Genomic DNA, 115,343 nt, shown 5'->3' with positions numbered 1-115,343 from the left:
TGATTCCATATCTCAAAACTCCACCTGCCTTAGCCTGCTTTTCAAAAATTGTTGTATCCACTCCTGCAAGTGCGAGCTCTCTTGCACAAGCAAGTGATGCAGGTCCGGCACCTATCAGCGCTACCTTCTTTCCGATCTTTTCTCCGGCACTGACAAACTTTGCCGATATAGCCTGTTCTTCTTCAACAAGATATCTTTGTATTTTACCAATCTGTATAGGCTTGTCTATTCCACATCTACTACATTCTTCTTCACACATTCTGTCATAAGGACATACCCAGGCACATGAACCACCTAAAGGATTGTTTTCTCTTATTGTCTCTGCAGCACCTTTTATGTTCTTAAATCTCAGTGAGCGAATGAACTTAGCCGGGTCTGTACCTGCCGGACAGCCCTTAGAACAAGGTGCATCTTCACATAGAAGACACCTGGATGCTTCCTCCATGGCAAGTCTGTAATTAAAGCCTTCCGACTTCTCCACGCCATATGCCAATTTTAAAATTTTGCTCATATTAAAACCCCTTACTTTTTGATTCTTAATCCTCTAAAAATTTAGCAATAACCCAGTCTTTTTTATCAGTCTTCTTGAAAAACTTTGCTAATATAAATCTACCCAGATAATCCGATGCGAGCCCAACGATATTTCCCAGGATAAAGCAAATAATCAACATCTTCCAATTACCACCTGATGCAAAAGCACTAAAGCCGCCCATAAATGTGCAAGTTGCAAATCTGGTTAAATCACAATGTGTGATATAGATGATAACTCCACTGAATATTCCTGTTATCAATCCGTTAAACCATAGACTTCCGTTTACATTTACACATAGCCAAATGATTGTACATCCGATAAAGATACCTGCCATATTACTGCATAATGATCTGATAAAACCGTTTTTACCACAACCTGCTGCATAATAAGATGTACATCCTGCAAAGCCTACCCAAGTTGCTATCAGCGGACCGGCAAACATAGCTGAAATATATGTCCATAGGCCACATACAATTATGTTTGATATGGTATTTGATATAATAAATCCCGCCATACTGTCCTCCTTTCCTACATATTTTATTTTTAAATGTTAAATAATTAACTATTATTTGTTTAAGAACTTATTTTATTCAATTATTATCTTAGAATATACAGCTATTGTATATTCAAGTTAAATTTTTCTGAATTTAACATATATTTTATCTGTATTTCATTTTTATCTCCTATAAATTTATTGCTCAAAGCATAAATTTACATATAATTAATTCAACAAAAAGCAACTATAAGTCTTTTTTGTGCATATTGCTATTTTTTGAAAGTAATCTTACACAATATCGACTTTATATTTTTGTAAGTTATGCCTATCTCAAAATTTTGTAATCTTATTTATGTAAAACAAAAAAGCCTCCCCTAAGGGGAGACTTTTTGATAGTATATAAATATACTCTTTATTCAATTATTAGTTTCTCGGTTTTACCGGTACTATTATCTTTACAATATGTCGATCTGTATTAGGCAGATCCACCGGTGAAAGCATAAATCTTTCTGTTACAGGTCCATCTACAATCAGATTGTTTTCTTCTATCCATCTTTTCAAAGAAATATATGTATGCACTATATCGCTGTAATCGCCGACATATATAGCATTGGCGGCAAGAAAGTTTCCGAATTTCTTTACTTCAACATCCTTGATATCATTTTCAACTACAATGGAAAACTCCACCTCACAATCTCTGTGAATAAATTGTCCAAACATCTCAGTGTGATAGGATACAAGTATATCACCCTGAATATTCAGATTTCTTTCTTTTGCAGACTCTATAATATCTATCCATTTTTCCAGACTGACTTTTTCGTTCCTATAAGACTGCATCATGGTAGTTTTACCAAATACATATACTTCTCTTTGCTTTTCAAGCTTAAAAGAACTTTCTACATTGTAATTATTACTGTCTTCAAGTATTCTTTGCGCAGATTTAATTTTATTATTTAAAGTAGCAGCTTCTTCATACTTTTTATTGAGCTCAATAATTTCATCTTTTATGGAGTTTTGTTTTTTTGTCACTATAAGTTCTATCTTTTGAATATCATCTTCTTTTAATATATTTCTAACCTCTTCCAGCGAAAAGCCCAAATATCTGAGCCTCTTTATGATAAAAAGCCTTACCATTTGATCATGACTGTAATATCTGTAATTATTGTTTTCCTGTCTGATACTTGGAACCATCACATTTATCTTATCATAATATCTTAAAGTCTTTATCGGTATATTACATATTTCAGATACTCTTCCAATAGAATAATATTTATCTTTCAAGTCTGTCCTCCAAATGAAACTAAGATGTTTTATTTATTTCTCTTCCAACTCTTTATACGTAGCTCTAAGCTCCTCACAGGATTTTGCAAACTTTGCCTTTTCTTCATCTGTAAGAGAAAATTCAAGTATTCTTTGAATTCCTGCGCTGTTTATAACACATGGAACTCCGACGAATACATCATTTTGTCCATATTCACCACGCAGATTTGCCGATACTGTAAGTACTGAATTCTCATCACCAAGTATTGCCTTTGTAATTCTTGTAAGGCTCATTCCTATACCGTAGTATGTTGCTCTCTTAGCCTCTATTATCTTATAAGCTGCTGTTCTTACATCCTCCTCAATACGGTCAAGCTCTTCTATATTTAATTTACCCTTTGATTCGGCTATAAGATCTGTAATAGGCTTTGTTGAAAGCATTGCATTTGACCATGGCACAAACTCCGAATCACCATGTTCACCTATAACATAGGCATGCACACTTCTTGGATCTGCCTGTATATATGATCCAAGCAGATATCTGAGTCTTGCAGAGTCAAGTGCCGTACCTGAACCGATTACTCTTCTCGGATTAAACCCTGAAAGCTTATATGTAATCTCAGTCATTATATCTACAGGGTTTGTAGCCACAAGGAATATTCCGTTAAAGCCGCTCTCTGTGATAGGATCGATAATGGATTTGAACACTTCCATATTTCTCTTTAAAAGATCTCTTCTGCTCTCTCCCGGTGCCTGAGCTACACCTGCACATATTACGACAATGTCCGCACTTGTACAGTCACTGTAATCTCCTGCCCAGATTCTCATATGTGAGCCTGAAAAAGCCAAGCCATGATTCAAATCCATAGCTTCTCCCTCAGCTCTTAATTTATTTACATCTATAAGAACCAGCTCGTCCACAACATTTTGGTTTAACATGGCATACGCATAGCTCATGCCGACCATACCGCATCCCACAAGAACAACTTTTCTCTTATCACTTTTCATATATTGCTCCTTTCGCAATCCTCTGTCTGACTATCTCATAAGCCAATACACCACAGGCGACAGATGCATTGAGTGAATCAATATCACCGTTCATAGGTATAGAAGCTATGAAATCGCAATTTTTCTTAACACTTTCACTTACTCCGTCTCCCTCATTACCTATTACAAGTCCGATACTTCCCGTCAAATCAATATTATACATCTTTTCGCCGCCCATGTCTGCACAAACAAACCACATTCCTGCATCTTTCAGCTCCTGCATAGTTTTGTTTATATTGGTGACTTTGGCAACAGGCGTATAATTAATTGCTCCTGCAGAAGCTCTTGCTACTACAGCAGTAAGTCCTACGGCTCTGTGTTTAGGTATAATCACCCCATGAGCACCGCTAAGATTGGCTGTTCTTATGATTGCACCCAAATTATGAGGATCCTCTATGCCGTCTAAAATAAATACAAAAGGCGACTCATTTTTTTGTCTTGCCTTTTCCAATATATCCTCAACACTTGCGTACTCATATGCCGCAACTATTGCAATAACTCCCTGATGCTTTCCGGTCTCGCTCATTGTATCAAGCCTGTCTTTGCTCACAAAATTTACATATGTACCATGCTTTTTGGCTTCTCTTAATATTGTAGAAACAGTATAGTCCTTCAAACCGTCCTGCAAGTATAATTTATCAACAGTTTTACCGCTTCTGAAAGCCTCTATTACCACATTTCTGCCTTCAATGGCATTTTCATTCATATATTCTTTACTCCAATATCATTATTTTCCAAAAATCTGTCAAGACCGGTTTTGACAAGTTCAAGCGCTCTGTCAAACTGATTGTCCAGATATAAAAAACCTATAAGGCTTTCAAACCCGGTAGCATATTTATAATCAGTCATACTGGCATTCTTTGCCATGGTATGCGGAGAAGAGTTCCTGCCCCTTTTAAATATGGTGAACTCTTCCTCACTTAACTCGTCATTTATAAGTTTTATAATCTGTGCCTGTGCTCCCGCTTTTACAAGTGAAGTGGCATCCTTATTAAGTTTATTTACCGGGCGGTTTCCACCGGATACCAAAATGCTTCTTATTATAAGCTCATATACCGCATCACCTATATAAGCCAGTACCAACGGAGAAAACTCTTTTGCATCCCTTTTTTCTATATTAAAAGGTTTTAGAAGATAATCTAAGATCTCTTCCATTTAACTCCCTCTCTTGTATCTTCAAGTACAATACCTCTGTCAAGAAGATCGTTTCTGATCTTATCTGCAAGTGCAAAATCCTTATTCTTTCTGGCCTGAGTCCTCTGCTCTATCAGATCCTCTATTTCACTGTCAAGGATTTCCGTCTTTCTTTCTGTAATAATTCCAAGTACGTCACAAAGCGGCTCTATTATATTTAAAAGTCCGTTTGCATACTCTAGTGTAGAGTTTTCATTCAATGAAGTATTTGAAAGCTTTATAAGCTCAAATATAGCACTTATCGCATCAGCCGTATTGAAATCATCGTCCATTGCGGCTACAAACTTATCCTTTAACACCTTTGCCATCTCAAGATTTGAGAGCTCGGCATCTGTAATTGGTGAAGAATTATTCTTTTTTTGAACATCCTTTAAATTCTCAACTCCTGTAAGAATTCTCTCCAAACTGTTCTTAGATGCTTCCATAAGCTCTGCAGAGAAATTGAGTGGACTTCTATAGTGTGCTGAGAGCATAAAAAATCTTAATACCTGAAGATCGTACTTCTCACTGATATCTCTTACTGTAAAGAAATTACCTAAAGACTTACTCATCTTTTTATTGTCAATATTTAAGAACGCATTGTGCATCCAATAATTTGCAAAGCTCTTTCCGCTTGCAGACTCCGACTGAGCTATCTCATTTTCATGATGAGGGAAGATAAGATCCTCACCTCCGCCATGGATATCTATCTGATCGCCAAGATATTTTTTACTCATTACGGAACATTCTATATGCCATCCCGGTCTTCCCTTTGACCATGGTGAATCCCAGTAAGGCTCTCCGTCTTTTTTAGGTTTCCAAAGAACGAAGTCATTGCTGTCTTCCTTTCCGTCCTCACCCGTTACCTTAATCTCTCTGAATCCTGACTGAAGTTCATCTATATTCTTATGTGAAAGCTTACCGTATCCGTCAAAGCTCTTTACCCTGAAATATACCGTACCGTCCTTTGCCACATATGCATGACCGTTATCGATAAGAGTTGATATCATCTCCTCCATACCGCCTATCTCTTCTGTCGCCAGAGGATTTTTTGTGGCAGGAAGCACATTCATTGCTTCCATATCTTTCTTGCATTCATTTATATATCTTGTGGAAATTACAGATGCATCAACTCCCTCTTCTATCGCCTTATTGATTATCTTATCATCAACATCCGTAAAGTTTGAAACATAGTTTACATCATAGCCTCTGTATTCAAAATATCTTCTTACCGTATCAAAGAAAATCATAGGTCTGGCATTTCCGATATGTATCAAATTATAGACTGTAGGTCCACAGACATACATTCTTACCTTTCCCTCTTCAATAGGTACAAACTCTTCTTTTCTTTTAGAAAGTGTATTAAAAATCTTCATAAATTTCCTTTTATCCTTTACTATGGCATCCGTTGCAGGTAGCGCAATCCTTTGAATCTGGAGATACATAAAAAGCATCTCTTACTGAATTCAACAGACAGACGCTGTGTGCAGATATACCGCTTTCATTTCCTGTAAAGCCAAGCCCCTCTTCCGTGGTTGCCTTTATATTCAATTGGTTTGGTGATATACTCAGTGTATCACATATCACTTCCTTCATCCTATCAATATGAGGAGCAATTTTAGGCTTTTGTGCAATAACAGTTGCATCTATATTTTCTATTATATATGCATTCTCGTCAAGTATATTAGCAACTTTTTTCAAAAGCACAACACTGCTTACATCCTTATATTCCGCTTTTGTATCCGGAAAATGTTTTCCTATATCTCCAAGTCCTGCAGCTCCAAGTAAAGAGTCCATTATCGCATGTAAAAGTACATCCGCATCCGAATGCCCGAGAAGTCCCAGAGTATGCTCTATCTCCACTCCTCCTATTATAAGCTTTCTGCCTTCTACAAGTCTGTGAACATCATATCCATGTCCTATTCTCATAATTACCTTTCCGTCTCTTCTATATGAAAAAACAGGCAAGTCAAAGACCTGCCTGTATGTTAAACAACTACCGGTCAAGCCGGCTTATTTTAAACCATTTATGATATTTCATAAATATGCTTAAGCTATTTTTTCGATTCCCTTCATATGGTCATCTAAAAAAGCTTCCAATTCTTCGTTCTCGCCTGAATATCTGACTGCCAAAACATGTCTAAGATCCATGCTCAGCACTCCTATAATAGATTTTGCGTCAATCATAATACTGTTGTCATATAAATCCACATCAAAATCACACCCGGTAGCAACTTTAACAAAGTTCTTAGCGTCTTCAACCGACAGAAGGCGGATTTTTCTTTCTTTCATATCTATACCTCATTTTATAACATCGTATTTTGCACAATACAAAATACATTGCATTATTTAACCACCAAATATAGGCATTTGTCAAGTATGATATGTTACAAATAGAAAAATTATTTATTATTTTTCACCAAGGCCTGACTCGATAGCCTCTACCAAAGTCTTCATTGCTTCCTCTTCGTCATCACCTTCAACTATCAGATTTACCTCTGTACCTGACTTGATACCTGCAGCCATAACATTAAGCACGCTCTTTGCAACTATCTTCTTCTCACCGTACTCAATTATTATATCTGATTTAAACTTCATTGCTGTCTGTGACAGAACTCCTGCCGGACGTAGGTGCAAACCTGAAGGATTCTTGATAGTAATTTTTCTACTTAACATAATAATCTTCCTTTCATATTTCAAGATCTTTTGATCATTGATATAAACATTACTTTTTAATTATAAATCAAACTATACCAATCGTCAAACGATATTCTCTCTTGCCTTGGCTCTTTCAATCGACTCTCTTTTTGAAAATGAGCATCCGCAATAATCCTGCCTGTAAAGCTCATGTTCCTTAGACAAGTCCACAGATCTCTTATATCCGTTTTTCTTCTTAAAATCGCTTGGTAAATACTTTACATTATATTCTTTAGCCACCTCTTCGCCTATTTCACAAAGTTTTTCGGCATTCTTCATAGGTGAAATGGTAAGAGAAGTAGTAAAATAGTCAAAGCCGTAATCTGATGCGGCTTTTGCAGCCTCATGCAGTCTTAGCTCAAAGCAGATATCACATCTTTTTCCGCCCTCTTTTTCATTTTCATAGCCCTTTATTCTGCTGTGAAAAATACTCGGATCATAATCTCCTTCAATGAATTTTACATCTGAAGTAAAATCCATCTCTTCTATCAGTCTCTTTGCCTCTTCCACCCTAAGCTTATATTCCTTGGTGTCATCAATATTCGGGTTATAAAAAAATACAGTCAAATCAAAATGCTTTTCCAAATATTCCATACAATATGATGAACACGGTCCGCAACAGGCATGCAGAAGAAGCCTTGGGCGATTGCCCAAAGCTTCCTCTTTCTTTATAATATCTTCCAATTCTTTTTGTAAATTTCTCTTCATCACGCCAAAAAGTCCCTGATTCTCTTTGATCTGACAGGATTTCTAAGTTTTCTCAAAGCCTTAGCTTCAATCTGTCTTATTCTCTCTCTTGTTACCTTGAACTCTTTTCCTACTTCCTCCAAGGTTCTCGGATGTCCATCCTCAAGACCGAATCTAAGCACAATAACCTGTCTTTCTCTTTCTTTCAAGTCTCCAAGCAATGTATCGATATGCTCTCTGAGCATTACCGACTCAACATTTCCCTCAGGTGTCAAAACATTTGCATCTGCAACAAAATCTCCAAGGTTTGAATCATCTTCCTCACCTATAGGAGTCTCCAAAGATGCCGGCTCTCTTGCAATCTGCATTATTTCCATGACCTTTTCTTCAGTCATATCAAGTGCATTTGCAAGTTCTGTAACACTTGGCTCATAACCCAGTTCCAAAGTAAGTTTTCTTTGCATTTTGCTCATCTTGTTTATGGTCTCTACCATATGTACCGGAACTCTTATGGTTCTTGCCTGATCTGCAAGCGCTCTTGTTACAGACTGTCTGATCCACCATGTAGCATATGTTGAAAGCTTAAAGCCCTTTGTGTAGTCGAACTTCTCTACACCTTTTATAAGGCCTAAATTACCCTCCTGTACCAAGTCAAGGAAACTCATTCCTCTTCCTGTATATCTCTTTGCAATACTTACAACCAAACGAAGGTTAGCTTCTATAAGACGCTGCTTTGCGTATTCATCGCCATCCTGTTTTCTTTTCGCCAATTCAAGCTCTTCATTTGCTGTCAAGAGAGGTACAGTACCTATTTCTTTAAGATACATTCTTACAGGATCCTCAGTACCTACACCTTCAAGCAGGTCAATCGCACTGAGATCTATGTCCTCTTCAGAGTCCTTGTCAAACTCATCATCGTCGTCCAAGAGTAGTGAATCATCATCTGCAATACTGTCTATATTATCAATATTGTCTATATCAATATTAATATCATCCGATATGTTTTCATTGATCTCAATACCCTTGTTCTCAAGATAAGAATAAATCTGCTCTACGCTGTCGGCATTCAGCTCCGTACCCGCAAAAAAATCATTTATCTCACCTATATCAAGTTTCATGTCAGAAGCCATGCCCTTATTTACAAGTTCCTCCATCTTCTGTAAGAACTCCTGCGGTGACATCTTTTTCTTATTTTCACTTTCACTGCCTTTTGATGCCTTACTTCCTGTAGTATTTCGGTTTTCTTTAGCCACTAAGATCATCCCTTCACAAATAGATGCCGATAATTGACATATCTATTTTTATTTTATCTGCAAATAATATAAAATAAATACACATTCTTAAAATGAATATAATTATCCATTGTATTTACTTCTATCATTTGCATTGACATTATAATGCTTTTAATATATTTTTTCAAGCGAATATTTATACAGTAAAATAGAAAATACTGTCAAAAAATATTACCTTTTTTATACCGAAAGAGCCTGTAAACTCCTTTGTCAGGTACAATACAAGCTCTTTACCGAATTTTCATATAATAATTATCTGGTCGGTCTTGACAGATAGAATCTTCTGTCATCTTCTTTCTTATTTAAAGTAGTAACGGTATCCTCCAGTATTGCACTCTTAAACACAGGATCGATATTTATGTATTCACTGTATATAAGGTCAAGTACAAGCAGCATCGGGAACTGTGGAGAAATAAGATTTCCGTTCTCCAAATATTCAAGTGAAGCAACCAATACAACTTCATCACAGAATTCATGCAAATGAGGGTTATCCGCCGCCGTGAAAAATACAGTCTTCTTGCCCCTGTCATGTGCATGCTTTAAAAGGAAAATAATATCCTCAGTCTTACCGCTTATACTGAATGCTACCACTGTATCTCCGTCTTTTAAAAATACGGACTGCATTCTTATTCTGTCGGAATCCGTAAGAGAGTCTATATCAAGTCCCACTCTCACAAAACGGCTCTCCATTTCACTTGCCGCATATCCTGAACTTCCCTTACCTACAGCTATGACCTTCTTTGAATTTACAAGCATCTTCACTATTCTTTGCACCTGATCGTTGTCAAGCAGTGAATATGCCTTATTCAAAAGATCCTGATATGTATTAAATACATTTTGTGTGGTGCTGTTACCGTTCGGCTTTTTTACTCTTGCACTGTCCAGGTATGCAAATATAAATTCTCTGAAACCTACAAAGCCGCACTTTTTTGCAAATCTTGAAATAGATGCCTGTGATACATAGAGCTGTTCAGCCACATTCTGGATATTTATATCCATATTCGCATCACATTGTAAAAAATAATCCGCTATCTTTTTTTCAGTATTTGTAAAAAGCGTATATTTTGATTCTATTATCGGAATCACTGATTTTTCGTATATCATTTTCCCCTCTTTCCGCTACTTACTAACCCTTTACAGCACCAAGAGTAATACCTTTTGTAAAGTATTTTTGAAGTGCAATAAACACTATCAGTATAGGTGCTGCGGCCAGTGTAGCTCCCGCCATTATAAGTCCGAAATCTGTCGAGTTTTCTGCTTGTAGTTTAGCAATTCCCAGAGAAATTGTCAAATTAGAAGTAGAACTTAGCATAATAAGTTGCATGAAATAATCGTTCCAGCTGTTGATAAATGTGAATATTGCCAAAGCACCCACTCCCGGCTTTACCATCTGGAAAACTATATCTGTAAATGTTTTAAATTCACTTGCACCGTCAATCCTTGCAGCTTCCAGCATTTCCGTAGGTATACCCTCAGAAAACTGCTTCATAAGAAATACACCGAAAGGCCATCCTACGGTTGGAAGTATAACCGCCCATATAGTGTTATAAAGTTTAAGTGCAGACATTTCTCTGATAAGAGGTATAAGAATAACCTGCTTAGGCAATGCCATAGCACATACTATGAGTGTAAAAAGTATTATCCTTCCATGAAATCTCTTTTTTGCAAGTGCATATCCCGCCATAGATGCTGTAAGACACGTAAGTACCATGGCCATAACCGCCATAAATACCGTATTTATCATCCATCTTACTGCTGCCGGCGCCATAGGTCCCTTTATAAATCCCAATTCAAATATAGGTGCCGCCTGTCTTGAGAACAGCTTTTTAAAGTTATCAAGTACGAGCTCTTTAGGTATCCAATCAGGTACCGGTGAATTTATTGAAACAGGTGTTTTAAATGCACCTGTAACTATCCAATACAGTGGAAAAACAAAGCAAAACGCCAGTGCTATCAGTATAATTATCGATACAACAGTATACAGTTTTTTTAGTGTATTTGAAGTTTTCATATTATCTCTCCTTTGCCACTCTAAACTGAATTGCAGACAATACCGCTATAAATATTGCGAGTACAACACCCATTGCATTTCCGTATCCGTATCTGAACATCTTAAATGCCATATAATAGATATAATACATTACAGTATCTGTTGAATGATTCGGTCCGCCTGATGTTAAAAGCTGTATAAGAGCGAAACACTGGAAACTGTTAATAGTTGTTATAACAAGAATATATAATGTTGTAGGCATAATCTGAGGCCATTTAATCTTCCAGAATAATTGCAACTCATTTGCTCCGTCCACCTGTGCGGCCTCAACCAATGAATTGTCCACATTTCCAAGTGCGGATACATATAATACTATAGGCTGACCTACAGATGTGGTAAGCAGGATAAGTATGATACATGCCAGAGCAAATCTCTCGTCTCCAAGCCAGTTGATATTTGTTTTTAAAATACCTGTACCTTTTCCGATATAGTTGAAGATACCGTAATAATTATTGTACATCCACTTCCAAACCACTGTAACGGCAACCGAACCGGTAACTACAGGGAGATAAAAGATACATCTGAAAACTGAAAGCACTTTATCATTTAGATTGTATATTACAGATGAAATCCACAATGAAAATATACAAACCACAGGAACTGAAACGATAACAATAACAAAGGTATTTTTAAGTGCCTTTAGAAAAATTCCGTCTTGAAACAGTTCTATATAATTTCCAAATCCGATAAATACATCCTTAGCATCCTTGCCCATTGTAGAATCAAAGAAGCTGGTATATATACATATAATCATCGGTATTATTACAAAACCGATAAAGAATACAAGGCTTGGTAATAAAAACATATAAGCTGAAGCGGTTTCTCTTCTTACCAATTCCTTTGACCTGGTTGTATAAACACCCTTTGCCATGTTTCCCCTTTCTAAAAAATGTTGCTAAAGAAAATCCTTAGCAACATTTTATAACATGTTAGATCACCTAACTATTTTTTTAAAGCAATGTTTTACTACTGTTATTATTGAGCTGCTGCCGCATTTGCGTTAGTTGTAAATGTTGCGACCTCTGTTGCCACATCGCCGCCTGCACCTATTCTCTGAAGCATGTTCCACCACTCTGTACGAGCTGTAGTCCATCCCTTTGTTACCTGATAGTAGTCACCCATTGAAGGCATGAACTTCTCTTCGAAAAGCTTCATTGCATCAGCTGTCTCTGTTCCCTCATATACACCTGTTACAGAAGGTCTTACAGGGAAGAATCCTGAAGCCTTAACGCTTTCCTTAACCTGTGCCTCATCATTACATACGAAGTCGATAAATGTCTTTGCAGCTTCAATCTTACCTGCATCTCCGTTGTCAAAGATTCCATATCCCCAGATACCGCCGCAAAGCTCTGTAACGCCGTCATCACTTGGGAATAACATAGGTATAATCTCATCACCTGCATTTGTCTTTCCTGCAGGGCCGTTGTCTGAATTTGTCTGCTGTGATGCATTCCAGCAAAGTGACATTGCCAAAGTACCGTTTCTGAACAATGTAATCTCGTCACCACCTGCTATAGAAGGATCAAAGTTTAAACCTGCCTGATCAACAATTGCCTGTAAAGCTTTCTTGTTCTCTTCAGAATCTACTGTATACTTTGTATGATCCTTATCTGTAAATGTACCTGAGTAAAGATTGTTTACCAAAGCTCTTGTTCCCTGGTCTCCACCCTGTGAAACACAGTAGATAGCACCGACATTTTGCTGTCCTGAATCATATACCGCCTGAACTGCCTTAAGGAAGTTATCTGTTGTCCATGTATGTGTGTCTAAATCAAGATACTTTAATGCATCAGCCTTCTCAAACATTGTCTTGTTTACAGCCATGCAATGTGCAACCATAAATGCAGGATATTCATAAAACTCACCTGTAGGGCTCTTACATGCAGTCTTTACAGGATCGTAGATATCTGATGCCGCATCCTTCTCAAACATATCCTTTAAATCAACCATGAGTCCCTTTGCACCCCAGTTTGCTACCAGTCTTTCCGGTCCTTCAAGTACGATATCAGGTGCCTGCTTTCCTTCAATAGCAGTGTTGATCTGATCGTCACCGTTTTGATAGTCAAGATACTCTACAGTTACCTTAATATTTGGATACTTCTCATTGAACTTTTTAATAATTCCGTCAACTGTTGCAGAGTCTCCCCATTTACCTACAGGATATGTCCAAAGTGATACCTCAGCCGCATCTCCTGCAGCTTCACTTGCTCCCTCCTGCTTTGTATCCGCCTTTGAGTCAGCCGCTGCACTTGTTTGATCTGCCGCTTTTCCTCCTCCACATGCCGCAAGCATACCTGCCGCTGTAAGTGTCAAACCTGTTAACAATAATTTCTTCATATTTCCTCCTTAATGAGTCTTACACTCAAGATTATTCTTCTACACAACCTGTTCAAGCGCTTTTGAAAATTCTTTTGTTATAAGTTGTGGTCTGGTAATAATTGAACCTACGACCACACTGAACGCTCCAAGTTCTATTACTCTCCTACATTTCTCAGGTGTATTGATATTACCCTCAGCTATTACCTTATGCTTTACTTTAGCGAGGATATTTCTCAATATCTCAAAATCGTTCTCCTCAATCCTTAGACCTTCACTCTCCTTAGTATATCCGACCATAGTAGTACCGATGAAGTCAAAACCTAATTCGTCCGCAAAGATTGCCTCTTCTTCCGTTGAACAATCCGCCATAAACAGCTTATCAGGATACTTTGCTCTAACTTCTCCAAAGAACTCCTTTAAGCTTTTCTTATTCGGTCTGAGTCTGTTTGTCGCATCCAGTGCTATTATATCAACTCCCGCTTCTACCAAAGCATCTACCTCGTCCATTGTAGGTGTGATATAAATCTCACTGTCATCATAATCTTTTTTAATGATTCCGATTATCGGCAAATCCACCTGTTTTTGTATCTCTTTGATATCCACAACAGAATTTGCTCTGATGCCGAAAGCTCCGCCCATTTTTGCCGCAAGAGCCATTCTCCCCATAATGAAGTCTGAATGTAACGGTTCATTTTCCAGTGCCTGGCATGAAACGATCAGTTTCCCTTTTAGGTTTTTGATTCTGTCATTCATTTTTACTACCTCCATCTGAAAGTATCTTACCATTCCTGAAAATAAATTTCAATACTTCTCTTGTATTCTGTTTTTACTTTCTCGCACTTGCCAAACTGTTATTAAAAGTAAACATTTTAAATTGTATTTATTTGTGCACAAAGTACTAATATGCTTATTTATTCCACATTTTCAGATATTGAAAAATTAAAGTCTCCTTTTTCATTAAAAAAGAGATACGAGTCTCCCCATATCTCTTCATTTATTAAAAACTATTCAAGGCAGTGAAAATATAAGTAAAACCTAGAGTAATATATACTTCAATATAAACAATATTGAAAGTATATACATAAGCGGTGTAACCTTCTTAGCTCTTCCTGTAACAGCATTGATAAATACGTAAGATATAATTCCCATTGAAATACCCTCTGAAATACTGTAGAAGAGCGGCATTGCAACTATACAGATATAGCAAGGAATGGCTTCTGTCATATCTGAGAAATCAATATGTACAACATTTGAGAACATATAGAATCCTACCACTATAAGTGCCGGTGCTGTTGCAAAAGAAGGTATTGCAAGGAATATAGGTGATAATAACAATGAAGCCGCAAAAAGAATTGCTGTTGTCATTGCTGTAAGACCTGTTCTTCCACCTTCTGAAACACCTGAAGCTGACTCAACGAATGTTGTAACTGTTGTTGTACCAAGCATTGCACCTGCTGTAGTAGCTACAGCATCCGCAAGTAATGCTCCCTTGATATTTGGAAGCTTACCGTCTTTATCAAGCATTCCGGCCTTTGTAGATACACCTATCAATGTACCGATAGTATCAAACATATCTACAAATAAGAATGCGAACATAACTACAACAAACTCCAATGTTGCAATCTTGTGGAACTCAAGCTTGAATAAAACCGGTCCAATACTTGGTATACTGAGTCCGTTTGAAAAATCAGGTAATACACTGAAGAAACCCAGTGCAGGGTTTGGAACATACAAACCTGTAATCTGAGCGATTATACCCAGAACCCATGTTGCCAATATACCGAGTAAGATATTTCCCTTTACTTCTTTTACAACCAGGAATGCTGTAATAAGAACACCGATTATAGCAATAATAACTGTAATACCTGCATCATTTCCTGTAGCAATTACACCTTCAACGCCATGTACCTTGTTGTATCCTCCAAGTGAGAATAATTCTACAAGTGTAGCACCACCTATAACGATCTTGGCATTTTGAAGTCCGATAAATGCAATAAAAAGTCCGATACCCACACTTACAGCTGATTTTAAGTTTCTTGGAACCGCATTAAAGATAGCCTCACGCACATTTGTAACTGAGAGTGCTATAAATATAATACCTTCTACAAATACTGCTGTAAGAGCTGTCTGCCAGCTGTATCCCATACCTAAAACTACAGTATAAGCAAAATATGCATTAAGTCCCATACCCGGTGCAAGTGCAAAAGGATAGTTTGCAAACAATGCCATAAGTGCAGTACCTAAAAATGAAGCTATTGCAGTTGCGGTAAATACGGCACCTCTGTCCATACCTGCAGCACTTAAGATATTCGGATTAACTGCCAAAATATATGCCATTGTCATGAATGTTGTAATACCGGCAATAATCTCGGTTTTTACATCGGTTCCGTTTTCTTTCAGTTTAAAAAACTTTTCCATATATAGTCTCCTTTTTTTTATTATACTCCGGTGATACTCGGCCCGGAGTTTTTAGTTTCCTTGTAAGTCGATTTTAATTCATAAGATTTAAGTATATCACTGCCATTCAATATATTTTAAAAATCTAATTCGCCTCAATGTCTATGAACTTATTCTCAAAAATATCGAATAACCCCCTAGCAGTGAGTTTCAACTCGGGAATAACAATAAGTGACATAAATGTGAGTGACATAACAGGTTCAAGGCTTTCGTTAACCCCTAATTCAACTACAGCCTTTTTGTGAAGACTTAAAAGTTTCTTTGAAACCTCTTCACCGCTTAAATCACTCATAAGTCCCGCTACAGGTAAAGACAGGCTTTCAATCACCTTTCCGTCCTTTACCAGTGCAAAACCTCCACCGTTTTGTTTTACATTCTCAATAGCAAGATTCATCTCATCATCATTTACTCCTACGCAGATAATATTATGTGAATCATGTGCTACGGATGCCGCTATGGCACCGCTTTGTATACCATAGCCTTTTATTATTCCCAGTCCGATCTTACCTGTGTTGTGATGCCTCTCTATAACCGCACATTTGCAGGCATCTATATTTTTATCAAAGACAAAAAGACCGTTTTCATCTCTTTTTATCTTTATCTTCGTTTTCTTTGAAAGCACTCCTCCCGCAATCATTTCAATTGCATAAACCTCATCGGATTTCAGCCACATTTGTAGCATTTCCTTTTTGAAGTTATCCAGATGTACAGTATTCGATACATCTGTAATATCATGCTTTTTTAACTCTTTGAGATACTCTCCCTCTCTTGCAACTTCCTCACCGAGAATGTATACCGATGATACTTTAAAATCTTTCAGCTCATCAAATATAACAAGATCAGCTCTCTTTCCCGGAACTATCATTCCCCTGTCCTTTAATCCATAGCAATCGCTTACATTTACAGTAGCCATTGCAATTGCCATAACAGGTGAGATTCCGGCATTTACCAGAGTTTTCAAATGATATTCAAGATGTCCGTCCTCAAAAATTGTCTTCGGTTGTCTGTCATCCGAACATAATAAACATCTTCTGAAATTAAACTCATTTATTCCCGGTATCAGTGCACCAAGATTGTGACAGGCTGATCCCTGTCTCAGCTGTACATAGATGCCTCTGCTCAGTCGGTCTTCCATCTCTTCAAGTGTGGAGCACTCATGATCCGTGTCAATTCCGGCGCAGGCATATGCATTTAATGCCTTACCGAACAGATTCGGGCTGTGTCCGTCTACAATTTTCCCGTGATCCTTTGCTAAAATAAGTTTATCAATGGCAATGTCGTCATTTTCAATAACGGCATTGTAGTCCATAAACTCACCGAGTCCCGGGACATCTTTTGATACTATATCATCTGCCATATCTTCAGCCAATATCACACATCCCGAATCCTCCATCTTTGTTGCAGGTACACAGGACGGCATCATATATTCTACGGACAGGCAGGTGTTTTTTGCGGCCTCCTGCATATAGTGAAAGCCCTTTATTCCACATACATTCACTATCTCATGAGGATCCGCTATGACAGTGGTAGTACCGTGAGGTACCACCATTCTGCCGAATTCTTCAGGAGTACAGTATGATGACTCTATATGAATATGTGCATCCATAAGGCCCGGTGCGATATATTTCCCCTCTATATCCACCTCTGTTTCACCATCATACTCTCCAAATCCTGCAATATAACCTTCTGCTATAGCGAGGTCCGCTTTGAATATTTTTCCGCTGCAGACATCCACTATAGAGCCGTTTTTCAGTACAAGATCAGCTTTTTTATTCCCATTTGCTACATCAATCAGTCGCTTTAAACTATCTTTGTTCATACTCCCTCCAAAAGCCAAGCTCCTATCGATCAGTCAACACCAAGTCTCTTCTTCATTGTCTTTTCAACTGCTACAAGTATGTTCTCATAACCTGTACATCTGCAAAGATGCCCTGAGAGTAACTTTCTCAGCTCTTCTTTTGAATAGAGTTTTCCACTGTTAAGAATCTCTGTAGCCGACATTACAAATCCCGGTGTACAGAAACCGCACTGTATAGCAGCCTCATCTATAAATGCCTGCTGCAAATCCGATATCTCACCGTTTGGTCCCATAAGACCTTCCAATGTAAGGATATCCTTGCCCTCGGCCCATACTGCCAGATAAATACATGAGTTAAATGCCTCTCCGTTTATAAGAACATTACATGCTCCGCACTCTCCTACCTCACAGCCTTTTTTTACGGAAGTAAGTCTATAGTCATTCCTAAGCATATCTGTAAGTGAACTTCTTACATCTACCATTTTCTCACATTTCTTGCCGTTGATGGTACAACTGACCAATTTATAACTCTGTCCTGTCATCGACCTTACCTCCTGCCTGCTTTACAGCCTTTTCACAAGCTTTTCTTGCCATAACAACACCTATATGACATCTGAAAGCTTTACTTGCTCTCCATGAATCACGAGGATTGATATCTTCAAGAACTTTCTGTGCAAAAGCTTCTATATTCTCCTCATTAACTTCTTTTCCTCTGATAAAGTTTTCCGCTGAAGGAACTCTCATAGGAATAGGACCGGCTACACCGTAAGCTATTCTTACATCCTCAAAGCTCTTTTTATCTTCTGAGAGCTTTACATTTACCGAACAACCGGTAGTAGCAATATCCATTGCCTCTCTCATTGCATACTTTATATAATGACCTTTATAACCTTCATATGCCTTCTTTGGGATAATAATAGCTGTCTGTATCTCTCCCTCTTTTAAATCCACTGTTCCGGCCTTTATATAAAATTCATTTATAGGTACTAATCTTCTGTAGCCCTCTCCGGCTATCTCAACTTGTGCATCCCATGCAAAAAGTGTGGAAGCGGAGTCTGCTGATGTAACACCGTTACATGTATTTCCACCGATAGTTCCTATATTTCTGATCTGTGGTCCACCTATCTGATCCACAGCTTCACCAAGTACATTTATGTATTTTTGTATAATAGGATTCTTTGTAATATGTGAGAAGCTTGTTAAAGATCCTATTCTTATATTTTCATCGGCATCAAGGCAGATACCTCTAAGCTCATCAAGCATATAGATACTTACAAGCTCCTTACCCGCTCTCTTTCCTTCTCTTATCTGTACCAAAACATCACTTCCGCCGGCAATAACCTGTGAGCCCGGATGTTCTTTTAAAAGTCTGCAAGCATCATCTACGCTTGTCGCCTCATATAAAGCTTTTATATCGTACATTTCTTCCTCCTACTTAAGTAAACCTGCTTTATCAAAATATTCATACAGTTTTTCCGGACGTAAAGGTAATTCATTAACACCTACACCTGTAGCATTCATAATAGCATTTCTTATAGCCGGTGCCACAGGACAAACCGGTGGCTCACCTAATGATTTTGTACCGAATGGTGATGTAGGCTCAGGATTTTCAATAAATGCCGTCTCAAGATGTGGATGATCCATGCATGTAGAAAGCTTATAATCAAGCAGGTTATCATTTAAGACTTTTCCTGTCTTCTTATCTACAAGCTGTACCTCCGAAAGTGCATATCCTATACCCATACTCATACCGCCCTCAACCTGTGCCTTAGCAAGTGCAGGGTTGATAAGCTTACCGCAGTCATGTACATTTATTATCTTTGTGAGCTTTGCTTTACACATATCTATATCAACTTCAACCTCTGCAAAACAGCATCCGAATGAATATGCATTTGACTTAATCTGTGCTGTGGACTCCGCTGTAATATGTCTGCTGTCGCTTAGAGAATAAAGTGCTTCTGTAGCCAGATCTCTTAATGAAATAAGCTCTCTGTTATCTGTAGTTCTTATTATCATAGAATTCTTGATATCTGTAATTGCCGGTGGCATATTTGTCAAAATATAAGCATAGTCAAGAATCTTCTGCTTCAAAAGTCCTGCTGTCTTTGCAATAGAGAAACCACCTACATAGGTCTGTCTTGAAGCATATGAACCTGTACCGAAAGGTGTAATATCGGTATCCTGGTTTGAAACAACATGCACTTCATCCGTGCTGATTCCAAGAACTTCTGCAGCCATCTGTGAGAATGCCGTATCAGCTCCCTGTCCTATCTCAGTCTCACCAAGCTGTAATGTTACAGAACCGTCCTGGTTGAGTACCATTCTTGATGATGACGACTCAAGTGATATAGGCCAAACCGCAGTATTATACCAGAATGCAGCCATTCCTATACCTGTTCTTACTCTGCCTGTCTGTTTTGAAAGCTCTTTAACTCTGTTATCATAGTCCATATAAGCTTTACCTTTTTCGATACATTGTCTGAATGTATCATAGTAGTTTTCATTCTTTGAAAAAGCGTCCTTATATCCCTGCGGCATAAGATTCTTAAGTCTGAAGTCGATAGGTGGAATACCCATTATCTTCGCTACATCTTCCGTATGAGACTCTACCGCAAACATGGCCTGTGGAATTCCGTATCCTCTCATAGCTCCCGCTACAGGTCTGTTTGTAAATACCGTATATGCATCACCTTCAACATTATCACATGGATAAAGCTGTGGGAAAGCTCCGAGTCCCTTTGCCGCGATAGAATGTCCGTGTGAAGCATATGCACCCTGGTTTGAGAATGCTTCTATCTTTCTTGCGGCATATGTACCGTCTTTTCTTACATGTGAAATTATATGGAACTTTATACCATGTCTTGTTCTGTTTGCAAAGAAGGTTTCCTCTCTGCTGCAATCAAGCTTTACAAGATGTCCTCCCACCTGTAATGAAAGGAATGCACAAAGCGGCTCATACAGTATATCCTGCTTATTTCCGAAGCCACCACCGATATAAGGCTTAATAACTCTTACATCTCCCCAAGGAATACCGAGAGCCTGACCTACAACTCTTCTTGCAATATGAGGAATCTGTGTAGAAGCTACTATCGTAATTCTTTTGCCTTCTGCATATGCGTAGCAGATAAAGTTCTCTATATGGCAATGCTGTACAGGTTCGGTATTATACCATCTGTCAACTACCGTAAGGCCCTCTTCTTTGATTGCCTCAGCATAATTACCTCTGCTAAGACTTGTGTGCTTTAAAATATTGTTAGGGTAATCCTTATGAATCTGTGGTGCACCGTCCTTCATAGCTTCCAAAACATCTGTAACCACAGGATACTCTTCATATTCCACCTTTATAGCTCTGAGCGCCTGATTTGCAGCCACCTCATTTTCAGCTATAACAGCCGCAACATCATCACCGTAAAACTTAACTTCATCAGTGAGAAGTAATCTGTCTGCAACGTCCTGATGGCTTACGTCTGTAGACCATGGATGTCCTGCTGTAGGGAAGTAATTTCTATACTGTCCAAGATCAAAGCAAGTGACAATCTTAACAACTCCCTCAATCTTCTCCGCCTCACTTGTGTCAACAGAAAGAACTTTTCCGTGAGCTATTGTGGAATGCACTATTTTTGCCACATATGCTCCCGCATCACATAAATCGTCAGTATATTTTGTTCTACCTGTGACCTTGTCAAACGCATCCACTCTGGTGATACTTTTTCCAACCTCCATATTATTTCCTCTCTAATTTAATATTTTATATTATTTAATTTATATACCTTTACCATCTTGTAGCGATTAGCTTCCTCGTCTTTGTAAGTTGATAAAAATACAAAATCAAACAGTGACTATTTTTACTCCGGATACATATTTTGCTCTCAATGAGCATTCATCCGACAGATATAAGAATCTTTCAAATCTCTTTCTTATATCATCAATATCCTTATTCAATTCCTCATCATTTATTACAAGCATATCCGCTTCAAATCCTTCTTCAAAGGCTCCCACCTTTCCAAAGTAACTTCCCGGAATCCTTGTTGCTATGGCAAATGCCTCGGCAAGCTCCAGAGGTTTTGAATTTTCATCTATATATCTCCAATAAAGCTTTGAAAGCCCTATTGCTTCTACCGCCTGGTTTAATATATTCAGCGAGTATCCCGCCGCTATATCACTTCCAAGCCCTACCTTTATACCCTTATCAAGAAATTTCCTTATAGGCGCTATTCCCGATGACAGACATATATTTGACTGCGGACAATGAGCTACATACACATTTTTCTCCTTTAAAAGTTCAATCTCCTTATCATCAGAGTATACACAATGTGCCATAACCGTGTCTACCTTACTTTTATTCAGGTTACCTCTTTTATTGTAAGCATCAAGATATCCGTCCGAATCCGGGCAAAGCTCCCTTACCCATTCGACTTCCTTGGGATTTTCCGATAAATGTGACTGTAATCCGTAAATATCTCCTCTAATCTTTCCCAGTTCTTTCATCAATTCATCACTGCAGCTGGGAATAAATCTTGGAGTAATTATCGGCTTTATATTCTTATATCTGTCTTTACAGATATCAAGCCATTTAACTGTAGAATCTATAGATGACTCTGTAGTTTCAATAAGTTCATCTGTAGAATTTCTGTCCATGTTTACCTTACCTACAAAACATTTCAATCCGCTCTCTTCCAGCATATCCATCAACAGTATTGTAGCATCCGTATGCAAGGTCGCAAATACTACCGCTCTTGTGGAATAACTTTTGGACAATGTATCCACGAATTTTTTATAGGCTTTTTTTGCATATACTATATCCTTGTATTTGGCTTCTTCGGGAAATGTATATGTATTGAGCCAATCTAAAAGTTCCATATCCATCCCAAGCCCTCTGAAGGCAAATTGAGGTGCATGAAGATGCATATCTATAAGTCCCGGTAATATCAAAGAATCTCCGTAATCTTCTATCTCCTCATTCTTTAAAGCATCAGGAAGCTCGTATTGCGAATATATTTTTGATATAACGCCGTTTTCAACTACTAAAAAGCTGTTTTCTCTTATCCTGATCGTACCTTTTTTTGTACAATCCACCAAATTTCCTTTAACTATCATATTCTCCCCTAATAAAAATATGAGGTGCTTTCCATTGTGCATGGAAACACACCTCACTCCACCCACAATTTCTGTGGGCCTATAGTCAATTATTACGGTAATTGGTAGAGACGCTCAACCGATTATGAGCTTATATTAGGCCTCTAAATCAATATTTTTATGTATTTCTTCTAAAAGAACACATTCAAATATAACTCAAGTATCAATTTATATATAAAGGATATCACCTAATTAATTTTTAGTCAAACTTTTTTAGAGTTTTTTATATGAATTATGCCATATATTTATTTAAATTATCAATATATCTATAAGAATTGTCCTATTATATTTTTTTCAATGTATTTTCTCAAGTACATGAGAGTACGCCTCTTTTGTATCAATATCCAAAAGTTCATCCTCATTTTCTATATCCACGAATAAAACCTCACAAATATGCGCTTTTATAAGCTTTTTACCACCTTCTTCTTCTCCAAGTAAGAGAAGTTCATCAAAGTATTCACTTGAAAATATACATGGATTTCCAAGCCTGTTTTTACATCTTACACTACTTATAGTTTTATTCGATTTTTGAAATTCATCTATTATCTTTGATATCGTTTCGGACCTTAGCAAAGGCTGATCGCATACACCGAAAAGTACACTGCCTGAATTCTCAATATTTTTCAGTTTACTCACCGCAAGCTTTATTGATCTTGATTTACCAAGCTCCGGCTTGTCATTATATATGGTTATAAATCCGTTCTTTTTATAATAATCTAAAATCTCGGTGTCCTTACCGACTATTATCTTATTGTCAAAGTCATATGCTCTTTTATATATCTTTTCCATATATTGATAAAGCTTAACACCTTTTATATCTGCCAAAAGCTTGTCTCCGCCAAATCGTTTACCTTCTCCTGCGGCCAAAATCACCAGATCCATCAAGCTCTCCTGCCGCTTATTTTGCTAAATATAGCTTCGAGTACTCCACCGCCTATGGCGCTCGCCTTATCCGATACGCTGAAGCAATATTCCCTTTCGGCTCTCGGATCCACATCACCGGATTTCATACCTTTCTTTACCTTTACACCGTCTTGCAAAAGTCCTCTTACAATACCGTCAATGTTCGCATATACAGGTGTTTCATCACAGTATGCCAGCAAATCTCCGGCCTTTACAAAGTCTCCGATATTTACCTTTGCGCTGAACACTCCGTCTGCAGTTGCCCTTATGATTCTTTCCACAGTATATCCGCCTATATTTCCGGGAACTCCTGTATTTGGATAAGCACTTCCGCTCCATATTACTCTGCCGAGATTATGTCCTCTTTTGGTTTCAACTACGGCATGACAGTCAACTCCTGCTTCAAATCCCGGACCGACACCTATTACAATATCAGCATCGGTTATTTTAGTACCTATATTTGTCTTTGCAATAATTGCATCCACTATAATATCAGGCTTATATTCCTTCATGATCTCACCACTTGGATCCACTATTACAGGTATACATCCCGACTCGATTACAGTATCAATCATTGAAATATTTTCGCAGAGTTTTCCGGTTATTCCTTCAACCTGTGTCTCACCTGTATAAACGGCAGGCGAAAATGCAACCGTTCTTCTTACTGTAGTAGGTACGGCGATATCCGACATTATTATGTCAAATCCCGATCTATACAATCTTAAAGCAATTCCTGTTGCCAAATCCCCGGCACCTCTTATCCAAATTTTTTTGTCCATCATAAACCTTCTCTCTAAGCTAGAAATTCAAAATCACAAAACTCTCTGTTATTATTATATGAAGTTATTGAAACTTTGAAATTTTTAAAACCGTTTTCTTCACAAAAAATATTTATATATTTTTCTGTCTCTAAAGCCTTTCTCACCTCTTCTTTAGTGTCGGCCTTATTTATAATAAATAAAGTTTTTCTGTTATTTATTCCTTTAAACTCCGCCCTCTTATCTGTCAATATCCTTGCAGCATCCTCTTCACTGAGTATATGATCTTCATCCCAACCAAAAATTTCTGCAGCTCTTTCATACCTGAAACATTTTTCGCTTATCTTTTTTCCGACAGCATCAATACCCATGCATACTATACAAATATCTGTATTTTCAGGTATTACCGGCTCTCCTTCTCTTGGAATTTTTATAGGTAAGCGCTTTGCTCCGTCCGCTTCAACCAATACTATATCGGCAAATTTGTCGAGCTCCTGCACCTCTATTATATCAAGAGATGATAATTTTTCACCTGCATTTTTTCCTATAACCACAGGTTCATCCCTAAACTCCAATTTTTCAAGTTCTTTTGCGGAATCAATCAGAGTATATACATCCGGTTTTACTATATGAGTTGTTGTGGTAATAACTACTTTTTTGCCCTTTTTGGCAAAATATCTCCCTATATAAAACATGGTGGTGGTTTTTCCACCACCACCAACTAATGAAATTATCATTTATTGCATACCAACCAATTTCTTTACATCCATATCCTTCGGCAATACGAAGTTTAACAACATTGAAAGTACAAATACGCCTGCCACAGAGTTACCTGCAAAAATATCTCCTATAACCTTCGGGAAATAATCAAATATACCGGGTGTCTGAGTAAATCCTATTCCGATACTTATAGCCAATGCTACAATTACAGTATTTCTCTGATTGAATCCGCATTTTCCGATCATATTCATACCGCTTACTACGATAGTACCGAACATCATTATTGTACATCCGCCAAGTACAGGCTGTGGCAATGTTGAGAAGAATGCGCCTATAGGAGGGAACAATCCTGCAAGAATAAGTGTAAGTGCACCGAACATAATAGTAAATCTGTTCACTACCTTTGTCATTGCGATAAGTCCTACGTTCTGTGAGAATGATGTTATAGGAGTACAACCGAACAATCCCGATACGGCACTTAAGAAACCGTCACATGCAAGTGATCCTGATACTTCCTTCTCTGTAATATCTCTATCAAGTCCGCCTGCAACTACCGCAGTTGTATCACCGATAGTCTCTGCTGCAGATACAAGGAAAACAACCACTATAGATAAAATTGCACTTAAATTAAATACAGGCTTATATGGCAATATTCTAGGTAATGCTATAAAACCTACTTCCTTTATTGTTTCTGCAAAATGTGAAAAATCCACTATTCCGAACAAGAATGCGACAATATATCCTACTATAAGACCGAACATTACATTAAGCTGCTTCCAGAATCCCTTTGCAAGTGAGCTGAATGTTATACATGCAATAAGAGTGATAAGTCCTACAATCATATATTTCGGAGCACCGAAGTCATCAACATATCCGCCTCCGAAGCTTTTTGCACCTACTCCAAGCAAGGAAAATCCGATTGTGGTAACAACACTTGCCGACACTATAGGTGAAATTATCTGCTTCCAATACTTATATGTCAGGCCCAGGCAACCTTCTACACATCCTCCAACTATTACCGCACCGATCATCGTCTGGTAATTAAAGTTCGAGGCTATGTAGGTCAATGTTGCAACAAAGGTAAAACTTACACCCATTACAACCGGCAGTCTTGCACCTATTCTCCATACCGGATACAGCTGAATCAATGTACCAAGTCCTGCTATAAACATAGCACTTTGCAAAAGTCTTGCAAGATCAACACCGCTTATCCCCGGCACGTCACTTCCAAGCAACTTGGCCACACCGCATACCATAGCTATCGGAGCAAGGTTTGAAACGAACATGGCCATAACATGTTGCAGTCCGAAAGGTATTGCTTTCGCCACAGGAACTCTTCCGTCCAATTTGTAAATATTGTCAATACTTACATTTGAACTACTTGTCTTTTCACTCATTTTAATCCTCCTTAAAAAAGACATTTATTTTTACATCTCTTAGAGATGAAATGTACTAAGGATCAATATTTAAATTCCCCATTGTTAAAAATATATCAAGAGAAAAAATTTAAATACGCATCAGATATTTTCTGATGCGTCAAATATCTACATATTGATTGTTTAATTGTAAACTTTCCTTTGATATATTTAATAAAAAATATTGTTACAACTTTTATTTTTTATATACTATCATTTTTTCTTGCAAAAATCAATCTAAATATTATTTTTTATGAGCGTATCATACTATTTTTTAGACTAAACATGTTAATAATTCACATATTTATTTAATACTGTTTATTATATAGTTTTAATGCCAAACCTTACTTGCCTTATCATACAGAGGATTTTCTTTTTTAATCAAGTTATCTATTAAATCCGCCGACTCAAAAGGAACACACCATGCAAGACCGCAACCTGATGATAGTTCTTTCGGCACAGGTATAAGCCTTCCCGGAACATTTTCCTTACTGCATAGGCTCTCAAAAGCCATTGCAGCTGTGGTGGTTTGAAATGTAACTATATATTTCCAACTTTTTTCTCTCATTATTCTTCCACTATTTCTTTTATCGCTTTTATAACAGCATCTATTTCTTCCTCTGTATTAAAATATGAGAATGAAAATCTTGCTATGCCCTCATCCACTGTTCCCAACGCCTTATGCATCAATGGGGCACAGTGTGCACCTGCTCTTATCGCTATATCATAGTCTTCACCAAGATAATCAGCCAGATCTCCCGAATGAATCCCGTCTATATTTATCGGCAAAATACTTCCATGCCTTATAGACCCGGGTTCTTTTTCAAATTCAGAACAATCCGTATAAAACTTTATACCATTTATATCCTTTATGCCCTTATAAAGCCTTTTTAGCAGACCCATCTCTTTATTATGTATATTTATAATTCCGATTTCATTTATAAAATCAATTCCGGCACCAAGGCCTGCAATCCCCATAATATTTAAAGTCCCTGCCTCCAATCTTGTCGGATATTCATCAGGTTGCTCCTTATTAAAGGATTGCACACCGCTTCCGCCTACCTTAAAGGTATCTATCAGAATATCGGAATTTATAACTATACCTCCTGTACCTCCCGGTCCGAACAATCCCTTATGACCTGTAAAGCAAAGAATGTCTATCCCCGTTTTATTCATATCTATCTTGATATTTCCGGCGCTCTGAGATACATCCACTATAAAATAAAGATTATTCTTACTTGATATTTTTCCAATATATTCCAAATCCGCTATTTCACCTGACACATTAGATACATGGTTTACAATTATAGCCTTTGTATTTTCTTTTATATGCTTTTCAAATTCATCATATTTTAATTTGCCGCTTTCATCTATTCCGATAAAATCAATGCCTATATTCTTGGTTTTTTCAAGCTTATAGAGCGGTCTAAGCACGCTGTTATGCTCCGTTACCGTACTTATTACATGATCTCCACTTCCGAACAGTCCGAACAATACGATATTTAAACCCTCTGTTGCATTGGATGTAAAAATTACTTTTGAAGGGTCGCTGCTTCCGAAAAATTTTGAAATCTTTTCTCTTGTTTCATAGACCATTCTGCCCGAATCAAGTGCGGCCCTGTATGCACCTCTACCACTGTTTCCATAGGATGTAAGTGCATGATTTATAGCTTCTATTACATTTATCGGTTTTTTGAATGTAGTGGCGGCATTATCTAAATAAATCATTATGGTCTTATTACAAGGTCGGCTTCCATGAGATAACTTACAATATCATACATATTTGTCACCTCACCTACCGAAAGCTTCTCGGTAAGTCCGTAGTTATTAAGGCATGCACCGCAGGAATAGATTTTTGCACCTGCTTTTTCCAAAACCTTCAAATCTTCAATACTTGCCGACCCCTCTGTGGTAAGTCTTACACCTGTATTGTAAAACAGAATTTTTGCAGGTGGTATATCCTGGGAGCTCAGAGCATAAATAAAGCCCTTTAAAAGAGTCTTACTGAATTCTTCATCGCCATCACCCATCTTATCTGAATCTATTACCACAATTGTTTCTTTTAATTTTATCTCATCAGACTTTACAGTTGCCTTAGTAACAGGCTTAGTATCAGAAACCTCTCCCCCATTTACATTGATAGTAACTATGTATTCAGTATTTGACTTTTTCTCAAACGCAGCCTCATACTCTTTTTGCTTTGCCATCTTTAAAAGGTTTTGTACCGCAATCTCATTGTCAACACTGACCTCTACTACTCCGCTTCCTCCAAGCTCTCTTATTGCATTCTTTGTCTTAACTACAGGTATAGGACATGCATCCCCTATTGCATTTACTTTTATCATATTATCCTCCTATTTATCAGCTACTTTTATAGCTGTATTTTCTCTTTCTCTTATTTCTCCTACAATTGCTGCAGGCATACCTGCCTCTTTTAATTCATTTAAAAGTGCATCAGCCTCTTCTTTTCCTACGGCAAGTAAGAGTCCCCCCGATGTCTGAGGGTCGAATAAAATTTCTTCCATCGCGAAAGGTACATCCTCGAAAATAACATTTTCACCCACATAATTTCTGTTTCTCTGTCCTCCGGCTGTAATAAGGAATTCATCAGCCAAAGCTTTTGCAGCCTCAAATACCGGAATCTGTTTTGCATAAACTTCACATGACTTATCATCACCCATCATTTCCATCAGGTGGCCTAAAAATCCGAAACCTGTTATATCGGTACATGCATGAATATCGTATTTTTTTGATATATCACATGCATATTTATTTAATGTCCTCATAGAATCAACAGCTTCATTTAATGTATCTTCATCAGCTTCACCGATTCTTGCGGCAGTACATATTATTCCTACTCCAAGTCTTTTTGTAAGTATCAGTCTGTCTCCCGCTTTTCCGGTATTATTTGAATATATCTTATTTGGATTTACAATACCGGTAACACTGAGACCGTATTTTACATCCGTATCATCTATTGAATGTCCGCCTGCAAGTACTCCTCCTGCTTCCTTTACCTTTTCAAGTCCGCCTCGCATTATTTCTCCAAGGATATTCAAATCACTGCTTTGCGGAAAGCATACTATATTTAATGCGGTCTTTACTTCACCACCCATGGCATATATATCACTTAGGGCATTTGCTGCCGCTATCTGTCCGAAAGTGTAAGGATCTTCCACCATAGGCGGAAAAAAATCAAGTGTTTGAACGAATGCAATGTCGTCTGTAAGCTTATATACCGCCGCATCATCCTTTGCATCAAATCCTACCATTAAGTTCTCATCAAAATTTTGCTTTGGCAATCTTTCAAGTATATGGCTGAGTATTCCGGCCCCAAGCTTTGCAGTACAGCCGCCGCCTTTGCAGTAAAGTTTTTCCATATTGCCTCCTAAAATATAACTTATCTATATCGTCAATATATAAACTAATGACTATTATAACCCCTTTATACTTATTTTCGCAATCAAATCAGGCAAATATTTTATATGATGTAACATTTGTTAACAAGCGAAAGATTTATGTAATATTTAAATCAATTGAACAAAATTTATTTATATGTTATAATTCTAAACCATAGTGACTTTAGTTTACTAATGTATTCTTTTTTTAGGAGGAAATATGCATTTAAAAAGAATTTCAGCTGTATTTGCGTCAGCATTGATGATTTCTTCAGTATTATCATCCAACGTATTTGCAGCAACAATAAGAAAAAATGTTACAGGTGGCTCGGTAGCTGTAGAAACATCGGCTCAGACTGAGACAGCTGAAAGCACAGAGGCTGCAACTTCTGCAGCTACAGGTGAGGTGGTATCTACAAACGATTATATACCTTCCACTATTAATAATGTAAATATGCCGGAAAACCTTGACCTTGACAGCGTAGTTGCCAATGCAGGTCTTGGTAATGTAGGTAACGGAAATACAAATCCCGAGCCTGTGCTTGGTGAAACACAGATGGTTCACTTCGGACTTTGGAATACTGCAGATCAGGAGATCTCAGGTGCCGAGACAAACACAAGTGCTTATGCTTATGCAAAAGACGGTTTTAACAAGCTTTACCTTAATCATTCAGGTATAGGTAGATATTACTACAGAACCTACAATATGAACTCAGGTTGGTCTACATGGATGAACTCTAAAGAGACTGCACCTATAACAGATCCTGCAAACAAGGTTCAGGCTGTTCAGATAAGAGTAAAGGGATATACAGGTGTAAGAAGCGACCTTTATTACAAGGCTGTTTTAAATGACGGAACTGTACTTGACTGGGCAAAGAACGGTCAGACTCTCGGTACTATCGGTACAGACAGATATATAGTAGCTCTTAAGCTTACACTTTGGGACAAGCAAACAGCGTTTACAGAGCCTACAAAGGTACTTATGGAAGCCCCTGTTTATGAGGGAACTTATGTAGATGCCAACGGTCAGGTTCAGTACTCATCAAAAGATGCCTATACCGGATGGGGATTTTATAATAATGATCAGTACTATTTTAAAGACGGTGCAACTCAAAAGGGATGGCAGTATATAGACGGATACAAGTATTATCTTGATGAGAATACAGGTGCCGTTGTAAGAGATCTTGAGCCTGTTATGGGATTACAGGATTCTTATGAGATTAAGTACAATAAGGCAACAATGACCATGTATATCATGGCTAAAGACGGTGCAAACGGATATATAATTCCTTACAAGACTTTCATGTCAACTGACGGACCTGCTACACCTGTGGGTACATTCAAGACATATGTTAAGTACAGATGGAAAATAATGCATGACAATATCTATTGTCAGTTCCTTTCAAGATTTAAGGACGGATATATCATTCACTCTCTTATCTACTATGATAAGGCTGATTCAAACAGACTTGATGCATCTACATACAACTATATTGATGATGCAAGATCTGACGGATGTTTAAGACTCCGTGCAGGTGATGCGGCTTGGGTATATTACAACACCAAGATGAACACACCTGTTACAATTTACAACGATCCTACAAATAAGGGTCCTGTTGAGAAGGATGCTATAGAGCAGCCAATTCCTGCAAACCAGACATACGATCCTACAGATCCTATAATGCAGGGAAGATAATTTAGTATATTAATTTATGTAAACTTAAAAGGGGATGCCGAAAATACGGCATCCCCTTATCTATTTCCTAATTTGTTTCCTGTCTGAACTCTTCCCAGAGCTTATTGTGAAGCTCATTTGCCTCATCACTGATATTCTCAATCAGCTCTCCGCCCTCAATAAGTGATATCTTATCCTCAGGGAATACTATAAGGTCCTTCCAATCATCTGATACATAGCTTTCAGCAGCCTTGTTTGTAACAAAGTATCCTATATACTCAAAGCACTTTGCAGCCACTTCAGGCTCATTGATATACTCAAGGAATTTATAAGCCGCTTCGGCATTCGGTGCATTTGACGGAATAAAGCTTCCCATTACCCCGAATCCAAGTCCTTCTTTAGGATATACAACTTTTAAATCAGGATTTGCTTTGATTGCCTGAGTTACCTGTGATGTATACATAAATGCCGCTCCGACTTCACCGCTTAAGAGATAATCCTGAAGATTATTGTCATTTATAAGGCGGATATTTGGCGCCAAAGTCTTTAACTTATCTCCTGCTTCCTGTATCTGAGTAAGATCATTTGTATTAAATGAATATCCGAGAGATTTCAAAGTAATACCGTCTATTACTCTGTAGTTTCCTATAATACCTACATTACCTGCAAGCTCAGGATTCCAAAGATCGTTATAACCTTGAATATCCACTTTCACAGTCTCAGGATTATATACAATCAAAGGTATACCTGCACCGTAAGGCATTGTATACTTATTGTCAGGATCATAAAACTTACTTTGGAATAAAGGATTTATATTGTCATATGTAGATATCTTTGACTTATCAAGTTCTTTAACAAGTCCTTCCTTTATTGCAAGCTGAATAATATAATCATCTGCAACAACAATATCATAATCTCCACCCTTAGTCTCTTCAAGCTTTGCCAGCATTGTCTCATCAAGGTCAAAATTTGAATAATTTACCTTAACTCCGGTCTTCTCCGTAAAACCGTCCAAAACCTCTTGTGGGAACATTCCGTCCCATGTGTACAGATTTAAAGTAGTACCCTTAAGAGCGCTGTCTGTGGCAGCTCCTGTACTTTGCTGTGCGGCATCTTTAGAACCGCCTCCACATGCTGTAAGAGCAAGTGCCGCTCCCAAACCAAGTAAACCTAATACTTTAGATTTCATTTAATTTACCTCCAAAATCAATCTTTCCTTGTTCTTTCCGAAATAAATATTACAAGCACCGTAATCACCAGTATAACAGTCGCAAGTGCATTTATTTCAGGAGTAATACCTGTCTTCATCTTTGTATATATCTTTATTGCAAGAGTATTTACTGAAGGACCGGTCGTAAATATAGATATTACCACATCATCAAAGGACATTGCAAATGATAATAATAATCCGGATGCAATTCCCGGCAAAATATATGGTAATGTTACATCTCTGAATGTTTCAAACTCACTTGCCCCAAGGTCTCTTGCCGCCTCCTCAAGCGAAAGATCCATTCCCATAAGCCTTGCCCTTACAATCAAAAATATATAAGGTACACAGAATGAACTGTGTGCAATCGTCATGGTTACAAAGCCGAAAGGCAAATTCATATATGAAAATATAGCCATAAAGACCATTCCGAGAATTATCTCGGGAATCATTATAGGCAGAGATGCAAAACCGCTGATGAAATCATCAAAAATAAGCTTTTTCCCTCTCATGGCAAGAGCCGCACTGACACCTATTACAAGTGAAAGCATACATGTCAGCACCGCCAGTATTATACTGTTTAATAACGCTTTCTTTATATCACCGTCATTAAAAAGCATCTTATACCAGTCGAGAGAAAATCCTTCCCATACACTTGTAAGCTTGGATTTATTAAAGGAATAAACTACAGTGAGTATAATGGGAAGATAGTTTAAAACAGTTACCAGCCCCAAAAATATAACGGCCGCTTTTGATACCTTTTTCAAAATAATCCCTCCAATTCTCCTGTACCTGAAACCTTCTTATAAAGTCTTAAGAATACTATTGTAAGTAACATTAAAATCACACTCAATGCCGCCGCAAAAGGTATATTTCTCAGCTTTGTAAGCTGCTCCACTATAACACTTCCGATAAGAACTATTTTATTTCCACCAAGTATATCTGAGATATAGAAAAGTCCCATACTGGGTACAAATGTAAGTACCACACCGCTTAAGAGTCCCGGCATTGTAAGTCTGAGAGTAATAGTAAGGAAGGATTCAAATCTACTTGCCCCCAAATCTCTGGAAGCTTCTATTAAGCTCCAATCCATTTTTTCCACACTTGAATACACTGAAAGTATCATAAACGGCAGTAAAAAATATACCATACCTACAAGTACCGCAGGATATGTATACAGCAGTTTAAGCGGAGTCTTTGTAATGCCCAAAAACATTAAAAGTTTATCAAGCACTCCGTTACTTCTAAATATTATTATCCAACCGTTCAGTCTGATAAGACCGCTGGTCCAAAAGGGAATCATAAGAAGCATCATCATTCTTCTCTTCCATCTCTCACTGAGCCTTCCCATAAAATATCCGAAAGGATATCCTATCAGAGTAACCAAAACAGTTGATGCAAGCGCCAGTTTAACGGATTCCAAAAATATATTCAAATAAAAAGGATCAAATACTTTTTTATAATTTTCCAGAGTAAATGTAAAATCAAATCCCCAGGTCTTTGCCTTTGTCAAAAAGCTGATAATTACCATATAGGCCAGAGGCAATATTACAAAAAGTATTGTAAAAATATATATCGGTATCCTTAGCAGGTATTTGTTAAGCTTCTTATTTTTCACCTTGAACCTCCACCATATCTTTTTTATCCCAGCCGATACTTATTGCATCACCCGGATTCAGATTGATATTCATGCCCATATGTGAAGAAGTAATCTCCTGATTATCTTTCAATCTCACCTTTACTTTTGAAAGACCGGCGGTAAAACTGTTTTCAATTACTATACCGTCATAATCACCTGCTCCAAGCCTTACATGTTCCGAACGTATTGCATATGTCTTACCTTCGTTTTTATAGAGATTTGCACCTCCCACAAACTCGGCAACAAAAGCGGTTGCAGGAGTGTCATACACCTCACTTGGAGTACCTATCTGTTCTATATTACCGTCTCTCATAACAACTATTCTTGAGGACATATTTAAAGCCTCTTCCTGGTCATGAGTTATATATATAAATGTAATACCAAGTGCTTTTTGAAGCTTTTTTAACTCCATCTGCATCTGTCTTCTAAGCATCAGATCAAGTGCTCCAAGAGGCTCATCCAATAACAATACACTTGGCTTATTTACAATAGCCCTTGCTATTGCGACTCTCTGTCTTTGACCTCCTGAAAGCTGTGTAGGGTTCCTTTTTTCAAATCCTTCAAGTTGTACCAGAGACAGCGCTTTCTCCACCTCTTTTTTTATTTCATTGGCCGGCTTCTTTTTCAGTCTTAATCCATAGCCTATATTTTTTTCAACATTCATATGAGGGAATAGAGCATAATTTTGAAATACCGTATTTACATCTCTCTTTTCCGGTGCCAGTCCTGTGATATCCTTTCCGTTAAGTATCACCTTGCCGCTGTCCGGACTCTCAAGCCCTGCAATTATTCTTATCGTAGTGGTTTTTCCGCAACCACTTGAACCCAAAAGAGTGATAAACTCTCCTCTACCTATATCAAGAGAGATGTTCTTTAAAACATTCTCACCGTCAAAACTCTTCTTTATATTTTCCAGACTTAGTATAGTATCTGTCATCTAAATTCCCTCCTAGGGTTATTTGGCTTTATACAATAAAATATAATACCATCTTTTTTAATATAATTCACTAAAAATATTATTTTATCTTGGCTTTACTTTTACAAGTTAAAATGCTAAAATGTAATTACTATTTGAATGGAGCAATTTGTATGAATAATAAGATCAGGACTGACGCGGTAGACCATCTATTTGACGCCATCCTTACACTAAAAGATAAAGAGGAATTTTATATTTTCTTTGAGGATGTTTGCACCGTAAATGAGTTGCTCTCCATCTCTCAAAGATATGAAGTAGCTAAAATGCTGCGTGAAAAGAAAACATATTTGGAGATTGCCGAGGAAACCGGCGCTTCTACAGCTACCATCTCCAGAGTAAACCGTTCATTAAACTATGGAAATGACGGCTATGACCTTGTTTTTAACAGACTCGGTTTATTTGAAAATAATAAGGAAAAATAATTTTGCCGGAGTTTATACTCCGGCATTTTTATATAAGTCCAAGTGCTTTTTTGGCAAGTTCATCCGCCATATCATTATACTTATCTCCCGAATGTCCTTTTACCTTTATAAAATCCACATCCACATGCTTTGAAGCATTTTTATAAAATTCAACATAATGCATGGTACCGGGCTTTTTGGCTTTCCAATCTCCGTTGCACCACTTCTCTATACCCTCATAGTCATAAAAAATACTGATACTCTTTATATCATGATCCAGACAATATTGCATGGCCGCCATAGAACCCTGTATCTCACCTGCAACATTTCTCATATCACTCATATCATCCTTTTCAAACTTTTTTGAAAAATAAAGTTCTTCATCCTCATGCATCATAACCATGCCATATGAATATGACTTGGTAGTGTCGTCATAACTTCCGTCCACATAAGCAAAAGCTTCAGATTGTTTCTCTTCGCCTTCCTCTTTATCCTCAACACTCTTTGTTCCGTTTACAAAATCCAAAGCCTCTTCCCTGCTTGTGAAACTTTTATAAGCGGCTCCCGAAAATCCGCTAACCGACTTTTTACATTCATCCCATGTCTCAAAGACTCCTGTATTTCTTCCTTTTTTTACCGCGTAATATTTCTTTGCCATATATTTACCTGTTCCAAAATATATTTTTCTCTTCTTCACTCAAATTTGCGGCAAACTCCCTTTTTATTTCAAGGAACTGCTCAAAATTTACTACCATTGAATGAAGTATTGCCCTGTCTTCAAATTCCTCTCGGCTCTTTGGAAGCTGTGAGTTTTTCATCTTTTCTTTTACAAAATATAAGTCCATCAGTGCATTTACCGCATTATTTGACTCATGCAGTTTGGGCACAAGATTAAAAATAAGTTCAGCCACATCTCTTGCCTGACTTGGTCTTGTCTTCATGCCCTTTCCCTGATCAAAAATATATCTAAGGGTCATGATTTGAGACTTTCTCATTTCCATATAGTTTATAAAATATTTCAAATCATAGCTTAGTATATTGTCTTTATCAATATATGCCTTTGAGATTGCACTGTCTATCAGCTTATCAAGCGCATCAAAATCATATTCAAGTTTTACCCTGTTATTCTCATCTCTTAGAAAGCCTACCAAAGTATCCAGCATGTACTTTATTTCATTTTCTATTTTTGCCTGATATTCCCTTATATGTTTCAAGTTTCTCGGCATATACATATTTAAAAATATTCCGACGGATGTTCCTATAAGCATCAAAGCCGCTTCATTTTTTACAACATCAAAACTCATATACTTTTCCGCCAGAATATGTGTTACCAAGACGGTACATGGTGAAAGTCCTTCATTCAAATCAAAGACCATACATACCGCTACAAATATAAGCAAGTAGCAAACCAGCGCCCATATATCATATCCGAATACACTAAATACGACAAGGGAAATCAACATAGACAGAACAAATGCCGCAATCCTTTTTAATGCAATCTTTATTGTGGATTTTTTTGTATCCTGTATACTAAGTAAGGTTATAATACCTGCCGATGCACTGTAGTTTAACCCGAAAATTCCGGCAATAAATATTGCAAGTCCTGTTCCGACAGCAATTTTTATTACTTTTATCAGATTTATATTTTTAAAATATGTCATAGTCCTCCGTTATCTTTTAAAATATAATGCTGTATTCCTCACAAACTTATATAATGCAGGTAAGAAATATTCAAACTTTATAAAAAATCTTTCTCTAAAATCCAGCTCATTATATTCTTTTTTAAAGTCCTTTGACAATATGTTTTTAAAATCTCTTGTATTTACATATGTAAGGAAACGAAGTCTCTTTGCGGCACTTAGCACTTCTTCATGAAATCTGTATCCGGAGTCTTCATCATATGCCTTATACATGGCCTCCATATTTTGATAGTACTCTTCCTGTTTTCTTTTGTAATCACCGCTAAACTGTGAGGCTGTCCATGAAGTCGGTACTCCCATTCTGTACACACTCATAACCCTGTCAATATAATAGGCATCGCCGTATTTTACAGATATTATCTGCATGGGTATATCTCCCACCTTACAGTCAAAATAATACTTGGGCAAACTCTTCATATACTCTGTTCGTAATAAAAGTGAGGCTGTTGGATAATGTGCTCTTTTATTTATCACCTCTTTTGCACCGACTACACAGTTTCCGGTATAAGGTCTTATAAGGTTTGGAGAAAATGTGGCATCCAGATTTTCAACCTTCGCAGCATGAAAGCAAAAGCTTATTTCCGGATGTGCATCCATATAATCCACCTGCATTTGAAGTTTATGATCATCGCACCAGTAGTCATCTCCCTCACACATGGCTATATATTCTCCGCTTGCTCTTGGAAAGTTGTATTTTCCGCTTGGATTTGTAACCCCTTGCGAGTACATATTTTCCTCATGAAATAAAGGTTTTATAATATCCGGATACTTTTTTTCATATTCTCTTATAATATCTGCCGTATCATCTGTTGATGCATCATCATTTATCAGAATTTCTATATCAAAGTTTCTTTTCTGCGCCAAAAAGGAATCTATTGCCTTTCTTATGTATTTACCGTGATTATAGGTAATGCAGCATATACTTACTTTCATATTTATACTCTCTTTTTATATTATTTGCAGGTAAAACCGCATAGGGTTTTAAATACGCTTACTTCAATATCATACTATAACATAAAAGTTGATATAAAGTGAGTTTTTATTATCTTTATAAAACTTCAAAACTTGTAGATAATCTACTACTGTGGTATTATTGTTCTCATTGGAGGTGATTATGACCAAGTACACCCTATTGCAATGGATTGCATTTTTTTATATATATTGTTTTTTCGGATGGTGTTTTGAATCCGGATATGCAACTATCAAGGAGAGAAAACTTACAAACAGAGGCTTCCTTCGAGGCCCTTATATTCCTATATATGCCTTCGGCGCTTTGTTTGTTCTTATTATTACAGACAACTTTCATGGGAATAATTTGGAAGTTTACTTCTCAGGAATGATTGCTGCTACAATACTTGAATATATCACAGGTTATGTGATGGAAAGACTCTTTAAAGTCAAATACTGGGACTATAGCGATCACAAGTTCAATTTAAGCGGATATATATCGCTCTCCACCTCTATAGCATGGGGATTTTTATCACTACTGCTTACCGATTTTTTACAGGTAAATGTCTATAGATTTGTATCTAAGATAAATGAGTCAAATTTGAAGACTTCTGTAATAGTTGTGAGTATTATCTTTTTCTCGGATTTGATTCTTTCAATAAAGGCCGCATTCAATCTTGCCAAAGCATATACGGCTCTTGAAAGGGCTAAGGTTGAATTCCTTGAAGTCAAAGAAAAACTTTCATTGATAGCAGACGACCTTGTAAGTGAAACTCAAAGTAAGCTTGTAGGCATCAAAGACAGCGTGGCAGGACGTGTGAGCCAGGCAAATGAATATATCTCAAACGGAAGAGTGAGTTTCTCATCTTTAAAATCCGATATAGAAAATGCTCTTTCGTCACTTTCAAATACGGTTGCTTCAAAGAGTCCGGCTTATCTTGAGCTTAAAATAAAATATGAAGTTGCAAGAGAAAAGGTATCCTTAAGCTTACCGAAAACCGGAAAAATCATGTCATTCTTTATTAGAAATATGATAAAAGGAAATCCGGGACTTAATAAAAAGTACATCTCTCAGATGAAGGAACTTAGCGAAATAAGAAAAAGAAACAAATAAAGCTGAAAGCTACAGGTTTGTACTTACCGTACCGACCCGTAGCTTTTTATTACTCATTTTTTGCTATATCAAGAAGCAGTTCTTTATTATTCAGTTTGGGATTTTCAATTACTCTTTTTAATAACTCTTCCAGAATCTCACCGATTTTAGGTCCTTTCGGTATTCCAAGTTCCATCAGATCTTTCCCGGTAATATCAAGCATGGAGATATCAAAAGCATGATTTTCTTCTTTAATCTTCTCATATCTCTTTTCAATATCATTTATCTCTTCCAAAATATTCGCATTTTTTCTGTCCGACTTGCAAATCTTTATATAGTCCTCAAAGAGTTTTGTACCGAGTCTGTGCAATGACAGTCTTATATCCGAATCCTTCTTCGGTAAAGGTAATTTAAGTTCCTCTATAAGCAGACATGTATTTATTTTTGTTGCATTATCAGACTTCAATTCTGAGAGTATTTTCTTTACCGAATTTATATTTTCTACATTTTGCAAAAATACAGTCCAGTACATATGTTTTTCATCACCCAGGTCTCTTTTGTAAAACTGATAAAAGCTTTCATCAAGCTTTGCAAACTCTTTACCGATATATTTATAAAGTCCGCTGCTGTATATATACTTTACATTTTCTGCAAAATTTCCTGAAAGTGTCTTATTCAGCTCTACAAATATTCTCTCCTTACTGACATTTGATAATAATGAAGCCTTGTCTTTTATTGCAACAAATGTGTCTTTTTCTATTTCAAACCCAAGTTGTGCAGAAAACCGGATTGCCCTAAGCATTCTCAGAGCATCCTCATCAAATCTCTTATTTGGATCTCCTACAGCTCTAATAATACCGCTGCTTAAATCCTCCTGACCTTTATAAAGATCCACTATACCCTTTTTATGCGAATAAGCCATTGCATTAATTGTAAAATCCCTTCTGCAAAGATCTTCAGAAAGGCTTTTACTGAATGAAACACTGTCAGGATGTCTTCCGTCCGAGTAGTTTCCGTCTATTCTGTATGTAGTCAGCTCATAGCCTTCTCCGTCTATAAGCACTGTAATAGTTCCGTGTGCAATACCCGTATCAAAGGTCTTTTTAAATATCCTCTTCATTTCTTCCGGAAGAGCGTTTGTAGTGATATCCCAGTCCTTAGGCTTCCTGTGCAGCAGGGAATCTCTTACACAACCTCCTACCGCAAATCCTTCAAAGCCGTTCTCTTCCAACTTTTCTATAATATTTTCAACATTCTTTGGCAAATCTATTCTCATTCTTATCTCCTTAACAAAAGCTGATACCGGGGGACATAAGTATATGAATGCTTAAAAACTTAATATTAAAACCGCAGCCTTATGACTGCGGTCTCTTTATTATTTTAATATGCTTTTCCCCAGTAAACCATCTTTGTAGCCTTCTTGCCGCAACAAACGCATACATCGCTAAGCTGCTCCTGTGCCTCAGGCATACATCTTGATGTGGCTCCTGCCTCTTCCTTTATCTTGTCCTCACAAGCTCTGTCACCGCACCACATAGCCTTGATAAATCCCGGCTTGTTATCTGCAATATCCTTGAACTCTTCCATAGTTCTTGCCTCATAAGTATGAGCTTCTCTATGCGCAAGGGCTGTTTTATACATATTTGTCTGAATCTTTTCAAGGCATTCCTTAGCTTCACTTTCAACATTTTCAAGTGATACGAAGATCTTTTCACCTGTATCTCTTCTGACAAATACGCATTGATTATTTTCAATATCCTTCGGTCCAATTTCAATTCTAAGAGGTATACCTCTCATCTCAGACTCGGCAAACTTAAATCCCGGACTCTTCTCGCTGTCATCAAGCTTTACTCTTACACCTGCAGCATAGAGTCTGTCTTTAAGCGCATTAGCCGCCTCAAGTACACCTTCTTTATGTGCGGCTACAGGTATGATATTTACTTGAACAGGTGCTATATGAGGTGGTAACTTAAGACCTGAGTCATCACCATGTACCATTATAACAGCACCAATTATTCTTGTAGTCATACCGAATGAGGTCTCAAAAACAGGCTTGATTTGATTGTCCTTATCTGTAAATGTTACATCAAAAGCCTTTGCAAATCCGTCTCCGAAGTAGTGGCTGGTACCTGACTGTAAAGCTTTACCGTCATGCATAAGTGCCTCTATGGTATAGGTTGCCTCAGCTCCGGCAAACTTTTCCTTATCAGTCTTTATACCTCTTATAACAGGTATAGCCAAGTCCTTTTCAAAGAAATCCGCATATACTTCAAGCATCTGTACGGTTCTGTCATGAGCTTCCTTGGCTGTGGCATGAACCGTATGTCCCTCCTGCCATAAAAACTCTCTTGAACGAAGGAAAGGTCTGGTTGTCTTTTCCCATCTTACTACAGAACACCACTGATTTAAAAGCTGCGGAAGATCTCTATAACTCTTTACAACCTTTGAGTAGTAGTCACAGAATAATGTTTCCGATGTAGGTCTGACACAGAGTCTCTCCTCAAGCTCCTCCATTCCACCATGAGTTACCCATGCAACCTCAGGTGCAAAGCCTTCAACATGGTCCGCCTCTTTTTGTAAAAGGCTCTCAGGTATGAACATAGGCAGATAACAGTTTTGAATGCCTGTCTCTTTAAATCTTCTGTCTATCTCATTTTTCATATTTTCCCATATAGCATAACCGGCAGGTCTTATTACAAGGCAACCCTTCACACTTGTATAATCAACAAGCTCCGCCTTAAGCACAATATCTGTATACCATTGTGCAAAGTCTTTCTCCATGGAAGTAATTTCTTCTACAAGCTTTTTTTCTTTAACCATTTTTATTTAATCCTCTGTATCTTCTTTTATTTCTTTTTTCTTTCTGATTACCAAATCAGATTCGGCATCATTTATCCTTCTTTTTAAATACAAATATACCACGATGCCTACAATGAATAATATAATAATTAATGCAATCTCAATTATATTTCTTATTAACATTGCCCCTCGATTTTTCTCTTCTCTTTTTATTTATCCATTTAACCGCATTTATCATCGGTAATAATACAATTGCAATCCACCATGCATATGCACCTGCGGCTAAAAGTGTAGCTCCGTCATATCCGTTAAAGCTTTTATCAGGTGAACTGTTTTCCTCTATACTTTCATCCGCATTTGTTGAAGCTTCAACAGTTTCATTAATAACTTCATTCTTGTTACTTATCTCTGTCGAAGTTTCCGTAATATCAGGAAGGCTTGTGAACGTATTGTTTTCATTCGCATTATCCGTAATTGTACTGTCGGTATTTACTTCAAACTTAACATTTTTGTCAGCTTCAGATTCACTCACACTGTCATTATCATTTCTTTTATGTTTATGACCTGATTTATTTCCCGGCCGCTTTGCATTTTCAGCCTTTTGCGCAGAGCTTTCGGTTGGTTCTACATTATTTGCCGAGTTCTTGGAGTCCGAATTGTCATTGCCGCTCTGAGAGTCTTTTGCACCTTTTTTTGAACTTTCCGAATTTTCAATTTTTTTCTTTTTTCCCGATGAATGTCCAAAAGATTTATTTGCATCGGATTTTGTGGCAATATTTTTTTCAGGTATTGAAGGCCTTGTTCCCTCTCCCGAATCTGAAGGCCTTGTAGGCTCCGGTATCGGATCTGAGGGCACGGGCGGTACAATCAGCCTTGGAATAGTCTCATACTGTACATAAAATGTACCGTCCGAAGCGACATATTCTCTTTTTCTTAGCCCGTCCTGCTCATATGTAGGCTCTCTTTCAATTATCCACTCTCCATAGTTGCTTTCATCTATTCCGGCTGAGGTTTCAACATACCCTGCGTTTGAGCTATGTAAACCTCTGTCATTTTGAATACCTGTCATATCTACATATGTAGCTCCGACAGTTGTCGCATTGCCTCTTAGAACACCTACACCGTTTACCGATATAAAGGCGGTCGTCAGTGCCAATGACATAGCACACATTGCTTTATATTTTTTCTTCATTTAATCACCCTATTGCATTTTCTTTCATCGCTTCCTTAAGTCCACTGTAGTACTTTCTTCCCACCGGAATTTCAGTATTGTCTATCAATGTGATTTCCTCATAAGTGAAATTCTTTATATGTTGCAATGAAACTAAAAATGATCTATGCACTCTTATAAAACCCTTTGTAAACAGCAGGTTTTCAAGTTTTCCTATTGTTGAAATAAACTCAAAACTTTTACTGCCGTAGTACACGGTTATTATTTTTCCTCTAACTTCAAAATATTTTATATCATTTATCGCGATATTCCTATATTCACCGATGCCGGTAAAGAGCATATACTCTTTTGATTTTTCTGATGCCGTTTTAAAAACATCCTTTATTATCTTTACCGTCTTTGCACCGTCAGTCTCACCTTTCACAATATAGTTGAAGGCTCTGACATCAAAAGCTCCCAACATATGATTCTTTGAAACTGTGGTGAATACTATCTCTCCGATATATCCGTTTGAACGAAGTTTTGATGCCGCCTCCATTCCGTCAATTCCCGGCATATTTATATCCAGAAACATTACATCAATAAGCTCAAGTTTATCTTCCACTTCAAATAACATCTGCTTGGCGCTCTCAAACACCTCAAATTCCGTATCAAGGCCCTCCGACTTTGATATATGTGTAGTGATTTCTAACAAATTCTTTCGTTCTATTGGATTATCATCACATATAACTACTCTCATAACCCAAACCTTATATCCTATTTGTTATTTTTTACCTTCTCAAGTAAATTGTTGATTCTGTTTGTAGGTGTCAATAGACCGCTTATAGTAGAATCATGGTTCAAATTGTCAATAATAAGAGCAACATACTTACTCATCTCAACATTGTAATAATAAGGTTTGCTTAAGAGATTAGGTGACTGGTACACTAAGTTTGTTGTAAATATACCGTCGATAATACCGTTCTCATAATATTTATCAAATTTTGCAAAGCCGTTTGTGAACAGTCCGAAAGTTGCACAGACAAAGACTCTTTTGGCCTTTCTCTTTTTAAGTTCCTTAGCGACTTCCTGAACACTCTCACCTGAAGATATCATATCGTCAATGATTACAAGATCTTTACCTTCGACATCGGAGCCCAAAAACTCATGTGCGATAATCGGATTTCTGCCGTCAACCACCTTTGTATAATCTCTTCTTTTGTAGAACATACCTACATCAAGCTTCAGCATATTTGCAAAATATATTGCCCTTCTCATTCCGCCTTCATCAGGAGAAATAATCATCATATGATCCGAATCAACCTGTAAATCCGGGAAATGTCTTAGAAGTCCCTTTGTATACTGATAAATCGGCTGCACAGTTTCAAATCCCTTTAAAGGAATCGCATTTTGTACTCTTGGATCATGAGCATCAAATGTAATGATGTTGTCAACACCCATATTGGTGAGTTCCTGTAATGCCAATGCGCAGTCCAAAGACTCTCTTCCGGTCTTTTTATGCTGACGACTCTCATATAAGAAAGGCATTATAACAGTTATTCTTCTTGCCTTTCCGGCTATTGCCGCAATAATTCTTTTAAGATCCTGGAAATGATCATCCGGTGACATATGATTTATTTTTCCTGACAGTGAATAAGTCATGGAATAATTGCATACATCCACAAGCAAATATAAATCATCACCTCTTACAGATTCCTCTATAGTTCCCTTAGCCTCACCTGAGCCGAATCTTGAGATGGTTGATTTTATAATATAATCTTCTTTCTCATACTCTGAGAATAAAAGTGTATCCTTATGCTCACTTTCTCTCTCTTTACGCCACTCTACAAGGTAATTATTTACTTTTTTTGTAAAATCCTCCATTCCTTTAAGAGGTATAAGTCCCAAAGGACCTACAGGAATAGAATCAATTTTTTTATCTTCGTACAGCATTTTCCCTCCATTACAGCTTTGCTCTAATATCATTTCCAAATAATCTTATATACATGAAACTCTTTCTTATTCTTGAAGTAACTCTCTCACTGTATATATCTCTCATTTCATCCAGACTGAGATTAGTCGATATTATAGTAGATTTTTCGGTGTTAACCCTACGGTTTATTATATGGAAAAATTCGGTAGTTGTAAAGTGATTGGAAAGTTCCGTGCCCAGATCGTCAATTATCAGCATATCACTTTCATACACTTCTTCAATGAGAAGCAAATATTTTTGATCCTCACTTTTTTCCATCTTAACCTTTACCAATGCTTCAAAAAGTTCTTTTGCACTTAGGTATATTACGGAATAATATCTGTCAAGTAATACCTTGGCTATACAATTGCTTAAATATGTCTTTCCTACACCGGTATTACCGCTGAATATAATATTTCTTCTGTCATTTTCGTCAGAAGCCGTATCAACAGCATTTTTGCTTCCGTCTATTTTAAAATATTTGTCTGCAAATTTCTCACAAAATCTTTTTACACCCTCCATATAAGCGGCATTTGTCATATTCTGCCCCGGAAGTATCGTTTTATTATCATAATAATCGAATGAGAAATTTTCAAAATTTTCTTTACTTAATATATTTTCAAGATTTGATTGAGCATACAGGAGTTTCCTTATCTTTAACTTAATGCAATGACATTTTTTTCCGTCTATATATCCTGTATCCTTACAGTCTTTGCAATCATATGTTATTTCCATATAATCCTTCGGAAAGCCGGCAGCGCACAAAAGTTCTTCTTTTTTGTTTTTTATACTGTCAATATCTGTTTTTAAATCATTTATTGACAATATTCCCGATTTCAAGCTTTCTTTATATCTTGAAACAGCCACACTTCCTGTGGAATTGTTTAATTCCTTCATTTCAGGTATCTTTTCATATACCTCTTCAATTCTTCTGACCTGTGCGGCTCTGTTATTTGCTCTTATATTTTCATATTCTCTCATTATTGCGTTATATGAGGAATTATCTATAGCCATACATCTCCTTTAAGCCAAACTATAAATTGTTCAGCTCATTTAAAAACTTGTCCTGCATATCGGAATCAATATTGTCATTCCTCTGCTCAAAATTATTGAACTTTGAACCTGAAGCGGTATTTGAAGTTTTCGGAGCCGCCTTTACCTTCTCATCATGTTTTTCATCCTGAGTTTTTATGTCTGAAAGTGTGCGTACATTCTCATTATGCCATCTTGTAAGTATACCGTCGGCATATGAAAAACTCTGTGATGATGTGTTAAGTACTGTTCTGCTGATGGCTTCAACAACTATCTCCGTGCTGAATCCATACTCATCAAACCACTTTTTAACAAATCTCAATTCAACCGGTGCCAAAACTCTGTCATATATTCCAAAGGCCTTTAACACTGCTTTATTTTCATTGAAATATTTTACATTGTCTTCTTTGGCTTCCTCAACTGTAGTAATGCCTTTTTCATGGAATGAAAGTGCCACTCTTTCGATATAATTTATACTCTTTTTACCTTTTTGTACCGAAACTTCCGCTATGTACTCAAGTAAATCCTTTGACATACCCACAACATCATAAAGATATGCCAGCTTTTCGGTATCTGTAGGTGTAAATATCTTTTCCGTATATGTCTGCACACAGAATACCAGTTCCTGAAAATCTTCATCTCCTTTTAACTTGGTCAAATCCACCAGACTTCTGTCAGGAAGCTTTGGCGGCTCTGTTTTTACCTCAGGTATCTCGTTCTCGACCTTTACTTCGCTCTCTGAATTATTCTCTACATCGGTATCTTTGTCCGGATCAAGCGTTTCCTTATCGCTTTCTTTTGGATTCTTTGCTTCATCAAGGCTTTCCGATTTAACATTATTCTCTTTTAAAGCTTCCGCTCCCATACCTGCTTCAAGCATTTCTCGTCTTTTATATACTTCTTTTGCCGCCGTCAGAATACGTCTTGCTTCCTCAAGTTCTTCTTTTGAAGGCATGCCCTTTGTAATAAGAACTTCTTCAAAGTCATCGCCGTTTCCAAGCTTACCTATATTCTCAGCCTTTTCTATCAATGCTCCGCTCTTGCACCAGTATGCTATAGCTCTTTCAACATCCTTTATAGTAAGTTCAAGGGCATCGGCTATGATTTCGGGATTTATCAGTCTGTCAGCATTTCTCAGCATAAAAAGGTATACCTTTATATAATCACCGTTCGCCTTTAGCATATATTTATCTATAAATTCTGACGGCAAACTTACAATGCTTGTTATATCTGCCTTTAAAAATTCGTACTTCATAGCTCTCCCTTTGTCTTAAAACTATATCTCTATAAATTATTTTCCGAGTAAAAACTCACCCACTCTTAAGATATCTCCGGCACCCATGGTAATCAGTAAATCACCCTTTCTCAAATCCTCCAACAGATAATTTTCTATCTCATCAAAAGTCTCAAAACTTGTGGAATTTCCACCAAGTTCATTTATTCTTTTTGAGAGAAGATTTGAACTCATTCCAAGATTGTCTGTCTCTCTTGCAGGATAAATTTTTGCAATTATAACCTCGTCCACATTCTTTAATACATTGGCAAAATCATCAAAAAATGCTTTCGTTCTGGTATATGTATGTGGCTGAAATACAACTACAAGTCTGTCATGAGGATATCTCTTTGCAATATTTAATGTAGCCGATATCTCACTTGGGTGATGTGCATAGTCATCAACTATTGTGATACCGTCAAGTTTTCCCTTAACCTCAAATCTTCTGTCTACACCCTTAAACTCCGAAAGTCCTTTTCTTATATCTTCGATACTTACTCCAAGTTCAAAGGCAACGCAAATAGCAGCCAAGGCATTGTATATATTGTGGTTTCCTCCTACACAAAGTTTTACATTCTCATATGTCTCTTCTTTATGTACAAGATCAAATGTCGGATACCCCAAAGCGTCATATCTTATATTTGTAGCATAGCAGTCACTGTTTTCGGTTCCGTATCTTACCACATTGCCCTCAAACCCTTGTGTAATTTCTCTGTTGTTTTTAATCTTATCATTTATTATTATACAACCGTCAGGACTTGTATTTTTTGCGAAATTCTTAAAAGAGTTCCTAATTTCATCTAAATCCTTAAAGAAGTCCAGATGATCCTCTTCAATATTCAATATAACACCTACTGTAGGATATAACTCAAGAAAACTGTTTGTATATTCACAGGCTTCTGTAACAAATGTGTCACCCTTGCCTATATAAATATTTCCCTTTATCTTCTTTACAATACCTCCTACAGAGATTGTAGGGTCAAGCTTTGTATCAAGTAATATGTATGACAACATAGAAGTTGTTGTAGTCTTTCCATGTGTACCGCTTATTGCTATACTCTCTTTAAACTTCGACATTACATAGCCGAGAAGCTCCGCTCTGGTCATCATTTTTATATTCTTTTCTTTAGCCGCAATAAACTCAGGGTTATCATTATGTATGGCAGCCGTATATACAAACAAGTCTATATCATCACTGATATTCTCACTTTTTTGCCCTACAAATATTTTTACACCTCTGTCCTCAAGATCCTTTGTCCTGTTATTAGCCTTTGTATCAGAGCCGCTCACTTCAAAGTTCTTTTCAAAAAGTACTCTTGCAAGTCCGCTCATACTTATACCACCTATACCGCAAAAATATATGTGCTTTATATCATTAAATTTAATATTTTTCAAAAGATGCCTCCCAAGTTTACCTTATTTTCTTATTTTTTTCTTTCTTACACTATAACCAAAGGTACCAAGTACCTTTGAAAGTCCAATATACTCTCCATGATTATATACTACCATGTCAGCTTTTGTCAGGTCAAATTTGTTTTTTTCATCCATATATTTTGCATCTACGTTTACCGCAACCACCTTTGCTATAAACATATGATGTGAACCAAGCTCAATGATATCTTCAACTTTACATTCAATGCAAACCGGACTTTCTTTAATAGATGAAGCAGCTACCACCTTTGATGGCAACTGCTCTATCTTTAATACTTTCCATTTATCAATATCTCTGCCTGATTTTACACCGCATTCGTCCGCTGTTTTTGCCAACTTTTCATTTGTAAGATTTATAACAAATTCTCCGGACTTTTTTATTATATCATATGAATATCTGCTTGGTCTAAGGGAAATATAAACCATGGGCGGATTTGTACATATTGTACCTGTCCACGCCACAGTAACTATATCGCTTCTTCCTTCAGAGTCTGCACAACTTACCATTACCACCGGTACGGGGTATAGCATATTTCCGGGTTTAAAATCAATTCTCATTTTTCTTAAAGTATTTCTTTATATTTTTTCTTTTATTATTATTTGTTTTGTCTTTGTTGTTATTCGCTATATCAGATTTTTCTTTACTGAATCTGTCCTTAAAATTTTTATCTTTAAGGTTCTTTTCTCTGATTTTTTTCGCTGTTTTGCTCTTTTGTTCCGGATTCTTTTCCTGCTTATCTTTTGGTGCGAAAGGAACTCTCTTACTCTTGAAATTTCTTCTCTTTTTCGGCTTTTCACCCAATCTCTCACAGATTTCATCAATAGTCTTTGCCAATGATTTTTTCATCTCATTGACTGTAATATCGGCATACTTTTCATAAAGCGGAACTCTTTCAAGATAAAGATCCTTTAAACTTTGTCCTTCTTTTAAGGTGATTCCTCTCTCTCTTAAGTCCCCAAGTCTTGACTTTATAGCTGTATATGAAAGTTCCAGATATATTATTACACTGATTTCTTTTAGATGCTGCATGGCTTTTTCACCATATACCACACTGCCTCCCGGCGATATGATACTGTTGTCTAAATCCAATCCGGCATTTACCTCGTCCTCAATTTCTCTGAAACCTTCATCACCATGCTCTTCTATAAGTTCCTTTAAGAGCTTTCCATATTTTTCCTGAATAACAATATCGGTATCTACAAACTTTTTACCAAGTCTCTTGGCCAAGACCACGCCGACTGAGGACTTACCTGATGCAGGCATACCGATTAATGTAATGTTAGTTTTTTTTCCCATATCTCTCCTACATCTGTATTCCTATTACAAGACTTGGTACAAGCTGTTTTTTCCTTGAAACCACCGAAGCAAGCTCTATTACACCTGAATCATTTATCTCATAAACACCTTCTTCGATTCTGAATGACTTCATCACAAGAGCCATCGCACCTGAACCGACACATATAAGTCTTGTTGACTGCTCCAATATATTGGTAAGCATAAAGAACATCATATCCTCGGCACTGTTTTCATGAAGCTTTACAAGGAATGGCAGGAGTCTGTTTTCAATATCGCTCAGCTCTTCCTCATTCAAGGAACTGATCTGTCCTATTCCTATATTAATTTTCCCAAGTGCAAATGTCTTATAATCCTGATGGAAAATCTGCTCATCGGTCTTACCTGTAAGATTACTTGCCGAAGCAAACATCTGGTTTGCATACTTTTCTATATCAATACCTGCAATTCTTGCAAGGTCAAGGCCTGCAGCCTTATCCACTTCAGTACATGTAGGTGATCTGAAAAGTAAAGTATCCGATATGATAGCGGAGCAAAGAAGACCTGCAATCTGCTTTGGAATCTCAACCCCCTTTTCATGGTACATTTGATAAATAATTGTAGATGTACATCCGAGAGGCTGATTTCTGAAATAGACAGGTCCTATAGTCTCCACTGTCCCCAGTCTGTGATGATCTATTATCTCAAGCACATTTGCATGTTCTATACCGTCCACCGCCTGACTCTTTTCATTATGATCCACCATAATGACTCTCTTACCCTTGGCACCTAGAAGGTTTCTTCTTGAAAACATTCCAAGATATTTTCCGTTTTTATCAAGTATAGGGAAGTCTCTATGTCTTACAGTCGCCATTACTTCCTTTATTTCATCCAGATAATCTTCATTTTCAAATGTTATAAGATTTTCGGTTTTCATAAAGTAATTTATAGGCATGGACTGATTTATAAGTCTTGCTACGGTAAATGTATCATAGGCCGTTGTAATTATAGTTGTTCCGTGATCCTTTGCAAGCTTCTTTATAGTCATAGATGCACCGGCACCCTCACATACTATAATGCATGCCGCACCCATCTCAATGGCACAAAGTTGCATCTCATATCTGTTTCCCAGTATTACAAGATCATCCTTCTCTATATAATATTCCATCATATCCGGATTTGCGGCGGCAACAACTACTTTACCTGAATTAAAATAGGCCTTTTCATCACCCACTACCAAAGTTCCTTCAATTGTTTCAATAATATTTGAATACCTTGTATTTGCTTTTGCAAGTATTCTGCTGTCATATATATTCATATATGAATTTGCAATATCACTGACCGATATTATTCCTTCAAGATCACCTTCACTGTTTACAGCAGGTAAAGTCACTACATCAAGTTCCTGCATAAGTCCCCAGGCTTTTTTAAATGATATATTCTTATCAACGCCCTTTGTATGCTTTATCTCAACATCTTTTACTTGAGTTTTTACACTTTCAGTAAGCTTAGGCGGTTTAACCTTGAAGTAATTAAGTACAAATTTGGTTTCCTCATTGATTTCGCCGGCACGCCTTGGTAAAAACTCCCCCTCTTCAGTTTTTGACTTTAGATCGGCATAACCTATAGCCGCACAGATTGAATCCGTATCCGGGTTCTTATGTCCCATTATCAATGTTCTAAGCTTTGTCATAAATTCCTCTTAATCAAAAATTTTATCAGGGTAAACTCCCTTATCTACTAAGGCTCTTATTGAATTAACAACAATCTCCTTATCTTCCTTATATGTTACTCCAAACCACTTGTCATGGCTCTTTAATACTTCCACACTTATTCTGTCAGCCTTGATAGCCTCATCTATTACTGACGGCAATAAGTACTCATTTTTCAACTCATTTGTCATGCTACCAAGGAACTTCGGAAAACCTTCTTTCAAAATATCAAGAAATTCAGGTGTAAGTCCCCACATATTCATTGAAACGATATCATCAAGATTTACATCTCTTTTATTACCGTTTTCATCAACAGCATTTAATACCCCGTCTTTTACTTCAATCTCAAAAGTCTCGGTCACATCGGCGAGCTTATTGTTTGCATCGGCCTTACATACTCCTCTTGTAACTCCTCCATTGTCTGAAAGAGTATTCTTAAGTACAAAGCCTGCCATACACAGATCGAGCTTTTTGCTGTTTTTGTCCATCTTATTTGCCATATAGTCATATATTACTTTAAACCCTTCTTTTCCGTAATAATCATCCGCATTTATTACTACAAACGGTTCATTTACAATGCCTTTTACAGAAAGCAAAGCCTGTCCTGTTCCCCATGGCTTGCTTCTTTCTTTCGGGCATTCAAATCCTTCCGGCAAATCGTTAAGATCCTGAAAAGCATAATCCACATCTATATATTTCTTTACTCTGTCCCCGATGATTTCTTTAAAATCCTTCTCCAAATCGTGACGGATTATAAATACAACTCTGTTAAATCCGGCTTCCTTCGCATCATATATGGAATAATCCATAATAATCTCACCGTTTGGTCCTACCGGTGCCAATTGCTTTATGCCTCCGCCAAATCTCGAGCCGATGCCGGCCGCCATAACTACTAATGTTGCATTCATCTTCTATCCCCCTTATGTTTATTTTTTAGTTATCTTCCGATGAATAGTTCGGTGCTTCTTTTGTTATATGTATATCATGAGGATGACTCTCTTTTAAGGATGCGGCACTTATTTTTATAAATTCCGAAGTTTCCTGAAGAGTCTTTATATCCTTCGCCCCACAATATCCCATACCCGATCTGAGTCCTCCAAGCAGCTGGAATACGGTGTCTTCCACCAGTCCCTTATATGCCACTCTTCCTTCTACTCCCTCAGGTACAAGTTTTTTTGCATCTGTCTGGAAATATCTGTCCTTGCTGCCTTTTTCCATAGCCGCAAGAGAACCCATACCACGGTATACTTTATATTTTCTGCCTTGATATAATTCAAAGTCTCCCGGTGATTCATCACATCCTGCAAAGAGTGAGCCCATCATACATACATTTCCGCCTGCTGCCAATGCCTTTGTAATATCACCTGAAAATTTGATTCCTCCATCTGCAATTATAGGTATATTATACTCCTTTGCCACAGCATAGCAATTCATTATTGCACTGATTTGCGGTACACCTATACCTGCAACAACTCTCGTGGTACATATAGACCCCGGTCCTATGCCGACCTTTACACAGTCCGCTCCCGCTTCAATAAGAGTTTTTGTTGCCTCACCCGTTGCCACATTTCCGGCTATAACCGGAAGTTTCGGATATTTTTCCTTAATTGCCTTTATACAGTCAATTACGTTTTTGGAATGTCCATGTGCGGAATCAAGCACCACAACATCAACCTTTGCATTTACAAGGGCTTCACATCTTTCAAGTACATTTCCTGTGATTCCAAGTGCGGCTCCGCAAAGCAGTCTCCCTTGAGAATCCTTGGCTGAATTAGGGTACTTTATCTGCTTTTCTATATCTTTTATTGTAATAAGCCCTTTAAGATTACCGTCATTATCTACTATGGGAAGCTTCTCCACACGGGCACGTGCCAATATCTTCTTGGCCTCATCCAAAGTAGTACCTTCAAGTGCCGTAACCAGATTCTCTCTTGTCATGCACTCGGATATTTTCTTTGTATAATCTTCTTCAAATTTCAAATCTCGATTTGTAATAATACCTACAAGCTTTTTCCCTTCCGTTATAGGAACTCCTGAGATTCTATACTTTGCCATCAGCTCATTGGCATCTGAAAGTGTATGCTCAGGAGAAAGATAAAAAGGATCCGTAATAACTCCGTTTTCCGATCTCTTTACCTTATCAACTTCCTGTGCCTGCTCCTCAATACTCATATTCTTATGAATAATTCCGATTCCGCCCTGTCTGGCCATAGCTATAGCCATTCTATGTTCTGTAACAGTATCCATTCCTGCACTCATCAAAGGAATATTTAATTTAATATTCTTTGTTAAATATGTAGAAATATCGATTTGATTTCCTATAACTTCTGAATATGCCGGTTGCAATAGTACATCATCAAATGTGATGCCTTCACCTATGATCCTTGCCATGGTTTTTCTCCTTTTTTGCCGGATATACATTGACCGTCCACACGGCTCAATGCATTTTCTATTACTTTTTTCTCATTAGTCTAACAAATACAAACTACTGTGTCAATCGTTGTCAAGTATACTTATACCGATATCATTTCTCATATACTTGTTTTCAAAATCCACAAGTTTTGTGGCTTCATAAGCCTTTTTTCTTGCATCTTTTAGTGTGGCGGCCTTGGCGGTAATTCCAAGAACTCTACCTCCGTTTGTAACTATATCGGCTCCGTCCCTTTTTGTACCTGCATGGAAGCAGTATAAATCATCTCTACCGTTAAAATTTTCAAATCCGGTTATCTTCTTTCCCTTTTCATACTCAAGCGGATAGCCTTCACTTGCAAGTACTACGCATACTGCGGCATTGTTTTCAAATTTAAGCTCGATTTTATCCAAAGTTTTGTCAATACAGGCTTCAATAACATCTATAATATCATTTTCCATTCTTGGAAGTACTACCTGAGTTTCAGGATCTCCGAATCTTGCATTGTACTCAAGTACCTTCACCCCGTTATCTGTAAGCATCAGTCCATAGAAAATTATACCTATAAACTCTCTGCCCTCGGCTCTCATAGCATCCACGGTTTTTTGATAAATGTGCTCCTTACAATACTTATCTATTTCTTCGGTATAAAAAGGACTCGGACTGAAAGTTCCCATACCACCGGTATTTAAACCCTCATCACCGTCTTTGGCTCTTTTATGATCCTGTGCCGAAGTCATAAGTGCATAGTGCTTTCCGTCTACAAATGACAGTACACTGACTTCTCTTCCCTCTAAGAATTCCTCAATAACTATAGTATTTCCGGCATCTCCAAATGATTTTTTGGTCATCAGCTCTTCTATTCCGGATATTGCCTCACTCTTGTCCTTACAAATCAGCACACCCTTTCCAAGTGCCAACCCGTCGGCTTTAAGTACCACAGGGTATTTGACATTTTCAAGATACTTCAAAGCCTCTTTCGGATCACTGAAGTTTTCATATCCGGCTGTAGGTATATCATACTTTTTCATAAGATCTTTTGAGAAAGCCTTTGAACCTTCCAGTATTGCGGCATTTTTCCTCGGCCCGAATACCCTAAGTCCCTCAGCTTCAAAGCAATCAACTATGCCTTTTACAAGGGGATCATCCATTCCGACTATCGTTAAATCTATCTTTTCTTTCTTTGCAAAGTCTGTCAGAGCATTAAAATCCATAACAGATATTGCTACATTTGTTGCAATATCTTCAGTGCCTGCATTACCCGGAGCCACATAAATTTCGGGGTTTCTTTTACTCTCCGATAATTTCTTTACTATGGCATGCTCTCTGCCGCCCCCACCAATTACTAAAATTTTCATAAGCTCTCTCCATTTGCAATTTTTTCAATAGCCTTAGGTAAAATAATCCATTCAGCCTCTTCCATTACTCTTTTTTGCAAGGACTTTGCATCATCTTCCGGGTGAATATCCACAGCTTTTTGAAGTATTATCCTGCCGGTATCTATTCCGGCATCTACAAAATGTACTGTGGCTCCTGTTACCTTAACACCTCTTTTTAATGCAGACTCATGAACTTTCAAACCATAGTAACCCTTACCGCAAAAGCTTGGAATCAAGGAAGGATGGATATTTATTATTTTATTTTCAAAAGCTTTTACTATATCCTCCGATATATTTACCAAAAAGCCTGCCAGTACTATCAAATCAGGATTAAGCCTTTTCAGTTCATAAAGTAATGCCTTATTAAACTCATCTCTGTTTGAAAAGTTTTTAGGTGAGATACATTTTGCATCTATTCCAGCATTTTTTGCTCTTTCCAAGGCATATGCATCACTGTTATTTGATATAACGGCTTTTATTTTTACATTTTTTATCTGTTTTTCTTCTATTGCTTTTATAATTGCGGCAAGATTGGTGCCACCTCCCGAAACCAGACATACAATATCAAACATTATCGCTCCTTTATATAAGCTCTATCCCCTTTGTTCCTTTTTCTATATATCCGATTTCATATGCCGACTCTCCCAAAGCCTTTAGAGCTTCAAGTGTTTTTGAAACATCAGACTTATCAACAGCTATCACCATTCCGAGTCCCATATTGAAGGTATTGTACATCATCTCTTCTTTAATATCACCTGTCTTTGCCATAAGTTTAAATATAGCCGGTATTTCATAGGAGTCTTTTCTTACCACAGCTTTAGTATCTTCAATAAGCATTCTGGGAATATTTTCATAGAATCCTCCACCTGTAATATGTGAGCAGGCTTTAATCTTTATATTTTTATCTCTAACAGCTTTAAGTGCCTTCACATATATTTTTGTAGGTGCTAAAAGTGCTTCTCCCAAAGTTTTCCCAAGTTCATCATAGTAGGTGTCCAAGGCTTCCTTTGTCATATCAAAAACTTTTCTTACCAAAGAAAATCCGTTTGAATGTACACCGCTTGAAGCAATACCTATCAAAACATCTCCTGCCTTTAAATCTTTCCCGTCAATAAGATCGCATTTGTCGGCAACACCTACACAAAAGCCTGCCAAATCGTATTCGTCTACAGGATAAAATCCCGGCATTTCTGCAGTTTCACCACCTATAAGTGCTGCTCCCGAATGTATACATCCGTCCGCTACACCTTTTACAATCGTTGCTATTTTTTCGGGATCGTTTTTTCCACAGGCTATATAGTCAAGGAAAAACAGCGGTTCACCTCCTGCACAGGCCACATCATTAACACACATAGCGACACAGTCAATGCCTATACTGTCATGTTTATCCGTTAAAAAAGCCAGTTTCAGCTTTGTTCCGACTCCGTCAGTTCCGGATAAAAGAACAGGCTCTTTCATATTCTTTATCTTACTTAAAGAAAATGCACCTGAAAAACCTCCCAGTCCGCCAAGAACTTCCGGTCTCATAGTAGCTTTTACATGTTGCTTCATCAGCTCAACGGCCTTATAACCTGCTTCAATATCCACGCCGGCACTCTTGTAATCCATATTACCTCCAATATACAAAACAAAAACAACTATACAAAGAAGAAAGAACTGAAATTATAGGAATCAGCCTTTCAAAAAAGTATCAACTCCCACATCTTTTAATCTTTTATCCTTGGCTTCCACCTCTTTTGCCATGCCGTCGCTGAATTTTTCAAGTTTGTCAAAGAGCTCTTCATTACTTAAGGCAAGTATCTTTGTTGCAAGTATTCCCGCATTTTTTGCACCGTTTATAGCCACGGTCGCTACCGGAATTCCGCCCGGCATTTGAACTATAGAATATAAAGAATCCACACCTCCAAGATCTGAAGTCTTTATCGGTACTCCGATTACAGGGAGAGGTGTAAGTGCCGCACACATTCCCGGAAGATGTGCCGCCTTCCCTGCACCTGCTATTACCGTCTTTATTCCCCTTTTCTTTAAATCTCTTGCCCAGGCGAAGAAAATATCGGGCTCTCTGTGTGCTGAAATGATGTTATATTCATATTCAACACCCATCTCTCTCAGGAAATCTCCGGCGGCTCTCATAACATTTAAATCCGAATCGCTCCCCATAACTATAGCAACCTCAACCATACTTACCTCCATTGTGAAAAATAATATTATTGTATAACTAACCATAGGCTTTGTTTTACAAAATAATTTGTAAAACAAAGCCTATGGATCTCTTTATTCGTTCAATATTTCACTGCCTTCAAGCACAAATCTGCCGTCTTTGATGATATAAGTATTTGTACCGTCAGGTTCATTTGTATAAATATCCCCAAGCTCAACCAAAGGGATAGTAATGTCCGTATGACAATTAAAATATGCGCTCTTGATATCTGTCTTTCTCTTTATAGAGCATTCATTATCTCTGGCAATAATAGCCTTGCCGTCAGGATTGTAAGAAACATTTTCTTCATCATGTGAATAACATGTATCTCCGAACGCAAAATGAGGTCCCATTTTTTCAGCAATCAAAATAGGCATTTTCTCAAAAATGTCATACTTCTTAGCTACATTATAAGCAACCACATTTGTTCCTATGGCAAACTCTCCCATAGGTAGAGACTTATGTCCCTTTAAGATGGAATCTTCAACCATTCTTCTGTTATCTTCTCTTGTCTCAAAGTTCTCGCAGATATAGTCCTCAATCATACCGTTCTTTACAGTTATGCAAAGATTCTTTAAATGATATCCTGCCAAAAAAACATCCTTAACAAAAAGTGTACCATTGGTACCTGCAAGCACCGGAGATGTAAACACCTCACCTACAGGAATATTTACATCAGCTCCACAGTTTTCAAAATTTGTTTCCTTAGAAGGCTCCTTTAACTCATGAAGCTTTATAGTAAGGTCTGTCTTATTATCCTTACCTCCGATAACTCTTACAGTATCAGCCTTATCAAGGGCATCTATAATCTTTTGCTGCGCTACTTTGTATTTGCCGGCATCCAAAGTATTTATTCTGATAATATCGTTAAATATATTTGAATAACCTTTAGGCTCCTTTGCAATACTTGGAAGTGGCCATGCAATAATACAGAATGCAGTACCGGAAGTATCTATATACTCATCCTGTAAAAGCATCATATCATTTCTGTAATTGTTCATCAAATTATTTTGCTTTTCAACAAAAGAATTGGCTGCAATTTTCTTTACAGGCAAAAATTCAGTGTCACCGAATGCGTCCATCAATGCAGGACCGCCGTAGCGAGCCATATTTTCCTTTATCTCTTCAAATGTCTGCTTACTTATCTCAAATTTTCTGTCAAGATATGCCTTCTTTGTAAAGATATTCATATCATACTTATGATCGTACTCAAACTGTCTGTTAACACCGCCGCTGCAAATACCTCTATTTCTGATATGTGACATATCTGCAAGTCTGTAAGGCTTTCTGTCAAGCACCACCTCAAATCCCATGTCTTCAAACAGAATAACAGCTTCTTTTACTATTCTCTCAAATCCGATGCGGTATATCAAAGATACAATACTTCTCTTTGAGATATCCTTTTGCATTGCAACAAAACCGTCTCTATATCCGTCTACAAAAGTTTTTGCACATAGCCTGACAGTCTCCATATCAAGTGAATTAAGGTATTTTGCAGTTTTTATCTCATTTTCACCGATGTATTCTCCGAATTTAAAAAGATATCTTAGATCGGACAGATCATCATTCATAATTATATTATAAAAAAATCTGTTGGAAGTAGTGAAGCTTTCTATTATCTTTTTTCTTGCTGTGATATCAAGGTAATCGGAAGCGTACCAATAAATAGCCTCGGAGATTTCCTTGGCATCTCCTCCCTCAAGGCATATACCGTATACCTGTAAAAACAGTTCCAAAATATTGACAAATCCTTCAAGGTCTCCCTCAAATACTGTTATAAGCGCAGCCCTCACCTCAAAAGAAAGGCTTAAAAGCGGTGACACAAACTCCTTGTCACACAGCTTCTCCAATACATCAGGATTGTATACGGATTTATCATAGTTTTCTTCTTTTAAATCATAAAAAAGTTCATTTTGAGATACGGTAAGTTCTTCAAAGCTTTGCTTTTCAAACTCTCCTGTATCTCTTTTTATTCTCAAATCATTTACTTGTTCCAAAAAGCGTGAGAGTTTCAAGAAAAAATCACCAAACATGATATCTTTCTCAGATTTTATCTGAGAAATCCTCTCCATTGCCAGATTTATTCTCTCTACTATCAGCCTGTTATCCCAAGAATAAATATCATACACCATAGTAAAAATAAAACTCCTCCAATTATTGTAGTAATCACCGAAAGTGATTTCCTTGCCGTACCCTGTTTAAAAGATTTTAGCGAATAATAAAATCCCGCCGCCGCAAATAGAAATGAACAAAGTGCAAAAGCCGATACCTGAGTACTTGGTGCACCCTGATTTTCTATCACTTTTCTTACAGCAAAGACAAGCAGCACCACGGCAACAATATCCATAAACAGTGCAAATTTTGCATCCTTTGCAAATGGTCGTCTCATATAGTCGACCATATCTTTTCTACTTGTGGCAAACTTGACCTTGTCCTCTGCCGATAAAAATCTGTCGGAGTCCAAAATATTTTCTTCTCTTCTAAAAGGAATTCCTATTCTCTTTTTTTTAAAAAAACTCATTCCCGTCTCCATATGATAAATTTAAACAGAATAAAAATAATATATCCCAGAAAAACTCCAAATGTATTCAGTATAATATCGTCCACGTCAAAGCTTCCGACATTGGTCAAAAGCTGTATAACTTCCACCATAAGTGAAAACAGACAGCCCTGAATCAAAGTCCTGAAAAATGCATTTTTTCTTCTGCCGATTATCGGTCTGAAAAATCCGAAGGGCATAAAAGCAAGCACATTACCCCCAAGATTCATCACCGTTATCATACCAAGCTTATCAAAATTATCAATATATCTTCTTATCTCAAAAAACGGTGTTGTATTGTAACCATGTGCTTCAAGAGATATTCCTCTTCCAAATGCCTCTGCAAAAAAAAGAAAATAGCATAATACCAAAAGATATATTATAAATAAAACTATACCTGTGAATCTAAACTTAGTGCCAAGTTTATTCATATTAAAACTCTATATGTTTCTTTCCTGCCAGCAGTCTTGCTCCGTTTACAATTGACATAACACCTGTAGCAACTCCCACAACTATCATTATCACACCTATAGCAATTCCTGCTACGCCACAGAATTTCATAAGTTTATATGTCTTTTCCATCTTTCCTCCGCCGGATTTTATTTTACTCCGTAAATCTTGTAGTAATCATCTATGGCGGACTTCAATTTATCGTCTATTATAATCCTTCCGCCCACTTCTTTATTATAAAGATACTCTACAACTTCATTCATTGTAACGATTGCTGTAGTCTTTATACCATACTTTTCACTTATCTCCACAAGTGCCGACTTCTCACCTTGACCTCTTTCACATCTGTCAACACTTACTACAAGACCAAGCACATCTACATTTCCCTGCGCCTTAATAATAGGCAAAGTCTCCTCGATAGATGTTCCTGCTGTAGTCACATCCTCTATTATAACTATTTTATCTCCGTCTTTAATAGGTGAACCAAGTAAAATACCTGTATCTCCATGGTCTTTTACTTCTTTTCTGTTTGAACAGTATTTTACATCCACACCCTCTTCGCTGAGTGCCATTGATGTTGCAACACTAAGAGGAATACCTTTGTAAGCAGGTCCGAAAAGAATATCGAAATCATCACCGAAAGCACCTCTTATAGCCTTTGCATAATACTTTCCGAGCTTACTAAGCTGTGCTCCGCTTCTGTAAAATCCTGTATTAACAAAAAAAGGAGTCTTTCTTCCGCTCTTTGTCACAAAGTCCCCAAACTTTAAAACTTCACACTCTATCATAAAATCAATAAATTCTTTTTTATAATTTTCCATAAATTCTCCGTTCAAAGGTTTATTTTACCAAACCTATAATCTCATTTACATCTTTAAATCCGTTATTTTCAAGATAATCTTCAATACCTTTTGCTACCTCTATACTTGCACCCGGATTTATAAAATTTGCGGTTCCGACACTTACCATTGTGGCACCTGCAAGCATGAATTCTACTGCATCCTCAAAAGTAGCTATACCTCCCATACCTATTATAGGTATATTTACAGCATTTGCCACCTGATACACCATTCTGAGAGCAATAGGCTTAATGGCAGGTCCTGACATTCCGCCTGTCTTATTTGCTAATGCAAAACATCTCTTATTGATATCTATCTTCATACCGGTGATGGTATTTATAAGTGAAAGCGCATCGCTTCCTGCAGCCTCGGCAGCCCTTGCAATCTCTGTTATATCTGTAACATTCGGTGAAAGCTTCATGATAATAGGCTTCTTTGAATGAGCCTTCATCTGCTTTGTGATCTCACTTACACTCTCAACATTTGTACCGAAAGCAATTCCCCCATGTGATACATTCGGACAGGATATATTGATTTCAAACATATCCACATCCTCATCCGAGAGTCTTTCAACGGTTTCAATATAGTCCTCAACACTTCTTCCGCAGACATTTACTATTATCTTTGTATCCTTTTCTTTAAGGAATTTTAAATCTCTTTCAATAAAGGTATCCACTCCCGGGTTTTGAAGGCCGATAGCATTTAACATACCGCCGTAGACTTCCGCAATTCTAGGTGTGGGATTTCCCTCCCATGGAATATTTGCAACACCCTTTGTAGTTACCGCACCGAGTCTGTTTATATCTACAAGGTCTGCAAACTCTTCGCCATGTCCGAAGGTTCCGCTGGCAACCGTCACAGGATTTTTAAACTCCACTCCTGCAATCTTTACTTTTGTATTTATCATAGTTCCACCTCCAAAGCATTGAATACCGGCCCTTCAGTACAAACTCTTTTATTTTTTACCTTGGAGTGGCTGTCAATATCACTTGACTTACATGTACAAGCTAAGCATGCACCTATTCCACATGCCATCTTCTCTTCCAATGAAAGGAAACATTCTATATTATTTTCAGCCGCATATTTTTTTACAGCTCTAAGCATCGGAGTAGGTCCGCAGGCAAGTATTCTTTTTGCACTTAACTTGTTTTCTCTTATTGCATCCAATACATTACCCTTTGTGCCTATGCTTCCGTCTTCAGCGGCAATATATACTTTTCCGTGGCTTTCAAGTTCATTTGCAAGGAAAGTATTACTGTCTCTAAATCCGAGCACTATGATCTTCTCACCATCTAATTGCTTTGCAGTTTCAAGCATTGGAGGTATTCCTATACCTCCTCCTATGAGGATAGTAGACTTGGAATCTGTAGGAAAGCCGTTTCCAAGAGGCCCCAAAACTTTGATATCATCTCCGGTTTTTAAGTTTGAAAATTCCTTTGTTCCGGCATTTTCACCTGTAACTCTGTACACAAGCCTTATAGAGTCTTTGCCCACCTCACAAATACTTATAGGTCTTGGTAAAAGCTTTGAAGGATCCTTTGTATATACATTTACAAATTGTCCCGGCTTTGTGGTCTTTGCAATATCTGTCTTTATCCAAATCGAATAAATATCTTTACTCAGTTCGTCCTGGGAAAGTACCTTCCCATTATCCATTATCTTTGTCATTTCACTTCTCTTTATAAAACTCTGTTTATATCTACTATCATATCCTTTACAGCCGCTCTTGCCGCATCTCCAAACTCAAGTGAAGAATACTTTTCCTGCTTATATGCGGCTATAATTCCTCTTGAAGAGTTTACTACGGCACCTAGTCCGTCTTTATTAAAGCATGGCTTTAAATCCTCGGCTGTTCCACCCTGTGCACCGTAACCGGGTACAAGGAAGAAGGTATTGGGCATCTTTTCTCTGAGTATTGCACTCATCTTAGGATATGTAGCACCGACTACGGCGCCTACATTTGAATAATTTCCGTCCATGCTCATAGCACCCCACTCACAGGTCTTCTTAGCTACAAGTTCATAAAGAGGTGTTCCGTCTATAAGCTGATCCTGGAATTCACCACTTGAAGGGTTTGAAGTCTTTACAAGTACAAATATACCCTTATTCTCACTGTTACATACATCTATAAAAGGCTTCACACCGTCGGTACCGAGATATGGATTTACAGTTACAAAATCCGTATCAAATCCTACTATTTTTTCGCCCAATACATCACTTACTCCGATATGTGCCTTTGCATAAGCAAGTGAAGTTGAACCTATATCTCCTCTTTTTGCATCACCGATAACAAGTAAGCCCTTTTCCTTGGCATACTCGACTGTTTTTTGGTAAGCAATCATTCCCTCTATACCGAACTCCTCATACATAGCTATCTGAGGTTTTACTGAAGGAATAAGATCATAGGTCTTGTCAATTATCTCTTTGTTGAACTCAAAGAAAGCTTCTCCTATAGCCTTTGTAGTTTTTCCGTATTTCTTTATCTTCTCATCTAGTATATAATCCGGTATATGCGAAATAAGCGGATCTAAACCTACACATATAGGGGCATTTGTTTGCTTGATTTTTTCAATAAGTTTTGCAATCATATTTTCTCCTAAGAGCCCTTTGGGCATAATTATGTTTTTAAAAGTATAACACATATACCCGTATTATTTCAATAAATGCACGCTTGGAGATTGCCATGAATATAATAAAAACGAGAGATTTATCAGAAAATATGATAAATCAAATAAATTCTATAGTTGAGGCCCAGGACAAAGAGTATCACCTTCCGCTTTATTTTGATTTCAGTGATGAAAGATGTGTATATTATCTCTGTTATGAAAGCGAAATTCTTATGTCTGTTTCGGCTTTATTTGAAATAGATACTGATATTTATGAGATAATAGCTTTTACAGATGTAAATAACAGAAAAAAAGGTTATTTTAAAGCTGTTTTAGACTACCTTTATACTGATTTGAAAGCCGGTACAGAGCTTTCTTTTATATGTGAAAGAAACTATTCACCTGCACTTGAATGTGCAAAAAAGCTTTCATTTGACTATGAATGTACGGAAACTATGATGGAGCTTGACTTGTCCACATATTCCTGCAATGAGATATTCGATATCGACATTTATGAGGAAGATGATGACATTTTTTATATTTATTATAAGGATGAAGAAATAGGGTCATTCAGTTTTTATACTTTCAACTTTGATGTTGGTGATATTTATTTCCACAGTTTTAATATATATGAGGAGTTTCAAAACAAAGGACTTGGAAAAATGTCTATGAGAGCAATCCTTTTATTTTTAAAGAATATAGGAAAAACAAAGATTCATTTGCAGCTGCTTTTGGAAAATACTCCTGCTTATAAAATATACACAGACTTGGGATTTAACATATCAAGTGAGATAAGTTATTATAAAACATTTATACAGTAGTACATTCTTTAAGTTTATATATTGCCATTTGTATTTATAAATGTTATCATATGTATATATTGATAGTGTACAATCAAATTTATATAAATCTAATATACTCTCTCTTGGTATCGCTATTCAAAATTTCCCCGAAGGTGCCATTATATCATTGCCCCTTCATGCAGAAGGAGAGAGCAAAATGAAAGCACTATTCTACGGTATACTCTCAGGTGCGGTAGAACCTGTAGCAGCCCTGATAATGCTTGGAGCATCGAATATTTTTATCCCCGTGATGCCATATCTTTTAAGCTTTGCGGCAGGAGCTATGATGTATGTTGTAGTAGAGGAACTTATCCCTGAAATGAGTGAAGGGGAACATTCAAATATAGGAGTTATATTATTTGCCTTCGGATTTACAGTGATGATGGCACTGGATGTGGCTCTGAGCTAAAAACAATAAAACACCGGACATGCCGGTGTTTTTATTGTATAATTACAAACTCAATAAACACTGACTCAACTTCAACTACATTTAACTTCTTCCAATAATAGTATCCACTATTAGGGCTATAGCAAAAGCTACGTTGATTAAAATAGTCATAGCCGCATATTTATCATGGATATATTCACCGTTAGTTATAACTATATTGGCTGTAAATATAACTGCCAATATACCGCTGTATAAAGTATGTCTTTTGTCATCTTTATTCTTAATACTCTGCGTATCATTCACAAAAAAAAATGAAAAAAAACCATAAAAACTAAAAAAATGAAAAAATACTACATAATCAAATACAAATCCTAAAAATCCTAAAAACCCTAAAAATCCCAAGAATCCTAAAAATTTTTTAAATCTGTATATTTTTTTATTCTCCAAATTTTCCATTAAAGTTCCCCCTAATTAAATTACATATTTTCTAATATAAGCTTTATATGTTCAGATAAATTAACTTTAAAAATGCTTTTCAAATTTCCAATCTGCTTTTACTTCTATCTTAACTTCAACTTCGGGTTTTTCAAGAGCTTATTGATAAGATCAGTGTAGATCATCTGATCAACCACTTCCGTTATGCTCGTAATTCTTTGTCCCGCATCTTTGGAAGATGCTCCACAATGATAGATTCTCTGATGTTCGGTATTCCAGTCGATAATAATGTATCTGTCATGAAACTCCCCACCGGATTTTTGGAATGTTATCTTTCTAAACGGATATTCCTCACAAAAATCCTGATATTCAAGGGTATGAAGTCCTTTTCCGATGTTATCACTGAATATAATGACCTCTACCGATGAGGGGACATCTTTTAACAAGACCAAAGTTTTCACTCCGATGTAGTTATCGACGATATAAATACTCTTTTTCGCTATGCTGTAAATGTCCTTATAAGCAAGATTGGCTTCGATGGGCTGTCCGTTCAAAAGTAAAAATCCGTATTTGAGCTGTGGATTGCTAAGGTCGAGAATCAAGTCGGACAGTTCGGATTTATGCACAACATTATTTAAAGTGTCCATCACTTCCGCCACCTGATCTTCCACATCTCTTAAATCTCGTCTTAAATCCTGCATTTCCACGACGTTACTTGTAATCTGCATCGAAAGTTGCAAAAACTCTCTTTTCCCAATCAATCCTTGGTTTTCCACGATATAGTCTTTCATTTGCTTGAAAGTACGAATCAGCGCTTTACTCTGCTTGACCGCAAGTTCTCCTTTGAGAACTGTCATTAGCATATAGATTCCCTGCTCGGTAAAAACATGAGGATTGTACTTAATATTACTACCTCGTCCTGAGCCTCTGTTCAAGGTCACATTTTGTGACCTTGAAAGTTCAGATACTTCTTCATCAGTTAATCGGAACATAAAATCTTCATCAAATTTTTCAATATTCCTTTTTACTTGCTGATTAAAAGCTTTTGTTTCATACCCATAAATCTCTGCCAGTTCAAAATCAAGCATAACTTTCTGTCCCCTAATAATATAAATCTTCTTTACAAGGGATTCATGATTTAAAAGCATCATTTCATCTGTTTTATCCATTTCATTATCCTCTTATTCAAATTTCAAATACATTTCCTATACTCTGTTGTATTATGATTTTACAAAATCACTCTCGATACCTTAAAAAATTTACAACTATACCGGTATCACTATCGGAACACAAGCACACTACTCTCAAGCCGCCGCTTTTTGCAATTTCCCGTTGTTCGTGTTTGACTACCATATGAAAATACACTACACAGTTCAAATAAAATTTTTTCTAATCATCCTTCGAGGTTCACATTGATGTGAATTTTAAAATCGCTTTATTCGAGTTTTTTGTTATATATATTTTAGCATTTTTCGTGAATATTTACAATCTTTTTTAGTTTTTTTGCTTTTTTATATAAAACTTGTTCGAGTCTAATTTTATAACTCCATCTACGATAATTGTAAAAAACACCTGATATATATGTGGCTCTAAGCTAAAAAACAGCCATAGCCTCTTTTTAGGCTATGGCTGAAAATCATTTATTGTCCTTATTTTCATAATAATTTATTGCGGCAATTATTGCAGATACGCCGAACCATATTCCAAAAACATAAACCGCACTTTTTCCCAGCCTATAAAGGTTTAATCCCTTATATATCCACATATCCATGGGAATAACAATTACAACAAAAGAAATGATATAGATAAGTGTATTTATAAGAAACGTTTTATGCCTTTTTATAAACTTCATACTACCTCCTTTATTCCCGGCAAACAACATATATGGTAACAACTATATTGTATCACAAACCGAAAATAAAAACCCGGCTTTATATATTAAAAGTATCTTACTTTAAAATAATTTAAAAATAGACTATAATAATCAGACATTCCATATTACATACATATTTATTATATTGGAATAGATTGGAGATTTTATGAAACTTATAGATAATTTAAAACAAAGAAGGACTTACTATAATCTAAACAAAACACTTCCGGTATCAAAGTCTGAAGTTAAAACGGTCATTGAAGAGATTACCGAACTGATACCTGATGCTTTTAATATGAAGAGTGCTCGTGTACTTGTAGTTATGGATAAGAAGCAGAATGAGCTTTGGGATAGAATATTTGATACCTTTGAGGGCAAGGTCCCTCGTGAAAAAATCGACGGATTTAAGGCTGCAGCAGGTACAATACTTTATTTTTATGATGAAGAAGTTGTGAGAGCACTGCAAGAAAAGTTCCCAACATATGCAGATAACTTCCCTGTTTGGGCAAATCAAGCAAACGGTATGTTACAAATAAATATCTGGACAGGTCTCAAAGAGCTTGGAATCGGCGCAAACTTACAGCACTATAATCCTGTAATTGACAGACTTGTACAAGAAATGTTTGAAATTCCCAAGTCATGGAAATTAATCGCACAAATGCCTTTTGGCGGAATTGTAACAGAACCTGATCCTAAGGAAAAAGAGAATATAGCTGATAGAGTAAGATTTGTTTAAAACCAAATGAAACTTTACATTTATAAAATATCCCACAGACTACACTAAGCCTGTGGGATGTTTTTCTAGTTTCCCTTCACTTCTTTCCAAAGGTCATTGTAAAGGCTGTCTCCCTCATCTCCGAGATATTTAAATACTTCGCTGTTCTTTAACATATCATCTGTCGGGAAGAGTGCTGTATTTTCCTGAAGCTCCTTATCCAAAAGCTCGAAAGCGGCTTTATTTGGAGTAGGATATGTAATATATTCAAAGTTCTTCTTTGCAATCTCAGGTCTGTTTAAGAAGTCTATCCACTTCTCCGCATTCTCCTTGTTCTTTGCATTCTTTGGAATTACCCATGCATCAATCCAAAGGTTTGTACCCTCTTTCGGTATTACATACTTAAGTTCGAAATCTTCTCCTGAATTTGCAACTTCATTTTGAACATAGAGCATCTCGCCTGAGTAAATAACACCTATAGCGGCCTCTCCACCAATCATCTTATCTCTTACCTGATCTATTACATAGGCCTGCACGAGCGGCTTCTGTTCTATAAGTTTTTCTTTTACCTTCTCAAGCTCAGCCTTATCTGTTGTATTCATAGAATATCCAAGCATCTTCTCACCAACCATAAAGGCATCTCTTACAGAATCCTGCATAAGGATATTTCCCTGATACTTAGGATTCCAAAGATCGCTCCAGCTTGTGATTTCATCATCCACCATTGAAGTATTATAAAGTATTCCTACTGTACCCCATGTATATGGCACGGCATATTTATTCTCAGGATCAAATGATTTTGCCATATCCATATACTTTGTATCAATATTCTTGATATTAGGGACATTATTAAAGTCGATTTCCGCAAGCATATCATTTTGTATCATCTTCTCGATCATATAATCTGAAGGGCATACTACATCATATACCACACCACCGGCCTCAAGTACCGGATACATTTCCTCATTGGTCTCAAACATATCATAAACGACCTTGATACCTGTTTCTTTTTCAAACTCCTCTACAACACTCTCGTCAATATACTCACCCCAGTTATATACATAAAGCTCGCCTGCACTGCCTGCCTTGGCACCTGCATCACTTTTTCCGCATCCTGATAATACAGCCACGGAAAGCATACTCATCAATGTCATTATACTTACAAATTTTCTTTTCATATTTCCTCTTATCTTCTATTTATTTTTTCTTTATTTTATTCTGTGCAATATTTGATACTATAAGCAGTATCAAAACAGTAGCAAAAATAATTGTAGAAAGGGCATACAGACTAGGCTTTATACCTCTTCTAACTTCTGAATATACCAAGGTCGATATAGTGTTTATACCTGCTCCCTTTGTAAAATGTGTTATTATAAAATCATCCAGCGACATTGTAAATGCCAGCAAAAATCCTGATATTACTCCCGGGAATATATCCGGAAATACCACCTTAAAAAATGCCATGATCGGTGTAGCTCCAAGATCCAGTGCCGCCTCATATGTAACTCTCTCAGTCTGCTTAAGCTTAGGCATTACAGAAAGTATGACATATGGAATATTAAATGTAATATGACTTATAAGAATAGTCTTAAATCCAAGACTTATTCCAAAAGCTATAAATCCAAGCATCAAAGAGATACCTGTTACAATATCCGCATTCAGCATAGGAATATTGTTGACCGCCATTACCACTGTCTTAGGTACCTTTCTCATATTGTTGATACCTATTACCGCTACAGTTCCTATCAGCGTGGCAATAAGTGCCGATAAAAACGCTATCACCAATGTGTTTCTAAAGGCTGACATTATTGTGGCGCTTTTAAAAAGCTCACCATACCAGTCAAAAGTAAATCCACCCCACCTGTTCCTTGACTTTGAAGCATTAAAGCTTAGTATCATAAGGGTTGCTATAGGGGCATATAAAAAAATCAATATAAATACCAGGTAAAAATCACCAAGTACTTTTCTTATCTTTGAATAGATCAAACGCTCATGCCCTCCCCATCTTTATCATACTTGGCAATAAATGCCATACTGATAAGTATAAAAATCATCATTACCAGTGAGAGTCCGGAACCGAGATTCCAATTGCTTCCCTTTGTAAACTCCTGCTCTATTACATTTCCTATCAAAAGCACCTTGCTTCCGCCAAGGATATTGCTGATAACAAATGTTGTCAGTGCCGGCACAAATACCATAGTTATACCGCTGACAATACCCGGAATGCTAAGAGGTATTATTACCTTTGTAAGCGTCTGCATTGTATTTGCACCAAGATCTCTTGCGGCATTTATTGTATTGTCATCTATCTTTTCAAGTACATTGTATATAGGAAGTACCATAAAAGGCAGATAGTTGTAAACCATACCGAGTATAATAGCTGCCGGCGTATTGATAATATTTAAACTCGGCAGATGCAAGAAGTTTAAAATCGTATTTATAATTCCGTTTTTCTCCAAAAGTGAAAGCCATGCAAGAGTTCTAAGCAAGAAGTTCATCCACATAGGCAAAATAAATATAAATACTATAAGGCTTCCCTTGTTAAGCTTTTTGCTTTTCAAAGTAAGTGCCAGCGGAAATGCCATTACAAGGCAAATAGCCGTACTTACAATTGATAATATTATGGACAATAAAAGTGCCTTGAAATGGTCTTTTGCAAATATTGAAAGCACATTTGACAGTGTAAAGCTTCCGTTCCTATCAGTCAGTCCATATATAAAAATCAGTGAGAGAGGTATTATTGTAAAACCTATCATCCAAAGAATATACGGGAATGCAAGTACTTTTCTTAAATCCTTATTCATTTACACCCACAGCCTCCTCATCCTCAGACTCAGGCTTGTTCATTATCTGTATATCAAAAGGATCCACACTGATGCCGACTTCCTTGCCTACCGGGAACATATCTGTAGAATGTACCAGCCACTCATATCCGTTTGGAGTAGTGACTTCCATCTCATAATGCACACCCTTAAATATCAAATGAGTAACTCTACCTACCAAAGTTCCCTTCTCAGGCTCTACAAGATCAATATCCTCAGGTCTTATTACAACGTCTACAGGCTTATTGGTACCAAATCCCACATCCACACAGGCAAATTTTGCTCCGAATATATCTACGAGCTTATCCTGTACCATGGTTCCGCCGATTATATTTGATTCACCTATAAAGTCCGCTACAAAGGCATTTTCAGGCTCATTATATATCTGCTCAGGAGTACCCATCTGCTGTATATATCCCTGATTCATGACTACTATGGTATCGGACATTGTAAGCGCTTCTTCCTGATCATGTGTAACATAAACGAAAGTGATACCCAGCTCATTTTTAAGTCTGATAAGCTCATATTGCATATCCTGACGCAGCTTTAAATCAAGTGCTCCAAGTGGCTCATCAAGTAAGAGTACCTTCGGTTCATTTACTATAGCTCTGGCAATTGCAATTCTTTGCTGCTGTCCGCCTGAGAGCAGGTTTATATTTCTGTTTTCATATCCTGAAAGGTTTACCAGCTTAAGCGCATATTTTATCTTGTCATCAATATATGCCTTTGATTTATTCTTTATCTTCAAACCGAAGGCTATATTTTCCGCAATGTTCATATGAGGAAATAATGCATACTTTTGAAATACCGTATTTAAATTTCTTTTATTCGGTGGCAGATTTGATATATCCTTACCGTCAAAAATCACTCTTCCGGTATCCGCCTGTGCAAATCCACCTATTATTCTAAGGGTGGTAGTCTTACCGCATCCCGAAGGACCGAGTAAAGTTACAAATGAGTTTTCTTTAATTGATAAATTTAAATCATCTAAAACAATCTCTCCGTCAAAACTCTTTGAGATATGCTCCAAATCAATAAGGGATGTTGACATACTTCCTCCAATTTTTAAAAATTAGGCGGTGTGCTGACCCAAATAAGTCTTGCACCTCGCTTTGAGCTGATATAATGCTTTTTATCGGATGTAAAATAAAAAGCCTCTCCTTTTTTTGCCAAATACACATCATTTCCCCTATGTATCTCCACAGTTCCGGAAAGAATATATCCGAACTCCTCTCCGTCATGTGGATTGTCAGGATATGTCATACCTCCCGGTTCAATAGTCTGAAGTATAGGCTCCATCATATTTTTTTGTGCATTCGGTATTATCCATTCGATGGTATTATTAAGTTCTTTATCCTCTTTAATAAAGTAATCTTCTTCAGTAAAAACCACCTGCGTTTCGGTTTCTTCATCAAAGAAGTCCTTTATTTCCACTCCAAGGCATTGCAAAATATCAAGAAGAGTTGCTATAGACGGTGAAGTCAGATCATTCTCCAGCTGCGAAATAAATCCTTTGGACAATTCCGCTCTATCAGCAAGCTCTTCTTGTGTAAGTCCCGCAAGCACTCTGAGTCTTTTTAGTTTTGAACCGATCTCCATAAAAAGCCTTTCTTTGTGTTGCACACTATTTCTAAGTAAAAAGTTTAGTGTTATTAAACAAAGAATATTATACATTATCTTAAGCAACTGTCAAGCACTTTATTTTTATTCATTATTTTATTTTTTACTAACTTCCTAAATAAATTTTATAGCACTATGCATAAATAAATCTGTAAAGTTATATTAAACCGAAAAATAAGCTCTTATCATTTTCTTTATGTTATTTAAATTGTATTTTAATACTTGCTATGATATATTGAAGTTCATAAGAGATAATTTATTTTATATAGAGGAGATTAAACTATTGCTAAAATACTATAGTTTTGAGCTTGATGACTGGCAGGACAACGCTTGGCTAATTGAGGTATTGAAGCTGTTTTTAGATGAAGAAATAGAAGTAGAACTGAATTGCTGGAATGATGAAATTGATGCTATAAATCTGGCAATTGATTTGGGATTTAGAGTAATTGAGATACAGCAATTCTTAATCAGACTTAGTGGGACTACAGTTATGCTCGATTTAGATAAAATCGTAAGTCTAAAAAGTTTTATTCAAACTACAGAAGAAGACGAAGAAGAAAATTTGTTGCCGTTTTTCTCCCTATTTATTAAGGACGAAATATTCATTGAACACTATGCCAGAGAAAATTATGTGTATAAAAAAGAAAAGTTTGATTTGACTGTAGATATCTTGAATCGTCATAATGTAGAATTTCACTAATTTGCTATCGTAAGAAAGATATGTGTATATATGAATAATGATTTATCAAATAGTACCGCTGAAAAAACAGTTAATTTCTTGCTAATTGATGACCTGCAAGATAAAAATTTACCTGTTGAGGTATTGAAACTATTTTTATATGAAGAAAAGGAAATAGAACTTGATTGCTTAAATAATGAAATTGACACTATAAATCTGGCATTTGATTTGGGCTTTAGGCTAATAGAGATAAAACCATCTTTGATTAGATTAAAAGGGACTACAAGTATGTTTGATTTGAGAAAAATCATGAACTTTAAAGAAGATAGTTTGTTCCCATTTTTCTTTGTAAATATATACGACAGCATTATAGCCGACCAATATTTTAAAGAATTATTGATTTACAAAAAAGATAAATTTGATTTGATTACCGATATACTAAAGCGTAATAATGTAAATTTCCATTACTAGAGGAGTTTATATCCTGACAAGTCACAGTGCCAATGCCTTTTGCTTGTCAGGATATTTTTAATCTCAAAAATCTTTATTTAAAGTCTATATTATTCAAAAAATCACCGACTATACCCCTGTACTCCGCCTCTCCAAGTACTTCTCTTGACTGTGCATGTGCCGCATTCGGTACCAAATGAAGCTCTGAATACCCTGCTGTAGCGGCCTTATTTACCTGCGAATTCTCAGGCAAAATAAAGGTATCCGCCTCACCGTGTATAAAGCATATAGGTACTTCATTTCCCACAAGTGCATCCTTTGGTGAAGTCTTTTTCATATCATATCCGTATCTTAGCTTCATGGCTGTATTTACACTCGGCAAGACAAAGGGAGTCTTAGCAAGATCATAAGCTTTATAAATCAAATCATAAAGATTTGAAAATCCGCAGTCCGCCACCACAAAATCCACCTTCGGCTTTTTAGCAAGTACCGTCAGAGAAGTTGCGGAACCCATAGACTCACCGTGAAGCCCAAGCTTAATATTTCCATATCTGCTATAGCTGTCCTCAATAAGCTTTTCAAGATCTTCAGACTCAAATTGTCCAAGGCTCACTGCTGTTTTTGCATTCTCACCATGATCCCTTAAATCATAAATAATACAATTAAATCCAAGGTCCATATAAGTATCCACATATTTTACGGCACCATATCTGTTTGACTTAAAACCGTGGCTTATAATCACATATTTATCGGTCTCTATAGGATTTTTTACCAAAGTAACATGCAACTCATAGTCTTTATATCCTTTTACTGTATACTCCTCTTTTTCATATGAGTCATAATTTCCCCAAAGTCCATGCTCCTTCTCCCAAGATATCTCTTTATCAAGTGTGGATACATTCGGTGCGGCTATCTGTGATGCAAGACCAAGAATAAATCTGCAATACCATCCGATTGCAACAAGTACAATTATTATTGCAATCGCAATTATTATTTTCTTCATATAATATTTATATCACCTTTCTATAAATACAAAACTCAAAATTAATCGCTAACAGTATAAACATTTCAATTGTATCTATCAAGTTTTTTATTCTGTTTTCAATATAAAATATATGCTTATAAATATGGCTTATATAAACTGTTTATTATTATTACAATGTATTGACATTGCACGAATTTTAAACTATATTTTAGATATTGGAGGTAGATGTATGACTACAAATCTAAATATAAGAACAGATAAAAATATAAAGGATCAGGCTGAAGAAATTTTCAACCAACTTGGTCTCAATATGACAACAGCTATAAATATGTTTTTGAGAACGGCAGTCAGAGAAAACGGCATACCGTTTGAGCTGAAGCTTGACACACCTAACAATAATACAAAGGCTGCTATTGAAGAAGGACGCAAGCTCTTTAATGACGATTCTGTCAAAGGATATAACAGCATTAAAGAACTGAGAGATGCTTTGGATGTATGAAGTACACTATAAAATTTACTACTCAGTTTAAAAGAGATTTGAAACTTGCAAAAAAGCAAAATAAGAATATCGATAAACTGTTTGAGATAATTGAGATTTTGGCAAACGGAAACCAGTTACCGGCAAAGTATAGAGATCACGAACTTACAGGTAATTATAAAGATACCAGAGAATGTCATATAGAACCGGATTGGTTACTTATATATGAAATTCGTGAAGATATACTTGTACTGATGTTAAATAGAGTGGGAAGTCATTCTGAATTGTTCTAGTGACAGATATATAAGAGGAGGAGTATGGAAATGGAAAAATTTATCTAATAAAAATTTAAATAATAAAGAGAACTCAGACAATTCAAATACTGATAATAATTTGAATCAGCCTACTGATAATGTAGATAATAACAACGACAATAATACGACCAAGCTTAGAACAATATCAGACCTTTTTTTAGATTATTTTGGTATTTTACCTATTGTTAGTGCTGTAATATATATATAATATATGTACTATTGAACTTTTACTTCAAATAATATATATTTATGTTAGTAATACCTACTTAACCGCGTACTACAGGAGGTTAATTATGAATAAAAATGATGATAACAGCATAACATATATAGCTTACAAGGTTGCAATATTGCTTGTACTGTTGATATTAATATTTAATGCGGATACAATTTCACCAAATATATTCCTTTATAATTATGCCCATAACAACTACAGTGATTTGAGCTTTATGCAGGCATATCTTACCACACAGATAATACTTTCTCTATTGTCTGTTTTGGATATCGGATTGATATTAGTTGATTATCTGAAATTAAAGAAATAGGACAGGTTTTACCCTATCCATACCTGCCCGAAATTTCCGGGGATATTCACATGCATATTCCCGTCGAAATTCCTTTTTTCACCTGAAAAGATTTCTGTAAATTCACCGCTGATATTTAAATGAATATCTGCATTATTGTCATCATTATTTACTATGGAAACAAGTCTCTTATCTCCATATTCTCTTAAAAAGGCATACTGTCTGTTTGTAAGTAAAAGCTCTCTATAGCCTGCCTCTTACTAATTTTAAAACTATGGAGGGGACGAATATGTGTAAAAGGATTCAACAATGTTTTATTTTTTTATTCATACTATCAGTTTTTAGTAGTCAGTTTGTATATATGGCATGGTCTCAAAGTTTGGACAGTGCTTATGGTACTAATTATATTCTATACGGTGGACCTGAAGTAACATTCAATTTAACAAGCGAAAATAACTATTCTGATAGCATAATGTTGCATGGTTCATCCGGTATAACGACTGTTACATGCTAATTAGCCGGTGGTGTTGCAAGTGTAGATAGACTGTATGGGGTGATAATTTTTTGGAGTGGAACTAATAATGTACAATCTATTAAAGCTTCAAACTTATCCATAACGAATGGTAGTGTTTTAAAGTCAAGGACATTTTATTCAAAAGGATTCATTATCGATGGATTAAGCAGTAATGTTGGTAGCAGAGAGGTTGGTGTTTGTAATATCCATTCCGGCGTAAATAAAGTGATGGTCAAAACAAAAGGATTGCGAGCTTTCTTCTATGACAGAGATTTTTGGATTAATACAGGAGAACTTTATGGACCAATACATTTGTAATTATCGTACTATCAGAGATATATCTACTACAGATAGCAGTTTTTTGCCATCGGTTTATAACTTTTATAAAAATGATATCATTATACCAAAAAAATCACAGGATGATATAATTTTACTGCTTGGCAAAGAATATGGACTGAATAAAGTATTATATAGTGAACTTGACAGGATGACAGCAGACTCAGCTATCTCATTGATTAATTATAACAAACCTGAAAATACCCGGAATATTCATACTCATGATATTTGGCAACTTCCACAAAATTTAGCGACTTCCCGCTTTTATAAGGATTTTTATGAGAGATTTGTAAAAATCGGAGATTCTCCTAAGATTATATTAGTTTATATACCAGATAAAGATTATTTTATGTCTAATTCATCCTTTTTTGGAACTGCAATTTATGTTTATAGAGGAATAAACGAAGATGACTTTAATAAAAAAGGGCCGGAGTATAAACATTATCTCAACAATATGTTTTTGTTAAGTGAAGCTCTAAAAAACTAAAATCAGAAGGGCTGTCGGGAAACACTGAATTTTATCCACATAGAATAAAATAGAAATATCCTGACAAGTCACAGCGCTAATGCCTTTTGCTTGTCAGGATATTTTTTATAATATCAATAACTATTTAATTAAAATCTATATTGTCTAAAAAATTACTTATTATGCTTCTGTACTCAGCTTCACCCAAAACTTCTCTAGATCTTGCATGTGCGGCATCAGGTACCACATGAAGCTCTGAATACCCCGCTGTAGCAGCCTTGTTTATCTCTGAATTCTCAGGCAAAATAAAGGTATCCGCCTCACCATGTATGAAGCAGACAGGTACTTCATTTCCTATAAGCGCATCCCTTGGTGATGTCTTTTTCATATCATAGCCATATCTTAATTTCATTGCTATATTTACGCTTGGAAGTACTGCGCCCACCTTTGCCACATCATAGGCTGCATGAAGCAGATCATACAAGTTTGAAAATCCGCAATCCGCCACAACAAAATCTACATTCGGCTTTTTAGCAAGTACCATCAAAGAAGTGGCTGCACCCATAGATTCACCGTGAAGTCCAAGCTTAATATTGCCATATCTGTTATATGTATCTTCGATAAGCTTATATAAGTCCTCAGATTCAAATTGCCCAAGGCTTAATGTCGCCTTTGCATTCTCACCATGGTCTCTTAAATCATAAATAATACAGTTAAATCCCAAATTCATATATGTATCCACATACTTTACAGCACCATATCTGTTTGATTTAAAGCCATGACTTATAATAACATATTTATCGGTCTCTACAGGATTTTTTACAAGAGTCACATGAAGTTCATAGTCTTTATAGCCCTTTACTGTATATTCATCCTTTTCATAGGAATCATAATTTCCCCAAAATCCATGTTCTTTTTCCCAAGATATCTCATTATCAAGTGTGGATACCTCAGGTGTTGCTATTTGAGATGCAAGCCCCAGAATAAATCTGCAGTACCATCCGATTGCAACGAGTACAATGACTATTACTATACCGATTATTATTTTCTTCATAAAATATATATCACTTTCTATAAATACAAAATTAATCGCTAACAGTATAAACATTTCATTTGTATCTATCAAGTTTTTTATTCTGTTTTCACTATAAAATAGGATAGGTTTTACCCTATCCATACCTGCCCGGAATTTCCGGGGATATTCACATGCATATTCCCGTCAAAATTCCTTTTTTCACCTGAAAAGATTTCTGTAAATTCACCACTTATATTTAAATGAATATCTGCATTATTGTCATCATTATTTACTATGGCAACAAGTCTTTTATCTCCATATTCTCTTAAGAAGGCATACTGTCTGTTTGTAAGTAAAAGCTCTCTATAGCCTGCCTCTCCAACCCATGGATTTGAAATTCTCATATTTCCCAAAGCTGCAATCAGTTTGGTATTTTCATTTGATTCTAATGACGTCTTATAATCCTCAAAATTTAGCTCAGGTCTAAGTATTTCATCCGCATAAGGTTTCTTCTCACCCTCAATAGCAAACTCTGAACCGTAGTATATGGAAGGTTTTCCCGGCAATGTATATAAAAGCACATGTACAGGTGCAAAATGATTCTTATTATTTAACTTTGTATAAATTCTTGCCACATCATGATTATCAACAAAGTTATAAAAAGCATTGGCGATATGCATTCCCATATCTGTGCAGCGCTTTACGGTATGTGCTATCTCAAAGTAGTTATGATCATTGTGTCCTGAATAAAGAGCCTTGTGCAACCAATAATTGGTTACCGAATGAAGCATATTTTCATTTACCCATCTGGTATAATCTCCGTGAATCACTTCACCCATCAGCCAAAAGTCCTGCTTGCAAGAATCTGTCACAGATCTCAGCTCACTCATAAAGGTAAAGTCAAGTACGTCAGCCGCATCCAGTCTTATACCGTCTATATTAAATTCATTTATCCAAAATCTTACCACATCCAGCATATACTCTCTTACTGCCGGATTTTGATGATTGAGATTTACAAGCGTACCGTGCCCGTCCCAGCTGTCATAATATAATCCGTCATTATAATCATTGTTCCAATCAAAATGCAAATTTTTAAACCAGTCCTTGTATGCACTGTTTTCTCTTTTTTCTTTTACATCCTTAAATGCAAAGAATTCTCTTCCCACATGATTGAATACACCGTCCACTATAACTTTTATATCATTTTCATGACAGGTATTTATAAAGGCCTTTAAGTCCTCATTGTCCCCAAGTCTTGAATCAAGCTTTTTATAATCAACAGTCTCATAACCATGGCCTACAGACTCAAATAGCGGACCGATATATATCGCATTGCAGCCAAGCTTTTTTATATGCCCTATCCAAGGCATAAGCTTATTTAATCTGTGCTCACTTATTTCAAGTGAATTTGTTCTTGGTGCTCCTGTCATTCCGATAGGATAAATATGATAAAATACTGCATTATCATACCATTTCATAATTATCTCCATTCATATATTAGCAAATATAAAATTCCATCTACAACAATATAAATATATATTTTTATATTTATATTATTATCTTCAATTTGCCTGTAAATAAATTGTATAAAATTTCACAAATCATTTTATTCCAGCAGCTATATATCCAATAATAACCATTTTTATCAAATAATTTTATTATTTTCTATTGTATGTACTCTATAAATATTTCTTTTTAGTTGATTCTTCCACCTACACATCCCCAAGAAAAAATATCTCTTCCAAGTGATAACCACTTATCTTTTAGATGTTCCTCATTAACCGTATAATTATCTACGTTCTTATATTTTCCCAATATTTTATTTAAAATATTTTTATCTACACCTTGTATAATATATTCACCATCTATTTTTTCCAATTTATCTAAGTCTATACCATAATCTTTAAGATGTTCACTCCAATAATTACGAAAACACTCACTTTTATTAAATCTTTTTTGTATATCCTTATCTTGTGAATCTGCGCATACAAACTTATCTTTTTTTATTCCTTTTTTTATATCAAAATAGTAGATTGGAGCATTGTTTTCTCCCACAGTAACATTTCTTTTTAAGTATTGTAAAAAAGAAATGGTTTTATCTGGTATATAATTTTCTGTGTTACATTTTTCAATCCATCCTATAGGTATCAAGTTTTCGACTTCATGGACATCTAAAATTATAGCTTTCCAAGTATCTTGAGTTTTACAATTAGTAAAATCTTCTACATGAATTTTTGTAGTACCTCCTGAATCATTTGGAAACTTTTTGTCACTATCAACTATACATAAACATAATCTATTTCCGCTGTTAACAGTTTGTTCAAGTACTCTTGCAGTAGTATCACCACCACCTGGTTTACTTTCAAAAGAAATTTCAATATTTTTAAATCCTTTATATTTGGTATAATATTTGGCTATAAGCTCATAGAACAATGCATCCTCTTGATTCTCTGTTATAAGTACTGTAGTATCACAAATATCTATATTACTTATAGATTTTAATTCTATGGATATTTCCTTACCATTACATTCATTTTTTTTATTGTATACTATATTAATACATTTATTTACACCTTCTAAATATGACCTATCCTCTGCCCCCCTGTTAAGCAGTGAATAGAATACAGATTGTACTGGTTTGGAAAAAAAATCTTGTACCATCAGCTTCTCTAAAACATTTTTCCTTGCAAATATATAATTCCTTTGCTTCCTTCTATATAAAGCCAACTGTTCTAATGCAGCAATAGCATCTTCATCGCCTAAATCTATTGCTTTTAAGCAACTTTCATCTATTTTAAAAATCAAAACTAAAGTACCTCCTCCGGTTCAAAAAAACCAACTGGCCAGTTATCTAGGTACCCCTCATCATCAAATTTACTGGACTTAATACTAGTATCCTTACTTCCACTATCTTTATCAAAAATAAATATTGCTACTTCTTCATTCTTGATTTTTTCTTTATATATCAAATTTCCTAATCTATTTATTATAGTTTCACTATGTGTCTCTATTACAAAGTTTATTTCTTTTTCCTTTTTGTTTGTACTTTTCAAAACTTTCACTATAACATCAACTAACTTCGCTTGCAAACTAGGATGTAAGTGTAACTCCGGCTGTTCAATTGTAATTGTTATTGGTATTAATATATTATTAAACGATCTAATATCTCTCAATCCTACATTCGATATAAATAATTCCTTTTTTTTCATAGTTATATACCAAAGTTGAGTTATAATTGGTAGTATTTGACTATAACCAAATCCTGTATCAGATAAATTGATTGGCTTTTTACTATTTTTTTTTAATATTTTTAACGAGACATGTCCTTCACTACTAGTCTTTACAACTTTAAAGCCCAAGTTTTCATTAGTCCATTCTTGAAATTTTATAAATGAACCTTCTTTTAGACTATTTAGAAATATAGCCAGGTTTTTACCCCTACAATCAACCTCATCCACTGCTGTATTTCTTAATCTATAATACCTTTCTGCTGTTGCTCTTACTGGAGCTATATAATATATATTTCTAAAATACATCGATAAATATTGCGAAATTATATTATATATTTTGGGAATCTGATACATCATTAAAATTTCATTAAAATCTACTGTTGAATATTTCGTATTTTCGATATTAAAAAAATCTTCTTCAAAACATCGGGAATTATTCAAAATTATGCTTTCTTGTGATTCAACATCTACACCTAATACTTTTTTTAAAAACAAATAATCCATTGTTCTTTGTCTATACAATATGCTTTCTATATTATCTAATATCTCTATACCACCATCATCTTTAATATATTTTAATGCTGATGGCCTTAATATATCCAACTTAATCTCAAATGGTGAACTAAAATCACCTTCAATAAGCTTCCTAATAAATACTTCTGTATCATTTTCTTTCAAATTTATAGGATAATACTTGTCATTAATCTCAACCCCTTTTACATTCCTATTATCCCCAATTTTCACCAATAATTTATAATCTAAAATGTTTATTAACAATTCAGATATATAGTCAAAAATATCATTTTCACATTTAGATAATGAAATCTCTATATCTATATCAATATCCTTATAGTCACTTTGATTTTTAATATTAAAAAAATAACTATACTCCCTAACTATATTCATTTTAAGAGAAAACTTAAAACTAATCTTCTTCTCTTTAGCATTATTATTTAAAGCTTCATCAAAACTTCCAAAATCAACATAATCATCATCTTCGCCAGACCAAAGTATTGGTCCATTTACTTTTCTTCTAAGCGACTGTTTCATCAGAGGAAAAAATCTTAAAAATGTACTTTTCCCAGAACTATTAAGTCCAACTAATATATTTATGGGTTTTATTTCCATTTCCCCTGTATCTTGTAAACTTCTTAAATTTTTTATTCTTATACTTTTCATATATTTACCATAATCCTAAATTCATTATATCGAATTATTTTATCAGTCGTTCAACTATAACATATATCTTCATTTTTATAATATATTTTAAGGCTTTTGAATTTATAGTTTTTGCAATACAAATACCGTAAATAAAAGCCCCTTAATAACATCTTATTTTTTATATACCCTTAACACATTGTCCATCTTTGATTTCATATTCTCAAGTACCATATCAAACAAGGTAATTGCAACCATGCTCTCTACCACCACTACAGCTCTTGGAACTATAACAGGGTCATGTCTACCCTTTATCTCAAGTTCCACCTCTTCATTTATCGCATTCACAGTTTCCTGCTCTCTGGCAATAGATGGTGTAGGCTTTACTGCCGCATTGATAATAATAGGTGAACCGTCACTGATTCCTCCAAGTATACCGCCTGACATATTTGTCTTTTTTCTGATATGAAGTCCGGTATCATCCTCATCTACAAAGAAAGGGTCATTATTTTGTGATCCTTTCATAGTACTTACATGAAAACCTGCACCAAACTCCACTCCTTTTATAGCACCGATACTCATGACAGCTGCGGAGAGCCTTGCATCAAGCTTATCAAATACCGGTTCTCCAAGTCCCGGCATTACACCTGTTGCTATACATCCTATGATACCGCCCAAAGAATCTTTCTCTTCCTTGGCTCTTTTTATAAGCTCTATCGCCTGACCGGCAGCTTCATTATCCGGCATATATACATCATTTTCACTGCACTCTTCAAGGTTAAAGTTTTCGGCATATACATTTCCGATGCTTTGAGTAAATGCCTGTACCTTGATACCCAGCATTTCAAGTGCCTTTATAGCTATGGCACCCCCTATTACTCTGCCTATTGTTTCTCTGCCTGAGCTTCTTCCTCCACCACGGTAATCTCTGAAACCGAACTTTGAGTCATATCCGAAATCGGCATGTCCCGGTCTGTAAGTAATAGCCAGTTCATCGTAGTCCTGTGACCTTTGAGACTGATTTTCAAGCATCACCATAATAGGTGTACCTGTTGTTTTACCGCCAAACACTCCGGAATAGATACGACATTTGTCGCTTTCATTTCTGGATGTGGTAACAGTACTCTGTCCCGGTTTTCTTCTGTCCAGAAACTTTTGGATATCCTCTTCACTTAGTGCTATACCTGCCGGCACGCCGTCCACTATAGCACCCAAAGCTACTCCATGTGACTCTCCAAAAGTTGTAACTACAAAGCTTTTTCCAAAACTTGAACCTGCCATTATACCTCCACTATGACACAGCAATTAGGCTGATTAACTCTTATAATATTTGAGCACATCACAATCAGACCTGTTGAATAATCTATCTTAAAGAATGTAATACTTCCGCTCTCATGATTTATAGATGCAATATGATGATTGTCAGGGAAAATCGCCACATCCTTCGGATACTCACCACTTATTGGAAGACACATCTTCTCTTTTAAAAGTCCGGTCTCGGCATCTCTTTCATACAAACATACCGAATTGTCACCGGCATTTGTTGTAAATAGGAATTTCTCATCGGCATTAAGTGTCAGTGTGGTTGCGGCTGTAAGTTCCGAAAGCTTATTGCTTCCTGTTGTAGGCACTGTTTGAATCTTCTCAATCTGAGGCATTCTGCACCCCGGCTTAGCTTCATAGGTAAATACATCCACTACATTTTTCATCTCATACATCAGGTATAGAAACTTTCCGTCCCTCGAAAATTCAAAAAATCTCGGTGCGGAATTTATATCGCACGGAATCATATCGACAAGTGAGAGTCTCTCATCTTTATTGTCAAAATGATATATTTTCACCTGATCTATTCCAAGGTCGGCAGCCATAACAAAATGTCCGTCAGGAGTTGTTCTTGTACAGCTTACATGAGGCCTGAAATTTCTTTCAGCTATGGAGCCAAGTCCTTTGTGATAAACCTCATCCACTATCTCTCCCACACTTCCGTCCTTGTGAAGCTTCAAAACCGTAATTTTTCCGTCATGATATCCGGATACGAATATAAATTTATCTTTTACATCTGTTGAAAGATGACAACCTCTCATTCCGTTTATCTTTACAGAGTTTAATCTTTCAAGACCTCCGTCAGGCAAAATTCTGAATGAAACGATTCCTTCATCGGCAATTGAATACAATGTCTTCTGGTCTCTTGATTTGATGACATAGGAAGAGTTGTCTACATCCACTTCATCTTTTTTGACAAAACAGCCCTTCTTTGTATCCACATCATATATTGTAATTCCCTTTGCTTTTCCTGTATATGAATAAGATCCCACATAGGCAACATACTTTCCGCTCATAAACATACTCCTTTAAACTTATATAGCTCAATTCTATCATAAAATCCATATTTTTTGAACTTATTTACTCAAAATAATGTTCTAATCAAAAAATATTTTGACACCTTTTGAGTTCTAAATTACCCAATCAAAATTGTTGGAAAGCTCATACGGTGTGTTCTGATATACATAGAAATTCAGCCAGTTTCCATATAATGTATTGGAAAAATTTCTCCAGCTCAACACAGGTCTTGAAAAAGGATCATTGTCACTGAAATAGTTCTTCGGCAATGCAGGATTTAACCCCTTTGCAACATCTCTGTGGTATTCATTACTGAGAGTCATTCTGTCATACTCGGGATGTCCCTGTATAAATACTTGAGAACCGCTGCCATACTCATTAAGCACAAGGAGTACTCCCGCTTCGTCAGACTTGGCCAAAACCTGAAGCTCAGGATGTTTTAATACATCTTCCAATTTAACTTCCGTATTCCTTGAATGTGGGCAGTTTACAAAATCATCCATACTTCTGACCAAAGGCACTTTTTTCTTTAAGATCTCGTGTACGAACACTCCTGCCAGCTTTTCTTTTCTCTCATATTTGGGTATTCCGAAATGATAGTAAAGCCCTGCCTGTGCCGCCCAGCAAATATGCAGAGTAGATGTTACATGAGTCTTTGACCATTCCATTATTTCACAAAGCTCACTCCAATAATTCACCTTATCGTAATCCATAAGTTCCACCGGAGCACCTGTAATTATCATTCCATCATATTTATCATTCTTTATATCTTCAAAGAATGTATAAAACTTATTCAGATGACTTTGACTTGTATTCTTTGACTGATGACTTTTCATCATCAAAAATGAACAGTCTACCTGCAATGGGCTATTTGATAATGCCCTAAGAATCTGAGTCTCTGTATCTTCTTTTATAGGCATCAAGTTTAATATTAAAATCTGCAATGGTCTGATATCCTGGGAAATAGCCCTATCCTCATCCATCACAAATATATTCTCAGATTCAAGTATCTCTTTTGCCGGCAGTCCTTTTTGTATTTTTATTGGCATAGTACCTCTTTTCCGGTAGACAAAGCTGTCTACAAATAAACATATTATCCTTCTAAAAGTTTTAAGAAATCCTCCTCCGAGATTATCTCAACTCCAAGTTCTTTAGCTTTTTTATTTTTAGAAGAATTTGATGCGGTATCATTATTTATCAAGAAGTTTGTCTTACTTGATACACTTCCTGATACCTTTCCTCCATTCTTTTCTATAAGTTCTTTCAACTCATTTCTATTTGTAAAATGTTCCAGCGAGCCTGTGATGACAAATACTTTTCCGGCAAATGAATCACTTCCCGCAGACTCTTCCGCTTCAAATATAAGGACTTCTCTAAGGCTCTTTACATTTTCTATATTCTTGGAATCCTTAAAAAAATCAACTATCGAATTTGCCAGTACTTCACCGATTCCCTCTATTTCAAGCAGTTCATCTTTCCCGGCGGTAATAATTTTGTCAATATCATTGTCAAAATACTTTGCAATCATCTTGGCATTGGCACTTCCTATTCCGTTTATTCCAAGTGAATATAAAAATCTTGCCACATTTGTATGTTTTGCTTCTTCAAGTGCCGCCATAAGCTTCTCATAGCTTCTCTTTCCAAAGCCCTCCATATTTACAATCTCATCTTTATATCTATCCAGCTTAAATATATCACTGTCATTTTTTATAAAGCCCTTTGAGAGGAATTTCTCCAATGTGGACTCTGAAAGTCCGTCGATATTTAATGCATCTCTGGATGCCATAAGAGCATACTGTTTTATATGCTTTATCTGACAGTCAGGGTTTGTACATAAAAGTACCTTGGACTCATTGTCCTGTTTTATACTTGCATGGCTTCCACATGCCGGACAGGTATCCGGAACTTTTTCAGTATTTGATTTTGTTAGATTCTCATATACCTGCGGAATTATCATATTGGCCTTATATACGGAAATTTCATCACCGACTCCAAGCATCAAATCTTCAAATATACTTACATTGTGAAGGCTGGCTCTTGAAACTGTAGTTCCCTCAAGTTCTACAGGCTCAAATACAGCCACCGGATTTATAAGTCCTGTTCTTGACGGACTCCACTCTATATATTTAAGTTTGGTTACCTGTCTTTCATCACTCCATTTAAATGCCATAGCATTTCTTGGGAATTTCGAAGTACTTCCAAGTCTTTCTCCAAGTGCGATATCATCAAGTAAAAGTACCAATCCGTCTGAAGGAATATCATTGCTCTCTATCTTTGACTCAAACTCGGCTATATCATCTGCAATGCTTTTGCTGTCTGTGAATTTGTATTCCACTATATCAAAGCCTTCATTTTTTGCCCATTCAAACTGCTTTGCCTTTGAGTTTTCAAAGTCTATGCCGTCAGCCTTTACCACATTGAAAATATTGCAATATACCATCCTTGACTTTGTAATGGCAGGATTAAGCTGTCTTACAGAACCTGAGCAAAGATTTCTCGGATTCTTATACTTGGCAGTTGCATCCTCTATAGCATCATTGATTTTCCTAAAGTCGGAATATTTTATAATTGCCTCACCTCTAAGTATCAATTCACCCTTAAATTCTATCTTTAGAGGTATATTTTGGAAGTTTTTGGCATTATTTGTAATAACCTCTCCTATAGTTCCGTTACCTCTTGTAACGGCTTCCGCCAGTTCACCGTCTCTGTAGGTCAATACTATAGTAAGTCCGTCCATCTTCCATGAGAGTAATGCCTTGTTATCACCAAGCCATTCTCTAAGATCTTCCACACTTTTAGTCTTATCCAGTGAAAGCATAGGGCTTTCATGGGCTTTCTTTGGGAGTTCACCTGCTATTTCATAGCCTACATTCTGAGTGGGTGAATTAGATAAAACCACATTTGTTTCTTTTTCTAATTCTAAAAGCTCATCATAGAGTTTGTCATATTCTATATTGGGCATTATCTCAACCGCATCCACATAGTAGCTTTTTGCGGCCTTATTAAGTATTTCAACCAGTTCCTTAATTCTCTTTTTCTTATCCATTTTCCCTTATCCCAAGTTCCTTATATAATTTCTTTACTTCCTCATCACTTAGGTTTCTGTAATCACCTAGGGCAAGTCCGTCAAGCTTTATATTTACTATTCTTACTCTGTTCAGCTTTTGAACCTTCACACCGCAGGCAAGGCACATTCGTCTTATCTGTCTGTTTAACCCTTGAGTCAAAACGATACTGAAAGTGTTTTTATTCAACTTTTTTACCTTGCATTTTCTTGTCTTGGTTTTTAACTCATACAGATATATACCGTTTGCCATTTTATTGATAAAGGCATCATCTATATCCTTATTTACCTTTACTATATATTCTTTTTCGTGATAATTTGCGGCTCTAAGAAGAGAGTTTGTAAGACTGCCCTGGTTTGTCAAAAGCAATAATCCGCTGGAATCCTTATCAAGTCTTCCGACAGGATATATTCTCTCCTTCATTCCGATATAGTCCACCACATTCATTGCACCGTCATTATCGGAGGTGGTACATACCAAGCCTTCAGGCTTATTAAAAGCTATTATTATAGGCTTTATCTTCTCTACATCCTTGCCCATACCTATATATCTGCCGTCAAAGCTTACAAGGTCCTCATCACCCACTGTGGCTCCAAGCTCTACCACCTGTCCGTTTATCATAACTCTACCGGCTTCTATAGCTTTGTCCGCTTCTCTTCTGGAACAGACACCTATACTTGCCAGAAATTTATTTAGTCGCATTCTTTACTCTCTTTCTTCCAACTGTTATACACACTATAGAAACCACAAAACAAAGTCCTGCCAATAATTGTGATACTGCAATATTGGTGTTTGGCAAAAGCAGGCTGTCTGTTCTAAGACTTTCTATTATCATTCTTCCAAGACCGTATCCGCCAAGATAGATAAAAAAGACCTCTCCGTCAAATTTCTTTCTCTTTCTGTACCACAACATGAAAGCAAGTACAATCAAGTTCCAACAGCTCTCATAAAGGAATGTAGGATGAACCTGGATATACTTTACTCCGTCAATCTCCATAGCATGGCTTAATACATCATCATTTAACATTCCGGCACCTACTATATCCATTTTATATCTCAGTGCAAAGAGTGAATCCGTATATCCTCCAAATGCCTCGGCATTGAAAAAATTACCCCATCTTCCTATAGCCTGTCCTAGTATAAGTCCCAATACCCCGGTATCAGCCATTGAAAAAAATGACTGTTTTTTTACTTTACAGTATACTGTAAGTGTAATTACTGCGGCTATTACACCACCGTATATTGCAAGTCCGCCACCACGCAGATTGAATATTTGAAGCAGGTCGTCTTTATACATATCCCATTCAAATACTACATAGTAGATTCTCGCACCTATTATCGAAAGCACTATTGCATACATGGCAAAGTCCAGATAAAGATCGGGATTTTGTCCTCTTCTTTTTGCATCTGCACAGGCAATATTTATTCCTGCAAGCATTCCAAGCCCTATTATTATTCCATAAAATGCAATCCTAAATCCGAATACATCAATATGATTTACCAAATGTTTTATATAAATCCCTAAATGTGGAAAAGCAACATCCATCATAACCTCCTAAGTATTTTTATATCTTCATAGTATAGCATATTAGAATGGATATGGCACTGCGAAAATTCTTATAAAAATATGTTAGAAAATAGTTTCGATTTAAGGCTTTACAAAAAACACCCTATGTTTTTACATAGAGTGTCTACTTTTATATGATATAATTTTTTTAGCTATTATTCTTTCTTATTTTTACCATATTTTATTCTTATTATATGAACAAATATCCTGTATACCACATAAGCTCTCCAAAATATTATAAAGACATCGTCGGATACCAGTTCTTTTATAGTCCATCCTCGTTTTATAAAATACATAAAAACCAACATTTGTACAATTAATATCAAAAATAAGTACAATAACTCTTTTATAATTGTCTTCATAGAATGATTTCCTACCTTTTCATAATCCTTATAACTCTTCTAAAAAAGTCATAGCCCCCATTTATATACTCACCCATCTCGTCATCCTTATTTTCAAAATATGGTGAAATCGGGAAATATCCCCATACAGGCCCCATTCCTCCACATATATTTCGGCCTCCATCTCCACCTTTATATGAAAACACTCCATCATCATATACAATCTCTCTGCAATATGGATCTTCCGCTATATAAATCCCAAAGAAGTTTTCTTTCTCCAAGGAATACTCTTCGTCATCATCCATAAACTCTATATGTCTAAGCTTCATAGAAAAATCCATATTATTGCCCCAAGGAAAGATAGTTCTACAGCCCTTACCTGCCAAATACTCCCACTCTCTTTTTGTCGGAAGAAAATAATCATTATCTGTTATATCCTGTAAAAGTTCCTTAAATGTAGTTTCTCTATAAACTTTACCATGCCAACTTTCATTTTCTTTATACAAACACATACTCTTATGAACTGTTATTTCAGATATGCCCTTCTTTTCGGCATTTTCAATCATTGTTTGCCATTCTTTGTTTTCTTTAAGTTCCTCATCCAAAATATTTTTCCAGCAAGTTTCACTATAGTCCTTTTGGACTAACATAGGATGTATTAAAACAGTCTCCTCCTTACTGAAATTGTTATTCAGATAGTCTTCTATCGTTGATACAAATTCATTGTCGTAAAGCTTTTCTTTTATCCTAGTAATATAATCTTGGCTGTCTGTTTCATCTTCATCCTCATCTATAAATGAGTATGCGAGATAATATAAATTTTCTTCATTAAAAATCTCAGAAGGCTTTCTATCTTTAAAGTCAATTCCCAGCTTAACACTCTCACCGGGAACAAATATAAATTCTATACCATCTTTTGAGCGAAACTCTGCTGTATATGTAGATTTATTAAAAGCTGCAAATTCTTTAAAACAAAGCATTTCCAAATCATAGGTACCAGCAAGATTATTTAATAATTCTTGTTTCTCAGATATGGAAAGAGAATCGTATATGGGATTATATAATTTTTCTGTTGGTATGCTGTTCATGGATAGGTTCTCCTTCAAATTTACCGTTGGATTTCTTGTACCGTTTTCCAATTTACTTATATCAGCTTAATTTATTCCTGTTCTTTTTGTGTAAGATCTTGCGATGTTCCGGTGTCAACAATAGCCCTTATAACATCTATTTCTGGTTGTATGTTTTCGTATTCTTTTTTGAAATTTATATCTTTAAGCTGCTTATTCAACATATCATCAAATGTTCTCATTTTCCACTTATCCTTTTTATTTAATTATATGGTATATATAACATATCATCAATATGACACTCATCTTTGATATTAAGCTTCATATACTTGTACGATATTGCCCTTAGCTTTTTACAATCCGTTTTCCAGTCTGCTTATATCAGCTTGACTTATCCCTGTTCTTTTTGACAATTCCTTTTATATATGAAGCACCTTTAACGGTTCAGTATATCTAAAAACTTCAGGGTAATTATTTTAACATTTTAAATCCCGGAAAATATCTGAATATTACTTTTGCAATTATTTTTTCCTTGTATACATATGAATGAACCCATCTTCTGGAGTCTTCGGAGGCGTTCCGGTTATCACCTAAACAAAAATAAGCTCCTTCAGGAACTTCAAAATGCATATCCGCTTCCGGAATCATAGGCTCTTTTATATAATTTTCTTCAAGAGGAGTTTCGGAATTGTTCAAATACACTTCTCCGTTCTTAATATCCACAATATCTCCCGGCTCGCCGATAATTCTTTTTACATAGTACTTCTTCTCATTATCTGGAAACTTAAATATTATAATATCTCCACGCTTTGGCTCATTAAAAAGATAAGTGAGTCTGGATCCGATAATTCTGTCACCTGTCATTATAGTATTCTCCATAGAAGGAGTCGGCACTCTTGAATTTGCTATAATAACAAGATTTAAGACAGTTGCTATTACAGCAGCAACAACAAGTACAGATGCCCAACTGAAAATTTCTTTTACGACACCAAATTTTAATTTTTTATTTATCATATTCTCCTCCAATATAAGTTTCTAATATTCGCTAAGTTCAATTTTGGTTTTTGTATTTAGAGCATTTCTCTTTAACTCAAACGGTATTCCGTCATAACTGACAACACTTTTTAAAAATATCGTAATAGCTGATGACATATTTAAACCTAAATCATTAAACAACTCTTCAGCTGATTGCTTCAATTCTGAATCTACTCTTATATTAATATTTGTTGTAGCCATATTCATTACCTCTTTATATATGGTATAGTATCATGAATTTTTATATATGTCACACATTGTAAATCATATATCCTTCAATGTGATGCATTATACTGCAATATAGCAAAACCATTTTAACATAAAATATTTTTGTGCTCTTGAAAAAGTTACAAAATCATCTTCATTTGCTCCATACGGCAATTTCATCCGGTCATCCTTTCCACAAAAGCTCCTTGCTTATCTTCCTAAAAAACCAATAAACAAAGCCTGAATTGCCGATACAACCGGAATAAATAAGAAAGGAATCACTAGAAAATGTTCAACAACTGCCAAATGTTTCATCCAGTTATTAAATTCATAATCCTTGTGCCCTTCTGTTCCTGGGATGACAATTTTGTTTTTATACTTTCCCTGAAACAACAGAAAGTCTAACAAGAAAAAATCACCTAAGTTTAATATGCTCCACTGAATATATCCCGTCCAAAACACATTCCAAAAACCGGTAATCCCTTTGTGTAAAACGCTTGCTGTCGAATAGGCAAAACAAATTCCAACAATGAAAACGGTTAATATCCTGTTTATCTTCTTCTCCTGTTTTGTCATTTGTTCGGGTGCGGCCTTTTGTATGGCCTTTGGATAAGAATTAAAAAAGAATCTTGGATTAATGAGTACCAAGGTAGCTACCGCCCCGTTAAAAATAGCCGCTATAGCAACACCGTCAAGAAACGCTTGTATTACATCCATAAAATTCCTCCTTGTAAAGTTCTAATTTAACCATATCTTGCTAAACTGATTAAAAATCAAGTCTCTGTCCTCATCTAAGGCAAGCTGGTAGTTAATATCCTGAAAGGAAACAGTCTTACTAAAATGCCTTTCATCAAGCTGGCAAATGCCATTTTTTAGAAGTCTGATATAGGGCAATGTATCTTCTACGGTGTAACGCTTTAGCTCTTTTCCAAGAACCGACGTTAAAACTCCTTTGCTTGCTTTAGAAACTGTCAGCTTACTATGGTCTTTCTCCTGTAGCCTTCTTTTTAATGCCCTTTTGTTTTTCTTTAAAATGATTGTTTGCAATCTTCTTTTGTTCTGCAAGGTAAACCTCCTTTCTCACTCTTTTCCCCGGTTGATAAAACTTATGAAGATATATGAGCTTAAAATACTGTTCGAAAACCAAGCCATCTTTTTCAAAAAGCGTAATAAAAAATACTGGAAGGGTAGCGGTAATCAAAAACAGGACGGCAATATCATTTGGCACCAGTTTCCGTACAAAGATATAAGCTGAAAAGCCCAACAATCCTGCAATGGAAAAGCCGATAAGCTGTCTTTTCGTAAGATTAAAGGCAACTTTTGTTTTCACTCTCTTTAAATCCTTTGGAATCGGTACATACGCCATGGCTTAGATCCTCTCTTCTCTTTCCTTGGATAATTCTTCCATATGCTCATATACTGTTCCAATTTCTTCCTGAATTCTTGCAATATCTCCTTCCGTCCTTCTATTCTGTCTTTCCTGCGTTAGCTGGAGATTATTTTGAGAAGCAATTAGACTCTCATTCACCTCCTCTAAATCTTCCAGTCTTTGATTTAGGCTAAGCCATTTGATAACTGCCAAACTTGCCAAAACCATTGTTCCTACTAAAATTCCAGTTTTTCTTTTGTTCATCTTCTTCCCTCTCTTTCCCTAATGTGCATTTAGTACACTCTTTGCTAGTGATCCACTCTTTAGCATCATGAGTCCAAGTAAAACTGCATAGCAAAGAATCATCATCGTGCTTTTGTGCATATCCGTGATTTCTATTGTTTTTACCAGTACTGCGTATATTCCAAGGCAAACCATGATAAAAAGTCCTTGTAGTCCTAAGGCAAACAAGCCTTTAATGTAGTTCGTTCCAATCTGTCCCCATTCCTTATTTCCCATAGTGGCAAAGGGAATTGCCGAGACAGAAGCATAAACATAGATTTCAAACATTCTTCCGTAAACAATCACCATGACTAATATAGAGATTGCTTGCATGGCAACTTTGATTAAGGAGATTTCAAAAAGAATTGTTATAAGCTCTCCTAAGGTTTTTCCTTTTATGGAATCCACCATAGCGATAATTTCATCTCCTGATACAACAGCAGTTGTATTGATGACTCCTGCCGCCTTATTGACCATGTTTTGAGCCACATCAAAGACTGCCATGGAAAACTCAAAGGAATGAGACACTAACCAAACAGCAATCCACATCTTGATAATGTATTTGAAAAACTCAAAAGTATCGGTATCCTGCATATTATTTTTCTGCATAATCATGTTGATAAGTTCAATACATAGGATTGCTGTTATGATTAGCCCGGCTATCGGAATAATGACGGTATCGTTAATGCTTTTGATGAATTGAAACACATCACTATTCCAGCCCATTGGCGTTTGTCCTACATCTGTTGCCACTGACCCAACTTTATCGTTTAGATCAAGGAACATAGACTCTAAGTTTGCTTGGATACTGCCCAGTAGAAGCTCTCTGAAAAACTCTTCTATCTTGTCTAATATCTCAAACATACTCTCTCCTTTTACTTAATCACATTGGCAAGAAGCGGAATTAGTTTTAATCCGATAAGGGCAATGCCTCCCCCTGCCATAAGCTGCTTAATGCCTTGGGATTTTGCTCCTGGATTATCATTTCCATATCCCTCCATAAGGTTAATGACTCCCCAGGCTCCAAGTCCGGCTCCTACTGCCATAACCAAAATCTGTAATACATTGACTGCCTGAACAAAAAAATCCATATTTATTCCTCCTCGTTTTCTTCCTTCTTTTCAATCTTGTTATATGACTTCACTACAAAGTTTTTGTAAGTCTTTCCCTCTTTTTCACGCTTCTTAAAGTAGCCGAAGATATGAATCAAATCGCCTTTCTCAAAGGCTTTTGCTATTTCTGTCTTTTCTCCATAAGCTGCACAGTTGATATACTCCTTACCCTTACCGTACTTTTTTACAAGCGTAAAATTTGCAACTTCTACCGTTTCTCCGTCTTTTTCAAAGTTTGAGAAAGTAGGTTCCGCCAATAAGTTGGCGTTGATGTTAATCATTTCTTGTTTCATCTTTTTAAATTTCTCCTTTTCATTTCAATAAAAAAAGCGACCAGAAGTATTACTTTTCCAATCGCTGATACTCTTACTATTTAGTTTTTTCTTAGTGGGACTTCTGATCCTTATCATATTATCTCCTTTATTGTCTTTAACATATTTAAGGGAATTAGCATTTTGTCGTGTATATATTAGTGAAAGGTACTTGAAATACTAGTTCGCTAATTAGTGAGTTTCCCCTATTTATTGATCGCAATATAAATTGAAAATAGGCATGAAAAAAGACGATAGATTTTTTTCTTTTCTATCGTCTTACGCATTTAGTATTCAATTTTTCAGTTCAACAAACTTGAATTTATCAAAACACATTCAAAAAAATGTATTTCATTCGCCTATAGGATCATAATCTGCCGGAACCGGTGCAACGATACTCACAAAAACTATATCCTCTGTTCCTGTGTTCATTGCGCCGTGACATGCACCTTTAGGAGAAACGATAACCTGTCCTTTTTTTAAGGGAATCTCTTTATCCGGTTCGGGATAGAATATTCCTTCTCCCTGTAAAATGATCCAGATATCATCAGAATTGTGGTGACGGTGCTTCTGCAGGGTTTGTCCCGGTTTAATCACCCACACCGACCCTCCTGTAGATTCTGTTTGGTAAAAAGGTGTTTTCTTTGCAGCTTTTTTGTCTTCTTGTTTTACCATGTCCATTTCATAGATTCTTTTTTCTTCCATTGCTATATGCCCCCTTGTATTGATTTTTGATTATTCTTACTCAAAGAGCTTCCGATACTCCCCATACCCTTGTTCTTCCAGTTCATCGTAGGGAATGAATCTAAGAGCTGCCGAGTTGATGCAATAACGCAGCCCGCCGGACTCGCGGGGACCATCGTTGAACACGTGACCCAGATGGGAATCCGCGCCGCTGCTGCGCACTTCCGTCCGGACCATACCATGTGAAGTGTCCACGGCCTCAGTGACAGCATCTTCCGCGATCGGCCTGGTGAACGCCGGCCAGCCACACCCGGAATTATACTATACTTGTCCATGGATGTAAAGAGCGGTTCGCCGCTGACAATGTCGACATAAAGGCCCTTTTCAAAGAAGTCGTCATACTCGCCGGTGAAGGCGTACTCCGTGGCGGCGTGCTGTGTGACCTCAAAGGCCAAATCGCCGATCCGCACCCGAAGTTCTTCTGCAGATTCTTCTGCGCTGTTTTGCTGAAGATCAAAGTAACTGCGCGGGATATGGCAGTAGCCGCCGGGATTCTTGTCCAGATACTTCTGGTGATACTCTTCTGCGGGGAAGAAGTTTTCCAACGGAAGCAGTTCAACAGCAAGCCTGGCTCCGGCTTTCTCTTCCTCCGCCCGATAAACCGCTTCGATCTCCGGAAGCTGGTCTTCTTCCGTATAATAGATCCCCGTCCGGTACTGGATGCCTCGATCATTGCCCTGTTTGTTTACAGAGAGCGGATCGATCACCATGAAATAGTAATTCAGCAAATCAGTCAGAGAAATTACAGCAGGGTCATAGTCGACCCGCACTGTCTCGGCATGCCCGCTGCTGTTACAGACGTCCTGATAGGTCGGAGCTTCGTCAGGTCCGTTTGCATAACCTGCTTCTGTTCGGATTACGCCGACAAACTGATCAAAGAACTTCTGCGTTCCCCAGAAGCAGCCGCCTGCAAGATAGATTGTTTTTATATCCTCCGGTATCTCCATAGTAGTTTCTCCTGTCACGATCTCTCCGGACCAGGTGTTGATCCCGCCGAATTCGTAGATGTTGGTATATCCCATGTTCGCAAGCTTTTGCGCTGCTTGCTTGGATCTGTTCCCGCTTCGGCAGTAAATCAGGATGATCTGATCCAGATCCGGGAGTTCTTCCGGCCGCTCCGCTTCAATGCTCTCATTCGGAATTAGAATTGCGCCAGGAATATGGCCTGCATCGTATTCATCTTGCCTGCGGGCATCTACAATCACATGCCCGTCATCCCGGGTCATCATCTGCTTTGCCATATCTTGATCGATCTGATGATAGCTCTCGACCTCTTGCACTGAACCGGCAGTATTTACCAAACAACCAGTCAGAAGAAAAATGGTCATCAAAATCAAAAACAACAGTCTTGGAACACCTGAGCGCCCTTTTTCCACTATTGCTCTCATCTTTTTCATTCTATGTTACCTCGGTAAATTCTAATTTGTACTGTTCATATTAAAATAAGCTTTTACATACTCAAGTAGTATTTCATCCGAATAATCACCCCCGGTAGAATATGCTATATTCATTATTTCTAATGTAGATTCATCTAAATTCTTGTCATTATTTGTAAATTCTGAAACTATTTTTTTATATTTTTCAAAATCATCTTCATTTGCTCCATACGGCAATTTCATCCGGTCATCCTTTCTGCAAAAGCTCCTTGCTTTACTCTTTTAAATTATATACCTATATGTTAAAATATAACAGGTTAACCCTGATATTTATTCAGGTTTTATTGCGAATATAATTATTCAATACAAAAATATTTTAAAGAAGGTTTTTTATATGAAACTAGGAATCGTTGGCCTACCGAATGTAGGTAAGAGTACATTATTTAACTCATTGACAAAGGCAGGTGCCACTGCTGCAAACTATCCTTTTGCTACTATTGACCCTAATGTAGGTGTTGTAGCGGTGCCGGATGACAGATTAAAGGAACTTGGCAAATTATATAATACAAAAAAGGTAACACCGGCACTTATAGACTTTGTAGATATCGCAGGTCTTGTAAAGGGTGCCAGCAAGGGTGAAGGTCTTGGAAACCAGTTTTTATCAAATATCCGTGAATGTGATGCCATCATCCATGTTGTAAGATGCTTTGATGATTCAAATATCATCCATGTAGAGGGAAGTGTTGATCCAATCAGAGATATCGAAACTATCAACTTAGAGCTTATATTCTCCGATATTGAGATTTTGGAGCGAAGAATTGCAAAGACTAAAAAAGCTGCTATGAATGATAAAGCCTTAAAGCATGAGCTTGATATACTTTTGGAACTTAAGGATATACTTGAAAATGACAATATGGCAAGCAGCTACACATCTTCTGATGAAGAGGATGTCGCATTTGTAAAATCACTTGGACTTATCACATATATGCCTGTTATCTTCGCTGCAAATGTGGCTGAGGATGACCTTGCTGATGACGGTGCTTCAAATGAGTATGTAGCTAAGGTAAAAGAATATGCCGCAAAGTCAAATGCGAAGGTATTTGTTGTATGTGCAGCCATTGAAGAAGAAATTTCACAGCTGGATGATGAGGAAAAGGCAGAATATCTTGATGCTCTCGGTATCTCGGTGTCAGGTCTTGATAAGCTTATTGCAGCCAGCTATGATCTGCTTGGACTTTTAAGCTATCTTACAGCCGGTGAGGATGAGTGCAGAGCTTGGACTATAAAGAAAGGTACAAAGGCTCCGGGAGCGGCAGGAAAGATTCACTCAGACTTTGAGCGTGGATTTATCAAAGCTGAGGTTATCAACTATCAGGATCTTCTTGACTGTGGCTCTACATCTGCCGCCAAGGAAAAAGGCTTGGTGCGTATAGAAGGTAAAGAATATGTAGTACAGGATGGAGATGTAATACTCTTTAGATTTAATGTATAAACAGTTTATATAAAGGGGGCTTATATGAAAAAAAATACATTACCTGTTTTTGGTGTCGGTCCTATTTATGCCGTCAGTTGTTTACTTCTAACCGCCTTTGGACTTTTCTTAAAAAAGAAAGGATTTCTAAATGGCGGAGATCTTCCCGGCTTAAAATCTGAAGCAATGCGTATAGGCTTTATGCTCATTTTTATCGGAGTTGCATTGTGGATATATGCTGTACTCATTCAAAGAATCAGTAAAGAGATAAGCAGCGGGCATCTGGTAACAATCGGAATATATTCCATTGTCAGAAACCCTATATATCTTGCATTTTTATGTGTGTGTACAGGTATTCTGATAACTGCACATAATGTGTACTTGCTTATAATTCCGGTAGTTTTATATATATTCTTAACTGTACTGATGAAGCAGACTGAAGAAAAGTGGTTGCTTGATAAATTCGGATCGGAATATATAGAGTATTGTAAACATGTCAACAGGGTCATACCCTGGTTTAGACATTAATATATTTATGCCATCACCTGTGATGACGGAATGGAGATTATTATGGCGCTAATGGATTTATTTAAAAAGGCTTTTATGGGGGCAACTGACGAGGAAAATCGAAAAAATAAAGCCAGAATGAGAGAAATATTTAACAGCAGTGTTGCAAACGGTGATGATTACAAGCTGATTTATTGCCATATGGAAAACTGTACCAATGCTGTTATAGTTCAGGTTACAAGACATAGTAACTTTATTGTAGGATACAAGGAAGGCGAAGTTGTAGTTATTCCTGTAAATGCAGAACTTACAGAGTATGGGGATGCAATGGTATTTAATAAAGCAAATGAGAGCTTCACAAAAACATCTCTAGGTTTTTGTTTTGTAGGAAATCCTGAAGTTTCTCTGCAATTTGTTCCTATGACATATGAACCCGGTATAACTGCCGGTGCAAGACACTCAGTTTCAATCACTCAATCATCTGCAGAAGTGGCTGAGTTCAAGAATTTCTTTAAAAAGGGATTACAATAATTTGTAAATGTGAGAATTATGAATAAAGAAGATATAATTACTGCACTAAAAGAAGCTGTGGTACCCGATGAAGAGTATTATATTAATAGTGAAATAATAGATGCAATGCTTGAGTATCCCGATTCATTCCAATTTGTGAAGCCTATCTTGGAAATAATATCACAAAACCCGAGTGTTGACTTCGGGTCACCCGGAGAGTTGGTCCACTTTGTAGAAAAGTTTTATAAAAAGGGCTATGAAGAAGCACTGATTGAATCGGTAAAGAAAAATCCTACATTTCATAATATATGGATGATTCATCGTTGCTATAATGATGTAAGCTGCACTTTCCATAATGACTTTTTATCGCTGATAAATGAGATTAAAGAAAACCCTTCTAAATCTGCTGATATTATAAAGGCGATTGAAATGTTTAATTGGTAATTATTTAATAAAAAATCTTGGAGCCGGCAAACGCCGATTCCAAGATTTTTTGATTTATCCAACCACTATATTTATAATCTTCTTTGGAACATAAATTTCTTTTCTTATTGTTCCTTCAAGCTTTCCGGCTTCTGATAGAGCTTTCTTACCTGCCTCTATAGCGTCTTCCTTGCTTACATTGGCATCAAGCTCAATAACAAGCTTGGTCTTTCCGTTTATCTGAACAGGAACCTCTATTGTATCCACTTCCTTATGGCTTTCATCAAATGTAGGCCACTCTGCATGGAATACCGAGCCTTCTCCACCAAGCTCTTCCCAAAGCTCCTCACCTATATGAGGTGCAAAAGGTGCAAGCAATATTGTAAATGCCTTTAGTGTTTCCTTATCCACACCGTTCTTTTTGCTGAGCTCATTAAGCTTATTATTGTACTCCATAAAGCCTGCGATAACTGTATTTAAGCTGAATGCATTAAATCTTTGCTCAATATCCGAGATAAGATTTGCACGTACTCTTAAAAGTTCTCTGTCAGCCTCTACATTCTTATCCTTATTGTCCATTACAAGCTTGTAGAACTTATTTAAAAATCTTGATACACCCTCGATACCTCTGTCATCCCAGTCGGCATCAAGCTCAGGCGGACCTACGAAAAGCTCATACATTCTAAGGGCATCACAGCCATAATCACGAACAAGATCATCAGGTGAAACCACATTTCCCTTACTCTTACTCATCTTCTGTCCGTCACTACCGTTTATCATACCCTGATTGAAAAGCTTTGTGAAAGGCTCATCAAAATCAACCACACCTATATCATTTAAGAACTTGGTATAGAATCTTGAATAAAGAAGGTGAAGTACGGCATGCTCAACGCCACCGATATACATATCTACAGGAAGGTATTTATCTGCCATCTCTTTGCTTACAAGCTCCTTATCATTGTGCGGATCCACATATCTAAGGAAATACCAGCTTGATCCTGCCCACTGCGGCATGGTGTTTGTCTCACGTTTTGCGGCGGCACCACACACAGGACATGTTGTATTTACCCACTCATCAATAGCCGCAAGTGGTGACTCGCCGGTTCCTGTAGGCTGATAGCTCTCTACCTTAGGCAACTCAAGAGGAAGCTGTTCCTCAGGTACAGGAACATTTCCACAATGTGGACAATGAATTATCGGAATAGGCTCTCCCCAGTAACGCTGTCTTGAGAATACCCAGTCACGAAGCTTGTAGTTGGTAGTCTTCTTACCATAACCCTTTTCTTCAATCATCTGTGGTGCTTCAAGCTTTAACTTCGCACTCTCCATACCATTCCAGTCGCCTGAATTTATCATTGTTCCTACAGCATCTGTGTAGGCTTCTGTCATATTTTCAATTTCTTTACCGTCTTTTGCTATAACCTGAACTATAGGAAGATCAAATTTCTTTGCAAACTCAAAGTCTCTGTCATCATGTGCAGGTACACACATAATAGCACCTGTACCATAGTCAGCCAAAACATAGTCTGAAAGCCAAATAGGTGTCTTTGCGCCGTTTAAAGGATTGATTGCATAAGAACCTGTAAATACACCTGTCTTTTCTTTTGACTGCATTCTGTCTACATTTGACTTCATTGAGCTGTCAAAGATATATTTTTCTACCGCATCTCTTGTCTCATCTGTAGCCAGAGATTTTGCAAGCTCATGCTCAGGTGAAAGTACCATAAAGGTAGCACCGTAAAGAGTATCAGGTCTTGTAGTATAAACCACAATATTTTTGTCCTGTCCATCCACCTTAAAGTTTACCTCGGCACCATAGCTCTTTCCTATCCAGTCCGACTGCATCTTTTTAACCTTCTCAGGCCAGTCAAGCTTGTCAAGGTCATTAAGAAGTCTGTCTGCATATGCTGTTATCTTTAACATCCACTGACGAAGATTCTTCTTTGTAACAGGTGTTCCGCATCTCTCGCATTTTCCGTCTACAACCTCTTCATTTGCAAGACCTGTCTTACATGAAGGACACCAGTTGATAGGGAATTCCTTCTCATATGCAAGACCTTTTTTGAACATCTGAACAAATATCCACTGTGTCCACTTATAAAAGTTAGGATCTGTGGTATTTACTTCTCTGTCCCAATCATAAAGTGCCGCGATTTCATTTATCTGTCTTTTGATATTAGCTACATTTTCTGCTGTAGACTTTGCAGGATGAACTCCCATCTTTATTGCGTAGTTCTCTGCAGGAAGACCGAATGCATCCCAACCCATAGGATGAATTACATAATGTCCCTTTAGCACCTGATATCTGCTCCATACATCAGATATTACATATCCTCTCCAGTGTCCTACATGAAGTCCTGAACCTGAAGGATATGGAAACATATCCAAGCAATAGTACTTTGGCTTTTTTCCATCATCAACATTTACAGGGTTTGCTTCCCAGTTTTTCTTCCATTTCTTCTCTATTGCACTATGATTATAATGTGCCATAATCTCTTCCTTTCGCTACCGGTTTAAAGTTGATTAGAGCTTCCCTCCACAAAAGTGAAGTTAAAGCTCTACCAAAAAATAAGTTAAATTTTAAAATCTGAATTTGTCCTCAAAGTAAGCCTTAAGCTCTGCTATCGGAATTCTTACCTGCTCCATACTGTCTCTGTCTCTTACAGTTACAGCATTGTCATTCTCGGAGTCAAAGTCATATGTAATACAGAACGGTGTACCTATTTCATCCTGTCTACGATATCTCTTACCGATATTTCCTCTGTCATCAAACTCTACATTGTAATACTTTGACAATTCCTCGGAAATCTTAAGAGCACCCTCATTAAGCTTCTTTGAAAGCGGTAAAATACCGATCTTAACAGGAGCAAGTGCAGGATGGAAGTGAAGAACTGTTCTTGTATCACCACCCTCAAGAGTCTCTTCATCATATGCCGCACAAAGGAATGCTAAAGTAACTCTGTCTGCACCAAGTGAAGGCTCTACTACATATGGAATGTATCTCTCACTTGTCTCATCATCAAAATATGTAAGATCCTGTCCTGAAACTTCCTGATGACGACCAAGGTCATAATCCGTTCTGTCTGCGATTCCCCAAAGCTCGCCCCAACCGAACGGGAAGAGGAATTCTATATCTGTTGTAGCATTTGAATAAAAACTAAGCTCCTCTTTGTCATGGTCTCTAAGTCTCATCTGATCCTCTTTGATACCGAGGGCTATAAGCCAGTCTCTACAGAAACCTCTCCAATACTCAAACCACTCAAGGTCTGTACCCGGCTTACAGAAGAACTCAAGCTCCATCTGCTCAAACTCTCTTGTTCTGAATGTGAAGTTACCCGGAGTGATCTCATTTCTGAATGACTTACCGATCTGTCCTATACCGAAAGGTACTTTCTTTCTTGAAGTTCTTTGTACATTCTTAAAGTTTACAAAAATACCCTGTGCCGTCTCAGGTCTTAAATAAACCACATTTTTAGCATCCTCTGTTACGCCCTGGAAGGTCTTGAACATAAGGTTGAACTGACGAATATCTGTAAAATTGTGCTTACCACAGGTTGGACAAGCTATCTCATGCTCATCAATGTACTTTTTCATCTCATCATTTGACCATGCATCCACGCTACCGTCTATAGTAACATTATTTTCCTGCATATAGTCCTCAATAATCTTGTCCGCTCTAAATCTCTCATGGCATTCCTTACAGTCCATCAAAGGATCTGAGAAGCTTCCCAAATGTCCTGATGCTATCCATGTCTGTGGATTCATCAAAATGGCACAGTCAACACCTACATTGTATGGTGACTCCTTTATAAACTTCTGCCACCAGGCAGCTTTAACATTATTCTTTAATTCAACACCCAAGTTACCATAGTCCCAGGTATTTGCAAGACCGCCGTATATCTCTGAACCCGGATATACAAATCCTCTTGATTTAGCCAGTGCTATGATTTTTTCCATGCTATATTCCATGAATTTCTCCTTTATTTAAATATAATATAATTAAAGCCATCTACCTTGGCAGTATTATCATCAAACTCGATATCATTTGATACATAGGTGATCTTCCCCTCTGTATACACATCGGCCTTACCGTCTATTATCGCAATATAATTGCCTTTAATCCCCTCCGGTATCTCTATTGAATCCATCTTCGATACATCAATATCTTTAAGATTGTATACCTCTACAGAATTCAAATCAAAGCTGTTGTCTTGAGTGAACTTTGCAAACTCTTTCATACATTCAAATGAGCTGTATGAAAATACCAGTTTTGCCACATTCTTTTTTATTGCGGCATCTTCAAGTTTTACCTGATTATCCGCATTTAACTTATTAAAGTCTTCTATCTCTGCGTTGGCAAAGCTTTCAAGCTCATCGCTCTTCGCTTCCGTATCTATTTCTTCAACCAAGGCGGACTTTAGTGTGCCGTCCCCGGATATAAATATAGAGCTTTGATCAGGATGGTATGAATATGACTTGTTTCCACCACAGCCTGTCAAAAATAACAGCAACGCTGCAGCCGCCAAATATCCCTTTTTCATGAGCACTCCTCTTCTATATAAATTTATCCGCCCAAAAAGCAGTATAACAATTAAACTATGTCAGAATATTCAAATTTTTATTAAGACACTAGAAACAAGTATGCCACAAAAACGGCTCATTTTCAAGGTAGGAGAGATTTTTTATTGTATTTTTGTTCGATATAAAAAGCTCCGATTTAAACGTAGTCGGAGCTTTTTATAATTAATTTTTCATACTATCCTATTACTTAACTACCGGTGATGCATATTTACCGGGATCCTTAGCGGGTTTACAGTATTCTCTCCATTCATCAAAGCTATGAATATCATGCTCTTTTCCGTCTACTGAATTTTCAGCATTTATTTTAACTCCTTCAAAAGACACTTCTCTACCCTCAGGCAGTATAATTGATATTATTTCCTCTTCACTTGGATTACCTGTAAGTACTATATCCACTGCAATATTCTCCCTTACTTTATCTTCATTCTTATTTTTTATTCCATCGTATAAGCTCTTAAGTTTAGGGAACATATTAAACAGCTTTGTATTATTTTCTGAGATATCTTCTATATCAGTAAAATGTATCTGCCTGCATCCTTCAAAAAAGCTTAATGTTCTTACATAGTTCGCATCAAAATCTGACCACAGCACCCTACCCATATTTTGTTCCATAAACCTACTAAATTGTGATGTGTATATTAGGTTTATTCTATTTTCATCTTCCAAATCACCTATGATATCCTCATATTCTTTTTCAAACAGCTCTCCTGTCTCTACATCAATATATATCATCCTTTTTGTATTATTGTTCTTATCTTCATTTGAAGGCACTATATCTTCCGCCCCGAATACAAGACAGGGCTTATTTTCATACATTCTTGTTGTGAACATAGTATAGTCGGTAGGCATTATATTCATATTCTTTTCTTTTAAAATTTCAAGAACATCTATTTCATTTTTTATCTTCCAACCTCCTATACCATAAACCTTTACGTCAAAATTTTCTATATTTCTTTCTAAATATGTTTTATCTGTATCTACATCCCTCATTCTGTTTGAATTCACTGTCATATTAACTTCCACGGCATATTTTAAAGGTATATATAGCATATATCTTATTACAGGGTCTTCACTTTCTTTTATATCATTATCCTGTATCGCACAGAGGGCATTTCCGTCTTCACTAATCCAAAGCCCGTGCAGTTTATTTTTTATTCCCCATGTCACTGTGTAACCGTCATCTACAATCTTATGTGTTGTATTTTCATCCATCTTTTTATCTTTACTTCCACATCCGATGCAAAATATTATGCAAAATACAAATAATAAAAGGGCTCTCTTCATCCTTCTACTCCTCCGTCAATATATCTATCTGTTATCAGGTATAGGCTTATATCTCGACCTTTCCATCTCCTCCGGCTCCATATACTTTTTAAAATCATCAAAGTTATTAATCTTATGCGGCAATCCGTCTACCGAATGCCTGCCGTCTACTATCACCCCGTCAAACGATATATCCTCTACATTCTCAAAGAACATATCCGCTAATTCCTTATCGCTTATACTGTCAGATAACATAAAGGTCACTTTAGCCCTTTCTCCTTTTGCCATAAGTTTATCCAGATTCTCCCTTAAATGTGGGAATAATTCATAAAGTTTCTTACTTTCTTTTGGAATTCTTCCTATATCATATATATATACATCCATGAAACCTTCCCAATCTGAGAATGAACTAACCGTAATATATGAATAAAGTGAATTTTGCTTTAAAAGTATATCATTAAAAATATCCCGTTTATTAACAAACGCTATCTTTTCACTTTTTTTATATCTGTCTGAAACATCCCTTGCCCAATCTTCAAAATATGTTTCATCTTCTATATTGATAAATACAGATTTTAGCCTATCTTCATATCCATTTTCTATATCTTTGCTTGTTTTTTCAGACCACACCTTAATATATGGTTTCCCGTCATATTCTAATGCAATTGCTTTATATGGTTTGTCAGGTTTTATATTATCATCATTATCAAATATACTTTTTACATCTATTGTTTTAAGCTTTTCCCCTGTTTTAATATCATATATATCAACATTGAATTTATCAAGCTCTGTAGTTTTCAAATTAAATCCCAAAGGATTTCCATTTTCATCCCTAGAAGTATCCAAATATCTTCCCTGTAGGTCATTATCTGTAGCGTATTTATTGGGGATTATATCATCATCCTCACCTCCCCATTCCGTATTATCACCAATCCCATTATATAAATACATTACATATAATGCATCTTTATCTTCATTAATTTCACTTGCATAATAACCGGTTTTATATGTAAGATCATATCCTCCTCTCTCAACCTTATCTTCTTTTTTAGTACAAGCACATAAGCACAGGCAAAGTAACATACCTATAAAAATCTTACTTTTTTTCATTTTTTCACCCCACTACCATCTTTTTTCCATAATTATCAGCTTCTTAATAAAAGCTTTCATTTACTGTCAGGACTTTTGCAACACTATTTTTAATATTTGCTTTGCTAATAAACTTATAGTTTATATATTAAATATTAACTATAAAATCAATATATTGTCTATTCTTAGTTATATACTCACAAATTATTGTGATCCATTTACCAATATATCCATAAACGATATTTTTGATTTTGTCATATCATCATATTGATCTTCTAAAAAAATTATCCTATCAAAATTTTTTGCGGGTTCTTCTAAAATATTACATCCACCGTTCCACAATTTTTTAATAATTTCTTGATACTCTTCATTACCTACATCTTCAAACTCAAAAGTAGGATTTTCAATACCACACTCCACTCTTAACAGTTCTTTAAATCCGCTCTCATTAACCATTCTTATCCTTTTTATAGTATCAGGATCAAATAAACCTGCAACAACGACACACCTATAATTATCTACACTAAATGTTCCGCCACAATAATAATTTTGGGTTAATATACTTTGATTATGCTCTGACATAATCCTATCCTCTTTTTTATAGCTATATAAATAATCCACTACTCCATTAGCCATGTTCTTCATTAAATCAGCAAACTTAAAAGCAGCAACATTTAGTATATTCTCATTTGAATTTTTTTCTTTTTTATAATTTTCCAAGAAAATTTCAAGGTCTATATTACCTCTTCTCCTAAATATATCTGTTGTAATAACTTCACTATAACTCTCCTTTTTAGGTGACAGAACTACACCTCTATTATTTGCCCCAACCATCTGTTTTTCATAATTTAGGTGATAATAAGATTCATTTAAATGTGTATCATAATACAACTCACTTATATATAATTGAGTAAATTGTATATATGACTTATCAGGTAAATCCTTGTATACATCATCTATCAAATATTTTATGCTTCCAAATAATGTGGCCAACCCCAGCAAATTATTACTCCGCCTTACAAGATAATTATAATTATTCTCATCACCAACATCTCCATATAGTAGTACAACACTATTCTTTTGTAATAGTTCTGTAGTTTCGCTGTACAATATGTTTATATACTCCCTTGCCCGCTTGCTGCTCAAAGTGTATATACCCTGATATACAGGATAACTTGAAGGATTTTCAACCGGCTTTATCATAGAGTTTAATAGCTTCTCAAGATTATCACTCTCATCCTCCATACTTACTCTTAAAATATATTCTGCTATAAATTCTTTGGTCGCTTTCTCTTTGGGGGTTTTTAAAAATACCTTATCAAAATTCTTGTTTGCAAGTTCTATAATGAATTCCTCTTCATTACATTCTTTCAAAGAAGTATATGTGTCCGATAACTCCTGTGGCGAAAATCCCAATCTTTTCATTTCATTTATTTCACTATCTGTCATTTCGGTACTCAGTTCATCATAACTACCGGAATTATCCTCTACCAAAGAACTGTACTCTATATATTTTTTATCAACTTCATATGCAAATTTATTATTTTTATTTTGGCAACCGCATAAAATAGCTAACATTAAACCTGCTATATAAAATATACTTCTTTTCATTACTTCTCCTCCTATTATCAACTTCTAATCAAATAATCTTAGCTTAAATACCCTTTCTTACATCTAACTTTATTATACTTTTTATATAAATTATGTAAACCCGAAATACTTATTATAATTTTATTTTACTCTTTTTATAACTATAGATCTCCCCTTACCTATATCTTTTTCCATACAAAAAACAGGGACTTTCATCCCTGTTTTCATTTATTATTTATTATTTCAACAACTCTTCCATTGTATGCCAGCCAAGCACTGCACATTTTACTCGTGCAGGCATATGGGAGATATCTCTAAGGGCTCCAGCCTCATCAAGTTCCTCTATCTCTTCCTCGCTCGCTTCTCCCTTTATCATACGGAAGAACATATCTGAGAGTCTGATAGCTTCATCCTTTTCAAGACCTATTACCATATCAAGCATTATATCTGCTGAAGCCTGTGATATGGCACATCCGTCTCCTACAAAAGCACCGTCTTCTATGATGCCTTCATCATTTACTTTAAGCTTTAAAGTGATATGATCGCCACAGCTTGGATTGACACCGTCCAGTATAAGATTGGCATCTGCAAGATCATGTTTATGATAAGGTCTTAAATTATGCTCTGTCAGAATCTCATTATAAAAGGCTCTGTTCTCACTCATCGTATCCCATCTCCTTTCTTATATCTAATAGAGCTGCTGCGAGTGCATCTATCTCTTCCTTTGTGTTATAGAAAGAAAGACTTGCTCTTGTGGTTGAATTTATTTTTAAATGTTGTAAAAGCGGCTGTGCACAGTGATGTCCGGCTCTTACCGCAATACCCTTTGAATCAAGTATCGTTGATACATCATGCGGATGCACTCCCTCCAGTATAAAGTTAATTATACCGCTATGCTTAGCAGGATCTTTTGAACCAAGTATTCTGACATACTTGTTCTTTGAAAGAACCTCCATAGCATACTCACTCAGCTCTCTTTCGATACTCTCTATCTTCTCATATCCTATGCTCTCTATATAGTCGATAGCTGCCGCAAGTCCAACTGCACCCTCTGCATTTACTGTACCGGCCTCAAACTTATGAGGTAGTGGCGCAAATGTAGCTTTTTCTTTGGTAACATACTCTATCATCTCTCCACCGCTAAGGAATGGAGGCATGGAATCAAGTAATGCCTTCTTACCGTAGAGTACACCGATACCCATTGGTCCGCAAAGCTTATGACCTGAGAATGCAAAAAAGTCCGCATCCAGTTCTCTTACATCTATTTTCTTATGAGGTATGCTCTGTGCACCGTCAACAACAACTACAGCTCCCACACTATGAGCTTTTTCAATGATATACTCTATAGGTGTAGGTATTCCAAGTACATTTGATATCTGTGTACAAGCTACCAGTTTTGTATTTTCATTTATTTTAGAGTCTATCTCAGCCTTTGTAATCTCTCCGTCTTCCTCACAATCAAGGAATACAAGTTTAGCTCCTGTAGCTCTTGCCACCATCTGCCATGGAAGCATATTTGAATGATGCTCAAGTATACTTACAACTATCTCATCACCGGCCTTTATATTGTTTAGACCGTAGCTGTATGCCACAAGGTTTAAACTCTCTGATGCATTTCTGGTAAAGATTATCTCTTCACTTCCTGCTGCACCTATAAACTTCGCCACTTTGCTTCTGGCATTCTCATAGTCCTGCGTAGCTTCCACACTGAGTTTATAAACTCCTCTTAAAGGATTTGCATTGTGATGCTTATAAAAATCATTCATCGCATCCAACACTACCTGCGGTCTTTGTGATGTAGCCGCATTGTCCATATATATAACATCATCGGATGCTAAAAGCGGAAAATCATTTCTGTATATACTCTTACTCATCTTCACTGCCTCCAAGATAAAGATTTACTTTCTCTTCAAGTGCCTCATTCTCCAGCTTTTTGCTTATTGCATCTATTCTTGCTCTAGCCACCATCTTTGTAACACTTTCCTTGTCCATACCTCTTGATGTGAGATAGAAAAGCATTTCCTCATCAAGGTTTCCTATGGAAGCGCCATGTGTTCCCACTACATCTTCCTCGGCACAGAGTATTACAGGTATACTCTGATTGTGGATATTCTGACCTAAAAGAAGTACATCCTCGGACTCCTCTCCGGTTGCATCTTTTGCGCCTCTCTTAAAGTCAATAGTACCTCTTAGAAGCTTCTTTGAATTGTCATTAAGTACTCCTGAGGCTATCATTTTGCAATTACTTGACTTTCCTATATGGTCTGCCACATAGTTAAGATCTATCTGCTCCTCGGCCTTACCATAGTAGCCAAGATCTGATATAAACTCACTTCTCTTACCTACCAGGCTTGCTCTTGCACCTGCAAATATCTTCTCTCCACCAAGTAAGAGCTGTACAAGCTCAAATGAAGCGTCTTTTTCAACATTTGCGCCTATATCATTAAGTGAAATATCACTGTCTGACTGAAGTCCTACCTGATACAATTTTACCTTTGCATCTTTCTCTGCAAAAACGAATGTCTGTACCGCCAAAGCACCTGCATTCTCCTCATTTGAAGAGTAATCCATCCATACATTGGCTTCGCTGCCTTCAGCCGCATAGATATAAACTCTTACTTTTGCAAGACTTTCCTTATCTCTGCATATATTTATATGACTGTTTGACTTTTCACCTGCAAGAGTATTTATAATAATATCTTCACTTTCAGAGTCACAAAGCTCTGTCATATTTGCTCCCATTCCAGTAGGAAGGGCCTTCATAGCTTCAATAATGTCTTTTGAAAGTTCATTATTTGCATTTTCATTTAAAACTTTTATATTTGCACTGCCTGTTTCACTTGGTATAGAAACAGCAGTCTCATTCATCTTTAGCCATCTCCAGGTAAGAACCGGTATTCTGTTTAAAGTAATATCTCTCATTAACCAATACTTCCTTTCATCTCTAATTGAATGAGATTGTTCATCTCTACCGCATACTCAAGCGGCAATTCTTTTGATACATTGTCGGCAAATCCGCTTACGATCATTGCCTTTGCATCCTCTTCACTGATACCTCTGTTCATCAGATAGAATACGGCATCATCACTGATTCTTCCGATTCTTGCCTCATGACCTACATCGGCATCCGCACATCTGATATCCATAGCAGGCACTGTATCCGAGCGTGATATATCATCAAGCATCAAGGACTCACATGATACTGCAGCCTTTGCATTCTTTGCTTTTTCAGATACCACTACAGCATTTCTGAATGTAGATATACCGCCACCCTTTGAAATTGATTTTGTATTTATAAATGAAGATGTATCAGGTGCCGCATGTACTACCTTTGAACCTGTATCAAGGTTTTGTCCTGCACCTGCGAATGTAATTCCTGTGAACTCCATTCTTGCACCTCTACCCTTTAATATACTCATAGGATAAAGATATGATACATGTGAACCGAATGAACCTGAAACCCATTCAATTCTTCCGCCCTCTTCCACAACAGCTCTCTTTGTGTTGAGATTGTACATATTCTTTGACCAGTTCTCTATAGTCGAATATCTGAGTCTTGCATTCTTTCCTACATAAAGCTCCACACATCCTGCGTGAAGATTGGCCACATTATATTTTGGTGCCGAACATCCTTCAATAAAGTGAAGATCCGCACCCTCATCTACGATAATAAGTGTATGCTCAAACTGTCCTGCACCCTTTGCATTAAGTCTGAAATATGACTGCAATGGAATATCAAGATGAACGCCCTTCGGCACATATACAAATGAACCGCCTGACCATACCGCACCATGCAATGCAGCAAACTTATGATCGTTCGGCTTTACAAGCTTCATGAAATGCTTCTGAATCATATCTGCATATTCACCATGCATTGCACTCTCAAGATCTGTATATACAACACCCATCTGTGAAACTTCATCTCTTACATTGTGGTATACAAGTTCTGAATCATACTGTGCACCTACACCTGCCAAAGATTTTCTTTCAGCCTGTGGTATACCGAGTTTTTCAAAGGTATCCTTGATATCCTCAGGAACCTCTGACCACTTTGTCTTCATATGTGTATTAGGTCTTACATAAGTAACAATATTGTCAATATCAAGACCGTCTATAGAAGGACCCCATGGCGGAACTTCCATCTGATTATATATCTGTAATGCCTGCAATCTGAAATTCTGCATCCAGGCAGGATCGTTCTTTTCTTTTGAAATCTGAGACACTAACTCAGGTGTAAGACCTGCAGCTATTTTGAAGTTGTCCTTATCTTCATTTCTGAAGTCATACATACTTCTGTTAATGTCTTCTACATATGTCTTTTCCTTCATTATTTGCTCTCCTGAATATACTTTTCAAATCCATGCTCATTGATTTCATCTACCAAAGAAGCATCTCCTGTCTTTATGATTTTTCCGTCTACCATAATATGTGTATAGTCAACCTTTAATGACTCAAGTATTCTTGTACTGTGAGTGATTATAAGGAGAGCACCATCTTTTTTCTTCTGATATTCTTTGATACCGGCTGAAACTGTTCTTACAGCATCCACATCAAGTCCTGAATCTGTCTCATCAAGTATTGCAAGCTTCGGTGAAAGCATAAGAAGCTGTAATATCTCAGCCTTTTTCTTCTCACCGCCTGAAAATCCTACATTCAAGGCTCTGTTGGCATACTCGCTGTCCATATTTAAGACTTCCATATTCTTTGCAAGGTCCTTTTTAAACTGCATCATCTTTACTCTCTTGCCGCTTACAGACTCTACTGCATTTCTGATAAAACTGCTGAGTGGAAGGCCCGGTACCTCAAGAGGATTCTGGAATGATAAGAACATTCCTGCCTTTGCACGCTTGTCTGCTGATTCATCAATTATATTCTTACCGTCAAATATAATTTCTCCGCTGTTTGCAACATATCTTGGATTACCCATAAGAGCATAGCCGAGTGTTGACTTACCTGCTCCGTTCGGTCCCATAAGTACATGTGTTTCGCCTTTTTTAATTTCTATATTTACTCCATGAAGAATTTCCTTTAAATTCTCATCATCTTCTATGGAAACTGTTAAATTATTTACATTTAATAATGACATTGATTTTTCCTTTCACCTCTCCCTTGAGCTTAGGGGTAATCTATAATAGAAAACCAGTATTCTATTAACTATATTGGAATTTTAAGGCTTAATTCCCAGTAAGTCAATAGGAATTAAAAAAAAGCCCTTAAAAAAGGGCTTTTAAATGCTTATGTATTTAATTTTGTACAATTTTTTATACAATTCCCTGTGAAATCATTGCGTTTGCAACCTTCTCAAATCCGGCAATATTAGCACCTGCTACATAGTTGCCTTCCTGACCGTATCTCTTAGCCGCATCGTCAACCTTTGTAAAGATATCCTTCATAATGCCTTTAAGCTTCT

123 protein-coding genes, 3 pseudogenes and 1 riboswitch (2 of these 127 cut by a window edge) are annotated in these 115,343 nt (G+C 36.6%); of the genes and pseudogenes, 16 read left to right on the top strand and 110 right to left on the bottom strand.

Annotated elements, in window-relative coordinates:
- From HMPREF1140_RS06675 to selD, 31 genes are all read right to left on the bottom strand, one after another.
- On the bottom strand, positions 1–511 hold the 5' end (the start) of the coding sequence (locus tag HMPREF1140_RS06675) for an FAD-dependent oxidoreductase (protein ID WP_009663121.1). Its footprint begins 698 nt before the window's first position; the window shows 511 of its 1,209 coding nt (coding positions 1–511); it begins with the start codon at positions 509–511; its stop codon lies beyond the left edge, outside the window.
- 25 nt (positions 512–536) lie between these two features.
- A complete protein-coding gene (locus HMPREF1140_RS06670) occupies positions 537–1,046 on the bottom strand; it encodes a DUF1097 domain-containing protein (protein ID WP_007593390.1) in 510 nt (169 codons plus the stop codon).
- Between the two features lie 405 nt (positions 1,047–1,451).
- A complete protein-coding gene (locus tag HMPREF1140_RS06665; RefSeq protein ID WP_009663157.1) occupies positions 1,452–2,309 on the bottom strand; it encodes a MerR family transcriptional regulator in 858 nt (285 codons plus the stop codon).
- Between the two features lie 33 nt (positions 2,310–2,342).
- The gene (locus HMPREF1140_RS06660; RefSeq protein WP_009663028.1) at positions 2,343–3,296 is read right to left on the bottom strand and encodes an L-lactate dehydrogenase; all 954 of its coding nucleotides are present in this window, start codon (positions 3,294–3,296) and stop codon (positions 2,343–2,345) included.
- Positions 3,286–4,041 (bottom strand): 23S rRNA (guanosine(2251)-2'-O)-methyltransferase RlmB, encoded by a 756-nt coding sequence (rlmB, locus tag HMPREF1140_RS06655; protein ID WP_009663148.1) that lies wholly within the window; start codon positions 4,039–4,041, stop codon positions 3,286–3,288. The genes HMPREF1140_RS06660 and rlmB overlap by 11 nt, the downstream gene beginning before the upstream one ends.
- On the bottom strand, positions 4,038–4,490 hold the full coding sequence (locus HMPREF1140_RS06650; RefSeq protein ID WP_007593395.1) for a Mini-ribonuclease 3: 453 nt from the start codon (positions 4,488–4,490) through the stop codon (positions 4,038–4,040). Before HMPREF1140_RS06650 ends, rlmB begins: the two co-directional genes overlap by 4 nt.
- Positions 4,475–5,884: a cysteine--tRNA ligase gene (gene cysS, locus HMPREF1140_RS06645; RefSeq protein WP_009662993.1), complete on the bottom strand. Its 1,410-nt coding sequence runs from the start codon at positions 5,882–5,884 to the stop codon at positions 4,475–4,477. The genes HMPREF1140_RS06650 and cysS overlap by 16 nt, the downstream gene beginning before the upstream one ends.
- Before the next feature lie 10 nt (positions 5,885–5,894).
- A complete protein-coding gene (ispF, locus tag HMPREF1140_RS06640; RefSeq protein WP_035620081.1) occupies positions 5,895–6,437 on the bottom strand; it encodes a 2-C-methyl-D-erythritol 2,4-cyclodiphosphate synthase in 543 nt (180 codons plus the stop codon).
- Between the two features lie 120 nt (positions 6,438–6,557).
- Positions 6,558–6,800, bottom strand: coding sequence for an HPr family phosphocarrier protein (locus tag HMPREF1140_RS06635; protein WP_009663010.1), 243 nt, complete (start codon positions 6,798–6,800; stop codon positions 6,558–6,560).
- A 117-nt stretch (positions 6,801–6,917) separates the two neighbouring features.
- On the bottom strand, positions 6,918–7,184 hold the full coding sequence (locus tag HMPREF1140_RS06630; RefSeq protein ID WP_007593403.1) for an HPr family phosphocarrier protein: 267 nt from the start codon (positions 7,182–7,184) through the stop codon (positions 6,918–6,920).
- Between the two features lie 84 nt (positions 7,185–7,268).
- Positions 7,269–7,913 (bottom strand): epoxyqueuosine reductase QueH, encoded by a 645-nt coding sequence (locus tag HMPREF1140_RS06625; RefSeq protein ID WP_009662971.1) that lies wholly within the window; start codon positions 7,911–7,913, stop codon positions 7,269–7,271.
- Entirely contained in the window at positions 7,913–9,154 is a 1,242-nt protein-coding gene (gene rpoD, locus HMPREF1140_RS06620; RefSeq protein WP_083846511.1) for an RNA polymerase sigma factor RpoD, read from the bottom strand. The genes HMPREF1140_RS06625 and rpoD overlap by 1 nt, the downstream gene beginning before the upstream one ends.
- A gap of 282 nt (positions 9,155–9,436) precedes the next feature.
- The gene (locus HMPREF1140_RS06615; protein WP_007593408.1) at positions 9,437–10,288 is read right to left on the bottom strand and encodes a MurR/RpiR family transcriptional regulator; all 852 of its coding nucleotides are present in this window, start codon (positions 10,286–10,288) and stop codon (positions 9,437–9,439) included.
- Positions 10,289–10,310: 22 nt separating this feature from the next.
- Entirely contained in the window at positions 10,311–11,195 is an 885-nt protein-coding gene (locus HMPREF1140_RS06610) for a carbohydrate ABC transporter permease (protein ID WP_009663008.1), read from the bottom strand.
- Between the two features lies 1 nt (position 11,196).
- Entirely contained in the window at positions 11,197–12,105 is a 909-nt protein-coding gene (locus HMPREF1140_RS06605) for a carbohydrate ABC transporter permease (RefSeq protein WP_009663123.1), read from the bottom strand.
- 104 nt (positions 12,106–12,209) lie between these two features.
- Positions 12,210–13,571 (bottom strand): extracellular solute-binding protein, encoded by a 1,362-nt coding sequence (locus tag HMPREF1140_RS06600; RefSeq protein ID WP_009663026.1) that lies wholly within the window; start codon positions 13,569–13,571, stop codon positions 12,210–12,212.
- Between the two features lie 39 nt (positions 13,572–13,610).
- Positions 13,611–14,306: an N-acetylmannosamine-6-phosphate 2-epimerase gene (locus HMPREF1140_RS06595; RefSeq protein WP_009663128.1), complete on the bottom strand. Its 696-nt coding sequence runs from the start codon at positions 14,304–14,306 to the stop codon at positions 13,611–13,613.
- A gap of 282 nt (positions 14,307–14,588) precedes the next feature.
- Positions 14,589–15,971 carry an NCS2 family permease gene (locus tag HMPREF1140_RS06590; RefSeq protein WP_009663110.1) on the bottom strand — a complete coding sequence of 461 codons (1,383 nt, stop codon included), beginning with the start codon at positions 15,969–15,971 and terminating at the stop codon, positions 14,589–14,591.
- Positions 15,972–16,095: 124 nt separating this feature from the next.
- A complete protein-coding gene (gene ade, locus HMPREF1140_RS06585) occupies positions 16,096–17,829 on the bottom strand; it encodes an adenine deaminase (protein ID WP_009663090.1) in 1,734 nt (577 codons plus the stop codon).
- Between the two features lie 29 nt (positions 17,830–17,858).
- Positions 17,859–18,350, bottom strand: coding sequence for a xanthine dehydrogenase subunit XdhC (gene xdhC, locus HMPREF1140_RS06580; protein WP_009663000.1), 492 nt, complete (start codon positions 18,348–18,350; stop codon positions 17,859–17,861).
- Positions 18,331–19,230 carry a xanthine dehydrogenase subunit XdhB gene (xdhB, locus tag HMPREF1140_RS06575; RefSeq protein ID WP_007593424.1) on the bottom strand — a complete coding sequence of 300 codons (900 nt, stop codon included), beginning with the start codon at positions 19,228–19,230 and terminating at the stop codon, positions 18,331–18,333. The genes xdhC and xdhB overlap by 20 nt, the downstream gene beginning before the upstream one ends.
- Positions 19,231–19,239: 9 nt before the next feature.
- Positions 19,240–21,531 (bottom strand): xanthine dehydrogenase subunit XdhA, encoded by a 2,292-nt coding sequence (gene xdhA / locus HMPREF1140_RS06570; RefSeq protein WP_009663022.1) that lies wholly within the window; start codon positions 21,529–21,531, stop codon positions 19,240–19,242.
- A gap of 105 nt (positions 21,532–21,636) precedes the next feature.
- A complete protein-coding gene (locus HMPREF1140_RS06565) occupies positions 21,637–22,905 on the bottom strand; it encodes an amidohydrolase family protein (protein ID WP_009663100.1) in 1,269 nt (422 codons plus the stop codon).
- A 62-nt stretch (positions 22,906–22,967) separates the two neighbouring features.
- Positions 22,968–23,064, bottom strand: a riboswitch (purine riboswitch).
- A gap of 174 nt (positions 23,065–23,238) precedes the next feature.
- Complete coding sequence (locus HMPREF1140_RS06560) at positions 23,239–23,826, bottom strand: nucleotidyltransferase family protein (protein ID WP_009663049.1); 588 nt, start codon at positions 23,824–23,826, stop codon at positions 23,239–23,241.
- Positions 23,826–24,626, bottom strand: coding sequence for a selenium-dependent molybdenum cofactor biosynthesis protein YqeB (yqeB, locus tag HMPREF1140_RS06555; protein ID WP_035620049.1), 801 nt, complete (start codon positions 24,624–24,626; stop codon positions 23,826–23,828). The genes HMPREF1140_RS06560 and yqeB overlap by 1 nt, the downstream gene beginning before the upstream one ends.
- Before the next feature lie 14 nt (positions 24,627–24,640).
- Positions 24,641–25,342, bottom strand: coding sequence for a selenium cofactor biosynthesis protein YqeC (yqeC, locus tag HMPREF1140_RS06550; protein WP_009663060.1), 702 nt, complete (start codon positions 25,340–25,342; stop codon positions 24,641–24,643).
- A complete protein-coding gene (locus HMPREF1140_RS06545; protein ID WP_009663031.1) occupies positions 25,343–26,722 on the bottom strand; it encodes a uracil-xanthine permease family protein in 1,380 nt (459 codons plus the stop codon).
- Positions 26,723–27,071: 349 nt separating this feature from the next.
- Positions 27,072–27,308: a DUF3343 domain-containing protein gene (locus tag HMPREF1140_RS06540; RefSeq protein WP_009663095.1), complete on the bottom strand. Its 237-nt coding sequence runs from the start codon at positions 27,306–27,308 to the stop codon at positions 27,072–27,074.
- Positions 27,308–28,468: an aminotransferase class V-fold PLP-dependent enzyme gene (locus HMPREF1140_RS06535; protein ID WP_009663145.1), complete on the bottom strand. Its 1,161-nt coding sequence runs from the start codon at positions 28,466–28,468 to the stop codon at positions 27,308–27,310. Before HMPREF1140_RS06535 ends, HMPREF1140_RS06540 begins: the two co-directional genes overlap by 1 nt.
- Positions 28,468–29,085, bottom strand: coding sequence for a sulfurtransferase-like selenium metabolism protein YedF (gene yedF / locus HMPREF1140_RS06530; protein ID WP_009663051.1), 618 nt, complete (start codon positions 29,083–29,085; stop codon positions 28,468–28,470). Before yedF ends, HMPREF1140_RS06535 begins: the two co-directional genes overlap by 1 nt.
- Positions 29,086–29,094: 9 nt before the next feature.
- Positions 29,095–30,120, bottom strand: coding sequence for a selenide, water dikinase SelD (gene selD, locus HMPREF1140_RS06525; protein ID WP_009663055.1), 1,026 nt, complete (start codon positions 30,118–30,120; stop codon positions 29,095–29,097).
- Between the two features lie 238 nt (positions 30,121–30,358).
- Between selD and HMPREF1140_RS06520 the strand changes: the two genes are divergently transcribed.
- Positions 30,359–31,834, top strand: coding sequence for a L,D-transpeptidase family protein (locus HMPREF1140_RS06520; protein WP_009663154.1), 1,476 nt, complete (start codon positions 30,359–30,361; stop codon positions 31,832–31,834).
- Positions 31,835–31,901: 67 nt separating this feature from the next.
- On the opposite strand, the gene HMPREF1140_RS06515 is transcribed toward HMPREF1140_RS06520, so the two are convergent.
- The 4 genes from HMPREF1140_RS06515 to HMPREF1140_RS06500 are packed head-to-tail and all read right to left on the bottom strand — an operon-like array spanning position 31,902 to position 35,596.
- Positions 31,902–33,002 (bottom strand): polyamine ABC transporter substrate-binding protein, encoded by a 1,101-nt coding sequence (locus HMPREF1140_RS06515; protein ID WP_009663032.1) that lies wholly within the window; start codon positions 33,000–33,002, stop codon positions 31,902–31,904.
- 17 nt (positions 33,003–33,019) lie between these two features.
- Positions 33,020–33,787 carry an ABC transporter permease gene (locus HMPREF1140_RS06510; RefSeq protein ID WP_009662972.1) on the bottom strand — a complete coding sequence of 256 codons (768 nt, stop codon included), beginning with the start codon at positions 33,785–33,787 and terminating at the stop codon, positions 33,020–33,022.
- Entirely contained in the window at positions 33,784–34,638 is an 855-nt protein-coding gene (locus tag HMPREF1140_RS06505) for an ABC transporter permease (RefSeq protein WP_009663150.1), read from the bottom strand. The genes HMPREF1140_RS06510 and HMPREF1140_RS06505 overlap by 4 nt, the downstream gene beginning before the upstream one ends.
- The gene (locus HMPREF1140_RS06500) at positions 34,628–35,596 is read right to left on the bottom strand and encodes an ABC transporter ATP-binding protein (RefSeq protein WP_009663115.1); all 969 of its coding nucleotides are present in this window, start codon (positions 35,594–35,596) and stop codon (positions 34,628–34,630) included. The genes HMPREF1140_RS06505 and HMPREF1140_RS06500 overlap by 11 nt, the downstream gene beginning before the upstream one ends.
- A gap of 152 nt (positions 35,597–35,748) precedes the next feature.
- On the opposite strand from HMPREF1140_RS06500, the gene HMPREF1140_RS06495 reads away from it, so the two are divergent.
- A complete protein-coding gene (locus tag HMPREF1140_RS06495) occupies positions 35,749–36,057 on the top strand; it encodes a YerC/YecD family TrpR-related protein (RefSeq protein WP_007593458.1) in 309 nt (102 codons plus the stop codon).
- A 28-nt stretch (positions 36,058–36,085) separates the two neighbouring features.
- Here HMPREF1140_RS06495 and HMPREF1140_RS06490 read toward each other — a convergent pair whose 3' ends face one another.
- The 3 genes from HMPREF1140_RS06490 to HMPREF1140_RS06480 are packed head-to-tail and all read right to left on the bottom strand — an operon-like array spanning position 36,086 to position 38,669.
- Positions 36,086–36,694 (bottom strand): ribonuclease H1 domain-containing protein, encoded by a 609-nt coding sequence (locus tag HMPREF1140_RS06490; RefSeq protein ID WP_009663013.1) that lies wholly within the window; start codon positions 36,692–36,694, stop codon positions 36,086–36,088.
- 4 nt (positions 36,695–36,698) lie between these two features.
- A complete protein-coding gene (locus HMPREF1140_RS06485) occupies positions 36,699–37,697 on the bottom strand; it encodes an aromatic acid exporter family protein (RefSeq protein WP_009663139.1) in 999 nt (332 codons plus the stop codon).
- 9 nt (positions 37,698–37,706) lie between these two features.
- Positions 37,707–38,669 carry a glycosyltransferase gene (locus tag HMPREF1140_RS06480; protein WP_009663133.1) on the bottom strand — a complete coding sequence of 321 codons (963 nt, stop codon included), beginning with the start codon at positions 38,667–38,669 and terminating at the stop codon, positions 37,707–37,709.
- 181 nt (positions 38,670–38,850) lie between these two features.
- Between HMPREF1140_RS06480 and HMPREF1140_RS06475 the strand changes: the two genes are divergently transcribed.
- Positions 38,851–39,798, top strand: coding sequence for a putative ABC transporter permease (locus HMPREF1140_RS06475; RefSeq protein ID WP_009663078.1), 948 nt, complete (start codon positions 38,851–38,853; stop codon positions 39,796–39,798).
- Positions 39,799–39,847: 49 nt separating this feature from the next.
- Here the strand turns inward: HMPREF1140_RS06475 and HMPREF1140_RS06470 are convergent, their stop codons facing one another.
- From HMPREF1140_RS06470 to pyrF, 26 genes are all read right to left on the bottom strand, one after another.
- On the bottom strand, positions 39,848–41,053 hold the full coding sequence (locus tag HMPREF1140_RS06470; RefSeq protein ID WP_009663147.1) for a CCA tRNA nucleotidyltransferase: 1,206 nt from the start codon (positions 41,051–41,053) through the stop codon (positions 39,848–39,850).
- A gap of 104 nt (positions 41,054–41,157) precedes the next feature.
- Positions 41,158–42,597, bottom strand: coding sequence for a proline--tRNA ligase (gene proS / locus HMPREF1140_RS06465; protein WP_009663056.1), 1,440 nt, complete (start codon positions 42,595–42,597; stop codon positions 41,158–41,160).
- Between the two features lie 6 nt (positions 42,598–42,603).
- Positions 42,604–42,759, bottom strand: a complete 156-nt coding sequence (locus HMPREF1140_RS13535; protein WP_009662988.1) for a hypothetical protein — start codon at positions 42,757–42,759, stop codon at positions 42,604–42,606.
- Positions 42,737–43,768 (bottom strand): hypothetical protein, encoded by a 1,032-nt coding sequence (locus tag HMPREF1140_RS06460; protein WP_009663044.1) that lies wholly within the window; start codon positions 43,766–43,768, stop codon positions 42,737–42,739. Before HMPREF1140_RS06460 ends, HMPREF1140_RS13535 begins: the two co-directional genes overlap by 23 nt.
- A gap of 4 nt (positions 43,769–43,772) precedes the next feature.
- On the bottom strand, positions 43,773–44,486 hold the full coding sequence (locus tag HMPREF1140_RS06455; protein ID WP_009663005.1) for a LytR/AlgR family response regulator transcription factor: 714 nt from the start codon (positions 44,484–44,486) through the stop codon (positions 43,773–43,775).
- Positions 44,487–44,503: 17 nt separating this feature from the next.
- Positions 44,504–45,679 carry a ribose-phosphate pyrophosphokinase gene (locus HMPREF1140_RS06450; RefSeq protein ID WP_009663059.1) on the bottom strand — a complete coding sequence of 392 codons (1,176 nt, stop codon included), beginning with the start codon at positions 45,677–45,679 and terminating at the stop codon, positions 44,504–44,506.
- Between the two features lie 10 nt (positions 45,680–45,689).
- Positions 45,690–46,712, bottom strand: coding sequence for an ATP-binding protein (locus tag HMPREF1140_RS06445; protein ID WP_009663071.1), 1,023 nt, complete (start codon positions 46,710–46,712; stop codon positions 45,690–45,692).
- 19 nt (positions 46,713–46,731) lie between these two features.
- Positions 46,732–47,985, bottom strand: coding sequence for a DnaD domain protein (locus HMPREF1140_RS06440; protein WP_009663019.1), 1,254 nt, complete (start codon positions 47,983–47,985; stop codon positions 46,732–46,734).
- A 36-nt stretch (positions 47,986–48,021) separates the two neighbouring features.
- A complete protein-coding gene (murC, locus tag HMPREF1140_RS06435; RefSeq protein WP_009663073.1) occupies positions 48,022–49,398 on the bottom strand; it encodes a UDP-N-acetylmuramate--L-alanine ligase in 1,377 nt (458 codons plus the stop codon).
- Between the two features lie 21 nt (positions 49,399–49,419).
- Complete coding sequence (locus HMPREF1140_RS06430) at positions 49,420–49,992, bottom strand: flavin reductase family protein (protein WP_035620038.1); 573 nt, start codon at positions 49,990–49,992, stop codon at positions 49,420–49,422.
- On the bottom strand, positions 49,982–50,731 hold the full coding sequence (locus tag HMPREF1140_RS06425; RefSeq protein ID WP_009663052.1) for a shikimate kinase: 750 nt from the start codon (positions 50,729–50,731) through the stop codon (positions 49,982–49,984). The genes HMPREF1140_RS06430 and HMPREF1140_RS06425 overlap by 11 nt, the downstream gene beginning before the upstream one ends.
- Positions 50,732–50,738: 7 nt before the next feature.
- A complete protein-coding gene (locus HMPREF1140_RS06420; RefSeq protein ID WP_009662980.1) occupies positions 50,739–52,400 on the bottom strand; it encodes a putative manganese-dependent inorganic diphosphatase in 1,662 nt (553 codons plus the stop codon).
- Positions 52,401–52,409: 9 nt separating this feature from the next.
- A complete protein-coding gene (locus tag HMPREF1140_RS06415; protein ID WP_009663063.1) occupies positions 52,410–53,327 on the bottom strand; it encodes a nucleotidyltransferase family protein in 918 nt (305 codons plus the stop codon).
- A gap of 25 nt (positions 53,328–53,352) precedes the next feature.
- Positions 53,353–54,810 carry an IMP dehydrogenase gene (gene guaB, locus HMPREF1140_RS06410; RefSeq protein ID WP_009663158.1) on the bottom strand — a complete coding sequence of 486 codons (1,458 nt, stop codon included), beginning with the start codon at positions 54,808–54,810 and terminating at the stop codon, positions 53,353–53,355.
- Positions 54,811–54,912: 102 nt separating this feature from the next.
- On the bottom strand, positions 54,913–56,187 hold the full coding sequence (purD, locus tag HMPREF1140_RS06405) for a phosphoribosylamine--glycine ligase (RefSeq protein WP_009663086.1): 1,275 nt from the start codon (positions 56,185–56,187) through the stop codon (positions 54,913–54,915).
- The gene (gene purN, locus HMPREF1140_RS06400; protein ID WP_009663114.1) at positions 56,184–56,780 is read right to left on the bottom strand and encodes a phosphoribosylglycinamide formyltransferase; all 597 of its coding nucleotides are present in this window, start codon (positions 56,778–56,780) and stop codon (positions 56,184–56,186) included. Before purN ends, purD begins: the two co-directional genes overlap by 4 nt.
- A 10-nt stretch (positions 56,781–56,790) precedes the next feature.
- Complete coding sequence (gene purM, locus HMPREF1140_RS06395) at positions 56,791–57,816, bottom strand: phosphoribosylformylglycinamidine cyclo-ligase (RefSeq protein WP_009663117.1); 1,026 nt, start codon at positions 57,814–57,816, stop codon at positions 56,791–56,793.
- A gap of 63 nt (positions 57,817–57,879) precedes the next feature.
- On the bottom strand, positions 57,880–58,389 hold the full coding sequence (purE, locus tag HMPREF1140_RS06390; protein ID WP_009663043.1) for a 5-(carboxyamino)imidazole ribonucleotide mutase: 510 nt from the start codon (positions 58,387–58,389) through the stop codon (positions 57,880–57,882).
- Positions 58,390–58,482: 93 nt separating this feature from the next.
- Entirely contained in the window at positions 58,483–60,540 is a 2,058-nt protein-coding gene (locus HMPREF1140_RS06385; RefSeq protein WP_009663143.1) for an aminopeptidase, read from the bottom strand.
- Entirely contained in the window at positions 60,504–60,929 is a 426-nt protein-coding gene (locus HMPREF1140_RS06380; RefSeq protein WP_009663141.1) for a hypothetical protein, read from the bottom strand. Before HMPREF1140_RS06380 ends, HMPREF1140_RS06385 begins: the two co-directional genes overlap by 37 nt.
- A complete protein-coding gene (locus HMPREF1140_RS06375) occupies positions 60,926–61,378 on the bottom strand; it encodes a VanZ family protein (protein ID WP_009663033.1) in 453 nt (150 codons plus the stop codon). Before HMPREF1140_RS06375 ends, HMPREF1140_RS06380 begins: the two co-directional genes overlap by 4 nt.
- 1 nt (position 61,379) lies before the next feature.
- A complete protein-coding gene (locus HMPREF1140_RS13530; RefSeq protein ID WP_009662989.1) occupies positions 61,380–61,529 on the bottom strand; it encodes a hypothetical protein in 150 nt (49 codons plus the stop codon).
- A 17-nt stretch (positions 61,530–61,546) separates the two neighbouring features.
- Positions 61,547–62,218 carry an orotate phosphoribosyltransferase gene (gene pyrE, locus HMPREF1140_RS06365; protein ID WP_009663014.1) on the bottom strand — a complete coding sequence of 224 codons (672 nt, stop codon included), beginning with the start codon at positions 62,216–62,218 and terminating at the stop codon, positions 61,547–61,549.
- A 19-nt stretch (positions 62,219–62,237) separates the two neighbouring features.
- Positions 62,238–63,143 carry a dihydroorotate dehydrogenase gene (locus HMPREF1140_RS06360; RefSeq protein WP_009663130.1) on the bottom strand — a complete coding sequence of 302 codons (906 nt, stop codon included), beginning with the start codon at positions 63,141–63,143 and terminating at the stop codon, positions 62,238–62,240.
- Positions 63,140–63,904 (bottom strand): dihydroorotate dehydrogenase electron transfer subunit, encoded by a 765-nt coding sequence (locus HMPREF1140_RS06355; protein WP_009663156.1) that lies wholly within the window; start codon positions 63,902–63,904, stop codon positions 63,140–63,142. Before HMPREF1140_RS06355 ends, HMPREF1140_RS06360 begins: the two co-directional genes overlap by 4 nt.
- Positions 63,905–63,915: 11 nt before the next feature.
- Positions 63,916–64,824, bottom strand: coding sequence for an orotidine-5'-phosphate decarboxylase (gene pyrF, locus HMPREF1140_RS06350; protein ID WP_009663015.1), 909 nt, complete (start codon positions 64,822–64,824; stop codon positions 63,916–63,918).
- Between the two features lie 95 nt (positions 64,825–64,919).
- Between pyrF and HMPREF1140_RS06345 the strand changes: the two genes are divergently transcribed.
- Both HMPREF1140_RS06345 and HMPREF1140_RS06340 read left to right on the top strand, forming a co-directional pair.
- Positions 64,920–65,663 (top strand): GNAT family N-acetyltransferase, encoded by a 744-nt coding sequence (locus tag HMPREF1140_RS06345; protein WP_009663004.1) that lies wholly within the window; start codon positions 64,920–64,922, stop codon positions 65,661–65,663.
- Positions 65,664–65,727: 64 nt separating this feature from the next.
- Positions 65,728–66,093 (top strand): annotated as a pseudogene (locus HMPREF1140_RS06340) (ZIP family metal transporter); the annotation flags it as partial.
- A gap of 81 nt (positions 66,094–66,174) precedes the next feature.
- On the opposite strand, the gene HMPREF1140_RS06335 reads toward HMPREF1140_RS06340, so the two are convergent.
- The 3 genes from HMPREF1140_RS06335 to HMPREF1140_RS06325 form a co-directional block, all read right to left on the bottom strand.
- Complete coding sequence (locus tag HMPREF1140_RS06335) at positions 66,175–66,528, bottom strand: DUF3796 domain-containing protein (protein ID WP_009662995.1); 354 nt, start codon at positions 66,526–66,528, stop codon at positions 66,175–66,177.
- A 104-nt stretch (positions 66,529–66,632) separates the two neighbouring features.
- Complete coding sequence (locus HMPREF1140_RS06330) at positions 66,633–67,676, bottom strand: ORF6N domain-containing protein (RefSeq protein ID WP_009663048.1); 1,044 nt, start codon at positions 67,674–67,676, stop codon at positions 66,633–66,635.
- Positions 67,677–68,143: 467 nt separating this feature from the next.
- On the bottom strand, positions 68,144–68,359 hold the full coding sequence (locus HMPREF1140_RS06325; RefSeq protein ID WP_009663066.1) for a hypothetical protein: 216 nt from the start codon (positions 68,357–68,359) through the stop codon (positions 68,144–68,146).
- 187 nt (positions 68,360–68,546) lie between these two features.
- Here HMPREF1140_RS06325 and HMPREF1140_RS06320 point away from each other — a divergent pair, with 187 nt between their 5' ends.
- Positions 68,547–69,116 carry a nitroreductase family protein gene (locus HMPREF1140_RS06320; RefSeq protein WP_009662979.1) on the top strand — a complete coding sequence of 190 codons (570 nt, stop codon included), beginning with the start codon at positions 68,547–68,549 and terminating at the stop codon, positions 69,114–69,116.
- 65 nt (positions 69,117–69,181) lie between these two features.
- Here the strand turns inward: HMPREF1140_RS06320 and HMPREF1140_RS06315 are convergent, their stop codons facing one another.
- Genes HMPREF1140_RS06315 through HMPREF1140_RS06295 form a run of 5 tightly spaced genes read right to left on the bottom strand, consistent with a single transcriptional unit; the run spans position 69,182 to position 73,516 of the window.
- Positions 69,182–70,273, bottom strand: a complete 1,092-nt coding sequence (locus HMPREF1140_RS06315) for an ABC transporter substrate-binding protein (protein WP_009663131.1) — start codon at positions 70,271–70,273, stop codon at positions 69,182–69,184.
- Between the two features lie 19 nt (positions 70,274–70,292).
- Entirely contained in the window at positions 70,293–71,081 is a 789-nt protein-coding gene (locus HMPREF1140_RS06310; protein ID WP_009663140.1) for an ABC transporter permease, read from the bottom strand.
- A complete protein-coding gene (locus HMPREF1140_RS06305) occupies positions 71,078–71,899 on the bottom strand; it encodes an ABC transporter permease (RefSeq protein WP_009663001.1) in 822 nt (273 codons plus the stop codon). Before HMPREF1140_RS06305 ends, HMPREF1140_RS06310 begins: the two co-directional genes overlap by 4 nt.
- The gene (locus HMPREF1140_RS06300) at positions 71,892–72,968 is read right to left on the bottom strand and encodes an ABC transporter ATP-binding protein (protein ID WP_007593544.1); all 1,077 of its coding nucleotides are present in this window, start codon (positions 72,966–72,968) and stop codon (positions 71,892–71,894) included. The genes HMPREF1140_RS06305 and HMPREF1140_RS06300 overlap by 8 nt, the downstream gene beginning before the upstream one ends.
- A 14-nt stretch (positions 72,969–72,982) precedes the next feature.
- Positions 72,983–73,516, bottom strand: a complete 534-nt coding sequence (locus HMPREF1140_RS06295) for a helix-turn-helix domain-containing protein (protein ID WP_007593546.1) — start codon at positions 73,514–73,516, stop codon at positions 72,983–72,985.
- A gap of 304 nt (positions 73,517–73,820) precedes the next feature.
- On the opposite strand from HMPREF1140_RS06295, the gene HMPREF1140_RS06290 reads away from it, so the two are divergent.
- The gene (locus HMPREF1140_RS06290) at positions 73,821–74,237 is read left to right on the top strand and encodes a hypothetical protein (protein ID WP_009663135.1); all 417 of its coding nucleotides are present in this window, start codon (positions 73,821–73,823) and stop codon (positions 74,235–74,237) included.
- 30 nt (positions 74,238–74,267) lie between these two features.
- On the top strand, positions 74,268–74,687 hold the full coding sequence (locus HMPREF1140_RS06285; protein WP_051000444.1) for a hypothetical protein: 420 nt from the start codon (positions 74,268–74,270) through the stop codon (positions 74,685–74,687).
- Positions 74,688–74,760: 73 nt separating this feature from the next.
- On the opposite strand, the gene HMPREF1140_RS06280 is transcribed toward HMPREF1140_RS06285, so the two are convergent.
- Positions 74,761–75,669: an alpha/beta hydrolase gene (locus tag HMPREF1140_RS06280; protein WP_009663134.1), complete on the bottom strand. Its 909-nt coding sequence runs from the start codon at positions 75,667–75,669 to the stop codon at positions 74,761–74,763.
- A 211-nt stretch (positions 75,670–75,880) separates the two neighbouring features.
- Between HMPREF1140_RS06280 and HMPREF1140_RS06275 the strand changes: the two genes are divergently transcribed.
- The 3 genes from HMPREF1140_RS06275 to HMPREF1140_RS06265 all read left to right on the top strand — a co-directional run bounded on the left by HMPREF1140_RS06275 (position 75,881) and on the right by HMPREF1140_RS06265 (position 76,985).
- Positions 75,881–76,150: a type II toxin-antitoxin system RelB/DinJ family antitoxin gene (locus tag HMPREF1140_RS06275; protein WP_009663097.1), complete on the top strand. Its 270-nt coding sequence runs from the start codon at positions 75,881–75,883 to the stop codon at positions 76,148–76,150.
- Positions 76,147–76,422, top strand: a complete 276-nt coding sequence (locus HMPREF1140_RS06270; protein WP_009663018.1) for a type II toxin-antitoxin system YafQ family toxin — start codon at positions 76,147–76,149, stop codon at positions 76,420–76,422. Before HMPREF1140_RS06275 ends, HMPREF1140_RS06270 begins: the two co-directional genes overlap by 4 nt.
- Before the next feature lie 314 nt (positions 76,423–76,736).
- Positions 76,737–76,985: a hypothetical protein gene (locus HMPREF1140_RS06265; protein ID WP_009663025.1), complete on the top strand. Its 249-nt coding sequence runs from the start codon at positions 76,737–76,739 to the stop codon at positions 76,983–76,985.
- Between the two features lie 8 nt (positions 76,986–76,993).
- On the opposite strand, the pseudogene HMPREF1140_RS14035 reads toward HMPREF1140_RS06265, so the two are convergent.
- Positions 76,994–77,179 (bottom strand): annotated as a pseudogene (locus HMPREF1140_RS14035) (alpha amylase C-terminal domain-containing protein); the annotation flags it as partial.
- 597 nt (positions 77,180–77,776) lie between these two features.
- Between HMPREF1140_RS14035 and HMPREF1140_RS06255 the strand changes: the two are divergent.
- Positions 77,777–78,301, top strand: coding sequence for a hypothetical protein (locus HMPREF1140_RS06255; protein WP_009663119.1), 525 nt, complete (start codon positions 77,777–77,779; stop codon positions 78,299–78,301).
- 124 nt (positions 78,302–78,425) lie between these two features.
- Here the strand turns inward: HMPREF1140_RS06255 and HMPREF1140_RS06250 are convergent, their stop codons facing one another.
- The 24 genes and pseudogenes from HMPREF1140_RS06250 to HMPREF1140_RS06135 all read right to left on the bottom strand — a co-directional run bounded on the left by HMPREF1140_RS06250 (position 78,426) and on the right by HMPREF1140_RS06135 (position 98,742).
- Positions 78,426–79,334 (bottom strand): alpha/beta hydrolase, encoded by a 909-nt coding sequence (locus tag HMPREF1140_RS06250; protein ID WP_035620069.1) that lies wholly within the window; start codon positions 79,332–79,334, stop codon positions 78,426–78,428.
- Between the two features lie 110 nt (positions 79,335–79,444).
- The gene (locus HMPREF1140_RS06245; RefSeq protein ID WP_009663058.1) at positions 79,445–80,773 is read right to left on the bottom strand and encodes an alpha-amylase family glycosyl hydrolase; all 1,329 of its coding nucleotides are present in this window, start codon (positions 80,771–80,773) and stop codon (positions 79,445–79,447) included.
- A 217-nt stretch (positions 80,774–80,990) separates the two neighbouring features.
- Positions 80,991–82,100, bottom strand: a complete 1,110-nt coding sequence (locus tag HMPREF1140_RS06240; RefSeq protein WP_009662964.1) for a hypothetical protein — start codon at positions 82,098–82,100, stop codon at positions 80,991–80,993.
- 2 nt (positions 82,101–82,102) lie between these two features.
- Positions 82,103–83,704, bottom strand: a complete 1,602-nt coding sequence (locus HMPREF1140_RS13075) for an AAA family ATPase (protein ID WP_009663057.1) — start codon at positions 83,702–83,704, stop codon at positions 82,103–82,105.
- Positions 83,705–83,857: 153 nt separating this feature from the next.
- The gene (aroC, locus tag HMPREF1140_RS06230) at positions 83,858–84,964 is read right to left on the bottom strand and encodes a chorismate synthase (RefSeq protein ID WP_009663136.1); all 1,107 of its coding nucleotides are present in this window, start codon (positions 84,962–84,964) and stop codon (positions 83,858–83,860) included.
- Positions 84,964–86,022, bottom strand: coding sequence for a lactonase family protein (locus tag HMPREF1140_RS06225; protein WP_009663036.1), 1,059 nt, complete (start codon positions 86,020–86,022; stop codon positions 84,964–84,966). Before HMPREF1140_RS06225 ends, aroC begins: the two co-directional genes overlap by 1 nt.
- Before the next feature lie 114 nt (positions 86,023–86,136).
- On the bottom strand, positions 86,137–87,072 hold the full coding sequence (gene metA, locus HMPREF1140_RS06220) for a homoserine O-acetyltransferase MetA (RefSeq protein WP_009662983.1): 936 nt from the start codon (positions 87,070–87,072) through the stop codon (positions 86,137–86,139).
- A gap of 44 nt (positions 87,073–87,116) precedes the next feature.
- Positions 87,117–89,069, bottom strand: a complete 1,953-nt coding sequence (gene ligA / locus HMPREF1140_RS06215) for an NAD-dependent DNA ligase LigA (RefSeq protein ID WP_009663065.1) — start codon at positions 89,067–89,069, stop codon at positions 87,117–87,119.
- The gene (locus tag HMPREF1140_RS06210) at positions 89,062–89,790 is read right to left on the bottom strand and encodes a pseudouridine synthase (RefSeq protein WP_009662966.1); all 729 of its coding nucleotides are present in this window, start codon (positions 89,788–89,790) and stop codon (positions 89,062–89,064) included. The genes ligA and HMPREF1140_RS06210 overlap by 8 nt, the downstream gene beginning before the upstream one ends.
- Positions 89,777–90,634: a prolipoprotein diacylglyceryl transferase gene (gene lgt / locus HMPREF1140_RS06205; RefSeq protein ID WP_009663099.1), complete on the bottom strand. Its 858-nt coding sequence runs from the start codon at positions 90,632–90,634 to the stop codon at positions 89,777–89,779. Before lgt ends, HMPREF1140_RS06210 begins: the two co-directional genes overlap by 14 nt.
- A 394-nt stretch (positions 90,635–91,028) precedes the next feature.
- A complete protein-coding gene (locus HMPREF1140_RS06195; RefSeq protein ID WP_009662990.1) occupies positions 91,029–92,084 on the bottom strand; it encodes a hypothetical protein in 1,056 nt (351 codons plus the stop codon).
- Positions 92,085–92,155: 71 nt separating this feature from the next.
- Complete coding sequence (locus tag HMPREF1140_RS13525) at positions 92,156–92,305, bottom strand: hypothetical protein (protein WP_007593572.1); 150 nt, start codon at positions 92,303–92,305, stop codon at positions 92,156–92,158.
- A gap of 229 nt (positions 92,306–92,534) precedes the next feature.
- Complete coding sequence (gene lepB / locus HMPREF1140_RS06190) at positions 92,535–93,077, bottom strand: signal peptidase I (RefSeq protein WP_007593575.1); 543 nt, start codon at positions 93,075–93,077, stop codon at positions 92,535–92,537.
- A 21-nt stretch (positions 93,078–93,098) separates the two neighbouring features.
- The gene (locus HMPREF1140_RS06185) at positions 93,099–93,305 is read right to left on the bottom strand and encodes a type II toxin-antitoxin system RelB/DinJ family antitoxin (RefSeq protein ID WP_242822870.1); all 207 of its coding nucleotides are present in this window, start codon (positions 93,303–93,305) and stop codon (positions 93,099–93,101) included.
- Positions 93,306–93,515: 210 nt separating this feature from the next.
- The gene (locus tag HMPREF1140_RS06180) at positions 93,516–94,022 is read right to left on the bottom strand and encodes a hypothetical protein (protein ID WP_007593581.1); all 507 of its coding nucleotides are present in this window, start codon (positions 94,020–94,022) and stop codon (positions 93,516–93,518) included.
- Positions 94,023–94,061: 39 nt separating this feature from the next.
- A pseudogene (locus HMPREF1140_RS14030) lies at positions 94,062–94,232 on the bottom strand (conjugal transfer protein TraE); the annotation flags it as partial.
- A gap of 52 nt (positions 94,233–94,284) precedes the next feature.
- Entirely contained in the window at positions 94,285–94,671 is a 387-nt protein-coding gene (locus HMPREF1140_RS06175) for a PrgI family protein (protein ID WP_007593583.1), read from the bottom strand.
- A gap of 3 nt (positions 94,672–94,674) precedes the next feature.
- Positions 94,675–94,938, bottom strand: a complete 264-nt coding sequence (locus tag HMPREF1140_RS06170; protein ID WP_007593585.1) for a hypothetical protein — start codon at positions 94,936–94,938, stop codon at positions 94,675–94,677.
- An 18-nt stretch (positions 94,939–94,956) separates the two neighbouring features.
- Positions 94,957–95,820 (bottom strand): VirB6/TrbL-like conjugal transfer protein, CD1112 family, encoded by an 864-nt coding sequence (locus HMPREF1140_RS06165; protein WP_007593587.1) that lies wholly within the window; start codon positions 95,818–95,820, stop codon positions 94,957–94,959.
- Positions 95,821–95,831: 11 nt separating this feature from the next.
- Positions 95,832–96,047, bottom strand: a complete 216-nt coding sequence (locus tag HMPREF1140_RS06160; protein ID WP_007594068.1) for a Maff2 family mobile element protein — start codon at positions 96,045–96,047, stop codon at positions 95,832–95,834.
- A 2-nt stretch (positions 96,048–96,049) separates the two neighbouring features.
- Positions 96,050–96,361 (bottom strand): single-stranded DNA-binding protein, encoded by a 312-nt coding sequence (locus HMPREF1140_RS06155; RefSeq protein ID WP_007593624.1) that lies wholly within the window; start codon positions 96,359–96,361, stop codon positions 96,050–96,052.
- 369 nt (positions 96,362–96,730) lie between these two features.
- Positions 96,731–97,084: a cupin domain-containing protein gene (locus HMPREF1140_RS06145; RefSeq protein ID WP_007593636.1), complete on the bottom strand. Its 354-nt coding sequence runs from the start codon at positions 97,082–97,084 to the stop codon at positions 96,731–96,733.
- Positions 97,085–97,086: 2 nt separating this feature from the next.
- Positions 97,087–98,520 carry a peptide-methionine (S)-S-oxide reductase MsrA gene (gene msrA / locus HMPREF1140_RS14135; protein WP_009663155.1) on the bottom strand — a complete coding sequence of 478 codons (1,434 nt, stop codon included), beginning with the start codon at positions 98,518–98,520 and terminating at the stop codon, positions 97,087–97,089.
- A 21-nt stretch (positions 98,521–98,541) separates the two neighbouring features.
- Positions 98,542–98,742: a hypothetical protein gene (locus HMPREF1140_RS06135; protein WP_007593640.1), complete on the bottom strand. Its 201-nt coding sequence runs from the start codon at positions 98,740–98,742 to the stop codon at positions 98,542–98,544.
- 151 nt (positions 98,743–98,893) lie between these two features.
- Here HMPREF1140_RS06135 and ychF point away from each other — a divergent pair, with 151 nt between their 5' ends.
- The 4 genes from ychF to HMPREF1140_RS06115 are packed head-to-tail and all read left to right on the top strand — an operon-like array spanning position 98,894 to position 101,431.
- Positions 98,894–99,991 (top strand): redox-regulated ATPase YchF, encoded by a 1,098-nt coding sequence (gene ychF, locus HMPREF1140_RS06130; protein WP_009663094.1) that lies wholly within the window; start codon positions 98,894–98,896, stop codon positions 99,989–99,991.
- 24 nt (positions 99,992–100,015) lie between these two features.
- Positions 100,016–100,498 (top strand): methyltransferase family protein, encoded by a 483-nt coding sequence (locus HMPREF1140_RS06125; RefSeq protein ID WP_009663068.1) that lies wholly within the window; start codon positions 100,016–100,018, stop codon positions 100,496–100,498.
- A gap of 42 nt (positions 100,499–100,540) precedes the next feature.
- Complete coding sequence (locus HMPREF1140_RS06120) at positions 100,541–101,008, top strand: hypothetical protein (RefSeq protein ID WP_009663029.1); 468 nt, start codon at positions 100,541–100,543, stop codon at positions 101,006–101,008.
- 18 nt (positions 101,009–101,026) lie between these two features.
- A complete protein-coding gene (locus HMPREF1140_RS06115) occupies positions 101,027–101,431 on the top strand; it encodes a hypothetical protein (RefSeq protein ID WP_009663137.1) in 405 nt (134 codons plus the stop codon).
- A 54-nt stretch (positions 101,432–101,485) separates the two neighbouring features.
- Here HMPREF1140_RS06115 and leuS read toward each other — a convergent pair whose 3' ends face one another.
- The 12 genes from leuS to gdhA form a co-directional block, all read right to left on the bottom strand.
- The gene (gene leuS, locus HMPREF1140_RS06110; protein WP_009663002.1) at positions 101,486–103,900 is read right to left on the bottom strand and encodes a leucine--tRNA ligase; all 2,415 of its coding nucleotides are present in this window, start codon (positions 103,898–103,900) and stop codon (positions 101,486–101,488) included.
- Between the two features lie 90 nt (positions 103,901–103,990).
- Entirely contained in the window at positions 103,991–105,379 is a 1,389-nt protein-coding gene (locus HMPREF1140_RS06105) for a glycine--tRNA ligase (protein WP_009663092.1), read from the bottom strand.
- A gap of 11 nt (positions 105,380–105,390) precedes the next feature.
- Complete coding sequence (locus HMPREF1140_RS06100) at positions 105,391–105,951, bottom strand: hypothetical protein (protein WP_009663142.1); 561 nt, start codon at positions 105,949–105,951, stop codon at positions 105,391–105,393.
- A 223-nt stretch (positions 105,952–106,174) separates the two neighbouring features.
- A complete protein-coding gene (locus tag HMPREF1140_RS06095) occupies positions 106,175–107,275 on the bottom strand; it encodes a hypothetical protein (RefSeq protein ID WP_009663074.1) in 1,101 nt (366 codons plus the stop codon).
- Positions 107,276–107,299: 24 nt separating this feature from the next.
- Positions 107,300–108,364: a hypothetical protein gene (locus HMPREF1140_RS06090; RefSeq protein ID WP_009662992.1), complete on the bottom strand. Its 1,065-nt coding sequence runs from the start codon at positions 108,362–108,364 to the stop codon at positions 107,300–107,302.
- 183 nt (positions 108,365–108,547) lie between these two features.
- Entirely contained in the window at positions 108,548–109,954 is a 1,407-nt protein-coding gene (locus tag HMPREF1140_RS06085; protein ID WP_009663009.1) for a hypothetical protein, read from the bottom strand.
- Positions 109,955–110,171: 217 nt separating this feature from the next.
- Entirely contained in the window at positions 110,172–110,597 is a 426-nt protein-coding gene (gene sufU / locus HMPREF1140_RS06080) for a Fe-S cluster assembly sulfur transfer protein SufU (protein WP_009663045.1), read from the bottom strand.
- A complete protein-coding gene (locus tag HMPREF1140_RS06075; protein ID WP_009663003.1) occupies positions 110,590–111,807 on the bottom strand; it encodes an aminotransferase class V-fold PLP-dependent enzyme in 1,218 nt (405 codons plus the stop codon). The genes sufU and HMPREF1140_RS06075 overlap by 8 nt, the downstream gene beginning before the upstream one ends.
- On the bottom strand, positions 111,800–112,855 hold the full coding sequence (locus tag HMPREF1140_RS06070) for a SufB/SufD family protein (RefSeq protein ID WP_009663152.1): 1,056 nt from the start codon (positions 112,853–112,855) through the stop codon (positions 111,800–111,802). Before HMPREF1140_RS06070 ends, HMPREF1140_RS06075 begins: the two co-directional genes overlap by 8 nt.
- On the bottom strand, positions 112,855–114,261 hold the full coding sequence (sufB, locus tag HMPREF1140_RS06065) for a Fe-S cluster assembly protein SufB (protein ID WP_007593679.1): 1,407 nt from the start codon (positions 114,259–114,261) through the stop codon (positions 112,855–112,857). The genes HMPREF1140_RS06070 and sufB overlap by 1 nt, the downstream gene beginning before the upstream one ends.
- The gene (gene sufC / locus HMPREF1140_RS06060) at positions 114,261–115,019 is read right to left on the bottom strand and encodes a Fe-S cluster assembly ATPase SufC (protein ID WP_007593681.1); all 759 of its coding nucleotides are present in this window, start codon (positions 115,017–115,019) and stop codon (positions 114,261–114,263) included. The genes sufB and sufC overlap by 1 nt, the downstream gene beginning before the upstream one ends.
- Positions 115,020–115,194: 175 nt before the next feature.
- On the bottom strand, positions 115,195–115,343 hold the end of the coding sequence (gdhA, locus tag HMPREF1140_RS06055; protein WP_009663106.1) for an NADP-specific glutamate dehydrogenase. The gene runs 1,186 nt beyond the window's last position; only the last 149 of its 1,335 coding nucleotides appear in the window; its start codon lies off the right edge, out of view — the gene reads right to left on this strand; the stop codon is at positions 115,195–115,197.

Source organism: Lachnoanaerobaculum sp. ICM7 (assembly GCF_000287675.1).
Lineage (GTDB): Bacteria > Bacillota > Clostridia > Lachnospirales > Lachnospiraceae > Lachnoanaerobaculum.
The sequence above is the reverse complement of the archived record's forward strand: the minus strand, read 5'-3'. Positions and strand labels throughout refer to the sequence as shown.

What these genes read in the sequence shown, in the direction of transcription:
- HMPREF1140_RS06670 (WP_007593390.1), bottom strand. Translation starts at nt 1,046, where the DNA reads ATGGCGGGATTTATTATATCAAATACCATATCAAACATAATTGTATGT.
- HMPREF1140_RS06660 (WP_009663028.1), bottom strand. Translation starts at nt 3,296, where the DNA reads ATGAAAAGTGATAAGAGAAAAGTTGTTCTTGTGGGATGCGGTATGGTC.
- rlmB (WP_009663148.1), bottom strand. Translation starts at nt 4,041, where the DNA reads ATGAATGAAAATGCCATTGAAGGCAGAAATGTGGTAATAGAGGCTTTC.
- HMPREF1140_RS06650 (WP_007593395.1), bottom strand. Translation starts at nt 4,490, where the DNA reads ATGGAAGAGATCTTAGATTATCTTCTAAAACCTTTTAATATAGAAAAA.
- cysS (WP_009662993.1), bottom strand. Translation starts at nt 5,884, where the DNA reads ATGAAGATTTTTAATACACTTTCTAAAAGAAAAGAAGAGTTTGTACCT.
- ispF (WP_035620081.1), bottom strand. Translation starts at nt 6,437, where the DNA reads ATGAGAATAGGACATGGATATGATGTTCACAGACTTGTAGAAGGCAGA.
- HMPREF1140_RS06635 (WP_009663010.1), bottom strand. Translation starts at nt 6,800, where the DNA reads ATGAAAGAAAGAAAAATCCGCCTTCTGTCGGTTGAAGACGCTAAGAAC.
- HMPREF1140_RS06630 (WP_007593403.1), bottom strand. Translation starts at nt 7,184, where the DNA reads ATGTTAAGTAGAAAAATTACTATCAAGAATCCTTCAGGTTTGCACCTA.
- HMPREF1140_RS06625 (WP_009662971.1), bottom strand. Translation starts at nt 7,913, where the DNA reads ATGAAGAGAAATTTACAAAAAGAATTGGAAGATATTATAAAGAAAGAG.
- rpoD (WP_083846511.1), bottom strand. Translation starts at nt 9,154, where the DNA reads ATGATCTTAGTGGCTAAAGAAAACCGAAATACTACAGGAAGTAAGGCA.
- HMPREF1140_RS06615 (WP_007593408.1), bottom strand. Translation starts at nt 10,288, where the DNA reads ATGATATACGAAAAATCAGTGATTCCGATAATAGAATCAAAATATACG.
- HMPREF1140_RS06610 (WP_009663008.1), bottom strand. Translation starts at nt 11,195, where the DNA reads ATGAAAACTTCAAATACACTAAAAAAACTGTATACTGTTGTATCGATA.
- HMPREF1140_RS06605 (WP_009663123.1), bottom strand. Translation starts at nt 12,105, where the DNA reads ATGGCAAAGGGTGTTTATACAACCAGGTCAAAGGAATTGGTAAGAAGA.
- HMPREF1140_RS06600 (WP_009663026.1), bottom strand. Translation starts at nt 13,571, where the DNA reads ATGAAGAAATTATTGTTAACAGGTTTGACACTTACAGCGGCAGGTATG.
- HMPREF1140_RS06595 (WP_009663128.1), bottom strand. Translation starts at nt 14,306, where the DNA reads ATGAATGACAGAATCAAAAACCTAAAAGGGAAACTGATCGTTTCATGC.
- HMPREF1140_RS06590 (WP_009663110.1), bottom strand. Translation starts at nt 15,971, where the DNA reads ATGGAAAAGTTTTTTAAACTGAAAGAAAACGGAACCGATGTAAAAACC.
- ade (WP_009663090.1), bottom strand. Translation starts at nt 17,829, where the DNA reads ATGAACAAAGATAGTTTAAAGCGACTGATTGATGTAGCAAATGGGAAT.
- xdhC (WP_009663000.1), bottom strand. Translation starts at nt 18,350, where the DNA reads ATGACAGGACAGAGTTATAAATTGGTCAGTTGTACCATCAACGGCAAG.
- xdhB (WP_007593424.1), bottom strand. Translation starts at nt 19,230, where the DNA reads ATGTACGATATAAAAGCTTTATATGAGGCGACAAGCGTAGATGATGCT.
- xdhA (WP_009663022.1), bottom strand. Translation starts at nt 21,531, where the DNA reads ATGGAGGTTGGAAAAAGTATCACCAGAGTGGATGCGTTTGACAAGGTC.
- HMPREF1140_RS06565 (WP_009663100.1), bottom strand. Translation starts at nt 22,905, where the DNA reads ATGATAGTTAAAGGAAATTTGGTGGATTGTACAAAAAAAGGTACGATC.
- HMPREF1140_RS06560 (WP_009663049.1), bottom strand. Translation starts at nt 23,826, where the DNA reads ATGGATCTGGTGATTTTGGCCGCAGGAGAAGGTAAACGATTTGGCGGA.
- yqeB (WP_035620049.1), bottom strand. Translation starts at nt 24,626, where the DNA reads ATGGACAAAAAAATTTGGATAAGAGGTGCCGGGGATTTGGCAACAGGA.
- yqeC (WP_009663060.1), bottom strand. Translation starts at nt 25,342, where the DNA reads ATGATAATTTCATTAGTTGGTGGTGGTGGAAAAACCACCACCATGTTT.
- HMPREF1140_RS06545 (WP_009663031.1), bottom strand. Translation starts at nt 26,722, where the DNA reads ATGAGTGAAAAGACAAGTAGTTCAAATGTAAGTATTGACAATATTTAC.
- HMPREF1140_RS06540 (WP_009663095.1), bottom strand. Translation starts at nt 27,308, where the DNA reads ATGAGAGAAAAAAGTTGGAAATATATAGTTACATTTCAAACCACCACA.
- HMPREF1140_RS06535 (WP_009663145.1), bottom strand. Translation starts at nt 28,468, where the DNA reads ATGATTTATTTAGATAATGCCGCCACTACATTCAAAAAACCGATAAAT.
- yedF (WP_009663051.1), bottom strand. Translation starts at nt 29,085, where the DNA reads ATGATAAAAGTAAATGCAATAGGGGATGCATGTCCTATACCTGTAGTT.
- selD (WP_009663055.1), bottom strand. Translation starts at nt 30,120, where the DNA reads ATGGAAAAACTTTACTGCAAAGGCGGCGGCTGTACTGCAAAGCTTGGG.
- HMPREF1140_RS06520 (WP_009663154.1), top strand. Translation starts at nt 30,359, where the DNA reads ATGCATTTAAAAAGAATTTCAGCTGTATTTGCGTCAGCATTGATGATT.
- HMPREF1140_RS06515 (WP_009663032.1), bottom strand. Translation starts at nt 33,002, where the DNA reads ATGAAATCTAAAGTATTAGGTTTACTTGGTTTGGGAGCGGCACTTGCT.
- HMPREF1140_RS06500 (WP_009663115.1), bottom strand. Translation starts at nt 35,596, where the DNA reads ATGACAGATACTATACTAAGTCTGGAAAATATAAAGAAGAGTTTTGAC.
- HMPREF1140_RS06495 (WP_007593458.1), top strand. Translation starts at nt 35,749, where the DNA reads ATGAATAATAAGATCAGGACTGACGCGGTAGACCATCTATTTGACGCC.
- HMPREF1140_RS06490 (WP_009663013.1), bottom strand. Translation starts at nt 36,694, where the DNA reads ATGGCAAAGAAATATTACGCGGTAAAAAAAGGAAGAAATACAGGAGTC.
- HMPREF1140_RS06485 (WP_009663139.1), bottom strand. Translation starts at nt 37,697, where the DNA reads ATGACATATTTTAAAAATATAAATCTGATAAAAGTAATAAAAATTGCT.
- HMPREF1140_RS06480 (WP_009663133.1), bottom strand. Translation starts at nt 38,669, where the DNA reads ATGAAAGTAAGTATATGCTGCATTACCTATAATCACGGTAAATACATA.
- HMPREF1140_RS06475 (WP_009663078.1), top strand. Translation starts at nt 38,851, where the DNA reads ATGACCAAGTACACCCTATTGCAATGGATTGCATTTTTTTATATATAT.
- HMPREF1140_RS06470 (WP_009663147.1), bottom strand. Translation starts at nt 41,053, where the DNA reads ATGAGAATAGATTTGCCAAAGAATGTTGAAAATATTATAGAAAAGTTG.
- proS (WP_009663056.1), bottom strand. Translation starts at nt 42,597, where the DNA reads ATGGTTAAAGAAAAAAAGCTTGTAGAAGAAATTACTTCCATGGAGAAA.
- HMPREF1140_RS13535 (WP_009662988.1), bottom strand. Translation starts at nt 42,759, where the DNA reads ATGTTAATAAGAAATATAATTGAGATTGCATTAATTATTATATTATTC.
- HMPREF1140_RS06460 (WP_009663044.1), bottom strand. Translation starts at nt 43,768, where the DNA reads ATGAAGAAAAAATATAAAGCAATGTGTGCTATGTCATTGGCACTGACG.
- HMPREF1140_RS06455 (WP_009663005.1), bottom strand. Translation starts at nt 44,486, where the DNA reads ATGAGAGTAGTTATATGTGATGATAATCCAATAGAACGAAAGAATTTG.
- HMPREF1140_RS06450 (WP_009663059.1), bottom strand. Translation starts at nt 45,679, where the DNA reads ATGCTGTACGAAGATAAAAAAATTGATTCTATTCCTGTAGGTCCTTTG.
- HMPREF1140_RS06445 (WP_009663071.1), bottom strand. Translation starts at nt 46,712, where the DNA reads ATGGCTATAGATAATTCCTCATATAACGCAATAATGAGAGAATATGAA.
- HMPREF1140_RS06440 (WP_009663019.1), bottom strand. Translation starts at nt 47,985, where the DNA reads ATGAAGTACGAATTTTTAAAGGCAGATATAACAAGCATTGTAAGTTTG.
- HMPREF1140_RS06430 (WP_035620038.1), bottom strand. Translation starts at nt 49,992, where the DNA reads ATGAGAATTGATTTTAAACCCGGAAATATGCTATACCCCGTACCGGTG.
- HMPREF1140_RS06425 (WP_009663052.1), bottom strand. Translation starts at nt 50,731, where the DNA reads ATGGGAAAAAAAACTAACATTACATTAATCGGTATGCCTGCATCAGGT.
- HMPREF1140_RS06420 (WP_009662980.1), bottom strand. Translation starts at nt 52,400, where the DNA reads ATGACAAAGCTTAGAACATTGATAATGGGACATAAGAACCCGGATACG.
- HMPREF1140_RS06415 (WP_009663063.1), bottom strand. Translation starts at nt 53,327, where the DNA reads ATGAATGCAACATTAGTAGTTATGGCGGCCGGCATCGGCTCGAGATTT.
- guaB (WP_009663158.1), bottom strand. Translation starts at nt 54,810, where the DNA reads ATGGCAAGGATCATAGGTGAAGGCATCACATTTGATGATGTACTATTG.
- purD (WP_009663086.1), bottom strand. Translation starts at nt 56,187, where the DNA reads ATGAAAATTTTAGTAATTGGTGGGGGCGGCAGAGAGCATGCCATAGTA.
- purN (WP_009663114.1), bottom strand. Translation starts at nt 56,780, where the DNA reads ATGTTTGATATTGTATGTCTGGTTTCGGGAGGTGGCACCAATCTTGCC.
- purM (WP_009663117.1), bottom strand. Translation starts at nt 57,816, where the DNA reads ATGGATTACAAGAGTGCCGGCGTGGATATTGAAGCAGGTTATAAGGCC.
- purE (WP_009663043.1), bottom strand. Translation starts at nt 58,389, where the DNA reads ATGGTTGAGGTTGCTATAGTTATGGGGAGCGATTCGGATTTAAATGTT.
- HMPREF1140_RS06385 (WP_009663143.1), bottom strand. Translation starts at nt 60,540, where the DNA reads ATGGTGTATGATATTTATTCTTGGGATAACAGGCTGATAGTAGAGAGA.
- HMPREF1140_RS06380 (WP_009663141.1), bottom strand. Translation starts at nt 60,929, where the DNA reads ATGAGTTTTTTTAAAAAAAAGAGAATAGGAATTCCTTTTAGAAGAGAA.
- HMPREF1140_RS06375 (WP_009663033.1), bottom strand. Translation starts at nt 61,378, where the DNA reads ATGAATAAACTTGGCACTAAGTTTAGATTCACAGGTATAGTTTTATTT.
- HMPREF1140_RS13530 (WP_009662989.1), bottom strand. Translation starts at nt 61,529, where the DNA reads ATGGAAAAGACATATAAACTTATGAAATTCTGTGGCGTAGCAGGAATT.
- pyrE (WP_009663014.1), bottom strand. Translation starts at nt 62,218, where the DNA reads ATGGAAAATTATAAAAAAGAATTTATTGATTTTATGATAGAGTGTGAA.
- HMPREF1140_RS06360 (WP_009663130.1), bottom strand. Translation starts at nt 63,143, where the DNA reads ATGATAAATACAAAAGTAAAGATTGCAGGAGTGGAGTTTAAAAATCCT.
- HMPREF1140_RS06355 (WP_009663156.1), bottom strand. Translation starts at nt 63,904, where the DNA reads ATGACAAAGATAATGGATAATGGGAAGGTACTTTCCCAGGACGAACTG.
- pyrF (WP_009663015.1), bottom strand. Translation starts at nt 64,824, where the DNA reads ATGATTGCAAAACTTATTGAAAAAATCAAGCAAACAAATGCCCCTATA.
- HMPREF1140_RS06345 (WP_009663004.1), top strand. Translation starts at nt 64,920, where the DNA reads ATGAATATAATAAAAACGAGAGATTTATCAGAAAATATGATAAATCAA.
- HMPREF1140_RS06335 (WP_009662995.1), bottom strand. Translation starts at nt 66,528, where the DNA reads ATGGAAAATTTGGAGAATAAAAAAATATACAGATTTAAAAAATTTTTA.
- HMPREF1140_RS06330 (WP_009663048.1), bottom strand. Translation starts at nt 67,676, where the DNA reads ATGGATAAAACAGATGAAATGATGCTTTTAAATCATGAATCCCTTGTA.
- HMPREF1140_RS06325 (WP_009663066.1), bottom strand. Translation starts at nt 68,359, where the DNA reads ATGAAGTTTATAAAAAGGCATAAAACGTTTCTTATAAATACACTTATC.
- HMPREF1140_RS06320 (WP_009662979.1), top strand. Translation starts at nt 68,547, where the DNA reads ATGAAACTTATAGATAATTTAAAACAAAGAAGGACTTACTATAATCTA.
- HMPREF1140_RS06315 (WP_009663131.1), bottom strand. Translation starts at nt 70,273, where the DNA reads ATGAAAAGAAAATTTGTAAGTATAATGACATTGATGAGTATGCTTTCC.
- HMPREF1140_RS06305 (WP_009663001.1), bottom strand. Translation starts at nt 71,899, where the DNA reads ATGAATAAGGATTTAAGAAAAGTACTTGCATTCCCGTATATTCTTTGG.
- HMPREF1140_RS06300 (WP_007593544.1), bottom strand. Translation starts at nt 72,968, where the DNA reads ATGTCAACATCCCTTATTGATTTGGAGCATATCTCAAAGAGTTTTGAC.
- HMPREF1140_RS06295 (WP_007593546.1), bottom strand. Translation starts at nt 73,516, where the DNA reads ATGGAGATCGGTTCAAAACTAAAAAGACTCAGAGTGCTTGCGGGACTT.
- HMPREF1140_RS06285 (WP_051000444.1), top strand. Translation starts at nt 74,268, where the DNA reads ATGAATAATGATTTATCAAATAGTACCGCTGAAAAAACAGTTAATTTC.
- HMPREF1140_RS06280 (WP_009663134.1), bottom strand. Translation starts at nt 75,669, where the DNA reads ATGAAGAAAATAATAATTGCGATTGCAATAATAATTGTACTTGTTGCA.
- HMPREF1140_RS06275 (WP_009663097.1), top strand. Translation starts at nt 75,881, where the DNA reads ATGACTACAAATCTAAATATAAGAACAGATAAAAATATAAAGGATCAG.
- HMPREF1140_RS06270 (WP_009663018.1), top strand. Translation starts at nt 76,147, where the DNA reads ATGAAGTACACTATAAAATTTACTACTCAGTTTAAAAGAGATTTGAAA.
- HMPREF1140_RS06265 (WP_009663025.1), top strand. Translation starts at nt 76,737, where the DNA reads ATGAATAAAAATGATGATAACAGCATAACATATATAGCTTACAAGGTT.
- HMPREF1140_RS06255 (WP_009663119.1), top strand. Translation starts at nt 77,777, where the DNA reads ATGGACCAATACATTTGTAATTATCGTACTATCAGAGATATATCTACT.
- HMPREF1140_RS06250 (WP_035620069.1), bottom strand. Translation starts at nt 79,334, where the DNA reads ATGAAGAAAATAATAATCGGTATAGTAATAGTCATTGTACTCGTTGCA.
- HMPREF1140_RS06245 (WP_009663058.1), bottom strand. Translation starts at nt 80,773, where the DNA reads ATGAAATGGTATGATAATGCAGTATTTTATCATATTTATCCTATCGGA.
- HMPREF1140_RS13075 (WP_009663057.1), bottom strand. Translation starts at nt 83,704, where the DNA reads ATGAAAAGTATAAGAATAAAAAATTTAAGAAGTTTACAAGATACAGGG.
- aroC (WP_009663136.1), bottom strand. Translation starts at nt 84,964, where the DNA reads ATGGCAGGTTCAAGTTTTGGAAAAAGCTTTGTAGTTACAACTTTTGGA.
- HMPREF1140_RS06225 (WP_009663036.1), bottom strand. Translation starts at nt 86,022, where the DNA reads ATGAGCGGAAAGTATGTTGCCTATGTGGGATCTTATTCATATACAGGA.
- metA (WP_009662983.1), bottom strand. Translation starts at nt 87,072, where the DNA reads ATGCCAATAAAAATACAAAAAGGACTGCCGGCAAAAGAGATACTTGAA.
- ligA (WP_009663065.1), bottom strand. Translation starts at nt 89,069, where the DNA reads ATGGATAAGAAAAAGAGAATTAAGGAACTGGTTGAAATACTTAATAAG.
- HMPREF1140_RS06210 (WP_009662966.1), bottom strand. Translation starts at nt 89,790, where the DNA reads ATGCGACTAAATAAATTTCTGGCAAGTATAGGTGTCTGTTCCAGAAGA.
- lgt (WP_009663099.1), bottom strand. Translation starts at nt 90,634, where the DNA reads ATGGATGTTGCTTTTCCACATTTAGGGATTTATATAAAACATTTGGTA.
- HMPREF1140_RS06195 (WP_009662990.1), bottom strand. Translation starts at nt 92,084, where the DNA reads ATGAACAGCATACCAACAGAAAAATTATATAATCCCATATACGATTCT.
- HMPREF1140_RS13525 (WP_007593572.1), bottom strand. Translation starts at nt 92,305, where the DNA reads ATGAGAACATTTGATGATATGTTGAATAAGCAGCTTAAAGATATAAAT.
- lepB (WP_007593575.1), bottom strand. Translation starts at nt 93,077, where the DNA reads ATGATAAATAAAAAATTAAAATTTGGTGTCGTAAAAGAAATTTTCAGT.
- HMPREF1140_RS06185 (WP_242822870.1), bottom strand. Translation starts at nt 93,305, where the DNA reads ATGAATATGGCTACAACAAATATTAATATAAGAGTAGATTCAGAATTG.
- HMPREF1140_RS06180 (WP_007593581.1), bottom strand. Translation starts at nt 94,022, where the DNA reads ATGGATGTAATACAAGCGTTTCTTGACGGTGTTGCTATAGCGGCTATT.
- HMPREF1140_RS06175 (WP_007593583.1), bottom strand. Translation starts at nt 94,671, where the DNA reads ATGGCGTATGTACCGATTCCAAAGGATTTAAAGAGAGTGAAAACAAAA.
- HMPREF1140_RS06170 (WP_007593585.1), bottom strand. Translation starts at nt 94,938, where the DNA reads ATGAACAAAAGAAAAACTGGAATTTTAGTAGGAACAATGGTTTTGGCA.
- HMPREF1140_RS06165 (WP_007593587.1), bottom strand. Translation starts at nt 95,820, where the DNA reads ATGTTTGAGATATTAGACAAGATAGAAGAGTTTTTCAGAGAGCTTCTA.
- HMPREF1140_RS06160 (WP_007594068.1), bottom strand. Translation starts at nt 96,047, where the DNA reads ATGGATTTTTTTGTTCAGGCAGTCAATGTATTACAGATTTTGGTTATG.
- HMPREF1140_RS06155 (WP_007593624.1), bottom strand. Translation starts at nt 96,361, where the DNA reads ATGAAACAAGAAATGATTAACATCAACGCCAACTTATTGGCGGAACCT.
- HMPREF1140_RS06145 (WP_007593636.1), bottom strand. Translation starts at nt 97,084, where the DNA reads ATGGAAGAAAAAAGAATCTATGAAATGGACATGGTAAAACAAGAAGAC.
- msrA (WP_009663155.1), bottom strand. Translation starts at nt 98,520, where the DNA reads ATGAAAAAGATGAGAGCAATAGTGGAAAAAGGGCGCTCAGGTGTTCCA.
- HMPREF1140_RS06135 (WP_007593640.1), bottom strand. Translation starts at nt 98,742, where the DNA reads ATGAAATTGCCGTATGGAGCAAATGAAGATGATTTTGAAAAATATAAA.
- ychF (WP_009663094.1), top strand. Translation starts at nt 98,894, where the DNA reads ATGAAACTAGGAATCGTTGGCCTACCGAATGTAGGTAAGAGTACATTA.
- HMPREF1140_RS06125 (WP_009663068.1), top strand. Translation starts at nt 100,016, where the DNA reads ATGAAAAAAAATACATTACCTGTTTTTGGTGTCGGTCCTATTTATGCC.
- HMPREF1140_RS06120 (WP_009663029.1), top strand. Translation starts at nt 100,541, where the DNA reads ATGGCGCTAATGGATTTATTTAAAAAGGCTTTTATGGGGGCAACTGAC.
- HMPREF1140_RS06115 (WP_009663137.1), top strand. Translation starts at nt 101,027, where the DNA reads ATGAATAAAGAAGATATAATTACTGCACTAAAAGAAGCTGTGGTACCC.
- leuS (WP_009663002.1), bottom strand. Translation starts at nt 103,900, where the DNA reads ATGGCACATTATAATCATAGTGCAATAGAGAAGAAATGGAAGAAAAAC.
- HMPREF1140_RS06105 (WP_009663092.1), bottom strand. Translation starts at nt 105,379, where the DNA reads ATGGAATATAGCATGGAAAAAATCATAGCACTGGCTAAATCAAGAGGA.
- HMPREF1140_RS06100 (WP_009663142.1), bottom strand. Translation starts at nt 105,951, where the DNA reads ATGAAAAAGGGATATTTGGCGGCTGCAGCGTTGCTGTTATTTTTGACA.
- HMPREF1140_RS06095 (WP_009663074.1), bottom strand. Translation starts at nt 107,275, where the DNA reads ATGAAGAGAGCCCTTTTATTATTTGTATTTTGCATAATATTTTGCATC.
- HMPREF1140_RS06090 (WP_009662992.1), bottom strand. Translation starts at nt 108,364, where the DNA reads ATGAAAAAAAGTAAGATTTTTATAGGTATGTTACTTTGCCTGTGCTTA.
- HMPREF1140_RS06085 (WP_009663009.1), bottom strand. Translation starts at nt 109,954, where the DNA reads ATGAAAAGAAGTATATTTTATATAGCAGGTTTAATGTTAGCTATTTTA.
- sufU (WP_009663045.1), bottom strand. Translation starts at nt 110,597, where the DNA reads ATGAGTGAGAACAGAGCCTTTTATAATGAGATTCTGACAGAGCATAAT.
- HMPREF1140_RS06075 (WP_009663003.1), bottom strand. Translation starts at nt 111,807, where the DNA reads ATGAGTAAGAGTATATACAGAAATGATTTTCCGCTTTTAGCATCCGAT.
- HMPREF1140_RS06070 (WP_009663152.1), bottom strand. Translation starts at nt 112,855, where the DNA reads ATGAGAGATATTACTTTAAACAGAATACCGGTTCTTACCTGGAGATGG.
- sufB (WP_007593679.1), bottom strand. Translation starts at nt 114,261, where the DNA reads ATGAAGGAAAAGACATATGTAGAAGACATTAACAGAAGTATGTATGAC.
- sufC (WP_007593681.1), bottom strand. Translation starts at nt 115,019, where the DNA reads ATGTCATTATTAAATGTAAATAATTTAACAGTTTCCATAGAAGATGAT.